Genomic DNA, 109,431 nt, shown 5'->3' with positions numbered 1-109,431 from the left:
ATCAGCGTGTTCGGGGTCTTGCGTGATCAACTTTGGCCGGGGGCGGTGGCGTGATGAATGGCCCTGAGCACCGGAAGGGAGGTGTACCTACGTTCACCTTGCGGGGTTGGCGGCGGAGCCTTCGGTACTCAGGAGCACGATCGTTCGCGCGTGGCCGGGAGCCAGTGCCGGGCGGCGTTCGGGGGTGAGGGCCGCCCGTACGCCCGCGAGGGCCGCCGCGCCGCAGGGGCCTGCGGGAACGCCGAGCGCGGCCAGGTCACGCGCGGCCCGGGAGGCGGCGGCGTCGGTCACCGCCGCCGCCGCGTCCAGGCCGCCTCGCAGGTACGGCCACGCGAGGCTGGACGGCGTTGCGCAGTTGAGCCCCGCCATGATCGTCGGGCCGGTCTCGGGGGTGGTGGTGAGGCGGCCGAGGGCGAGGCTCGCCAGCACCGAGGCGGCCGTCTCGGGCTCGACCGACAGGAGCGTGGGCCCGTCCGGCGCGCTCCGGTAGTGCGCCACGGCGGCCTGGGCCAGTGACCCGACGCCGACAGGGACGGCGACGAGCCCGGCGGGCCCGGCACCGGCGGCCTGCAACTGCGCGTCCACCTCGGCGAAGAGGGTGGCGTACCCCTCGACCACCCATTGGGGCACCTGCTCGTATCCGGGCCACGCCGTGTCCTGGATGAGCAGGCTCGCGGGCTCGTCGGCCGAGGCGGCGGCTTCCCGTACCGCGTCGTCGTAGGAGCCGGCGATCTCGACCACCGTGGCGCCCTCGGCCTTGATCGCCGCGCGGGCGGCTGGGTGCACGCCGTCGGGGACGAACACCTCGGCAGTCAGCCCCAGCAGCCCCGCCATGCGCGCGACGGCGCGTCCGTGGTTGCCGTCGGTGGCGGTCACGAGGCGTACGGGCGGCAGGTCGACGATCCGTTCGCGCAACTGGTCGAACGAGACGCGGCCGAGACCGTGGTGGTCGGTGAGGGCGCGGTGGACCGCCCAGGACGCGCCAAGGATCTTGAACGCGGGAAGGCCGAAGCGCGACGACTCGTCCTTCACGAACACCCGGCCGACCTCCAGTTCCTCGGCCAGCGCCGGGAGCTCGACGAGCGGCGTCGGCGCGTAGCCGGGCAGCCCGGCGTGGAAGCCCGTCACGTCGGGCGAGGAAACCGGGCTGATCCAGGAGCGCGCCGCAGGGCGCGACAGCCACGTCCGGCCGGGCGTAGGGAGGAGCGTCTGCGTTGTCATGGCGCTACCCTGGCCCAGCTCAGTTCTATCGGTCTAGCGAACCTTTCTTAGCGATAACGTTCGGGAAAACTGAAAGGTGTGGCGGGGCATGCTCGACCTCCACCGGCTCCGGCTCCTGCGTGAGCTCAAGCATCGCGGCACCCTCACCGCCGTCGCCGAAGCCCTCTCCTACAGCCCGTCCTCGATCTCGCAACAGCTCGCCGTGCTGGAGAGGGAGGTCGGCGTCCCCCTCCTCGAACCGGTCGGCCGGCGCGTACGGCTCACCGAACAGGCCGAGATCCTCGTCGTCCACACCGAGGCCGTGCTGGAGCAGCTCGAACGGGCGGAGGCCGAGCTCGCCGCGTCCATGGCGGGGCTCACCGGGGTACTGCGGATCGCCACGTTCCAGACCGCCGCCATGGCCCTGCTCCCGACCGCGCTCACGCTCCTGCGCGAAGCCCATCCTGGACTGCGTGTCCAGGTGACTCAGACGGAGCCGGAGGCCGCCCTCCCCGCGTTGCTCGCCCGGGACTTCGACCTGGTCATGGCGGAGGAGTACCCCGGCAACCCAAGTGCGCGGTACGAGGAGATCGAGCAGCTGGGCCTCTGCGAGGACGAGATCCGGCTCGCCATGCCCGAAGGCTCCCCGGAGGACGTGACGGGGCCGGCGGCTTTGGCGGACCGGCCGTGGGTCATGGAGCCGATGGGCACGGAGGCACGGCAGTGGGCGACGACGCTGTGCCGCACCGCGGGATTCGAACCCGACGTTCGCTTCGAGTCCAGCGATCTTCTCCTCCACGCGCGCCTCGTCGAGGAGGGACATGCCGTGGCGTTGTTGCCGGACCTGGTCTGGTCGGGACGGTCGGCGGACGGCGTCGTGCTGCGTTCGTTGCCGTCCGGCCAGCGGCGCCGGCGCCTGATGACGGCGGTACGGCGAGGCGGCGGGCAACATCCGGCCATCCGCGCGTGCCGTGCCGCTTTGCTGAGCACGGTCGAGGCGAACTCACTGGCGAAACCCCTGGCCGAGGACACCGGCCCCTGAGTACGTGGGGCGAAGCCTAAGGGCTGCCATGGGGGTTGGCTCCACCATGGTTGGGGGTTTTCCCCGATGGTGCAGGGAACACAGGGTTGTCATCGTTGTCAGTACGCGAAACGGGGCCTTAGGCCCCGGCTAAGGAAGAAGGCACGCGATGTCGACCACGCCATCTACGACCGCGTTGAGCATCTGCGATCTGGCCCGGCTTCTGTTCACCAGCCGGCTGCAGGCCTCTGACCATCCCACTGCCGAACAGGTACGTGACGCCATCGATGAGCGGCTGTGCGCCTGGGGTGCCGACTGCGGCACCTGCCTGGCGTCCGTCGCGCAGGAGGCGGGCGACCACCCCGAGGCGTACGCCGTGCGCATGCGCTGGGCCCTGGAAACGGTGACGCGCGTTTATCCGCACGCCGTGGCCGTCGCCTGAACGCGCACACCGGAACCTGAGACCGGCACAGAGGAGATGGATTCAGATGACGTCACGCACTGCCCGCTCACGCTTCGCGGACCGGCCGGAAGAGATCGCCCCGCAGAGCCTCAGCGACCTGCTGTCGGCCGAGGAGCCCCAGAACGGTGCGCCGGGCGGCACGGGAGGTCGCCGGGGCAGAAAACGCCCGGCCATGACCTTGCGCCGTGTCACCTGACGACGTTGCGCCGTGTCACCTGACGACCTTGCGCCGTGTCACCTGACGACCCGGACATCCAACGACCGGCGGCCGGCCCCCTGGACAAGGGGTCCGGCCGTCACCATGTCCGGGCGAGGGCCTGCGGGCTGGTCACGACGTTGACTTCTTCTTCTTCTTTTTCTTCTTCTTGTCGCTGTCGGGCTCCCACTCGTACCCGGGCGTGCCGTTCTCGCAGTACTTGTTGGACACCTTGGTGTCGGTGGCGTCGAGCTCACACCAGCGTTTCTCGGAGCACGCGCCCAGCCCGAGCCCGGCGACCAGAACGGTCCCCGCGAGCATGACGGATCTGGCCTTGGACATGTCGGCCTCTCTCGGGTCGGAGGACACCCTGCGAACCGGGAGAGGGTAGCGCGAAAGCCCTGATCAATGGCACTGGAGGCGGCGTCAGGAGACGGTGTCGGCCCCGGGCGAGACGGGTTCCCGGGCGGCGCGGGCCACGGCGGCGCTCTGCATGAGCGAGTTGGGTACCGCGAACCGGCCCTCGTCGCTCGTCAGGTCCACGTACAGGAGGCCGATCTCCTCCACCCGGCCGTGGAGCTCGCCGCCCAGCGGCCCCGAACGGATGTGGACCTCGTCCCCGATGTCGAAGGTCCGCGCGTACAGCAGGACGATCCCGGCGAAGACGTTCGCCAGCGTCTGCTGCCCGGCGATGCCGAGGAGAACGCCGGTCACCGCGCCGCCCAGCACGAGCTGCCCGACAGGCAGATTCACCAGGCCGAGCATCACGATGAACGCGAGGGCCGCGCCGACGAGCACGATCGCCAGCCTGATGATCGCGGCACGGCCGTCACCGAGACGCGGCGCGGTGACCCTGCGGATTTCGCCGCCCAGGCTGACCACCGCCGCCAGCGCGAACGCCATGAAGACGATCGCGCCGCCCCAGGCGAGCAGCCGGGAACCCGCACCGCCGCCGCCCGGATCGCCGAAGCCGGACGCGATCGCGGCGCCCAGCGCGAGGACGCCGCACCCGATCGCACGACGGAGCCTGGGCCGCACCGCCGCCTGCAGGCGCGGGAGGTGTCCCCCGGCCTCGTTCGTCATCGCGCGGTTCCCCCCGTCGCCGCACCTGACCGTCCCCTGGCTTCTGGCACGGACTGTGCCCTTGGTCATCGAGAGTGAAACTATGCTGGCCACCGTGAGGGACGAGCCCGCGGCCAGCGCCGCCGACGAGATCGGTTCAGCCGCCGGAGCGGAGACCGCCCGGGAGTACCGGATCAGCGAGCTTGCGCAGGCCGCCGGGATTCCCGTACGAACGTTGCGTTACTACCAGGAGCGCAAGCTCCTGCCTCCGCCGCGCCGCGAGGGCCGGATCGGGCTCTACTCCGAGGACCACCTCGCCCGGCTGCGCGTGATCGGCAACCTGCTCGAACGCGGGCACACGCTGGAGGGCATCCGCGAGCTGTTGTCCGCCTGGGAACAGGGCCACGACGTCGCGGCGGTGCTCGGGCTGGAGAAGACGGTCACCGAGCCGTGGTCCCGGGAGACCCCGGTCACGATGTCGCTGACCGAGCTGGCCGAGCTGTTCCCGGGCGAGGTCGACCCGGCGGCCGTCGAGCAGGCGGTCGCGCTCGGCCACATCGCGATCGACGGCGATCAGGTGACGCACTGGAGCCGCCGCCAGCTCGACGCCACGGTGGCGCTCGTCCGCGCGGGGGTGCCGTTGAGCGAGGTGCTCACCACCAGCCGGCGGCTGCAGCAGAGCGTCGACGAGCTGGCGGACATGTTCGTCGAGATGATCATGACGCATGTGGTCGGCCCCCTGAACACCACGGACCTGGCCGACCGTGAGCTCACCGACCTGACCGACACGCTCGCCCGGCTGCGCCCCGGCGCCGAGGTCGCGGTCGAGGCCGGGTTCGCCAGGGCCATGGAACGCCGCGTCCGGCAGGAGATCGACCGCGTCTTCGGCCGCCTCGCCACCACCCACCGTGACACCGGAGAGTCTCCGGCCTGAGCGCTGCCCGTCACCATCCAACGCGCCCGCCCGCTCGGACGCGCTGACACGCGACCCGTCGACCCGCGACGCCCGACGCGCGACGTCGCGACGTCCGACCCGCGACGTCCGACGCGTCGACCCGCGACGTCTCAGGCGTCAACCCGCGACGCGCCCGGTGCGCACGACCCACTGGACGCGCGACGCGCATAAGGGGGGCCCACGACCCGCGGTCGCGCCGGATGCGCCTGACGCGCGACGCGCCCGACCCGCGGTCGCGCCGGACGCGCCGAACGCGCCGGACGTGCGACCCGCGACCCGCGACGCACCTGGCGCGCGGCGCTTGGCCCGCGACGCGCGGCACGCGAAGTCTGAGGCACGCGGCACGCGACGTCTGAGGCACGCGGCACGCGGCACGCGGCACGCGAAGTCTGACGTGCGACGCGCCCGGTGCGCGACGCGTGCGACGCTCGGCCGTCCGCGCTGTACACAGGGTGTGGAAAGGATTCGGTACGCAGTCGTTATCGCCGACCCACTTGCCTCTCCGGCACCACACATCGGTACCGTGACTCAAATGCCACGAGCTGTCCGCCGAACTCTGTCCGCCACGCTGCTCGCCGGAGCCGTCCTCGTCTCTTCGGCCGGCCTCACCGCGATCCCCGCGAACGCGTCGCACGCCGCGACCGCCGCGAACGCCGCTCGGTTGACGAGCGCTCCCGCGGACGCGGCGGCCAATCCCTGCAGGTCGACCACGAACCCGCGGCTCGCCAAGAACCTCGGCACCGCGATCCAGACGGCACTGCGCGGCCGCACCGGCATCGAGTCGGTCGGGGTCTACGACCGCAAGCGGAAGATCGTGTGCACGGTGGACGCCGCGCGCCGCTTCGACTCCGCCAGCGTCGTCAAGGCGACCATCCTGGGCGCCGTCCTGCGCCGGGCCATCGAGCAGAAGCGGCTGCTGAACAAGACCGAGAAGTCGCTCGCGTACAAGATGATCACACGGTCGGACAACGACGCCGCCTCGGCGTTGTGGCGCTCGGTCGGCCGGGCCCGCATGCAGCGGTTCCTCAAGCTCGCCGGGATGACGCAGACGAAGCTCGGCCCCGGCCGCTACTGGGGGCTGACCCAGATCACCGCCCGCGACCAGATCAAGTTCCTCAACCTCGTGACCTCGCGCAACAAGGTCCTGACCGATCGGGCACGGCGGTACGAGCTGAGCCTGATGAACCGCGTGGTCTCGTCGCAGCGCTGGGGCACCCCGACCGGCCGCCCCTCCGGTGTGAAGTGGCACGTGAAGAACGGCTGGCTGCCACGGCACGGCCGCTACTGGCGGGTCCACAGCATCGGCAGCTTCTCCGGCCGCGGCGAGGACTACATGATCGTCGTGCTCACCCGCGACACCCCGTCGATGACGTACGGCATCCGCACGATCGAACGCGTCGCCCGCGCCGTGCACAGCCGCCTCAACCCGAACAAGCGCACCATGACGGTCGAAAGCGTCCCGGACCCGACCTGGGAGACCTCCGACGGCTCGGTCCCGCCGAACCGCTGATGACCCGCTGAGCAGCCGAACGGGGCGGATCCACGACGTGGGTCCGCCCCGTTCGTCGTCGGCCATTGCGCTCCGTACGCCGTTCCGGCCCCGTTCGTCGTCGGCATTGCGCTCCGTACGCCGTTCCGGCCCCGTTCACGAGGAGCCGGTGTGCGGTGAGGCACGGTGTTCTGGGCCTTCCGATATGCGGACTGCCGCATACTTGGTCGCATGGTCGACGACGAACGCTGGAAGGCCCGGTTCCGGGCCGCCCGGGTCAGCCTGCCTGGCTGGGCACGTAACGCACCGCACCGGTCCACCTACCGGTCGAACGTGACGGGGACCTGGGAGATCTACTCCTGGGATCGCACGACCGACGAGCGGCGGCAGATTACGGACCGCCCTAACGGGACCTGGATGGGCGGCGTCGACCCGTCGGGCGAATGGATCTGGTGGTTCGCCGACACCGACGGTGACGAGTTCGGCGTCTGGCGGCGCACGCCGTTCGGCGGCGGCGACAGCTCGCCCGCGGTGCCGGGATTGGAGCCGTCGTACCCGTCCGGCCTGGCACTCGGCTCCAGCGGGCTCGCCGTCGTCGGCCGTTCCACCGAATCCGGCACCACCGTGCACCTGTGCCGGCCCGGCGCGGCGCCCGAGACGTTGTACGAGCACGCCGAGGACGCCCACGTCGCGGCGCTGGCACGCGACGAGAGCCTCATCGCGATCGGCCACAGCGAGCACGGCGACAGCCGCCACATGGCGCTGCGCGTCGTACGCCCGGACGGCACGAAGGTCGCCGACCTGTGGGACGGGCCGGGCAAGGGGCTCTACGGCGACTCGTTCGCGCCGGTCGAGGGCGACTCGCGGCTGCTGGTCAACCACGAGCGGCGCGGCAAGGACGAACTGCTCATCTGGGACCCGGTCGCGGGCACCCAGCACGAGATCGTCCTTGAACTGCCCGGCGAGGTCGGCGCCGACTGGTACACCGACGGGACCGCGTTGCTGATCTCGCACTCGTACGAGGCGCGGGACGAGCTCTACCGCTACGACCTGGCGGACGGGTCGCTGACCCGGATCGAGACGCCGCGCGGGGTCATCGGCGGCGCGACCCCGCGGCCCGACGGGACCGTGGAGTTCTCGTGGTCGTCGGCGGCCGAGCCGCCGGTGATCCGTTCGACGTCGGGCGCGGTCGTGCTCACGCCGCCCGGCCCGCCCGCGCCGCCGTCCGTACCGATGGAGGACGCCTGGGTGGACGGTCCCGGCGGGCGCATCCACGCGCTCGTCAGCCGCCCCGCCACCGGATCGGCCCCGTATCCGACGGTCTTCGACGTCCACGGCGGCCCGACCGCGCAGGACGACGACTCCTTCGCACCGGCCACCGCGGCCTGGGTCGACCACGGTTTCGCGGTCGTCCACGTCAACTACCGGGGCTCGACCGGCTACGGCTCGCAGTGGCGCGACGCCATCGAGGGCCGCGTCGGCCTGACCGAGCTCGAAGACATCAAGGCCGTGCGCGACTGGGCCGTGGAATCGGGCCTCGCCGACCCGGGCCGCCTCGTGCTCACCGGCGGCTCGTGGGGCGGCTACCTCACGCTCCTCGGCATCGGCACGCAGCCGGAGGACTGGTCGGTCGCGGTGGCGGCCGTGCCCGTCGCCGACTACGTCGCGGCGTACGAGGACGAGATGGAGGCGCTCCAGGCGTTCGACCGGTCGTTGTTCGGCGGCTCACCGGACGAGGTGCCGGACCGCTACCGCGAGTCGTCACCGCTGACGTACGTCGAGCAGGTCAAGGCACCGGTGCTGATCCTCGCCGGGGAGAACGACCCGCGCTGCCCGATCCGGCAGATCGACAACTATCTCGGCAGGCTGGCCGAGCTGGGACGGCCGCACGAGGTCTACCGGTACGACGCCGGGCACGGCTCGCTGGTCGTCGAGGAACGCATCAAGCAGATGGAGGCCGAGATGACCTTTGCCCGGAAACAGCTCGGAATGTCGTGACACGCACCGGGGACGGCGCCCCGTCCCCGGTTTACGTGATCAACAAGGCGGGGATCTCTGAGTTCGGCCAGGTCAGACGAACCTCGGGGGGAACCTTGTCGAAGCAGGACTGGCGTCCGTTGCTGGCCTGCGCCGCCGTCGGCACCACGCTCGCCGTGTGGACGTCCACGGGCACCAGCACGTCCACGTCATCGGCCGCCGAGCAGAAGCGACAAGCCGCCGAACAGGAGCGACAATCCGCCACGCAGGAGCAACAGGCCGCCGCACCTGAGCAACAGACCGCCGCGCAAGGGCGCCAGACCACCGCTCCCGAGCAACAGACCGCCACGCGGGAGCGACCACCAGCCACACAGCCCCAAAAACCCACAGCGCAGGAGCGACAGTCCGCCGAGCAACGCCGACAGGCCACCGCGCAGAGCCGGCACGCCGCTCCCACGCACGGGGCCGTCGAACGTCCAAGCGGCAGGGCCGGCGCCACGGGCACGCGGTCACCCCATGGGTCGCCATCCGGGCGCCTGCGGCAGCAGGCCGTCGAACGAACGTTACGCGCGAACGGAATCCGCTGGCGTTCCAACGGCCGCTGCAGTGACCGCGAACGCACCGACTGCACCTCGTTCGAGGGCATCCGGCCCGAGGCGCTCAACGGCCTGATCGACTTCAAGCATGACAGCGGCTGCCCCGTCGTCATCTCCGGTGGCACCGAGCGCGGCCATGCGAGCGGCCCGTACAGCCACGCCGAAGGCTACAAAATCGACCTGATGCCGAGCCGCTGTACCGACCGGCACATCACCCGCCACTACCGCTACGCGGGCAAACGCAGCGACGGCGCCGAGCTCTACCGCGCGCCGACGGCCGACGTGTATGCACGGGAAGACAGCCACTGGGACATCACGTTCCGCTGAAGAACGCGGCACCACCGCAAGCCGGGTCAGGCGCGGACTTCGCGGATTACGCCGACCAGTTCGCGGGTGACGGATTTGAAGCCGGGGATGCGGGACATCGAGACCATCTTGTTGACCAGCGGAACGGTCCGTTCGATCAGCAGGTAGGTCTTGCGGCAGCCGGGTGAGCTGTCGTGCACCCAATAGAGGACGATGCCCATCGAGTAGAGCCAGAGGAGCTCCGGCAGTTCCTTGCGGAACTCGTCGTCGATCTTCAGGCTGGAACCGTCGACGACCTCGCGGTAGATCGCGACGGCGGCGGCGCGGGCCGGGCCGGACTCGGCGCTGAACGGGTTGAGCGGGCTGGTCGGCTCGGCGGCGAACTTGAAGAACTTCCCGGCGAACGCGTGGTAGGGCACCATCGTGTCGACCCTGGCCTTGAGCACGCCGAGGAGCCGCGGCGCGAAGTCGCGTTCGGCGTCCAGGACCGCGCGGCAGGCGGCGAGATGCTCGTCCTGGAGCTCGTCGTAGTACGCCTGGATCAGCTCTTCCTTGGAGCCGAAGTAGTAGTAGGCGTTGCCGACCGAGACGCCCGCCTCCTTGGCGATCGCCCGCATCGTCGTCGCTTCGTACCCGCGCTCACGAAACAGCCGGAGCGCCGTCTCCACGATCAGCGCCCGGGTCTGCTCGGACTTCACGGCCTTGGTCTCGGTCACGTACGCCACCCTAAAGCGCGGATGCGCGGACTTGCGGAGTGTCAACTCTACGTGCGTCGCCGGGCCGATCGGCACGCCGCGGCGGCCGGCCGGCCTCAGCCCGTGAGCTCGGCCGCCACGAGCTCGGCGATCTGTGCGGTGTTGAGCGCCGCGCCCTTGCGCAGGTTGTCACCGCAGAGGAAGAGGTCGAGGGCGTTCGGGTCGTCGAGGGAGCGGCGCACCCGCCCCACCCACGTCGGGTCGGTGCCGACGACGTCCGCCGGCGTCGGGAACTCGTACCGTTCCGGATCATCGGCCAGCACCACGCCCGGCGAGCCCGCCAGGACCGCCTGCGCCTCGCGCTGGTCGACCGGGTGATCGAAGACCGCGTGGACCGCCAGCGAATGGGTCGTGACCACCGGAACGCGGACGCAGGTGGCCGCGACGCGCAGCTCAGGCAGCGCCAGGATCTTGCGCGACTCGTTGCGGACCTTGAGCTCCTCCGAGCTCCAGCCGCCGTCCTGGAGGGAACCCGCCCACGGGACGACGTTCAACGCCAGCGGCGCAGGGAACGGCCCGAACTCGCCCACCGCGCTGCGCACGTCGCCCGGACGGTGGCCCAGCTCGCGATCACCGCCGACCCGTTCGAGCTGGTCGTACAGCGTGTCGATGCCCTCCTGGCCCGCACCGGACGCGGCCTGGTAGGAGGCGACGACCAGCTCGTTCAGCCCGTACCGCCGGTGCAGCGCGCCGATCGCCACGATCATCGAGAGCGTCGTGCAGTTGGGGTTGGCGATGATCCCGCGCGGGCGGTCGCGCACCGCCTCGGCGTTCACCTCGGGCACGACCAGCGGGACGTCCGGCTCCATCCGGAACGCTCCGGAGTTGTCGACGACCACCGCTCCCCGCGCCGCCGCGACCGGCGCCCATTCGGCGGAGACCGCGTCAGGCACGTCGAACATCGCGATGTCGACGCCGTCGAAGACCTCCGGCGCGAGCGCGAGCACCTCGGTCTGCTCGCCCCGGACCGAGAGCTTCCGGCCCGCCGAACGAGCCGACGCGACGAGCCTGATCTCCCCGTACACGTCCCGCCGCGTGGACAGGATGTCGAGCATCACGGTGCCCACGGCGCCCGTGGCGCCGACGACGGCGAGGGTCGGACCGCGTCGAGGTGAGTCCGTGGCGGTGGTCATGGCCGGCGTTCTCCTTCGCGTTCGTCTGTCGCGTACCCGGCACCGCCGCCCCCGGTCCCGATGTCCGGGACCGCACGGCAGGTGTCTCGCCTGGCTCAGCGGTCCCGGAGGCTCAACGCCCCCCGCGCCTCCCCAGTTCCGGAGTTCAGCAGATTCGCAGGTTCACGCCCCCGCTGTCACGCGAAGAAGGGATCCTCCGACCACGCTCCGTGATCATCGCAGTCGGCACGGGCCGCGGAAGGCCCCGCGAACGACGTCCGCGGGGCCTCCGGGGTCGATCAGCGGCCGGTGCCGCCGTAGACGACGGCCTCGACCTGGTCGGCCTCGAGGTCGAAGGCGCGGTGGGCGCTGGCGACGGCGGTGTCGATGTCGTCCTGCGCGACGATCACCGAGATGCGGATCTCCGAGGTGGAGATCATCTCGATGTTGACCCCGGCGTCGGCGATCGCGGAGAAGAAGGTGGCGGTGACGCCCGGGTGCGAGCGCATGCCCGCACCGATCAGCGAGACCTTGCCGATCCGGTCGTCGTAGCGCAGCGACTCGAAGCCGATCCGCTCCTTGACCTTGTTGAGCGTGGTCATCGCCCGCTGCCCGTCGCTCGCGGGCAGGGTGAACGAGATGTCGGTGCGCCCGGTGGACGCCGCCGACACGTTCTGCACGATCATGTCGATGTTGATCTCGGCCTCGGAGAGGACCGTGAAGATCGTGGCGGCCTCACCGACCTTGTCCGGCACCCCGACCACAGTGATCTTGGCCTCGCTCCGGTCGTGCGCGACCCCGGAGATGATCGCCTGCTCCATGTCCTGTCCTTCGATGTCGTTCGCGTCGACCACCCACGTGCCCTCCTTGGTGCTGAAGGAGGACCGCACATGGATCGGGATGTTGTAGCGGCGCGCGTACTCCACGCAGCGCAGGTGCAGGATCTTGGCCCCGCTGGCGGCCATCTCCAGCATCTCCTCGTAGGAGATGCGCGGGATCCGGCGGGCGGTCGGCACGATCCGCGGGTCGGCGGTGAAGACGCCGTCCACATCGCTGTAGATCTCGCAGACGTCCGCGCCCAGGGCCGCCGCCAGCGCCACCGCCGTGGTGTCGGAACCACCGCGGCCGAGCGTGGTGATGTCCTTGGTGTTCTGGGAGACGCCCTGGAAACCGGCCACGATGCAGATCGAGCCCTCGTCCAGCGCGGTACGGAGCCGTCCTGGCGTGACGTCGATGATCCGGGCTTTTCCATGGGAGCCGTCGGTGATCACACCGGCCTGGGAACCGGTGAACGACCGCGCTTCGTGACCGAGGTTGGCGATCGCCATGGCCACCAGCGCCATCGAGATCCGCTCCCCGGCCGTCAGCAGCATGTCCAGCTCGCGCGCCGGGGGCAGCGGGCTGACCTGCTCGGCCAGATCGATCAGCTCATCCGTTGTGTCACCCATCGCGGAGACCACGACGACGACGTCGTTTCCCGCCTTCTTCGTCGCGACGATGCGCTGGGCGACCCGCTTGACGCCCTCGGCGTCAGCGACGGAGGAGCCACCGTACTTCTGCACGACAAGAGCCACGAGGCGGTGCTCCTCGGATCGGGGTCAGGCGTATAGGCGAAGAGTCTACCGAGGCCACACAGGTGCATCACGAGCGGGTAAACCCGAAATAGCCGTGAACGTCCCATTCTCTGAGACGAACGATCAGTCCCGGGCCGTGTCCACGTACACCTCGAACCGCTGATCCAGATCGAACCCCAGCCCGGTGACGTCCTGGAACACGCTCCAGAGGAAGTCCTCGTCCGGCCCCCACGACGGCAACTCGACCCGGGTCTCCACGGGGAGCGGCTCCCCGGACTCCTGAACGACCTCGCCATCCTGGTAGACCACGTTCCTGATCAGCGCGCCGTCATCGTAGAGCCACAGCCCGTACGTGGACGAGACGCTGGAGAACAACAGCGACAGCGCGCGGGTGCCCTTGAGCGCCGCCAGTGAGCCCTGGTCGAGCAGGCGGTCCACGTCGATGGGCACCACCTGTTCGGGATCCCAGAGATGGCACCAGCCACCGCCCTCGCCAAGGTAGAGGCGCCCACCCGGAGAGAACGACGACGCAGGGGCACCCGAGACCCGTTCCCCGGTCGCCCGCCAGTTCCCCGCACCGGGAAGACCGCCCACGATCTCGCCCACCGAACGACCACGCACGAACAACGCCGATGTGTTCCATCCCATGGCCGGCGATGCTGGATCCTCCCGCACCGTCCGTCAACCCAAAGACCCACGCCAGTCCACAGCCCCTAGGACCCGCGCAGCCCGCGCCAGCCCACGGCCCGTTGATCCCACAGCGCGCCGAACTGCGGCGCCCTGATCCCGCACCGCGCTGGCCCCGCACCGCGCTGGCCTCACGGCATCCTGGCCCCACGGCGCTCCTGATCACGGCTCGCGGGTCTCGCGGCGTGTTGGTGGCGCGAGGTGGGTGGGTCGGTGGGTGATTGCGGGCAGGGTTTCGGTCACCCTGCCCGCGGCACGCGGGTCACTGGACGGCGGCGGCCTCTTCGGCGACGTCGAGGCGGGCTCCGGCGATCACGGCGTGGAGCGCGCGGAGGGCGGCTCCGGCGTGGTTGCCCCAGTGGTTGAAGTAGGAGTACTGCCACCACCAGAGCGCTTCGAGCGGGCGGTCCTGCTGGTAGTGCCGCAGGCCGTGCACGAGGTCGCTGGCCACGTCGACGAGGTCGTCGGAGAGCCGGTAGGAGGTGGGCTCGGTGTCCTTGTACGGGTCGAAGACCTCGACGTACTCGTCCACGGCCATGAGCCGTTCGGACAGGCCCTGCCGGACCGTGTCGAGGTCGGGGTCCTCGCCGACCTCGGGCTCCCAGTTGCCCGGGAGGATCACGTCCGCGCTGGCGCCCAGCTGCGCACCGGCCAGGATGACCTGTGACACCTCAAGGAGCAGCATCGGCACGGTGTGCGCGCCGGCCTCGCCCCGCGCGACCGCCTCCAGTCCGCTCAGATAGTTCTCCACGTGGCATGCCACGCGCTCGGCGAGTGCGTTCCAGTCCTGCGGGCTGTTGGTGTCAGACATCGAGCAGCCTCCGTCCTTCGAATGCGCGGCCCAACGTCACCTCGTCGGCATATTCGAGATCGCCACCCACCGGCAGGCCGCTGGCGAGGCGGGTGACGGTCAGGCCCATGGGTTTCACTAGCCGGGCGAGATAGGTCGCGGTGGCCTCGCCCTCCAGGTTGGGATCGGTGGCGAGGATGAGCTCGGTGACCGTGCCGTCCGCGAGTCGCTGCATCAGCTCACGGATGCGCAGATCCTCGGGGCCGACGCCCTCGATGGGGCTGATCGCCCCGCCGAGCACGTGGTAGCGACCGCGGAACTCCCGGGTCTTCTCGATCGCGACGACGTCCTTGGACTCCTCGACCACGCAGATCACCTGCGGATCGCGGCGCGCGTCACGGCAGATCCGGCATTCCTCTTCTTCGGCGACGTTCCCGCAGGTCTTGCAGAAACGGACCTTGTCCTTGACCTCTTTGAGCGCCTTGGTCAGCCGTTCAACGTCGGCGGGATCGGCGGCCAGCAGGTGGAAGGCGATCCGCTGCGCGCTCTTGGGGCCGACGCCTGGCAGTCTTCCCAGCTCGTCGATGAGGTTCTGGACCACCCCTTCGTACAACGGACCTTTCCTTCCAAGCTCTGTCGGTCAACCGGACGACGCGTTCGTTCAGAATCCGGGCAGGCCACCGGGGCCACCGGGCAGGCCGCCACCGCCGGGCAGGCCCGGGATGCCGCCACCGCCGAGGCCTTCGGCGAGCGGTCCCATCTTCTCCTGCTGCAACTCCTGAGCGGCGCGGCCCGCGTCGCGGATCGCGGCCAAGACCAGGTCGGCGACCGTCTCGGCGGTGTCCGCCGGGTCGTCGGCGTCGATGGTCTTCGGGTCGATCGTGATCCCCGTGACCTCGCCCTGGCCGTTGACCGTCGCCTTGACGAGGCCGCCGCCCGCGGTGCCCTCCACCTCGGTCTCCGCGAGCTCCTGCTGCGCGGCGAAGAGCTGCTCCTGCATCTTCTGCGCCTGCTGCAGCAACTCCTGGATGTTCAGCTGACCACCGGGTTCCACGGTTTCTCCGTTCCTTCCGGCCCGGGAGGGGCCTTCTTCTCGGCGACCCGTCGACCACGGACGTCTGTCGTCTCCCCGAGACTACGGGTTTCGCGCGTCGTGCGGTACGTACCGGCGCCGGTGTCTGAGCTGACGTCGGCATTGTTCGGTTACCAATGCCTTCCCGCCGCAAACGTGCGATCTGTATGCGTTGGTTCCGGCCGCGGGCGTTATGAGCGCAACACCACACCCGCGGATACCGGCAGCGGACACCGGTGGCGGCGGCGGACACCCGGCGGTGGTGCTCAGGTGTTGTCGATCTCCCGGATGATCTGGCCGCCCAGCTCACGCTGGATCAGGGCCATACCGCTGGCCTCGGCCTCGGTCCCGTCGGCGTCGGCGTCGCCCTCGGGATCCACCTCGTCGCTCTCGTCGACGGGCGGTTCGGGAGGGGGCGGAGGCTCGTCTCTGGACGGCCCCGGTCGCGGTACGGAACGGGACGTGGCCGGAGGCGGGGACGGTGGGGATGGCGGAGCCGGCTCGGCGGGCGGCGCGGACGGCTGCGGTCCCGATCCGGTACGAGGCGGAGCGGGCGTCGCGGCGTTCGAGAACCCGGTCTGGGGAGGGGGGCCGCCCTGTCCGGGTGAGCTGGACGGACGTCCCGCCTGCCCTCCGCCCGGACGTCCTCCAGCGGGCGCGGCGCCGCCGAGCACGGTGTCGATGCGCCAGTCGACGCCCATACGTTCCCTAAGGACGTCGCGGAGCACCGCGTCGCGGCCTCCGTTCGCGAAGTTCGTCCGCGCACCCTCGGCCTCGAACGACAGCGTGAGCAGGTTGCCGTCGAGCGAGAGCGGCCGCACGCCGTTCATGATCACCATCCAGGCGACCCGGCTCTTCTGCTTGACGGCCTCGACGATGTCCGGCCACAACCGCTGGACTGCGGCGATGTCCATCCCGCCGCTCGTCGCCGGAGCGGCCACCGCCGCCCCAGCGCCCACCGGCGCCGCTGCAGCGCTCATCGGCGCCGCCGCAGAAGCAGCCGAGCCCGCAGCAGCCTCAGCCGGAGACCCGGCGGAGTGTGCACGGGCAGCGGGAGCGGGAGCGGAGGAAGTGGGCGGACCCGCAGAGTTATCCACAGAATCTCGTTCCACTTCTGCTGCCCCGCCTCGGCGGTCGACACTAGAAGTGGGGTCGCCCCCCTGGCCGGGAGCGGGAGCGGACGCCTGCGCCGACGGGGTCGGCGGGGTTGGTCGAGCGGCCGCGAAGCCCCCCGGGGCCGCCTGGAAGCCACCCTGCGATGCCTGGCGCTCCAGACGATCCAGGCGCGCGAACATTGAGGCCTCGTCCTCGTACGCCGACGGCAGCAGGATGCGTGCGCATACGAGCTCCAGCAGCAACCTCGGCGAGGTCGCGCCGCGCATCTCGGTCAGGCCCGTGTGCAGGAGGTCGGCCGCGCGGGTCAGCTCGCCCGGCCCCATCGAGGCGGCCTGGCGCCGCATGTGCTCCAGTTCGTCCGCCGGAACGTTCAGCAGCCCGGAGCCGCCCGCCTCCGGCACGTTCGAAAGGATCACCAGGTCGCGAACGCGTTCGAGCAGGTCGGCGGTGAACCGGCGCGGGTCCTGGCCGCTCTCGATCACGCGGTCGATGGCGGCGAACACCTTGCCGCCGTCGCGGGCGGCGAACGCGGCCACCACCTCGTCGAGCAGCGAGGAATCGGTGTAGCCGAGCAGCGACACCGCCCTGGTGTAGGTGATGCCCGCCTCGTCCGAACCCGCGAGCAGCTGGTCCAGGATCGACAGCGTGTCGCGGGCCGAGCCGGCGCCCGCCCGGACCGCCAGCGGCAGCGCGTTCGCCTCGTACGGAACGCCCTCCGCCTTCAGGATCTCCTCGACGAGCTCCTGGAGCACGCTCGGCGGGATCAGCCGGAACGGGTAGTGGTGCGTCCGGGACCTGATCGTCCCGATGACCTTCTCCGGCTCGGTGGTCGCGAAGACGAACTTCAGGTGCGGCGGCGGCTCTTCGACGAGCTTGAGCAGCGCGTTGAAGCCCTCGCGGGTGACCATGTGCGCCTCGTCGATGATGTACACCTTGAAGCGCGCCGAGACCGGGGCGAAGAAGGCCCGTTCGCGCAGGTCACGGGCATCGTCCACGCCACCGTGCGAGGCCGCGTCGATCTCGATGACGTCGATGTGCCCGCTGCCCGTGGGCCCGAGCGCGACGCACGAGTCGCACTTGCCGCAGGGGTCCGGCGTGGGGCCCTGCTCGCAGTTGAGTGAACGGGCCAAAATCCGCGCACTGGAGGTTTTGCCACACCCGCGCGGCCCGCTGAAGAGATAAGCGTGGTTGATCCGGCCGTTGCGCAGCGCCTGCTGCAGCGGCTCGGCGACGTGCTCCTGCCCTTTGAGCTCGGCGAACGTCGCTGGCCGGTACTTGCGGTACAGAGCCAGACTCACGAGGTCCGCCCTCCCTCGAGAAGCAGAGCGTCAGAAGCGAAGGGACCCCCCGCACACCCATCAGAGCCTGCTTATCCTTGCTGCCTTCCGGCCCTGGGGAGGTTCACAGGATGACGCCATGCGAGGGGTCTGCTCAGAGTCTATGGCATCCGCGCCCCCCGATTTGCACGCTTGCCGCGTAGGCTCCCGCCCCATGTCCGATCAACCCGCCGCAACCGCGCAGGAGACGCTCCTCCACATCGCCGAACGACGCCATTGGGAGGCGGCACGGGCGGCGGGAGTGTCGTACGCCATGTCAACCCTCGGCCGGACGCTCGCCGAGGAGGGCTTCATCCACTGCTCCTCCGACCTCTCCCAGGCCGAAGGCGTTCTCGGGCGCTTCTACACCGCCGTCGACCGTGCGGACCTGCTCCTTCTCACGATCGACGTCTCGCGCCTGGACGCCGAGGTCCGCTACGAGCCGGCCGACGGGCAGATCTTCCCCCACGTCTACGGCCCGATCCCGCTCACGGCCGTTATTGATGTCCGACCAGTGCCCGAGACCCGGTAGTCTCTACGGCGGAGGATTCGCCTAGTGGCCTAGGGCGCACGCTTGGAAAGCGTGTTGGGGGCAACCCCTCACGAGTTCGAATCTCGTATCCTCCGCGTCTCTGAGCAGGCAAAACGCGATGAGGGCGGCATCCACGGGTGCTGCCCTCATCGCGTTTTTTCGTTCGCGGCGACTTACTGGCGGGTCTCGTCGGCGCTTATGGAGCTGTGGTGGCTGTGGCTCTTTGGTCGGCGGCTATCAGGGCGTCCAGGAGGCCGGGGAGGGCTTGGTCGATCTCGGCACGCCTCAGCGTGTTCATGCGGGCGGTGCCGACGTAGTACTGGTCGATCAGGCCCGCCTCGCGGAGCACGCGGAAGTGGTGCGTGGCCGTGGACTTGCTCACGGGCAGGTCGAACGAGCCGCATCTGAGGTCCACGGAGGTCTCGTACAGCCGCGTCACGATGCTCCGGCGCACCGGGTCGACGAGGGCCTCCAGGGCTCGCTGGAGCGTGATCGTCCGCACATCGTCCATGGCCCCATGGTACGACGATGGTCAAAGTACGATGGGCATCAAAGTTTGACAGCCATCGTACTTTCGAGATCGAATGGGTCGCCCACGACGACGGAAGGGAAGGCGCGCGATGGCCAGGACGGTGTTGTTCCACGAGCTCGGCGGGCCCGAGGTGTTGCGGGTCGAGGACGTGGAGGTCGGCGAGCCGGGACCCGGCGAGGTTCGGGTCCGCGTGGACGCGATCGGCTTGAACAGGGCTGAGGCGCTGTTCCGGAGCGGCCACTACATCGAGACGGTCAGGCGCTTTCCCGCCCGGTTGGGCACCGAGGCCGCCGGCGAGATCGAGGCGGTCGGCGAGGGCGTCACCGGGTTGGAGCCCGGACAGCAGGTGAGCGTCATTCCCACGTTCTCGCAGAACGACTACGGGGTGTACGGCGAGCGGGCGATCGTGCCGGCGGCGGCGGTCGTGCACCGTCCTGAGGGGGTCGACGCGATCGAGGGCGCGGCGGTGTGGATGCCCTACCTGACCGCCTACGGCGCGCTGGTCGAGGTCGGCGGGATGCGTGCCGGGGACGCGGTCGTACTGAACGCGGCGTCCAGCAGCGTCGGGCTGGCCGCCATCCACATCGCCAACCGCGTCGGCGCGACGCCCATCGCCCTCACGCGGACCGCCGCCAAGAAGGACGCCCTGCTCAAGGAGGGAGCGGCCGAGGTGATCATGACCAGTGAGGAGAGCGTGGTCGAACGCGTCCCGGTGCTGACCGGAGGCCGGGGAGCCGAGTTCGTCTTCGACGCGGTCGCCGGACCCGGCGTCCTGGACCTGGCCAAGATCGTGGCCCCTGGCGGCACGCTGGTTGAGTACGGGGCGCTGAGCGGTGAGGTCACGCCATATCCGGGGTTCGAGCTCGGCATGCCCGCGTTGAACATGCGCACCTACACGGTTTACGAGACGACGACCGATCCGGTCAGGCTGCGGCGTGCGGTGGCGTTCGTGGCCTCCGGGATGAGGACGGGCGCCTTCCGGCCGGTGGTGGACCGTACGTTCGACCTCGGCGACGTCGTCGAAGCCCACCGGCACCTGGAGTCCAACACGCAGGTCGGCAAGATCGTCATCGCGACCGCCTGACCTCAGCGGGTTCGCTGGAGGATCCAATAGCCAGTGTCCTCTGCTTTGAGGGTGTAGGTGGCGGAAGGGTGCAGGTCCTTCGCGTACCCCAGCAAGGTGTCGGCCGTCAGGCCCCGTTCGTAATACACGATGTAGTCGGGCACCAGTCCTGCGGTGTTGCCGAACCAGAAGACCCGGCATCGCCTGGTGAGCTGCGCGATCGGGCGAACGTTGACCTCGACCGAAGCGCCGTCCGGGATGACGGCGAGGGCGCGGGCACCGGCTTCGCTCGCGGGGGTCGGCTTGTACGTGGCGCCGTCGAACACCGACGCGAGGGGCCGCGTGGTCGTGAGGGCCAGTGCCGCGGCGAGGACGGCGGCCGGGAGGTGGTAGGCGTACACGCGCTGCCAGGGCCGGCCGGAGAAGCGCGCCCCTTGGAGCGCGTCCACGAACGCCAGGAAGACGATGGGCATCAGGATCGCGTCGTAGTGCCAGGCCATGCTCCAGTGGTTCTCGTCCTGCGACGCGAACCGCCACGCCAGCGTGGGCGCGATGGCGATCAGGAGCGGTGAACGGAGTGCGAGCAGGCCCGTCGTCGGGATCAGGAGCCACAGGAGCGTCCGCAGTTTGTCGCCCGCGCCGTTCAGGAGGGCGCTGCCGGGCGCGGTCTCCTCGGGATCGAGCTTGGCCCAGTAGTCATAGCCACCGCCGTCGTTGAACGCCGGAATGACCACACCCACGGTCACGAAGAACGCCAGAAGCCCGGTGAGAGCGACGGCGAAGGCGATCTGGGCCGTGGCCTGGTGCGTACGCCACGTACGGATCGCGACGACCAGGCCGATGGCCGCGACGGTCAGGCCGAGATCCTCCTTGACCAGCAGCAGCGGCAGGGCCCAGAGCAGTGCGGAACGGTAGCGCTGGGCCAGGACGGCTTCGAGGGACACCGCGATCAGCGGTACGGCGAAGCAGATCTCGTGGAAGTCGAAGTCAGCCGCACCTTGCAGGCCCCACGACAGCCCGTACGCCCCGCCGATCGCCGCGCCGCGGGCCCGCCCCAGCAGGCGCGCGGCGGCGCGCGTGACCGGCACCACGGAGATCGCGAAGAGCGCGCTCTGCGCCACGAGCAAGGTCACCGGAGTCGGGAAGAGCCGGTAGAACGGGGCGAGCAGCAGCAACACGGGGCTGAAGTGATCGCCAAGGATCACGAAGCCCGGCCCCTTGAGGTCGGAGACCGGCGCCTGCAGCCGCGCGTACGACCGCACGACCTGCTCGAAGATCCCCAGGTCCCACGACCGGCTCTCCGCCTGCAGGTAGCGCGAGACCGACACGATCATGTACGCGGCGAAGAAGGCGGCGGCTAGCAGATAGGGATCAAGGCGCGCCGCGTTCCTCAGCCTCACCTTGCCGAACACATCGCGCCCGGACGCACCCGTCGCGCGCGTCACGTCGACCACACCGGTCGTTTCAGACATCTCAGACACCTCAGCCACGTCGACCACATCAGTCGCGCCGGTCGCGCCGGTCGCGCCGGTCGCACCGGTCGCACCGGTCCTGTCAGTCGCGCTGGTCGCGTCAGTCGCGCCGGTCCTGTCAGTCGTGCCGGTTGCGTCAGTCGTGCCGGTCGCGTCAGTCGTGCCGGTCCTGTCAGTCGTGCCGGTTGCGTCAGTCGTGCCGGTCGCGCTGGTCGCACCGGTCGCGCTGGTCGCGTCAGTCGCACCGACCACGCGGGTCGCCTGGACCACGCCAGCCACGCCGGCCACGTTGGTTGTGTCGGTTGCGTCGGTTGCGTCCGGGGGGCTTTCCTTTGGAGCCTTGCCGGTGCGGTCGCCGACGGTGGAACGGTGGGTCATCGGCGGCCCACCGAGTCACCTGGCCGCAGGCTCCGCGAACCCGCCTTGGAGCCGCCGGCCTTAGAGCCGCCCGCCTTCGGGGTCACCGGCTTGCTCGGGGTTGCCGGCTTGCTCGGGGTCGCCGAGGATGACGGGTTTCCAGGAGGCAGGACGGTCCCGGAAGGCGTGCGGGTCGGGGTAGGCGAGACCGATCCGCTGGGTGACGGCGATGGTGACGATGGTGATGGCCCGGTCGCCGGGGACAGCCGGGAGGCCGGAGAGTCAGGGACGGCCGGCTGAGGGCGTTCGCCGCCCGCCACGAGCGTCCCCGCGACGGCGACCGTCCCGGCGCACACGACCACGGCGGTCGCGGCGGCCAGATGCAGACGCCTGCGGCGCCTTCCGAGCGTCTCGATCCGCCCGCGTTCCACCGGCCGCGCCGCCTGCGCACCCGCCCCGGCGGCCGTCCGAAGCCGCCGCCGCAGCCGCTCGTCCAGCTCCGCGGACCGTTCGTGATCAGACATCGTGCTCCTGCGGCTCAAGGGAGTCGTCGAGGAGCGGAGCCAGTGCCCGGCGGCCCCGCGACAGGTGCGTCTTCACCGTTCCGGTGGACATCCCGGCCTCCGCCGCGATCCGTTCGACAGGCAGGTCACAGACGTAGAACAGGACCACCGCGAGCCGCTGCCGCGCCGGCAGGCTGCGCAGGGCCTGGGCCACGGCGACGGCGTCGGGACCAGGGCCGGGCGCGGCGTCCGCGGTCGTGCCGGCGCGCAACCATGCTTCGGCGCTGCGCGTTCGACGGCGCCAGCGACTGATCGCCAACCGGGTGGCCGTCAGGCGTACCCACGCCTCCGGCGAGCCCTCCCGGTCGAGCTTGCGCCGGGAGCCCCAGGCGCGGACGAAGGCCTCCTGGACGACGTCCTCGGCCTCCCGCAGGTCACCGGTGACCAGGAACAGCTGTCCGATCAGGCGCCTGACCGCATGCGCGTAGAACTCCTCGAACTCCTCTACGGTCAAACGCCTGCTCCCCGGACGGTGGACATCGCAAGACATACGCTCCGGAGCCGCGACCGGTTGACAGCACGGACGGAAAGTTCACGTTATTGCAGAACACCGACGGTTTTGTCCGTTGTTGCCGCAGCAGATCATGGGCGTTAGCCACCGCGTTCCGGGGGAAGGCCGCCTCTACGAGATCTTCGGCGGCGGGACCGGCCGAAAGGAGACGTCGGCATGGACTTCGATGACGAGGCGAAACTCGACAGCTCCCAGGTGGAGGACGCGCGGGGCGGCATGTCCAGGGGCGGCCTCGCGGTCGGCGGCGGCGCCGTCGGCCTCCTCGTCCTGGTGGTCGGGTTGTTCTTCGGCATCGACCTCACCGGCGGCGGCGCCCCGGCTCAGCGGCCCGCCCAGCAGGCGGGCTCCGGCGTCGACCTCTCCGCGAAATGCCGTACGGGAGCGGACGCCGACCAATCCGACGACTGCCGCATCGTCGGGACCGTCAACAGCATCCAGACCTATTGGAGCCGAACGCTGAGGGGTTACACACCGGCCAAGACGCAGCTCTTCAGCCAGGCCACCCAGACCGGTTGCGGATACGCCACTTCGGACGTGGGGCCGTTCTACTGCCCGAACGACAGAAAGGTCTATCTGGACCTCACGTTCTTCAAGCAGCTGCAGGAGCAGTTCGGCGCCGAGGGCGGTCCGTTCGCCCAGGCCTATGTCGTGGGCCACGAGTACGGTCACCACGTTCAAAACCTGCAGGGCACCCTCAGCAGGTCGCGCTCTAGCGCCAAGGGTGCCCAGAGCGGTTCCGTACGAGTCGAACTCCAGGCCGACTGCTACGCCGGGGCCTGGGCCAAGAACGCGGTCTCCACGGGCTTTCTGGAGCAGCTCACCGACACCGACATCCGGCAGGCCCTAAGCGCCGCCGAGGCGGTCGGAGACGACAGCATCCAGCGCCGTACCCAGGGCTATGTCGAGCCCGACGGGTTCACCCATGGAACGTCCGAGCAGCGGCGCCGATGGTTCACGACGGGCTACGAGAGCGGCGACCCGCGCCAGTGCGACACCTTCTCGGGTGGCATCTGACCCCGTAGACTCGGAGGGTGATCTTCAAGGCGGTTGGCGAAGGGCGGCCTTATCCCGAGCACGGACTCTCGTCCCGGGACTGGGCCCAGATCCCTCCGCGCCAGGTCCGCCTCGACCAGCTCGTCAGCACCAAACGCGAGCTGGACCTGCACTCCCTCCTGGCCAAGGACTCCACGTTCTACGGAGATCTCTTCCCGCACGTGGTCCAGTGGCACGGCGAGCTCTACCTGGAGGACGGCCTCCACCGCGCGCTCCGTGCCGCCCTGCACCAGCGTCTCGTTCTCCACGCGCGCGTGCTCGACCTGGACGCCGGCTAAGCAGGGCCAAGGCGGGAGCGGGGTCCACGCCCTGGCCCGGTCTGGGAACGTCAGCGAACGTTGACGGGAACGCGCACCGGCACGTCCTTGGGCTCGATGAGCTGCTCGACGGGGCCTTCGGCATGGGCGACGCTCGGGCGGACGAAGCCGGGGCGGGCCGCCATGAGCCCGAAGACGGTCTCCGGGACGACCAGGATCAGCAGCAGCCCCAGTGACACCTCCCAGCCGCCGGTGACGCTGTGGAGCACGCCCACGGCCAGCGGGCCGAGGCCGGCCAGCAGATAGCCGCCGGTCTGCGCCATGCCCGAGAGGCGGGCCGCCACGGCAGGGCTGGGCGAACGCAGGCTGAGCAGCGTGTAGGCCAGCGGGAACGCGCTGCCCGTGGAGAGGCCGAGCACGGTCACCCAGAGCCATCCCGCCTCAGGGGCGATCAGCATGCCGATCAGGCCCACGACCATGGCCACGGCGACGCCGACGACCAGGAAGCGCTGGTCGCGAACCCGCGCGGCCAGCACGGGCACCGCGAAGCCGAGCGGAATACCGATGATCATCATGTACGAGACCATCATCCCGGCCTCGGCGGCCGCGAACCCGTGGTCCCGCATGATCTCCGGCAGCCACGACATCAGCACGTAGAACATCAGCGACGCCATGCCCATGAACACGGCCACCGACCAGGCCAGCGGCGAGCGCAGCAGCGAGCCGGTGGACCGCATGGCGGGGGCCGAGGGCCCCTCACGCCGGCCGCGCAGGGCGAGCGGCCCCCACACGAGCGCGGCGATCGCCGACGGGACCGCCCACACCGCCAGGGCCATCCGCCAGCCGCCCGCGTTGTCCAGCGGAACGGCCAACCCGGCGGCGACGGCCCCGCTGCCCGCCATGAGCATCATCGCGAGCCCGGTGAGCGAGCCGACGCGGTCGGCGAAGTGCCGCTTGATGACGGCGGGCATGAGCACGTTGCCCATCGCGATGCCGGCGCCCGCCAGGACCGTTCCAGCGAACAGCGCCGACGACGACGGCGCGACCCGCAGCACGATGCCACCTGTGATCATGACCAGCGCGCCGGCGATGGCCGTGTCGGTGCCGAGGCGGCGGGCGACCAGCGGCGCCACCGACGCGAAGACGCCGAGGCACAGCACCGGCAGCGTGGTGAGGAGGCTCACCTCGACGCCGGACAGCGCGAACGTGTCCTGCAGGTCGCCGAGCACCGGCGGGATGCCGGTGATGGCGGACCGGAGGTTGATCGTCAGCAGCACCAGGCCGGCGAGCATCCAGAAACGGGTAAAGCGGGCAGAAGAACTCATATCGCCTTCGAACGTGCAGGGTGGAACGGCAAGAAGTGAACGCGGGCCGGGCTACGCCAGCGGCTGTTCCGTCGAACGGAAGATCTCGTCCAGACAGGAGTGGGTGGCCTGGGCCGCGGCCACCGCGTCACCCGCCTCGATCGCGTCAGCGATGGGCGCGTGGGGGATGTCGGCATGCCGCACCAGGTTGCCCGCCGCCCCGATGCTCGCTCTCAGCACCGCGCTGAAGTCACGGTAGAGATCGGTGAGCACCCGGTTGTGGGTGGCCTCGACGACCGCCATGTGGAACGCCAGGTCGGCCTCGACGAACGCCGCGTGGTCACCGGCCGTCCACTGGGCGTCCCGGCGCGCCAGCGCCTCGTTGATCGCCGCGATGTCGGCGTCGGTACGGCGCGCGGCGGCCAGCCGGGCGGCCTCGACCTCCAGGCCCCGCCGCACCTCAAGGATCTCGATGAGCTCGGCGGTCTCCAGCCTGCGGCGTACCGCACCGGAAAGCTCACTTGTGGCCCGGACGTACGTACCGTCGCCCTGACGGCACTCCAGCAGACCCGCATGGGTCAGCGCCCGCACCGCCTCCCGGACGGTGTTGCGCCCCACGCCGAGGCTCTCGGACAGCACCGGCTCCGGCGGAATCTTGGCGCCGACGACCCACGCCCCGGCAGTGATCTCGTCCCTCAGCTGGTCGATCACCTGCTCGACCAACGACGAACGTCGGGCTGTGCGCAGCGTCATGCTTCCCCCCTCGGCGCCTCCCGCTAACCTCCGGTCAGCCAATCATCCCATGTCTCCATGTTAGGACCGAAAACCACCCGAATCTATTCCGCTATCCAATCCCCGCAGCTCACAGCCACCCACTGTGACCAACCCCACCCGCCGAAACCCCACGACGGCGCGGCGGACGGGTTGCGTTCCGCGTTGACGCGATCGAGCGCCTCCGATGCCGGCCGCTGGTCACCTAGTTGTTGCGGGTCATGACGTTGTAGACGTGGCGTCGGTCAGCGGCTTCTGGGGATAGGCGCGGAGCACGAGGGATGTGATGACAGGGCCGTAACGGGCAAGTGCGTCGACAACTTCTTCAAGTCGTCCCGCCTGCGGGCAGTAGACGTCGAAGATGAGGCAGTCTTCCCCGGTGACCCTGAGGGTGGAGGCGATCTCGGGGGTCCGGGAGGCGAAGTCCAGGGCGCGTGAGAGCCGGGCGTGCGTGGTGCGCAACCGGATGACCGCGTGAATGTTCAGCCCGAGGGTTGCCGGGTCGACCACGGCTCGGTAGCCGGTGATGACACCGTTCTTCTCCAGCCGTTGGATGCGCGCGCTGGCCGCGGGCTGTGAGAGTCCGACACGGCGCCCTACCTCCGCGCCGGTCAACCGGCCGTCGGCCTGGAGCAGGGCGAGGATGTCTCGGTCTATCCGGTCGAGTGATTCCATCGTTGTCCGCACCACCTTCTTTGAGATCACTTGCATCACCGCCGCTGCCCTGATGCATCCAACAGAATCTGCGCCAGGCGCCCCAGGATCGCAGGAAGCGACGAGTGAAACGGTGGTGGACAGTGGTCGCGTACGTCATCATCCCGGGTATCGACGGCTCGGACGGGCAGCACTGGCAGACCTTGTGGGAGCGGCAGTGGGGCACCTCAGCGGTGAGGATCTCCCCTGCCTCGTGGTCCGCCCCCGATCTGGATGACTGGGTCGGCGCTGTCCAGAAGGCGTACGACGACGCTTCCCAGCGGGCCAGCCGCGTTGTGCTGGTGGCCCACAGCCTGGGCTGCTGGGCTGCGTCCACCTGGCTGAACAAGAACCCCTCAAGCCCGACAGTCGGCGCATTCCTGGTAGCGCCACCCGACCCGCACGAGCCGGTGTTCCCACGCCAGGCGGCCGCGACATTCATGGCGGTGTCGGCACAACCGTTGCCGTGCCCGGCCCTGGTGGTGGGCAGCGCCAACGACCCGTACTGCACCCCCGAGGCAGCCGCCGGCTTCGCGGCGCGGTGGGAGGCGCGATGGCACCTGGCGGGCGCATGCGGACACCTCAACTCCGCCAGCGGCCTGAGCTCGTGGCAGCACGGCCGTGAACTCCTGGACTCGCTGACCCAGCAGTGATCAACCACCGCATGGGACGCATGGCCACCAAGTACCGCCCTGCGGTTCCCCTTCGAGCAAGGAAGTCCGCCCGTTGACGCACAAGAATGCGCCGCTGTCCGTCGAAGGTCGCCGCCGGCTCATCGAACGGTGCCGGACTCGACCCATCGCACACGTGGCAGCCGAGATGGGCATCTCTCGAGCATGCGCGTCCAAGTGGGTCAACCGCTACCGACGCCACGGTGACCTCGGCCTACTCGATCGTTCTTCGGCGCCGCATCGTCAGCCCACGACCACGGCTGCCGACACCCTCACCCGCGTCGAGGAACTCCGACGCGCTCACAAGTGGTCTGCAGCCAGGATCGCCTTCGAGCTCAGTCAGGCCGGCATCTCGATCAGCCGCAGAACAGTGAGCAGGCACCTCGCTGCGGTCGGCCTGAACCAACGGCGATTCCTCGACCCCACCGGTGAGGTCAACCGCACTCCTCAGCGATCCAGGCCCGCCGCCCCGGGCACATGGTTCACCTCGATGTGAAGAAGGTCGGCCGCATCCCCGGCGGAGGCGGCTGGCGGGCACACGGGCGCGGCAGCGAGCAGGCCAAGGCCGTCAACCGGCGCAAGAACAAGACCGAACGCGGCGGCTACGTCTACCTCCACTCGGCAATCGATGGCTACAGCCGCCTGGCCTACACCGAAGCACTCCCCGACGAGAAGGCCGCCACCGCGATCGCATTCCTGCACCGGGCGCGAGCCTGGTTCGGCGCGCACGGGACATCCGAATCCGACCGCGTCTCGGCTGTGGACCGGTGTCACCAACGTCATGGCCTCCTACACCTAGTCATCGGTTGCCTGGTCACCGGTTGAGTAGCCACAAGCGGGTTCTGCGTGGCCCCGGTGCAGCGCGGCGACACGGTGTTCATCTCGGCAGCGGCGGGGGCGGTCGGCAGCGTGGCCGGGCAGCTCGCCCGCCGGCTCGGCGCGACCACGGTGATCGGCTCGGCGGGCGGAAGTGACAAGGCCGCCCGGCTTGTCGACGACTTCGGCCTCGACATCGGCCTCGACCGGTGCGAGAGCCCGATCGGCGCCCAGCTCGCCGAGGTCGCGCCCGGGGGCATCGACGTCTACCTCGACAACGTCGGCGGGGACCACCTGGAGGCGGCCATCGCGGCGGCGCGGGCGGGACGCTGCGCGGGCTGCTCGTCAACTCCTACTTCCCGCTGTTCCCCGAGTGGACCGAGCAGGCCGCAGCCTGGCTCGCGGACAGCTCGCAGACAGCTCGCTGCACACCGAGCAGACCGTGGTGGACGGACTCGGACAGGCCCCGGCCGTGATCGGACCTTATAATCACTCGACCGAAACATCCCTTTATCGGCTCGCTAAAAAGCCTCGGCCGCTTAGCAGCTCCGGTTCGACGAGCCGAGTCCGTACCGAACGGCGTGTCCGTCGACGGTCCGGTCGTCGCCGACGAGGCGACCGACCCGGCGATGGTCGACCCGGTACCTCGGCGCGCCGTTCCACGACCTGATCGAGGACTCGCTCGGCGACTGGTCACGATCAGCATCCGTCCCGAGCGATGGCGCACGTTCGACTTCGGCGAGCAGTTCACCTGACAGCCGCCACCACCCCACAGAGGAGCGACGACGATGCGAGCCCTGACCTTCGACCCCGACCTCACCTTCACCGACGTTCCCGACCCGGTTCCCGCGCCCTCCCAGGCGCTGATCCGGGTGGCGGCCTTCTCGCTCAACTTCGGCGAGATCGCCTACCGGAGCGCGAACGTCCCGCCCGGGTACGTCCCGGGATGGGACGCCGCCGGGGTGGTCGTCCGGGCCGCCGCCGACGGTTCCGGCCCCGCCGCCGGCACGCGCGTGGTCACCTTCGGCTGGTCGGGCGCCTGGGCGGAGCTGCGCACCGTGGACACCGCCGACATGGCCGCCGTCCCCGAGGCCGTCGACCTGGGGACGGCCGCCGCGCTGCCCGTCGCCGGGGTCACGGCGCTTCAGGCGGTCCGGCGGCTCGGCGAGGTGGCCGGCCGCCGCGTCCTCGTCACGGGTGCCTCCGGCGGCGTCGGGCGCTACGCCGTCCAGCTCGCCGCCCGCGCGGGGGCGCACGTCGTCGCCTCCGCCGGCAGCGCCGCCCGCGCGGAGGGGTTGCGCGAGCTGGGCGCGGCGGAGATCGTCCTCGGCCCGGAGAACCTGGACGGCCGGGTGTACGGCGTGCTGGACAACGTGGGCGGGCGGCAGCTCGCCGAAGCCTTCTACCGGCTGGAGGACGACGGCGTGGTGATGGCCATCGGGCGGGCCGCCCGCGAGACCACGGTCATCGATTTCGAGCTGGCGGGCGCCCGATCGGCCCGCGGACGGATCGAGAACTTCAACGTCGCCGCGCCGTTCGGCGCCGACCTCGCCCACCTCCTCGGCCTGCTCGCGGCCGGCGACCTGGATGCGCAGGTCGGCTGGCGCGGCCCCTGGGAGGAGGCGGGCAAGGCCGCCGATGCCCTGCTCGCCCGCCAGGTGGCCGGAAAAGCGGTCGTCGACCTCTGACACACCCGGCCACCGCCCCGAAGGCACGGCAGCATCTTCGCGCAAGCCACTGGCAAAGACGCCGCGCTCAACAACCGAAGCCGGGGGTGGGCTGGGGTTAGACCAGGCCTAGGTCGCAGGCGGCGGCTTGGGGGCGGGACGGGCGTAGGCCTACGGCTTCGAGGGCCTGGCGGTAGGCGTTGGCGGCGCCGTCCGTTTCGCCTGCGGCCTCGAAGAGCTCTCCGAGCTCTCGGTAGATGTGGGCTGCGGGGCGGCTCGGGGGGAGATCCTTCAGCTGGCCGCCGGCCGAGTTCAGCACGACGAGGGCACCCGTACGGTCGTCCTGCGCGATGCGGGCACGGGCCAGGACAAGGCGCGCCTGGACGGTCTTGCGGACGCGGGCGGCCCGGTCGGTGCCGCGCTCCGGGGCCGGAACGCCGGCGACGGGTGCCGCGAGGGCCATGCCGGTGTCCAGGAAGTCTTCCAGAGAGGCGATCGCCTGCTCGGGTTCGCCGACGAGGACGAGCGCGCGGGCCCGTTCGATGGTGCTCTCGGTGGCCTCCGCGCCTTCGAGGACCGAGGTGCCCCCGAGGAGGTCGAGTGCCTCGGCGGCCGCGGCGCGTTCGGGCTCGGTGACGACTTCGGCGGTGAACGGCGTGACTCCGCGCAGCAATGCCCTCGCGGCGGCCAGGTTGAGCAGCGCCTGCGCCCGTATCGGAGCTCCGCCCCGTACCGCCAGGGCCTGCTCGGCGAAGTAGAGGGAGTCGCCCACGGCGCCCTCCTCCAGCGCGCGCGAGCTGGCGCGGCGGTAGTGCGTGCTCGGCTGGTCGCCCTCGGCCGCGTCGGAGGTCAGCATGCGGCGGCCCAGGGCGTGGGCGCGTTCCGGGGCGGAGCGGTCCACATAGGCGAGCAGAAGGATCCGCCCGGCCTCCGTGTACTCCTGGCCCACGGTGAGGCCGAAGTGCTGGAGGCGCGCCAGGGCACGCTCACCCAGAGCGATCGCCTGGCCGAGGTCACCGACCGTGTGGTAGCAGCGCGCCAGGGCGATCACGGGGGGCAGCCAGCTGGCCCGGCCAGGGTCGCGTTCGGCCTGCTCGCGAAGCTCCTCGAACAGCGCGATGGCGGCCTCGGTGCGGCCCAGCTCTTCGAGCGCGCGGGCGCGGCCCCACCGGGCGCGGGAGGTGAGATCGGGGTCGTCGCTGCGTGCGAGGACCTCTTCGAAGGCGGTCTCGGCGCCGACGGGATCGCCGTCGAGCAGGGCCAGGTGCGCATGGCGCTCCCGGACCTCAAGATGGGCGCGCTGCTCTGGCTCGACGCCCTCTGCGAGGTACTCGGGCGTGCACCCGAGCCTTTCGGCGAGCATGCGAAGAACGGTCGGCGTAGGCGTTCGCTTACCCGACTCGATCAACGAGATATAGCTGTCTGAGAGGTCGTGACCAGCGAGCTGTGCCTGCGAGAGGCGTCTGGTCAGCCGCAGGTTGCGGACACGCTCGCCGACGTTGCCTGGACCCGGCATGTGGACTCACTTAGCGGAAGTAATCAGGCGGCTGGGGTGCCGACATGATTGCACATTGAGGGTTATCGCACATCGAGAGTAACGAAGCGATAAGAAATGTGATCATCTCTTGCCCTGCCGGGCCGGCCATTCATCCTGGTGGTACGGACGTCGCCGCGAGCCCGTTCACCCTGGAATTGGCTCTGCGGACAGAGATCGTTAACCCAGGGTGCCGGGTACCACCAGGACGGCGAGCGCGGCGCCGCCCGTGAACGAACGTGGGGGACGTGGGGTTGGGGGACGGGGACGGGGCGGGGGGTCGTGGTCAGTCGTCGGAGGGGTTCTTGTTGGGGAAGATCATCTCGCAGACTTCGAGGTAGAGCTGCTCCGGATAGGGCAGGTAGGGAACGGCCGAGAGCGCCTGGTCCTGGCCCGCCGACTCCAGCACGAACTCGCCGTACCCGAGCATGCGGCCCGCGATGGTGCGTTTGAAGCTCATGTCCGTGACCTTGGCCAGCGGCATCATCGCGACCTTGCGGGTGATCAGGCCGGTGGTGAGGAGCATGCGCTGGTTGGTGATCACAAAATAGTCGACCGACCACTCGGCCACCCGCCAGACGAACCAGGCGAGCAGGATCAGCCAGCCCCACCAGATCCAGCTGATGACGGCGCCGCCCGACTCGGTGGCGACGGTGTTGCTCAGCACACCGGCGATGATCAGGCCGCCCAGGACCAGCCCGACCGGCAGCATGAGCACCGCGGGGTGCCGCCGTACGGTGATGACCTGGGTCTCGTGGGGAAGCAGGTATTTGTTTACCGACGCCGGCGCCGAATCACCGGGCGTCACGAGTCTCATGAGGACCTCAGCCGAGCGCGCTGACGAAGGCCGCCAGCGAGTCGGCGGCGTTGGCTAGGCCGTTGGCGGCGTTGTTCACCGATTGGGCGGCCCCCTCGGGCTGCTTGAACACGTAGAAGGCCACAAAGGCCACAGCGACCCATGTGACGTACTTCTTGGCGGGCACGACTGCCTCCCGGACCACGATGACCCACAGACCCCAGGTCAGTTTTGCACAGCCGCGATCCTCGACAAAGCAAGTCCTAGGGCGCGTTGCCCAGTCTCGTCCGAGACGTCTGGCGCAGTTTTTCGGCGGCGACGACGGCGAGGACCTGCAGATGCTTGCGTGCGATCCGTTCGACCAGGTCGGGCGAAGCCGCCCCGGTGACCTCGCGGGCACCGTGCCGCGCCGCCGCGACACAGCGTGAAACAGTCTCTGGCGCGTGAACACCGCCGAACTCTTCGGTAAGCCGCTCGCCGATCTCTTCGTAGCCTGGCAGGTCGCCATCCCTTAGGTGAGCCATCACGCTTCCTCGAGCCTCGCTCGCGCCACCCCGGTCCAACGGTCCCCTGTGCCAGGGCGGCGGAGGGGAACGATCATTGACGTTCCGTAGCAACTTATTACCCATGGTGACGCACGGGCGAACATCGAAATCTCGCGGAATGCCCTGGATGGAGTACGCAGAGTAATGATGGACCGCTCCAATGAGCACTCTGACTACTCTCGCGAACAATCGTTAACGCAGGACAGTCCGGCGACCACCCGGCGCATGCGCAGTAAGACGGCGCGTGCTCAGCCAGAACAGCCCGGCGGACGCCCAGCGTGCACCTAGCCGGGCGTGCACCTAGCCGGGCGTGCACCTGGCCGGGCACGCACCTGGCCGGGCACGCACCTAGCCGGGCATGCACCTGGCCGGGCGTGCACCTGGCCGGAGGTTGACGCGTCAGGCGACGACGCCATATCAGTCAGACGACGCCGTACAGACGGTCGCCGGCGTCGCCGAGCCCCGGCAGGATGAAGCCCTGCTCGTTCAGATGCGAGTCGACCGCCGCCGTGACGACCCGGATGGGCGCCTCGGTGCCCGCGAACGCCTGCTCCATGTACTTCAGGCCCTCGGGGGCGGCCAGCAGGCAGAGCGCCGTGACGTCGTTCGCGCCGCGGTCGAGCAGGAGCTGGATCGCCGCCGCCAGCGTGCCCCCCGTGGCGAGCATCGGGTCGAGGACGTAGCACTGCCGGCCGGATAGGTCGTCGGGCAGCCGCGTCGCGTACGTCTGGGCCTGGAGCGTGCCCTCGTCGCGGATCATGCCGAGGAAACCGACCTCCGCGGTGGGCAGCAGGCGGGTCATGCCGTCCAGCATCCCGAGCCCGGCCCGCAGGATGGGGACCACCAGCGGCTTGGGGCTGGCGAGCTGAACCCCCCGCGTCGGCGCCAGCGGCGTGTCCACTGTGGCCTCGGTCACACGCACGTCACGGGTGGCCTCGTAGGCGAGCAGGGTCACCAGTTCGTCAGCCAGCCGCCGGAACGTGGGCGAATCGGTCCGAACGTCCCGCAGCGTGGTGAGTTTGTGCGCGACGAGCGGGTGATCCACGGCGAGGGTCTGCATGGGCCTCACGGTAGCCCACGGCGGGTAACCTGCCATCTCGGACCCATGAGGATACGACTCTCCTGAGCTGGGCAGTATGCCGTTATGAGCCGAGATCGCACCAGACCGCCCCGTAGTACGGCGGCCCGGGACACGTCCCCATCCCCACCTGCGTCGATGGGGCCGGAGGAGCATGACTCGGACCCGTCCACGGCGGACGAGCACGCCGCCGGGCGTGCGGTGGACGCCATTCCGGTCGTGCTCGATCCGTTCGTCATGACGCTCGTGCCGACCTCCCGGGCGGTACGGACGGTCCGGCAGCAGGGTCGCACTCCGGCCGACCGCGGCACCACCCGCCCCTCCGACGCCACGTCCGATGCCACCGAGGGCGGCACACCCTCGCCCGAGCAGGTACGTGATCACTTGCGGCGGCGTGCCATCTTCCTGCGCGAACTGGCCGAGGCGCGCGAGCTCCGCGAGCGGGTCACCCCGCATCGGGCGCGGCGGGCGCGGATTCACGCGGCGTTGCGCCGGCGTACGTTCCGTGTCACCTGATCCGGATCCAGTAGGTTCGTACCGCGGCGCCGAAACCGGCGCCGTTCCCCACTACGCGGACGGGCGCACGCCCAGTTTGCGGGTGGGACACGCGAGGGCGCTCCGCATCTGCGACCATGCCCTGGCAGGAACCGTGCCGGTGGGGTGGAAATGACGGATGTGGACGCGACGGATTTCGCCGTCGTGGTGTATCGGGAAGACGACCGCTGGGAGGCCGAGATCCTCCCGGTAGCGCTGACCGGGGACCTGACGGGACTGATCCACGCGCTGCGTCAGCAGCCCAGCCTCGGCGGCACCATCGGTCTCGTCTCGGTGGGCGACGACTTCTTCGTGGGGATCCGGCTGCTGGGCGACGAGGTGATGGTGTTCCTCTCCGACGTCACCGCGTCGGTCGACTGGCCGCTGGCCGGGCAGGTCCTGGACTACCTCGACATCCCGATCCCCGAGGACGAGGAGCTCGACCAGGTGCTCCCGGTCGGTGACATGTCGATCTTCACCGACCTCGGGCTGGACGAGATGGAGCTCGGCGCGATCTCCGGCGACCTGGAGCTGTACCCGGACGAGATGCTGCTGAGCATCGCGGGACGCCTCGGCTTCGCCCAGCCGTTCGAACGGGCGCTCGACACCCTCTCCTGAATTGTCCAGACTTCCGCTGATCCGGTGGAACGGGACGTCCAAGGGTGTGTTCGGCGCAACCCGGTGGGTCACAATAACCTCGTGTCCTATTTCGCCGCCGTCTTCGCCCGGACGCCGCAGGGCTGGCTGGGGGTCGAGGCCATGCTCGCCGAGGCCGAGAGCGTCGACGACGTAGCCGACCTGATGCGCGAGTGCGCCGTCGAGTCGTACGGCGACCCGGTGATCCTCCTGATCGAGGAGAACGACGACTGGTTCGCCGTCGTCCGCCTGGACGGCGAGGACGAGCCGCGCGCCTTCGTGTCCGCCGTCCGCGAGGACGGCCTGGGCGCGCTGTTCCACCAGCTCGTGGGCGAGGTCCCCGACGGCGACGCCGCGGGCGACCCCGGACTGCTCGACGACCTCGGTGTGGACGGCAAGCGCGTCACCGAGCTCGGCGAACGCGCGATGCCGGGCGACGCCCTGCTGACGATCGCCGAGCTCGCGGGCTTCGGCGAAGAGTTCGACCGCCTCCGTGACTGACGAGTACGCCCCGGCCATGCGCGAGGCGCTGGCCGAGGCACGGCTGGCGTACGAGGCGGACGAGGTCCCCGTGGGCGCCCTCGTCCTCGCCGGCGACACGATCATCGGCAGGGGCCACAACGACCGCGAACGCACCGGAGACCCCACCGGCCACGCCGAGATCGTCGCGATGCGCGAAGCCGCCACCACCCTCGGCACCTGGCGCCTCTCCGGCTGCACCCTGGTGGTCACTTTGGAACCCTGCACGATGTGCGCCGGAGCCTCCGTCCAAGCCCGCGTCGACCGCATCGTTTACGGCGCCATCGACCTCAAGGCGGGCGCCGTAGGCTCCCTCTGGGACGTCGTACGCGACCGCCGCCTCAACCACCGCCCCGAGGTGCTCGCCGGAGTCCTGGCCGACGAGTGCGCCGCCCTGCTCACCGAGTTCTTCACGCACCGCAGAGTCGGGTAGGCTCTCCCGCGGTGGTGTCGCCTAGTGGACGAGGGCGCACGCCTCGAAAGCGTGTGAAGTGCAAGCTTCCGTGGGTTCGAATCCCACCACCACCGCACCGGAAAAGGGCCTCTGAGCTGCTGGTATAGCTCAGTGGCCCTTTGTCGTTGGTGGCCATCGCGTCACCATCGCGTCACCGGTGGCGGAACACCCCTGTTCTGAGCGAACATATGTTCGATGCGAGAGGGGCGATTGTGGCCGCGGTCCGGAAGCAGGTCAGCAAGTCAGGCAAGATCACGACCTACCGTGTCGAGTGGCGCGAGGGTGGTCGGCGCGGCGGTAAGAGGGACAGCGAGACGTGCGACGACAAGACGATCGCCGAGGACTTTGCCGCGCGGGTTCGTCTAGCAGGGCACCGGCGCCCCGAGGGCTACCCGAAGGGATGCCGCGGTCGGGCTTTGCTGGTCGCTCTGGTTGACGCCGCGGACGACGAGGCGACCGAGGCTGACAGCGTGCCAACGCTGGCCGAGGTCGTCGACCAGTACCTCGGCAAGCTCAAGCGCGCCGAAGAACGTCAGGTCGCCCAGTACGGCCGACTGTTCGACCAGCACGTGCGGCACGCGATCGTGACGCTTCCGGATGGCGGACAGGTCGGGCCGCTCGGCGGTCTGCCGATCGACCAGTTCACGACCGAGGTCGACGAGGCTTGGGTCGAGTGGATGCAGGCGCGTCGGTGGGTTTACCGGAAGGCGAAGACGTTGCCGGACGGGACGCGCGTCAAGGCCGACGTCCGGAGCTACTCGGCGAAGACGATCCGCAACATTCACGGGAGCGTGATGTCGCCGGCGATGGCGTTCGCCGCGCGCAAGTACGGCAAGCATGTGCCTGTCAACCCGTGCGCAGGGGTCGAGCTCCCCGAGGTCAACGGTCGGAGTGTGAACCTCGACTACGTGCCGACCGGTGACGAGATCGAGCAGTGGATCGAGATCGGCTACGAGGTCTCAGAGCTCGCCGGCGACATCATCACCATCGCCACGGGCACGGGTCTACGTTGGGGTGAGTTGACCGCTCTCCGGCCGTGTGACGTCGACTTGAAGCGTGACCTACTGCATGTCCGTCAGGTGGTGAAGGAAGACGCCAAGCGGCGCCCCTACATCGCGTCCTACGGCAAGAGCGATGCGGCGTTGCGGACGATCCGGATCGGCAGGAAGGTCCGCAAGGTACTCAAGCGTCGGATCAAAGGGCTCGATCTCAAGTCGTTGATCTTCCGTGCGCGGCACGGCGGTATCTACCGGTCGACCGGTTGGCATCAGACCCATTGGTCGAAGGTGGTCGCGAAGGCGGTCGAGCGCGGGATCATGACGCAGGTGACGCCGCACAAGTTGCGGCACGCGCACGCGACGACCCTGCTCGCGATGAACGTCAGTCTCGACACTGTCTCGAAGAGGCTGGGGCACAAGAGCATCGTCACCACGTCGGCGCTGTACAGCCACCTTGAGCCGGAAGCCGACGAGCGCGCCGCGAACGCGATCGACGACGTCATGAGCGGCAAGCGCAAGAAGAGCAAGAACAAGAAGGGCAAGAAACCTCGCGCGGCCGAGGGCGAGATCGCCGCCTAGGACGGCGACGGCCGCCCCGCACGGTGGGTTGTGGGGCGGCCGTCGGGCCGGCTAGTGATGGCTGCCTGTTCGGGGGAATCGGACGACGGAAGCCGCCTCTTGCTCCTTGTCGTCCTGCTGCTCTCGTTGGCGTTGGGCCTTGACGGTATCCCGCACACCGTCGAGGTAGGCGTACCGGCGCACGCTACTGATGATCGCTCGGAACACGGCGGCGAGGGTGACGGTCGCCGCCCCCGCGAGCACCAGTTCCCGTACCGGCCCTATCCCGCCATGGCCCCCGTGCGTCTCGGCGACGACCAGGGCGGCGGCGACCACCCAGAGCACCCCCGACGCGCACGACAAGGCAACTTGCGCGGTTCGATCGCTGAAACGCATGCCCGTGTATGCCCTCCGTCCCTTAGCGCTTGCCAGCCGCGGGGAAGAGATCACTTTATCGAATGTATGTTCGACTTGTCCTGGTCTGAGGCGTCTGGCGCGGCGACTTCTTCGGAGGTTGCGGCGCCGTCGAACGCAGGGTGCGCCTTGCCGAGGTCGTGTAGCAGGCTTTCAGGCAGATCAAAGCCAGCCTCATGGAGAGACGTCGAGACGAGCTGAATGATCAGCGCTCTACCCTCGCCGTCGCGCCCGTGCCAGATGACGTCGGCTCGTTCGAGCACGTCGATCTGAGATGCGAGCCGGTCACGCTCCTGCCGCATCCGTTCGGTCCAAGCTGTCCGCAAGTGCTCCTTGAACGCTTCCCCGAGCCTCGACTCGCCGATCATGGCGAGTCCGGGGTCGAGCGGCTGCTCGAACATCTCCTCGTCGAGGCCGAGTTCATCGGTGGTCGCGTGGCCGGATCTGACGAGCAGTTCGGGAACACCCACCTTGAGGGCGTCGGCGATCTTGCGAAGTTGGTCGATGCTGGGTTGCGCTTTGTCAGCTCGCCAACGTCCGATGGTGCTGTCTCGAATCTCAGTTCGCTTCGCGAGGGCTACGTCGCTGTCGTACCCGCACTGTGCCATGCGATCAGACAGCCATTGCCCGAAGGTGAGGCGCTGGACTGCGCCGCGCCGCCGCCGCTTGGCGGGTGAGGACATGGGGAAGCCTCGCTTTCAACACAATAGCCCGGTCTGCATTGACGCAGAGGCTACCTAACGGTCTCTGCTTGGGCTACGGCCAGTTTGTGACATTGATCATTCGACTGACCTGCTGACGATCACTTACCGGACGAGTCGCCTGCTAGGCGGGCTCCTCCAGCGCTCTGCATACATGCAGGATATGAGGTGATTGTCCGCTTGCGAGCAGATTGTGACGGGAGTAGCGTCCCCTGCATGCACGCAGACGGATCATCACCGTCTCGGCCTGCGAGCGGGCCGGGAGCGGTGCGGGGGGCATCCGATGCCCAGCAAGGGTCGGCCCGCTACGCCTTCCGGCCGGACATCTGGCGACGGCTACAGCGGGCGAAGCACTGGCCGAGCGTGAACGCCGCGGCGCGCGAGCTCGGAGTCAGCGACACCACGCTCGCGCGGGCTCTGTCGGGCGAGACGCTGCCGGGTAACCGGCTGATGGCCTCGCTCATGGCAGCTCTACCCGACGAGTGGACCCACGAGCAGGTATTCGTGCTGCTCGTCGACCGAGCACACGCCGACGGCGCGGGTCAGGTGGCGTGATGCCGGCCCGCCGTGCCATGTCGGTCGTGCCCGATCCGATGGCGCACCCGACGATCAGCGTCCCCGAAGCGGGGCGCCTGCTGGGGTTGTCCCGCCCGAGCGCCTATGAGGCGGCCAAGCGCGGCGACATCCCGACGCTTCGTGTGGGTCGGCGCCTCCTGGTCCCGACTGCGCCGCTGCTGGACATGTTGGGTCTCACCTCCCGGAGCGTGCGCGCATGAACAACCCGACCGTTCTCCCCGGACAGGCGTCGATCTTCGACGAGCTCGACGCCCACGACGACGACACCGCCTGGTGGGCGCAGGCATGGGCAGCGGCCGAAGCCGAAGCGGCATCGGGGCGCGTGTTCGCCGCCTACGACCTGTGTACTCGGCACGGCGTTCCCGACCCCGAATCGGTCAACCGATGGGGCGCGCTGTTCACCAAGCTTCGCGCCGCGGGCGTGATCGACCGCTACGACTACGCCCCCTCCGGCCGGCCAACCGTGCGCGGTTCGGCCGCGTCCCGCTGGCGCGGCACCTACCGCTACCGCACGGCCGCCGGCACCACGACGGGGGACGCAGCATGATCGCGCTCGTCGTCCTGCTGGTCGTGCTCGGCGTCGGGTTCCTCGCCGGCCGCCTCTACGAGGGCGCCCGGACCGGCGGCACGGTCGACCTGCTCGCCGAGAACACCCACTTGCAGCGCATCGCCGACGAGCACGCGGTGTGCGTCGCCCTCGACACGATCACGCGGGAGGGCGAGCAGTGACCAACCGCCCCAAGCAGATCGGCACGGCCGGCGAGTCCGGAGTCGTGGCATTCCTCCGCCCGAACGGGTTCCCCGGCGCCGAACGCCGCGCGCTCAAAGGGACACACGACGAGGGCGACATCACCGGCACGCCCGCGCTCACGTGGGAGGTCAAGGCAGGCAAGGCGGCGCAACAGGCCGGCGATCTCCAGATCGCCGCATGGCTCGGCCAGACCGAGACCGAACGGGTCAACGCCGGCGCCGACGTCGGCGTGCTGGTCGTCGCCCGCTCAGGCTACGGCCCGCGGCGCGCCGGTCACTGGTGGGCGATCGTCCCGCGCTGGCAGATGGCTCGCCTGCTCGGCGCCCCATCCTTCCCCGCTCCCCCGACCTTCCCCGTCCGCATGCTGCTCGCCGACCTCGTGCTCGTGCTGCGCGAGGCCGGCTACGGCACGCCACCAGAACAGGAGGAACCCGCAGCATGACCACCCCGAACGCTCCGGCGTTCGTCGACCTCGACGACCTCGCCCCGTGGGTCGACTCGCTGCGCGTCGTGCGCGCCCAGCTCGCCGACCTCAAGGCCAAAGAGGAACAGATCGTCGAGCATCTCAAACGCAGCATTGGCGACGCCGCAGAGGGACGCATCGGCGGCCGGACCGTCATCACCTACCGGCGGTCGCGACCCGGAACGCGCCTCGACGTCGACCGGCTCAAGGCCGAGCGGCCCGACATCTGGGAGCAGTACCTCGTGCCCAAGCAGCCGGCCCGCCCGTTCGTCCTCGACCAGGCGGCGGCGTGACCGTGGCCGAGGGACCGTTCAACCAGCCCGGCGGCGGCGCGAGCCCGCCCGAGGACCCGCTACGGCCGGTCCTGCTGTCGGGGATTCGCGCGGCCGACGCCGGCTCGGCACGGTCACGGCAAGCGGCGATCGGACCGAGCGAGGTCGGCGAACCGTGCGACCGGCGCGTCGCCTATCGGCTGCTTGACTGGCCGACCAGCAACGGCGGCGATCCCTGGTTCGCGATCATCGGTACGGCCGTGCACGCGTGGCTCGCCGACGCGTTCGGGCACGCCCGGCACGGGGGCCGGTGGCTGGTCGAGCAGCGCGTCACGGTGCGTCCGGGACTGCGCGGCACGGCCGACCTGTACGACACCGCGCGTCCGACGGTCATCGACTGGAAGGTCGTCGGTAAGTCCTCGCTCGACCGCTACCGGGCGCACGGTCCGTCGCCCCGCTATCGCGTTCAGATCCACCTGTACGCCGCGGGCATGGTCAACGCCGGCCGTCGGGTCGACCGCGTTGCGATTGCGTTCCTGCCCCGGTCGGGGTTCCTCGACGGCGCACACCTGTGGAGCGAACCGTTCGACCCCGCGGTCGTCGAGCGTGCCCTCGCCCGCCTGGATGCGATCACCGAGCTCGTATGTCTCCTCGACCCCGAGCAGGCGCCCGAGCGCTGGTCGGTCATCCCCGCATCGCCGTCGAGCGAGTGCCGGTTCTGCCCGTTCTGGCGCCCCGGTTCGACCGACCTGTCGAAGGGATGCCCCGGCGACACCCCCGCCCAGATCGGCCGCACGGCCGCCTAACCAAGGGAGATCCCCAGTGTTCAACCAGCCGCAGCACAGCGCCGGATGGCTCAAGCCCGCCGACCGCTTCGGTCACCTGATCCTGATCACCCGGTTCCACGGGACCGAGCGCAAGTTCGACAGCCTGCGGAACGCCGAGATCGACGAGGCCGTCGTCGACCTGGTCGACCTCGACGACCCCGAGCCCGTGCTCGCCGAACGGTTGCGGATCTCGCACGTCGGGATCGTCAACAAGATCGCCCGCGACGGGATGACGCTCGGCCGCATCGGGCAGGCGCCGACAAAGGCGGGCATGAACGCCTACGTCCTCGACGGGTTCGCCGAGGGAGTCGACGACAAGCGCGCCGAACAATGGCTCGCCCGGTACCACCAGGCGCAGGCGCCCGCCGCGGCGACTCCTCCGCCTGCCGCCGCGCCGTCTGCTCCCCCGCAGGGCATCACCGGTGCGGCGAGCCCGGCCGCGGCGTCCGCGGTCGTTGGCGCGTGGAACGCGACCCCGCCGCAGAACGCCCCGCAGAACGCGCCGCAGGGCGCCCCGCCGGCCGCGACCGCCGCAGGCGTCGACGCTAACGATCCGCGGGTGCAAGCGTTGCTCGCCCAGCTCAACCAGTAACCGCCCCGCGGCCGGCGCCCCGTCCTCGACGAGCGGCGGGCGCCGGCACTCAAGTGCAGAACCGGAGTTACCCCCAACGACAACCGGAGCAGCATCGTGCGTGGCTAAGCGGCGTGATCCAATCGCCGGACAGAACCGGCGGGTCCTGCTAGCTTTCTCATCCGAATGCAGTTTGCTCCAGCTGAAAGGTCTGTCCAAGTTGGACGGCAAACGCATTCTTTGGCATGCCCGGAATCTGATCGATTCCGGGTTCAGCGTTATCCCGGTCCGTCTCGACGGGACCAAACGGCCTGCCCTGGGCACATGGAAGATCTTCCAGCGCGAGCGGGCCGACGCCGACCAACTCGACGCGTGGTTCGCCTCCGGGCGGCACGGCGTCGCGGTCGTGTGCGGACGCGTGTCGGGCAACCTGCTGTGCCTCGACGTCGAGGGGCGCGCCGTCGACGAGGGCGTAATCGACCGCCTGCACGAGCTCGCCCGCGCGGCCGGACTCGCCGACCTGCTCGGCCGCGTCATGGTCGGGTACTGCGAGACGACACCGTCGGGCGGTGTGCACATCCTGTGGAAAACCGACGGAGACATCGCCGGGAACACCAAGCTCGCCCGACGTCCGGCGACCGACGACGAGCTCACCGCCAACCCCGACGACAAGATCAAGGTTCTGATCGAGACGCGCGCCGAGGGCGGCTACGTCGTCGTGCACCCCACCGTCGACCCGACCGCCGGCGCCTGGTCGCTGACCGCAGGTTCGGTCGCCGCGATCGCGACCGTGTCGGCCGAAGAGTCCGACGCGCTGCTCGACCTCGCACGAGCGCTCGACCAGATGCCCCGAACCGACGCCGCCCCGATCTTCCACCAACCCGCCTCGACCGGTCCGCACACCACGCCCGGCGAGTTGTCTCCCGGCGACGACTTCAACGCCTGCGCCGACTGGACCGACATCCTCGGTCCGCACGGCTGGACCATCGACCACCGCGCCGGCGACGTCACCCACTGGCGCCGCCCCGGAAAGAAGCTCGGCCCCTCGGCCACGACCGGATACGCACGCGGCGAGAGCACCGGTGACCGCCTCTACGTCTTCACCACCTCGACGACGTTCGACGCCGAGCAGAGTTACAGCAAGTTCGCCGCCTTCGCCCATCTCAACCACGGCGGCAACCTCGCCGACGCTGCCCGCGCCCTGCGCGACGCCGGCTACGGCACCCCGCCGCGGCTGCGCCTGCTCCCGACCGCCGCGCCCGCCGTGGCTCCGGTCGACGGCACGGCCGCGCTCGCCCCCGACCCTGCGCCCGCGAACCCGGGCGAGGCGCCCGCGGTCGTCCTCGACGCCACCCTCACCGACGACGGCAACGCCCGCGCCCTGGTCTCCCGGCATGGCGACCGCATCCGCTACGTGCCCGAGCGCGGCAAGTGGCTCATCTGGTCGGGACACAGGTGGGAATGGGACGACATCGGCACCGTGCAAGAGGCCGCACGCGAGACGATCCTCGCGATCCCCGAGAACGGCGACGGGAACAAGGCGCTCGCCTCATGGCGGATCAAGAGCCTTGCCCGGGGGCGCCTGGTCGCGATGGTCGAGCTCGCCCGCACCGACCCGGCGCTCGTCGCCCGCGTCGCCGACCTCGACGCCGACCGGCGCGCCCTCAACACCCCCGCGGGCGTGGTCGACCTGACGACCGGCCGCACGCACCCCGCCGCGCCCGCCGGACTGCACACCCGATCGACCCTGGTCGCCCCCGACCCGGCACACCCGGTGCCCCGATGGGAGGCGTTCCTCGCCGAGACGTTCGGCGGCGACGCCGAGCTCATCGGCTACGTGCAACGGCTCATCGGGTACTCGGCGTCAGGGGACATCGGCCGGCACATGATGCCGTTCCTGTACGGCGGCGGCGCCAACGGCAAGAGCGTGTTCGTCGAGGTCGTGCGACGCCTGCTCGGCACCTACGCGGGGAGCGCGCCGAACGCGTTCCTCATGGCGGGACCGGACCGGCACGAGACCGAGATCGCCCGGCTGCACGGCTTGCGGTTTGTGATCTGTAGCGAGGTCGACCCCGACGCCCGGTTCGACGAGGCCAAGATCAAGCATCTGACCGGCGGCGAGGCCGTTGTCGCCCGGTACATGTACCGGGATCACTTCGAGTTTCTGCCGACGCATCACCTGTGGCTGCTGGGCAACCATCAGCCCCAGGTGCGCGCCGGCGGCGAGGGGTTCTTTCGCCGTCTGCGCCTGATCCCGTTCCGCTACACCGTCCCGCCCGACAGGCGCGTCGCCAACCTCGCCGACGCGCTCGTCGAGGAGGAAGGTCCCGGCATCCTCGCGTGGATCATCGCCGGCGCCCGCGCCTACTTCGTCGAACCGCTCGTCGAGCCCGAGCAGGTGCTCGCCGCGACCCGTGAATACGAGGTCGAAGAGGACGCGTTCGCGCGGTTCGTCGGCGACCGGCTGCACATTGGCGGCGGCGAGGTCGTGCAAGTCCGGACCGACGAGGTCTACGGCGCTTACGCCGCCTGGTGCACCGCCGAAGCCGAGACGCCGCTTTCCAAGACCAAGTTCACGCGCGAGCTCAAGAACAAGCACGGGATCAGCGTCAAGCCCGTCCGCGGCCTGCGGTTCTACTGCGGTGTGACGCTGCTCGCCGCCGAGTACGACGAGGCGGACGGCGACCGATGACCGCGCCCGGCCCCTGCGCGGCCCGCGGCGCCCTGATCACGGGCACGGAGCGCGGCACACATTGCGGCACGCTTTCGGCACACTTCCACGGCCCCGATGTGTGCCACCCGGTCAACGCCGCTACCTGCGGGAACAGCGGTCACGTTGCCGGTCGGCACGCTTGGCACACTTCCCTCGCGAAAAGTCGTTCACGAGGGAACAGGCCACATCGCGATCACGGGACAACGCTCCCGGACGCCCCGAGCACCCGCGTAGAGACAACAATCAGCGCCAAAGTGTGCCAAGTGTGCCACCGCGCCCCCCGGACGCCCCCATACCCGCACGTCAAAGCCCGAATGAGGGGCGGCACACATCGCCCCGCCAAAGTGTGCCGGCGAAGTGTGCCACCGCGACGGGCGGCGTCATGACCCGGCGCGTCGACACCACCGTGCGCCCGCACCGCTGCCCCCGATGCGGCGCCGCCATCCTGCGCGGCTACGACGCCGAGATCGCCGCGATCCTCGCCGTCGTCGACCCGCTGCCCATCGAGGACCAGGCCGACGAGCTCGCCGCGATCCTCGCCGGCCGCACCACCTATGACCTGATCGGGATGCGCGACAAGGCACTCAACCCCCGCGACGAGTACCGCATCGCGCACCGCCGGCACACCATCCTCGCCGCGCACCGCTGCCCCGGCCCGGTGCCCGGCGACGCCCTCGACCACACGCCGCCCGAGCAGTTCGCGCCCGACGACGCCGAACCGCCGTTCTAGGAGGGGAAACCGACCCATGACCCATCGCCGCCCCCTGTGCGCCCGTCAGCACGGCGACCAGATCGACCGGCCCGCCCTCGACGGGCACTACGTGTGCGAGTCCTGCCGCGACCACGTCGAGCGCTGCCTCGCCGAACTCCCCCCGCTGCACCGAGAGCTCGAATCCGCGCTCATCCCCACCACCCCCGAGGGACCCCGCACCTCGGGCGGCGGCGAGATCTCCCTCCCGATCGCTCTGCACGTCGCCGCCGTCCGCTACGACATCGAGGACTACGCGCGGCAACTGGCCGCGTGGATCGCCGACCAGCGAGGCCACACCCCGCCCGACGACATCACCGTCGCCGCCTGCTGCGCATGGCTCGCCCGACACGTCGCATGGATCACCGCACGCGACAACGCCGCCGAGGTCGTCGACGCCCTCGACGCCCTGCGGGCCCGCGGACTGCACGCGCTCAAGCCGTCCGGCCGCCGCCGCTTCGACCTTCCCGACGACCGCGGAGCCTGCCCCGCCGGCGACTGCGACGGCCGCCTGACCGTCACCCTCAACGGCCCGCGGTCGGCACTGGCGTGCGACCTCGACGAAACGCACCGCTACCCCGTCGACCAGTGGCTCGACCTCGGCCGCGACGTACACCGGCAGGCAGCATGACCACCGCGGGACCCCTGGTAACCGCCGACGTGGCCGCCGCATGGGCGCGCCTACTCGGCCACGACGTCACCCCGACCACGATCCGGTCATGGGCGCAGCGAGGACACATCGGCCGACACGGACGCGACGGACGCCGCACCCTTTACTCGCTCGCCGAAATCCAAGCTCACATCACCGACACCATCAAAGCCACTACGCCGGTTGCAGAAGATCGCAAAGCGTGCAACACTTCTCCGCAGTAGCACCCTTATGCCCGGAACCTGTCGAGCCCGCTTGAGCGCCCACCACGCTCGCGGGCTCGACTCGTTCCCGCACCCTCGACGATCCCCAGGGGTGCCGCGTGCCCACCAGCGACCAGCAAGGCAAAGAACACGCCCTCGCCTGGTACGCCCATCTACGCCCGGCGACCGTCGTCGATATCGGCCCCGGGTGCGGCACCTACGCCGCGCTCATGCGCCCCCACCACCGCGCCCACTGGACCGGCGTCGACGTCTGGGCGCCTTACGTCGACGCCTACCGTCTCGACCGCCTCTACGACGAGCTCGTCGTCGCCGACGCCCGACACCTGGACCCGACCCGCTTCGGCGTCGACCTGGTGATCGCCGGCGACGTCCTCGAACACATGCCCGCCGCCGACGCCTGCGCACTGATCGCTCGAATCCAACAGCACGCCCGCGCCCTGCTTGTCTCGGTGCCCGTGCTCCACCTCGATCAAGGCGCCGTCGGCGGCAACCCCTTCGAAACCCACGTCGACCACTGGACCGCCCCCGGCATGCGCGGCGTGCTCGGCGCCGGCGTCGTAGCCGAGTGGATCGGCGACGTCCTCGCCTACTTCCTGTGGCGAAGGGAGTGACCACCCATGGCCGCGCCCAGTCGCCGCACGACCCCGCTCCCGCCCGGCTGGCACACCCGCATTCGCCCCCGCATCCTCGCCCGCGACGGCTACCTCTGCCAGTGGCCAACCAGGCCCGGCATCTGCGGCCGACCGGCGACCGACGTCGACCACCGCGACCCCGCGCATCTCGGCGGCGTCGATGATGACGACAACCTCTGGGCCTTGTGCGGCGACCACCACCGCACCAAGACCGCGCGCGAAGCAGGCGCCGCCGCGGCCCGCATCACCGCCAAGCGATACCGACCGGCCGAGCCGCATCCAGGCTGGGCCCCACGCTCTTAAGCCCTTAAGCCCTTAAGCCCTTAAGCCCTTAAGCCCTTAAGCCCTTAAGCCCTTAAGGCTTACCGAGCTACTTAGGCTCTTAAGGCTTAATCCCGGAGTTTTTAAGCTCCTAAGGTTCTTACGCGGAGCTGGGTCCCCATGTAGCATCCGCTAGCAGCTAGCGCTTAATCTAGTAACGTTGTTCATGCACCAGACTAGTTCTGAGCTGCGAAAATAGGGGGAGCCCCCGCACCGTTGGTCTTCCCGGACACAGTGCAAGGGCTCCCGACCGGCGGTCTCGGGCTGTCTCCCGTCAGGTGAGACGCCCGGGACCTCCGTCCTGGAACCACTTGATCAGATCGAGCAGCAGCCGCGCCGTGGAGGCAGCAACCTGCGCGATCTTCCAGCGATCCCTGGGCGGCCCATCCCCGGGGGGACGTTGGGTCACCTCGACACCTCCTCTGATCGACCCTCAATCGAGGGCTGAAACGGCTGGCAAGGCATGGCCATGCCAGGGCCGCCCGCATTCTGGTCGGCCGCGGCGTCGCACAGAATGCGTCTGAAGAAGTGTTGGACAGAACGCTACACCGCGTCGGCACACAATTTGGCCCGTGAAACGTTGCGTGAAACATCGCCATCAGCCGTGATCGAAGACCGGCCTGATGACCGGCCCAGCGCGTCCTTCATCATCGCTGATGAAAGGCGGGCAGGGCACGCCACCGACGAGCAGGTGCACGCCTCTCCTTCTTCTGGCACATCTGCCCCGAGGGCTGCTTCGTAGAGCCGTCGACGATCGTGGACGCCCCTGGGGCTGACCCCCACGGCGACGCCACGTCACCCGAGTCGGCATAGCGCCTCGCACCCTGTACGGGTTCCGACTACTTCCAGTGACCAATCTCGGGGGGTGCGGCATGCCTCGCTCGTCCGGTCCCCCGCCCAAGCGCACCAGCGACCGGCGCCGCCGCAACGCTGGCGCCGACGTCGACCGCGCCGCCCTCGACACCGGCGGCGCGAAGCTCGGCCCGCCGTGCCCGCGTGAGATCACCGGTCTCGGCCGCCGCTGGTATGAGTCGCTGCGCACCTCGGGGCAAGCGGCGTTCTACACCGATTCAGACTGGGCGACGGCGATGATCGTCGCCCGTGCGATCGCCCGGTTCGACGAGCGCCCGTCGGCGCACCTGCTGACGGCGATCCTGTCGGGCTGCGCATCGCTGGCAGCGACCGAGGGCGAGCGGCGCCGACTCCGGCTTGAACTCGAACGCGACCACCGCGGCGGCGACGCCGACGAAGAGGCGGCGGTCGCCTCGCTCGCCGAGTACCGCCGCATGATCGGTGGCTGACGAGCAGGTCGCGGCGGGCACGCTCCCCGACGGGGTACCCGAGCACACCCTCGGATGGGGCGTGCTGGCCTGGTGCTCGAAGTACCTGCGCCAGCCCGACGGGCCGAACGCCGGCGACCGCTGGAAGTTCTCGCCGTCTCAAGTGCGGTTCGTGCTGTGGTTCTACGCCGTCGACGACCGCGGCCGTTGGCTGTTTCACCGCGGCGCGCTGCGCCTGCCCAAGGGCGCCGGCAAGTCGCCGTTCCTCGCTGCGCTGTGCTGGGCGGAGTTCTGCGGCCCGGTCCGGTTCGCCGGATGGGACGAGCAGGGGCGACCGATTGGCGCGCCCGAGCCGATGCCGTGGGTACAGATCGCGGCCGTCTCGAAAGAGCAGTGCAAGAACACCATGATCATGGTCGCTGCGATGGCGCCCAAGGGGTCGCGGCTGGTCGCCGAGTACGGGATCGACCTCGGCAAGGAGGTCATCTACAAGCCGGGCGGCGGCCGGCTGGAGATCATCACCAGCAGCGCCCACAGTGCCGAGGGCAACCGGCCATCGTTCGTCGTGGGCGACGAGGTGCAATGGTGGCTGGCCAGCACGGGCGGGCACGACCTGGCCGACACGATCCGGCGCAACCTCGGCAAGCGGAACGGCCGGCTCGTCGAGACCTGCAACAGCTTCGTTCCCGGCGCCGACTCGATCGCCGAGCGGACATGGAAAGCGTTCGTCGCCCAGCGCGAGGGACGCACCCGCGGGCATGGCGGCATCCTTTACGACGCCGCCGAAGCGCCCGGCGACACCGACCTCGCCGACGAGGCATCGCTCCGCGCCGGTCTGCGCGCCGCCTACCGCGACGCCGCCGGCGGCCCGGACGGTCCCGGATGGGTCGACCTCGACCGCGTTATCGCCGAGATCTACGACCCGGCGACCCCGCCCGACCTGTCGCGCCGCTTCTACCTGAATCAGATCATCGCGAACGCCGACTCGTGGCTCGCACCGCACGAGTGGGATGGACTCGCCGACCCGACCGACCAGGTCGACGACGGCGAGCCGATCGCGCTGTTCTTCGACGGCAGCAAGTCGCGCGACGCGTCCGCGTTGATCGGCGTCCGCATCTCCGACGGGTTCACGTTCGCCGTCGGCGTGTGGGAGCCCGACCCCGCGCACAACACCCTGTCGACGATCAACGTCGGCGAGGTCGACGCCGCTGTCGAGCGCGCTTTCGACCGCTGGCAGGTAGTCGCGTTCTTCTCCGACGTGCGCGAGTGGGAGAGCTACGCCTACGACACCTGGCCCGAGCGCTACCGCGACCAGCTGCTCGTGTGGGCTGTCCCCGGCGGGCACAACAGCCAGCCGATCGCATGGGACATGCGGGCGCACGTCGCCGAGTTCACCCTCGCCTGCGAGGCCGCGCACGCCGAGATCGTCGACCGCAAGTTCACCCACGACGGGTCGAGCGCGCTGTCGCGGCACGTCTACAACGCGCGCCGCCGGCCGAACCGCTGGGGAATCAGCATCGGCAAGTCGTCCCCGGACTCTCCCGACAAGATCGACGCCGCCGTGTGCCTGGTCGGCGCCCGCCTGGTGCGCCGTCGCGTGCTCGCCTCGCCCGAGTGGACCAAGCGAACCCAGACCAAGCAAGCCCGCCGCGGCCCGGGGCGCGTGCGCGGATTCGGATGATCGGGGGGTGAGGTCGTGCCCCTCGACCGGCCCGCCGCGATCGACACCGCCCGCGCCCTGCTGCGCGCCCGCGCCGACGAGCTACCGCGGCTCGATCGGGTCTACCGGTACACCCGCGGCGAGCACGCGAGCGTGTACGTGCCCAAGGGCGCCCGCGACGAATACCGGTGGATCGTCGAGCGGTCGGTGCGCAACATCACGCGGTTGATCGTCACCACCGTTGCGCAAGCTCTGCACGTCGAGGGATACCGGCCCGCGGGCTCGTCGGAGAATGCGGCGCCGTGGGCGGTGTGGCAGGCCAACCGGATGGATGCCAGGCAGCACGGCGTGCACCGCGCCGCGCTGAAATACGGGCTCGCCTACACGGTCGTGCTTCCCGGCGACCCGACCCCGGTGATCAAGCGGTTCTCGCCGCGCCGGATGACGGCCGTCTACGCCGACGTGATCGACGACGAGTGGCCGATCTACGCGGTCGAGACGTTCGTCGAGCGGACCAAGAGCGGCACGCGCCGGATCGTTCGGGTCTACGACGATCAAGCCCGCTACAGCCTGCTCGGCCCGGCCGAGCTCGACGTGTCCGACCCGAGCAAGATCGAGCTCACCCCCGCGGGCGAGGATTGGGTCGAGACGCACGGGCTCGGCGTCTGCCCCGTGGTCCGGTATCTCAACGTCGACGACCTCGACGAGGCCGAGACCGTGACCGGTGAGGTCGAGCCGATCATCGCCATGCAAGACGCGCTGAACCTGACCGCCTTCAACGAGGCGATGGCGCAGCAGTTCGGCGCGTTCCGGCAGCGCTGGGCGACCGGCATGATCACCGAGGTCGACGAGACGGGCAACCCGACCGAGCCGTTCCGCGCTCGCGTCGACGCGATGCTCACCGCCGAGTCGGCCGACACCAAGTTCGGGGAGTTCGGCCAAACCGACCTGACCGGCTTTCACGACTCGTTCGAGGCGACGCTCCGCTACGTCGCCACCGTCACCCAGACCCCGCCGCACGCCCTGCTCGGCCAGATGGCCAACCTGTCGGCCGAAGCTCTGGACTCGGCCCGCGACGGACTAAACAGCAAGATCGGCGAACGCAAGAGCACTCTCGGCGAGAGCCACGAGCAGACGCTACGGCTCGCCGGCCTCGCCGCCGGCGACACCGCGGCATGGTCCGACACCGCCGCGCAAGTGGTGTGGCGCGATGTCGGGGCGCGGTCGCTGGCGCAGACCGTCGACGCCTGGGGCAAGGCCGTGCAGATGCTCGGCATCCCGGCGCGTGAGGTGTGGGAACGCATCCCGGGCGTCTCGCAGACCGACGTGCAGCGCTGGCAAGCCAGCGCCGACGAGGGCGACGCGTTCGCCCGTTTGAACACCCTGCTCGACCGGCAGCTCGACGGCCCCCCGCCCGGCGCTGACCAGGCGCCCGAGACGCCGCCGGAGGCGTAACACCGGGGGTGAGGGGTGGCCACCGCCGAAGCGCTCGCCGAGCAGCAGCGTCAAGACCAGGCGCAACTACGCGCCCAGGTCGCCCGCGACGTCCTCGCCGTGTGGAACGGCATGCTCGACCCCGCCGAGGTCGACGCGTCCTGGCCAGGGTTGCGCGACATCCTCGCCCGCCTGGTCGGCGACCGCCGCGCCGAGTCGGCGAACATGGCGGCCGAGTACTACCTCGCCGCCCGCAACGCCGCCCAGGTCGGCGGCGCCGTCGCGCCCGTGGTCGCCGACGTGGTCGACGGCGGGTTGCTGCGCACGGTCCTCGACGTGACCGGGCCGGCCGCGTTCAAGCGCGCCGTAGCCGCGGGCATGACCCCGCAGCAGGCGCGCCAGCATACGGGCGTGCAGCTGGCCGGCGCCGCGTCGCGGCTGGTGCTCGACGGCGGGCGCGCCACCGTGCACCGAACAGTGCACGCCGATGACGCCGCCCTCGGCTATGCCCGCGTGACCGACGCCAACCCGTGCCCGTTCTGCGCGATGCTCGCCGGCCGCGGCGCGGTCTACAAGAACGAGGGCACGGCCGGACGAACCACGAACCAGCGGTTCAAGGGCGACGGCGAATTCAAGTTCCACGACCATTGCGCGTGCATCGCGGCCCCGGTGTTCTCCCGCGACGAGGCATGGCTCGGGCACTCCAAAGACCTCGGTGACGAGTGGGACCGCGTCACCAAGGGACTGTCGGGCGCCAACGCCCGGCGCGAGTGGCGCCGGCAGTGGAACGCCAAGCAGCGCGACCAGCGCGCCGACGCCGAGCGGCGGCGCGTCGAGGCCGAACAGGAAGCCGCCCAACGGGAGGCCGAACGGCAACAGGCCGAACGGCAGGAAGCCGAACGCCGCGCCCAGGACGAAGCGGCCACGCGCGCCGCCGACCCGCTCGCCGACGTCGACGTGCGGGCGCTGTCCGACGACGAGATCGCCGAGTTGTTCGCCCAGTACGGCGACGAGTTGCCGCACGTCGCCGATCGGCTGATGGCCGAGCTCGAACGCCGCGACCAGGCCGACCAGGCGGGCGACTCGTTCGGCACCCTCGACGACGAACCGACCGACGACGAGCGGCGCGTCGCCGAGCTCGTCGACCAGGGTTGGGAGTGGCGCGACGCCTACGCCGAGGTGCACAACCTCGACCCGAACGAGCTCGACCGGCAGGAACGCGCCGCGGCCGTCGACGCCCAACGCGGCGAGGGAGAGACCCGCGACCAGGCCGTGCGGCGCCTGTATGACGAGTGGCTACACGCCCAGTACCTCGCCGCCGAGGACGCAACCCGCGGCTACCTGCTCAACAAGCAGGGCGAGGCCGCGGGGATCGATCCGATCTCGTTGTTCAGCGGACCGGCATCCCGTGCTAGGAAATATGCGTCGGAGGAGTTGAAACGCTGGTGGGCCGAGGATGGCAACCAGCGCATGACGTTCGCCGAGTTCAAAGCCGACACGCTCGGCCGAGAGTCGGACCGGCGCGCCGCCCAACGCACCCGCGAGGGCGGCACCGGCAGGGAGTACGGCCTATGAGCATCACGCCCGAGGACATGACCCGCGCCAAGCGCGCCGGGCGCCTCGCCGCACGCCGCTCGCTCCCGGTCACTGTCTGCCCCTACATGGTCAAGGGCACCGACCGCGACCGCGCTCTCGCGCATCTGTGGCTCTCGGCCTACCTGGCACACCGGCCGCCCGAGCCCGGAACGGTCGACTACTCAGGCTGATCACCGTCCGGTTGACGGCGCAGCTTGGGGCGCCCCTTCGCGCCCTGCCCTGGTCGGCTCGCATGCCAGGCTCTCCACTCGTTTTCGCGGTCGGGCAGCCATCCCGGCGTCTCTCCGGGCGGCTCGCCGGTCATCGCGTCCGGCTCGGGGCACGGATGGTCGTCGGCGTACCTAGTGCGCCACTTGGAAACGGTCTTGCCGCTCACGCCAAACCACTCGCCGACCTGACCCATGTCCCGGTACCGGACCGGTCGGCCGGTCACGCGGCCACCACCGAGAACAGCACGTCGTCACCGGCGCCCGCGGGCACCAGCGCGAGGCCGAACAGCGCGCCGTCGGCACGCTCGGCGATGACCTCGGGCGCAGCGCCCTCGACCGCAGCGTCGAGGAGGTCGAGCGTGCCGTATCCGTCGCCCTCGATCCCGGCGAGCATGTCGAGCTGAGTCCCGTCGGTGTAGAAGTCCGCGGCGGTCATCTCGGTCCAAGCGCGCATCTCGACCCCTTCAAAATGTTGTCGCTGTTGTCGACAACATTAACCCTTTCCCGAGTGTTGTCTACATAGTCGACAACTCTTTTTTGCGTGACTCCCGGAGAGTCAACGCCCCATCACCATCACAGGAGGTACGCCGTGCCGGACACGGCCAACCCTGGCGCGCCCGCTGCTGGACAGCCGGACGCCGACACCACCCCCGCCCCGACCCCGCAGGACCTCGCCGACCGGCTGAACAAGCCGGACCCGTGGGACGCCCCCGAAACCGCACGCGCCGAGATCGAGCGTCTACGCCGTGAGGCGGCCGGATGGCGTACCAAGCTGCGCGAGGTCGAGCCGATCGTCGAGGCGAGCAAGACCGATACCCAACGGCTCGAAGACCGCGCCGGCTCGGCCGAACGCGAGCGCGACGAACTGCGGGCGCAGGTCGCCCGGCTCGCGGTCGCCGCCGAGGTCGGCATCCCGGCCGAATTCGTCGACATGCTCGGCGCCGGCGACGACGAGCAGATCAGGCAGCGCGCTCGCCTGATCGCCGAGCGGCTGACCGCGCAGACCGCGACCGGCGCGCCGCGTGTGCGGCCGGTCGAGTCGCTGACGCCCGGTGCCGCGCCGGCGGCGGCCGAGACCGACCGCGACCCGAACGCCTGGTTCCGCGACTTCCTGTCTTCGGCCCGTTCCCGTCCCTGACCCCAGCAGCGCCCGGACGTGAAGGGCACGGCCGCCCGCTGCACCGCCTAGGAAGGTTCACCGCCCGTGCCCTATAACGACATGATCAGCCGGGACGCGAGCAATGACCCGCTCGTGCCCGAGTCCGTCTCGGCCGAGGTCATCAAGGAGATGCCCAAGTCATCGGCCGTTCTCCAGCTCGCTCGCCGCGCGGCGATGTCGACCAAGTCCAACCGTCAGCCTGTGCTGTCGGTGCTGCCTACCGCCTATTGGGTCAACGGCGATAGCGGCATGAAGCAGACCACGCGCGAGGACTGGACGAACGTCACGCTCGTCGCCGAAGAGCTCGCCGCGATCGTCCCCGTGCCCGAGGCTTACGTCGACGACGCGCAGGTTCCAGTGTGGGACGAGGTTCGGCCCTCGCTGGCCGAAGCACTCGGCCGCGCCCTCGACCTCGCCGCGATCTTCGGCATGAACAAGCCGGCCACCTGGCCGAGCGACATCTACACGGGCGCCGTCGCCGCCGGCAACACCCAGGCGCCCGGCAGCGACCTCGGGCAGTCCGTCGCCCACCTCGCGCGCACGATCACCAAGGACGGGTTCGGGGTCAACGGGTTCGCCACCGCGCCCGGGTTCGGATGGGAGCTCATGGGGTTCCGCAACGCCCAGGGAAACCCGATCTACCAGCCCGACCCGACCGGCGAGTTCGCCGGCCGCCTCTACAACCGGCCCGCATCCGAGGTCGACAACGGCGGATGGGACGCGACCAAGGCGAGCTTGATCGCCGGCGACTGGTCCAAGGCCGTGATCGGCGTCCGCCAGGACATCACTTTCAAGGTGTTCACCGAGGGTGTGATCAGCGACGACACCGGAAAGGTGATCCTGAACCTCATGCAGCAGGACTCGATCGCGCTTCGCGTGGTCGCCCGGTTCGGGTTCGCCGTCGCCAACCCGGCGACCGCGCTCAACCCCAACGCCGCGACCCGTTGGCCGTTCGGCATCCTCAGCCCGGTTCCCGCCCTGACCTGATCATCCCGACCTACCAATAAGGGGGGAACCTGCTGTGCGTGTGCTCGCGATGCTGCACCTGTACCCGCCGCACCACAACGCCGGCGCCGAGTGGATGGTGCACCCCATGCTGCGGGCGCTCGCACAGCAGGGCCACGCCGTCGACGTACTGCTCTCCCGACCGGTCGACGGCGTCACCGCGCCGTACCGGCTGGACGAGATCACCGTGCATCCCTACCGCGGCAAGGGCGACCCGGTCGGCTGGCTGCTCGACGACGCCCGCCGCCCCGACGTGCTTGTCACCCACCTTGAGAACGTGCCGCGCGCGACGATCCTCGGCCGCCTGTACGGCGTGCCGGTCGTGCACATCGTGCACAACGACCACGAGGTCACCCGGTCATGGCTCGTCGACGACGCCGCGCTCGTCGTCTTCAATTCGGCATGGATCGCCGAGCAGACCCCGCACCCGCGCGGCATCATCGTGCCCCCGCCCGTGCACGCTGGCGACTACGCCACGACCCCCGGCGACTCGGTCACCCTGATCAACCTGTGCGAGGCCAAGGGCGCCGCGACGTTCTACGCGCTCGCCGAGCGGTTCCCCGACGTGCCGTTCCTCGGCGTGGTCGGCGCCTACTTCGACCAGGTACGCCGCGACGATCTGCCGAACGTGCAGATCGTCGAGCACGTGTCCGGCGACGCCATGCGCGAGCAGGTCTACGCCCGCACAAAGGTGCTGCTCATGCCGAGCGAGTACGAGTCATACGGCCGTGTCGGCGTCGAGGCGATGCACTCGGGCATTCCGGTGATCGCACACCCGACCCCCGGGCTCCGCGAATCGCTCGGCGCCGCCGGCGCGTTCGTCGACCGCCACGACGTCGAGGCGTGGGCGAAGACGCTGCGGCGACTGCTCACCCCGCGGGGGTGGTCGGCCGCGTCCAAGCGCGCCCGCGCTCGCGTCGCCGAGCTCGACCCCGCGGCCGACCTCGCCCGCTGGGTCACCGCGGTCGAGCAACTTGCCGGGAAATCTCTCAGCTGGTCCAGTGCTCGATCAGAGTCAGGACAGCGCTAGGCGCGCCGACAGCCGCGACGATGCCTGCGAGAGCGATAGTCGCCGGTGTCGCCTGCAACGCGACACCAACCTCAACGATCACGTGAACGACGTGGAGGCCGATAGCGACGGCGAGGACGAGCACGAGCTTCTTGCGATGGTTCACAAGCGACCAGTGCTTGATCACGCTGAGGACAGCGCTAGGTGCGCCGACAGCCGCCGGGATGCCTGCGAGAGCAATGGTCGCCGGTGTCGCCTGCAACGCGACACCAACCTCAACGATCACGTGAACGACGTGGAGGCCGATAGCGACGGCGAGTGCGAGCACGAGCTTCTTACTGTGGTTCATTGGCCTGGTCCCAACAGTCGGCCGATGAACCTGATGAAGGAGGCGCACACCTCAGCCCCACCAGGTCACCGATCATCCTGGTAGGACACAAGGCCGCCAGTCGGAACGTCTTGAGTCCGAGCTAATTCTGCTGCTGCGACGAGCTATCCCTGCCCGCACCTTCGAACACCCAGATGTGTTCGGCGTCCAACGCTCTTGCCGACTGCCAAGAGCGACTCCTTTTGTCGCGCCCGGTCGCTCTACGGGCACTCGCAGAATACGTCGGAGTAGGACCGTCGCACAGCGGTTTCGAAGAAGGGGAAGCGATGGAAAGCCCAGCCAAGCTCTTGGCGACCGTCGCCGATCTTGTCGCGCGGCTCGGCCGACCGTTGACCAGCGACGAGCAGGCACGCGCCGCCGCGCTGCTCGCCGACGCGTCCGCTCTGGTCCGCTCGCACACCGGCCGAACGTTCGCCGCGCCGCCGGTCACCGAGACCCGCACGCTTCGGGCGCAGGGCGGCGAGATCCGTCTCCCCTCGCCCCCGATCCGCGACGTCGACCGCGTCGCCCTGGTCTTGGGGCTCGACGGCGTCGGCGACGTGCCGGTCGTCGGCTGGCGATGGGACGGCGCCGACTTGCTGCACGTGTCGGCCGATACCTACGTCATCAACCAGCCCGAGATTCTGCGCGACGTCGAGATCGCCCCATGGACCTACCGAGTCACCTACACCCACGGGCACGACCAGGTGCCCGACGACGTCGTCGCCGTTGTCGCCGCGATGGTGCTGCGCTGCCTGACCGCGCCCAGCTCGGCCGGCGGCGTGGTGTCGGAGACGATCGGCGGCTACTCCTACCGGCTCGCCGACGGCGCATCGGGCACGGCCGTGATCCTTACCGGCGCCGACCGCGCCGCGCTCGCCGGCTACCGGCGCCGGACCGGCGTCACCATGACCCGGCTGTAGGGGGGTCGCTGTGCCGATCCCCGTCCGGCTGTTGCCGTTCACGGTCGCGGTCGTGCGTCCGGTCGTCGATGTCGACCGCTACGGGAACCCGACCTACGACTACGGACCGTCCGCGGCCCGCACGCCCGTGCGCGCCTGGTTGGAACCGCGTGAGGCGTCCGAGCCGACCAGCGACGGCCGCGCCCCGCTGGTCGCCGACTGGCTGTTGATCACCAATCACGACGACGTGCACGGCCGCGACCGCATCGAGTGGGGCGCCCTGACGTTCGAGGTCGACGGACCGCCGGCGCCTATCCCCACACCCGCCGGCCCACACCACGTCGAGGCGACGCTCCGACACATCCAAGGGTGAAGCGATGGCACGCAACAAGATCAAGCTCAACCGGCGCGGTATCCGCGACCTGCTCACCTCCGACGAGGTCGGCGACGACCTCGCCCGCCGCGCCCAAGCGGTTGCCGACTCGGCCGACCTGGACGCCGTTCCCCCGCACGAGGGCACCGTCGACTACCGCGTCGACCGCTCCGACACCCGCACGCGAACCCGCGCCCTGGTGATCGCCGATCACCCCGCCGGCCTCGCCCAAGAGGCCGAATACCGCATTCTCGGCCGCGCCCTCGACGCCGCCGCGGACTGACCCGCCCTGGGGGTGACGTGGTGCTCGTCTTCCCCGATGTCGAGGCGCTGATCTGCGCCCACCTGACGCCGATCCTCGGCGTCCCCGTCCGTACCCGCGTACCCGACCCGCGGCCGGCCCGCTGGGTCCAGGTGCGCAGGGTCGGCGGGACGCTGGTCGACCACGTGCGCGACCGCGCCCGGCTCGACGTGTTCGCGTGGGGCACGGGCGACGCCGACGCGAACGACCTGGGCGCCGCCGCACGTGCCGCGCTGCACGCCGCCGCGGGAACCGTGATCGGCGGTGTTCCCTGCTACGCCGTCGAGGAATTCCTCGGCCCGCGCCGCGCCGACGATCCGCTCACCGGCGCGCCGCGCGTGTGGCTGACGGTGCAGCTCTCCCTACGCGCCACCTGACCCGCGATGACCCGCGCCGCCCCATTTCGCCCGGTGCCCCGCGGCGCCGCGCCCATGCAGAGAGGACGAATCCCCGTGGCTCTTGATGCCTCCAAGGTGCGGGTCGCCGTTACCGGTGCGCTGTATGTCGCCGCGCCGACCGCGACCGCGCCGACCAACTCGACCAGCCCGGTTCCCTCCGGCTACGCCGACGCCGGGTTCCTCAATGAGGACGGGCTCACCGAGTCCTACGACGAGGACACCAACGAGGTACGCGCTTGGCAGAACGGCCAGATCGTGCGCACGCTGACCTCGTCGTCGAACGCGACGCTCGCGTTCACGATGATCGAGACCAAGCGCACGTCGCTTGAGCTCTACCACAAGGGATCGACGATCACCTCGATCGCCGGCGGCTACCAACTCGACGTCAAGCCGCCCACGCCCGACCCGCGCCGGTTCATCCTCGACGTCCTCGACGGGACGCTCGTCACCCGCCTGTACGTGCCGAACGGCGAGGTCACCGAGCGCGGCGAGATCACCTACGTCAACGACGAAGTGATCTCCTACAACGTCACGATCACGTGCTATCCGGTCGCCGGCGTCGTGCTGACCAAGTTCGGCAACGACCCGAACTGGGGCTACTCCTGACCCCTCGATCTCCCGGGGCGGCGACCGCGCGGCGTGGGTCCGGTCGCCGTCCTGGGTTCCACCCTGCCCACCGTGCCCGCGCCGTGAGGGAGTGACCCACGCATGAGTACCGCACGCAAGCCCAACTCGACCAAGCCAACGGCCAAACCGGCGGCCGAGGTCGAGATCGCCGACGACGAGGTGTTCGACCTCGACGTCGTCGAGGCCGAGTCGACGTTCGCGCCGTTCCCGTTCCGGCTCGGCGGCCGAGTCTTCGCGCTGCCCCACATGCGCAAGCTCGACCGCAAGATGCTGCTCGCCGCAGACGGCGGCGACGTCGAGGCGATGAACGCCGCCTTTCGTGTCGGGCTCGGCGACGACTTCGCCGCCTTCGACAAGCTGCCGCTGTCGCTGAACGGGCTGAACGAACTGTTCCGTCGCTGGCTGGCGCACTCGGGGCTCGCCGAGGGGGAATGACGCGCCTCGCCGCGTTCCTGCGCGAGCACGGCGAGGCAGTCGAGTACGACCTCCGCGCCTATTGGTCGTGCGCCCTGACCGACATCACCTGGCGGCAACTTCGCGTGTTCCTGGAACACGTGCCGCTCGATTCGGCGACCGCCCGCTCGGTCCACGGCGAGGCCGCGGTATGGGGAATGCCCGAGCAGTTGCTCGCGGCCGTCGTCGACGTCCTCAATTGGGCGAACTACCAGCGCGGCGGCGGCAAGGGTAACCGGCCGCGCCCGGTCAAGCGGCCCGGCGACGGCCGCCGCACCACCCACTACGGCCGCACCCACCTGTCATCCGAGCAGGCGATCGACCTGCTCGCTCGGGCACGCGACGGCACCATCGCCGACCCCTGACCCCCTGCGGGGGTGACCCGTCCGGGGGGTGAGTGCTGATGACTGCCGAGGTCGGGTCGGCATACGTCACCATCCTGCCCAGCGCCCGCGGGTTCCGCGCCGCGCTGCAAGCCGAGATCGGCGACGCGCTCGACAACGTCGGCGAGGGCGCCGGTCGGCAGATCAGCGACGGGATCGAGGCCGAGGGCGAGAAGTCCGGCCGCCGGTTCGCCTCCGCGCTGACCGGCAAGCTCGTGCCCGCGCTCGGCGGCGTCGGCCGCCTGGTCCGCGGCGCCCTGGTCGGCGTCTCAGTCCTGGGCGTCGCCGGCGCCGCCGCGGCCGGCGGGCTCGGCGCCGCGATGGCGGGCGCCGGTCTGGCCATCGCCGGTATCGGCCTCGCCGCCGCAGCGCAATCCCAGGTCGTCAAGGACGCGTTCGCCGACCTCGGCAAGGACGTCAAGGCCCAACTCGGCGAGCTCGCCGCGCCGCTTCGGCCGGTCCTGGTCGGGCTCGCCGGCACGCTCCGGCAGACGTTCGGGCAGATCGCCCCCTACCTCAAGCAGGCGTTCGCCGCGCTCGCGCCCGCCCTGGCGTCGCTGTTCACCGCGCTTGGGCCGGCGCTGGCGCAGCTCGGCCCGGTGATCGCCGGCGTCGCCCAAGCGACGGCGCCGCTGATCACCACGCTCGGCGCCGCGCTCAAGCCGCTTATCGGCGGGCTCGGGCAAGCGCTGCTGACCATCGCCCAGGCAGCGGGCTCGGTCGCGCCGGTCTTCGGGCAACTGCTGACCACGATCGGCGGCATCCTGCCCCCGATCGCGTCGCTGATCGCGGCGATCGTTCAGCTCGGCGCGCCGGTCCTGGGCGCGCTGCTGGCGTTCCTGCGACCAGTGATCACCGCGCTGTCGGCCGCGCTGGTCCCGATCCTTCGGCAGTTGACGCCGGTCCTCGGCGCGGCGGCGAGCGCCCTGGGCGGAACGCTCGGGCAGGCGCTCGGCGCGCTGCTGCCCCCGCTCGGCCGCCTGGTCGGGTCGCTGCTGGTCGCGCTGGTCCGTGCGATCACGCCGCTGATCCCGATCGTCGTCCAAGTGGCGGGCGTGATCGCCGGATTCCTGGTGCAAGGGCTGACGATCCTTGCCGCGGCGATCACTCCGCTGCTGCCGGTGATCTCACAGCTCTTGCAGACCGTCGGGTCGGCGCTGCTGTCGGCGCTGACCGCGATCGCGCCGGCGCTGCTGTCGGTGGTGCGGGCGTTCTCCGGGCTGCTTCCCGCGCTCGCGCCGATCTTCCCGATCCTGGGGCGCCTGGTCGCGGCGATCCTGCCCGTCCTCGCCGGGCTGATCACCGCGCTCGCGCCGGTCCTGGCGCAGATCGTGACGCTGTGGGCGCAACTGCTGGTCGCGCTGCTGCCGATCCTGCCCCCGCTCGCCGAGTTGATCATTGTCCTGCTGCCCGTGGTCGCGTGGCTGGGCAAGCTCGCCGCGACCATCCTCGGCAAGGTCATTCCGGTCTTGGCGGCCGTGCTGACGTGGGTCGTCAAGCTCGCCGCGGGCATCGTGGGATGGCTGCTCAAGGCGATCACCTGGCTCGTCTCGCACGTGCCGGCCGCGTGGCGCGCTGTCTCGTCCGCGGTCATGGGAGCGGTACGGCAGATCGCCGCGGTCGTCGGTCCGGTCTTCACCGGCATCCGCAACGTGATCGCCGCACAGATGACGTTCATCCGCACCGTCATCTCGGGCGCGTGGCGCGTAATCAAGGCGCTGTTTACGGGCAACCTCGCCGACGTCAAGCGCGCCATCGCTACCGGGCTCGCCCAGATCCGCGGCTCGTGGTCGGGAGTCTGGAACGCGATCAAGCGGCTGCTGTCGGCCGTCTGGTCAGCGATCAAGACCACGATCCGCGGGGGCGTCAACGCCGCAAAGTCGGTTCTCACCGCCGGCGTGAACGCCATCCGCAACGCCTGGTCGCGCGGCTGGTCGGCGATCAAGTCCGCGCACACCGCCGCGTGGCGCGGCATCCGGTCGGCCGCATCGTCGGCCGGCGGGAACCTCGTCGCGTTCATGCGGGCGTTGCCGCGGGCGCTGCTGCGCGCGATGGGCAACCTCGCCGGGCTGCTGGTGTCGGCCGGAACCGCGATCATCAACGGGCTTTGGCGCGGCATCTCCTCGCGCGCCGGCTGGCTCAAGAGCGCGCTGATCGGTCTGGTCAAGAGCATCATCCCCGGACCGGTCCGCAAGGTCCTCGGGATCTCCTCGCCGTCGAAGGTGATGCGCAAGATCGGCAAGCAGATCATGCAAGGTCTGCACGCCGGGTTGACCGGCGACGCCGAGAAGATCAAGGCGACCGCCGATCGGATCGCCGGGCTGATCCGCAAGGCGTTCGCCGGCCGCAAGACCACGCTCGACGACCGGTTGATCGCCGCGCTCAAGCGCAACGCGAGCAAGCTGCAAGGGCTGGCCAAGCAGCGCGAGAAGATCCTCGCCCGCATCGCCGAAGCGAAAGAGTTCGCCGGTCAGGTCACCGACTCGGCCCGCGGGTTCGCCTCGATCACCTCGCTCGACTTCGGCGACCAGGCGCCGACGGCCGAGGGCATTAGGGCCGGTCTCGTCGGCAAGCTCGACACCTTGCGCCGGTTCGCCGCCAACCTGCGGGCGCTGGCAGCGCGGGGACTGTCCAAGTCCCTGCTTCGGCAACTCGTCGAGGCCGGTCCCGAGCAGGGCGCCGCGCTCGCCGACGCGCTACTCAAGGCGGACGGCGCGGCGTTCGGGCAGATCAACAGCGCGCAATCGGCGATCGACAAGGCGACCCGCGACCTCGGGCTCACTTCGGCCGACCTGCTCTACGACGCCGGCCGCAACGCCGGCAAGGGGTTCTTGACCGGTCTGCTCGACCAGCAAAAGCAGATCGAAAAGGCGATGCAAGCCATCGCCCGCAAGGTCGCCGCCGCGCTGCGCAAGGCACTCAAAATCAAGTCGCCGTCGCGCGTGATGATCGGGCTCGGGCAGCACGTCGGCGAAGGGTTGGCCGTCGGTATCGACACCGCGCACGCTCTGGTCGCCGACGCGTCGGCTCGCCTCGCCGGCGCCGCGCAAGCCGCGGTCGCAGTCCGCTCGGCCGCACCGGTCCCCGCGGGCGCGGCGGCCGGCTCGGGCGGATTCGGCGCGCCCGTGCAGATCGAGCACTTCCATGCCGACCCGCGCCAGTCGCCGCAGGACATCGGCGAGGCCCTGATGTGGATCTCCAAGGGTCGGGGGTGAGGCGTGCCCGATCTGATCACCTCGCCCGGTCAACTCCAGTGGCGGCACCTGCTCGTCGGCGACGGCACCGGCTATGCGGTGTCGTCGCTGACCGGCTGGCGCGACATGCCCGACGTCGACGTCGGTACCGTCTCCCGACCCAACCGGCACGGCGCGTGGCCCGGTCAGGCACTCGCCCAAGCGCGGACCGTGACCGTCGAATTCACCCTCGCCCCCTTCGACCCGGCGGGCACGGGCGTCCTCGTCGAGCAGCTCGTCGCCAACACAGCGCTACGCGACGACGCCGTCGAGGAAGTGGTCGCCGTCGCCGACTACGCCGCCGTGCCCCTGGTCGCGTTCGGGCAACTCACCCGCCGGTCGCTGCCGCAGAACATCGGCTACGGCATCGGCGGCGCCGAGGTCGCCTTGCAATGGGTGTGCGCTGACCCCCGGCTCTACTCGGCGACCGAGTTGACCGCGCGCATCCCACCGGCGAGCAGCGGGTCGGGCGGGTTGATCTACCCACTCGACTACGAGAATGGGCTCGACTACGGCCAGCCCGGCGAGCTCGGGCAAGCCACCATCCCCAACGCCGGCAATGCGCACGCGCACCCCGTGCTCACGATCACCGGCCCCGCAGACGACCCGCAGATCATCAACCTGTCGACCGGCGTCGCGCTCGGATTCGACCTCGCCCTCGCCGTCGGCGAAACCCTCGACATCACCACCTCAACCGGCGCCGTCCGGCTCAACGCCGACGCCGACCGGCTCTACACCATGACCGCCGCATCCGCGCCCGTCGAGGCGTTCACCCTCGCGCCCGGCGACAACACGATCGCCCTACGCGGGACGTTCGGCGGCGCCGCTGACCTGCTCGTGTCCTGGCGACACGCCTACCTGTGAAAGGGGGTTGCACCCGTGGCCGTTCACGTCCTGGCCCTCAAGAGCGGAGTGACGACCGCGCAACTACATCGGCTCGGGCTCGGCGCCCTATGGCCACAGGCCGGTAGCCGTTTTCAGCGCCGGTCGGGTCTGCTGCCCGGCGACGGCGCGGTCGCCGACCTCGCCGGCACAGCCGGCACGATGGATGCGGCCGTTAAGCCGTTCACCGCGTGGATTTCCGGAACCGGCGTGCAGGGCGGCTATTCATTCGTCAACGGCTCCGATGCACCGATCACCTTCCCCGATGGCGAGCCAGCGGTCGCCCGCATCGATCGCGTCATCGCCCGCGTCTACGACCATCCCTACGACGCGTCCGGCGTACAAGAGGGCGCCGTCGAGGTCCTCAAGGGACAGCCCAACGGCGCGGCGACCACGCTCCCGCCGACAAGCCTGCTGCTGTGGGAGGTCACCGTTCCCGCTGGCGCGTCCACCGGAGGCACGCCGATCAACTGGGCGACCGCTCGCGCCGACCGGCGCCGCTACACCGCGACCGCCGGCGGGACCATTCCCGTTGTCGACACCGCTGACCGTGACAGCCTCACCCCCTACGAAGGGTTGAGAGTCTGGCGCCGCGACGTGCGCGCCCCCCAGGTCTACACCGCTGGTGAATGGCGGTGGCCAACAACGATCGTCGTCGCCAATGCCGCCGACCGCGACGCCAAGATCCCGCACAAGATCGCCGGTCAACAGGTATGGCGCGCTGACCTGCGCATCACCGAGATATGGGACGGCACACGCTGGTATGAGCAAGATCCGATCACCATCGTCAGGGGCGGTGACCTCACCGTGCCTAACACGAACTGGCTCGACGACCCACAGCTCGGGATCACTGTTCCCGCCGGCGGCGGCTACGAGCTGTCCGGGATGCTGATCTACTCGGCGCACCAGGACGCCGACCTAAGGGTCGGATGGACGGGACCGGCAAACGCGTGGATGGACTGGACGTGTCGGGCGCCCGCGCTGGGCTCGACCGGCACCACGGGCGCGCAGTTCGTCGATCGGCAATTCCTGTCGTCAGCGCCGGCGATGGGTGGCGGCGACACCAGTAACGGTCTGCATCTGACCGCCACGTTGCACGGCATGTTCTGGTCGGGAGACGGCGGCACGCTCCGCTTGCGGTGTGCGCAACGCGCCAATCACGGCACCCCGTCACTGTTGCGGGGACCCTCGTTCGTCAGCCTGCGGCGGGCGTGGTGATCGCGCGATGCCCGCGCTGTATCGGTACGTGTTCGCCGACCTGATGACCGACCAGACGATCACCGAGCTCGCCTTGACCGGCGTCACCTTCGATCGTCGCATCATCCAACCCGGATCGCTGCGAGCGACCATCCCCGTTCCGAACGCTACGGTCGCGGCCGAGGTCCGGAAGGTGTTCCCACATGAACGGTATTGGCCACCGACCGCCGGCCCCGGACGGGTGATCTGCCACGTCTACCGCGGTGCGCAGATTTGGGGGACCTACCTGATCTGGACCGCGACCCCCGCCGGCGACGAGCGCGGGAACGTGTCGGTCGAGATTCAGGGCGCGACGCTCGAAAGCTACCTCGACCATCGCCAGATCTGGACCGACGTCCCGCCGTTCGTGCAGGTCGATCAAACCGCCATCGCGCAACAGCTCATCGCGCACATGCAGGCCGGCGGCGGCGCGGCGAGCATCGGACTCGTGCCGCTCGACACGCCATCGGGGGTGCGGCGCGACCGCACCTACAAGGCGAGCGAGGCCGCGACCTACGGGCAGCGTCTCGCCGAGCTGGCGAACGTGGTCGACGGGTTCGAGTACATGATCCGCACGTTCGTCGACCCGGCGACCGGCAAGCGCGCACGCCAGTTCGTCACCGCGGCGCGGCTCGGGCAGAGCGACACCGACCACGTGTTCACTCGGCCCGGCAACGTCGTGTCGTGGTCGTATCCCTCAGACGCCGCCGCGGCGGCAACCCGCTGGCGCGCCCGCGGCGACACCAAACAGGACGACCTAACGGCCGACTCCGAACCACTGCTCGGCAGCATCCACACAGCCGCGGACCTGATCGCGGCCGGCTGGCCCTACCTCGACCACACCGAGGACTATCAGGGCGTCACGCAGGTCGCCACGCTCGACGACTACGCGCGCTGGTGGCGCGACACCCGATCGGGCGTGATCCGAATTCCGCAGGCGCGCGTGCGGCTCGACGAGGCGCCCAGCTTCACGCCCGATCGGCTCGGCGACTTCGCCCGGCTGACGATCGTCGACGTCTGGTTTCCCCTCGACCGCTCCGAGGGCGCCTACAGCCGGCCGACATTCTCTCGGCACTGGCGCGTCGTCGGGATTGAGGTCACCCCCGTCTCACGCGAGGACAGCCAAGAACTCGCAACGCTGATCTTTGCCGAGCAAGCCGACGAGGAGGCCGCGTAGATGGGCACGCCGAACTACCCGGCCGACTGGGCGGGCGAGCTCAACCGGATCAAGGGCGGGGTCAAAGACGCGCTCACGGCCGCCCGTACCCGCGTGAAGTTCGCGCGGATCGCCGCGGCCGAGCTCGTCGTCGGTGTCCTCACCGGCCGCCGCATCGTGATCAACCCCGAGGGCTCGTCGCGGCCGATCATCCGGTTCTATCCCGACGACGGCACCGACTATGCGGAGATCTGGGGGCGGACCAACCCCGACGACCCGGCGATCACCCGCCTACTGATCAACACGGCGGCTGACGCCGTCGGATACTCACAAGTCCGCGTCGACCGCGACCGGCTCTACCTCTCGCTGTTCGACGCCGAGAACGCACCTGCCGGCGGCGCGGTCAACCTCACCCGCGACCGCGTCGACCTCGGGTTCGTCTACACGCCCACACAGGCGCGGTTCGCGTTCGACAAGGACGGGTTCACCCAGCACTACGGGCGCTGGACCACATGGACCAACCTCGGCCCGCAAGTCGGCATCTTCGCCGGACAAGTCCTCAAGGATGCCGGTTCCGGCGGGACGTATACCGACCTGGCGATCGGCTACGGCGCCACCTTGGCCAGCGACGCAATCGTCGTGGCCACGATCAAGAACACCGCGGCGCAACCCCCGTTCGCGCACTACGTCGCCGCCGAGTCGCGAACCGGCTTCACGGTTCGCTGCGAAGGCTCACATGCGTTCTACGCGAACTTCTGGGTGTTTCGGAGCTAGGGAGACATGCAGACCTACCAGACACAGACCGTCGAGGCGCGCACGTTCGGCGGCGCCGCCTGCTGGTACGTGACCTATCAACGGACCGACGGAAGCTCGATCGCGCACGTCTTCCCCGCCGACACCCTCGAATGGCGCGCGGCCGAGTACGGCATCGATCCCACCGACGTCGACACCCTGCTCGACATCGTGCTTCACGAACCGTTCCTCGCCGACCCCGCGCCCGACGCGATCACCCTCTACAACGCGCCGACCATCGACGACGCCCGCGCCGCACACCTCGCCCGCATCGACGCCGTCAAGACCGAGGTACAGATCGTCACCGCGCCCGCCGCGCGAGGTCTGCGTACCGCCGACCCGTTCGCCGTCATCCGAGCCGAACCGCTCAGCCTCGACGCCGTCGCCGAGAAGGCGCACACGGTCGAGGAGTTGCGCGCCGACCTGCTCGGCCAACCCCCGCCCCAACCACCGGCCGACAACACGGCCGCCGCCCCGACCCTCGCGACGTGATCGGCATGGATGAGCCCACCCTCGGCGAGGTCGCGCGGACGCTCGGCCGGATCGAGACCGACATCGGGCGCCGCCTCGACGACATCGTCGGCCGCCTCGACCGGTTCGTCGCCGTCGAGGTCTACGACGCGCACCGCGCCGCCATCGGCGAACGCCTCGACGACCTCGCCGCCGAGATCGCCGAGCTGCACCAGCAACGCCGCGCCGACGACGACCGTCGCGCCGCCGACCGCCGCATCATGACCGGCGCCGTCACCACCGCCGTTCTGTCGCTCGTGGTGTCGGTCCTGATCTCGGTACTCGGCATCAAGTAACCGCCCTGCATCGCCAACCCCCGGCCATCGGCCGCGGGGCGCTTCGGCATGCCCAACCACAGGAGACCCACCCGTGCCCGAACCCGACGACGCCGCATGCGGCGACGACACCCAGCGCCCCGACGAACTGCTCGGCGAGCTCGCCGAGCCCGCATACGACGAGATCGAGGTAACCCCGTGAAGTACGTCAAGCGGTCGGCATGGGGCGCCCGCTACGGCCGCGGCCCGACCAGCATCACCCCATCGGCCGGCGGGGTCGCCGTCCACTACGAAGGCGGCGGCCGACTGACCGGCAAGCCGCACTCAACGTGCGCGCCCCGTGTCCGCTCGATCGAGTCGTTCCACGTCAACGGCCGCGGCTGGCAGGGCATCGCCTACAACCTGCTCGTGTGCGAGCACGGCTACGTGTTCGAGGGGCGCGGGCTCGGCCGGCGCTCGGCCGCGCAGGGCAGCAACACCGGCAATCAGAACTACTACGCCGTCTGTGCTCTCATCGGCGACAAGGACCCGGCGTCCGGTGCACTGCTGAACGGCATCCGGGACGCGATCGACTACCTGCGTTCCAAGGGCGCCGGCCGAGCGATCAAGCCGCACCGCGCGTTCGTGTCGACCTCCTGCCCCGGCAGCGCTCTCAACGGATGGGTGAGCAAGGGCGCGCCGCGCCCCGGCGGCAAGCCGTCTCCCGGGAAGCCGGCCCCAAGCAAGCCCAGCCCGGCGCCCAAGTGGCCCGGCCGCTACCTCCGTTACACGACTGGCAAGGCACTGATCCGCGGCGCCGACGTCAAGCAGTGGCAGCAGCGCATGCGCGCCCGCGGCTGGTCGCTGGACGCCGACGGCGTCTACGGCCCGCGGTCGGCCGACGTCTGCCGTGACTTCCAGCGCGAGAAGCGGCTCGCCGCTGACGGCGTCGTCGGCCCCGACACCTGGCGCGCCGCCTGGTCGGCGCCAGTGACCTAAGGTTCTTTGACCCAGAGAGCGCGGTGGTACCGCACGTAATCCAGCCCGATCTTGTGTTTGCGACGATTCACAGTGAGTTCCCCGATGACCTCGCCGGTCAGCTTGTTCATGACCTTGAGATCGTCGGTCAGGTAGATCGCGCCATAGTCGAATCGGACGTGATCGTTCGGGCACAGGCACAATACGTTGGCGTGCACGTCAGGACCGTTGTGCTTCTTGCCGAGACCCTTGATGTGGGCACACTCGGCATGCGGTCCGTTGGGCAAGTCAACGGTCTGCCCGCAGACCTGACAGCGCCCGCCGTACCACGCCTTGATCTCCCGCGCGATCTTCCTGCGCCGATTAAGCCGCTCGGTACGGGTCTCGGTGCGGCCGACGGGACCCGGTTCGATCTCGTCCTCGATCGCCTCTGTATCGGGTTCGGTGTCCTCCGTCGGGAACTCTTCGCTCGCCTCGACGTCGGCCGCGCTTCCGATCTTGACCATGTGGAAGATCAGAACGCGAAGCGAGGCATCGTCCTTGCTGGGCGCGAACCAGTGGTCAACGACGCGATACAGGCCGTCGTACACATAGCCCGATGCGGGCGCCTTCTCCGACGTGGACTCAGACCCGTAGAACACCCGCACCGGCAAGCCCTCTAGCTCGCTGGTGATCAGGCCGGCGTTTCCGGCAGCCGTCTCGGTCTGGTCTTTGATCTGCTTGCCGGTGTTGGGGTCTCGGCCGCCCTCACCGGTGTAAAAGAGCTCGTCGCCGCGGTCGTCATCATCGCTGTAACCGCCGCTGACGACGATCGCGTCGGCGCCCTCCGCGGCAGTCCCGGAGATCCCGTTGCGCTCGTGAGCATGCAAGCCCGCAGCCTGAATCTCTAGACGGCCGCCATAGGTCGAGCCCTCCGGATGCCCCGGCTTCTCGCCGAACTCCCGCTTGTAATTGGCCACCCCCCGATCGTGCCATCGCCTACTGACAGAACGGGCACGGTTATCACCAGAAAGGCCACACCCCTTGTCCGATGAACTGACCTCGCTGATCCGTACCTATGTGCCGATCGCCGTCGGCGCCCTGGTGGCGTGGCTGGCGACGCTCGGTGTCGAGGTCGACGACGCGACCTCGACGGCGCTCGTCGTCGGGATCACCGGCGTCGCGACCGCCGGCTACTACACCCTCGTGCGGCTGGCCGAGTCCCGTTGGCCGTGGGTGGGCAAGCTGCTCGGCGCCGCGCGGCCCCCCTCCTACCGGCCCGAGCAGGAACCCAAACCGCGCGTCGGCGCCTGACCTCTGAACACGCTGAACGCCCCCAGTCCCTCACGTAGGGATTGGGGGCGCTCTTTGCATTGGGAGGGACGAGCGTCGGCGCTCCCCCCGGCGCGCCGACGCTCGTCAATCGGCGATGGTCGTCGACCACCGTCCGCGGCGCAGGGTAATCACTCCATCGGGCGCGATCGTCGCGCGGGCGCCGTTCACCGGTAGGGAACCCTCACGGAGCCATCGCGCCCGGATGGCGTCGAGCAGATCCCACAGGCGGCGCGGCCCGCCCTGATGCACGGTCACCTCGCCGTCGGGTGCCTCGACGGCACGCGCCCAGGAACCGTCGGAATGCGCCATGATCGCCGTTCGAGTGCCGCACCCTTCCCGGTAGTCGTGGTCGATGCCGGGCGCAGTGACGCCGAGCATGGACCACAGGTCCCACGCTTCCATCACGTTGACCACAGGGAATCGGCTGACGGCGACGTGCTCGCCCTCGGCAGTGCGTGCCACTTCGATCCGGTCGACGATCTCGGGCGGGTAATCCGGACCGGTCCGCGTAGTCATGAACCCGGCGCGGTCCCATTCGATGCGGCCCTCTGCCCCACCGTCGGGGGTGCGGTCGGCCGTGAGCAGCAGACCGGCGCCCGCGATCGAGGAGACCAGCCGCCCCCCAGGGCGCAGCGCGGCGAGCCATGACGCCGGGATCGGCCGAACCGACACCGTCGCGATGATCCGATCCCACTCGCCGTCGAGCGGCCCGATCGCGTCCACCGTCCGGACCACAGGGCGGTACCCGGCGCGGTCGAGGCGATCCTCGGCCGACGCGACGAGGTAGGGATCGACGTCGACCGAGGTGACTCGATCGTCGCCCAGACGCGCGGCGAGCATGGCCGTGCCGTAACCGGACCCGGTCCCAACGTCGAGTACGTGCATGCCGTCGGCGATGCGGGCGTGCTGGCACATGGACACGATCAGGCTCGGCAGGGTGGCCGAGGATGTCGGCGAGCCCGTCGCTTGGTCGCCCGGACGTGCGTCGTCGGCATGATGCGGGCCGACCCGAGTGACGCGTGATCGGTCGGCGTAGGCCGAGCGCATCCACTGCTCGGGGTCGGCCGGCCCGACGTTGAGCGACCAGGTCGCCGACCCATACGGACCCGGCGCGGCCGACTCGTGCGCCCACCAGCGCGGCACGAACTCGTGCCGCGGGATGGACGCGACGACCGGCCGCCACCGCGACATGGCATGGGTGACCTGCTCGGCGAGCCGTTCGGCGTGCGGTTTCCAGTCCATCGGCTCAGATTGCCGGGTCACAGTCGTTGCTGTCCGCCGGACCGCACCGATCCGCCTTGCCCGGGATGGCGTCGACGACCTCGGCCCAGCGACCGCCGGCAAGCAGATCGGCGAGCGCGGACTCGTGGACGTTGCCAGCATCGAAGTCGCGGCCGAGCACACACGGCATGAGACGCCCGGTCGTGTCGATCGCCGCGCGGCCGTCCCCGCACATGCCGCACAGGTCATCGACGGTCGTCCTCTGCCCTCGGCCGAGGGCACGGCCGACCGGCCGAGCGTCGTCGACGTTGTAGTTCGTGATGCCGAGCCCGAGAATCTGCTCGACGGCGCCGTCGATGTCCTGATCGTCGACGACCCGCACGAGCCCGACCTTAATCGGGATGTCACGGCGCACGACCTCGCGCAGGTTCGCCCAGGTGGCGTCATAGGCGCCGGGCTGGCGCAAGATGCGGTCGTGCTGGGCACGGTCGGCCGAGTACCACGAGGTAGACAGGCGCACGCGCTCGTGCCCGTAGAGATCCCACAGCGCGGGGGTGACCTCAATCAGGTTCGTGAAGATGGCGACCTGGAGCCCAGAACCGAGGGCGAATCGCACCAGGCCGACGAACGTCGGGTGCATGGTCGGCTCGCCGCCGATGAACTGCACGGTCTCGATCGTGGGGTGCGCGGCGGCCTGCTCGATCACGCGCAGCCAGTCAGCCGGCCGCATGGTTCCGGTCCCGCCGGTCGGTCCGGAGTTGCTGTAGCAGTGCTGGCACGCGGCCGTGCAGTCTCGGGTGATCTCCAGTTCGAGGAATGAGACTGGAGCGACGGCGCGGTGTCGGGCGATGGTGGGGGCGTTGGGAGCGACGGTCATTGGTGAGCCTCTTTCGAGTCGGGGGAAGGCTGCACTTCCGGCGAGGGCGATGAGTCGTCGTGGTCATGGCCCTCGTTGCGCTGCGCAGAGAAACCCAAGCGGCGCAATGCGTCCTCGATCTCCTGGGCGTAGGTCTTTCCGATCCCGGTGATGTCGCCGAGTCGTCCGGCTTCTGCGAGCGCGAGCACGTCGGCGATCGTCTTGGGCGGACTCTGCGGTTTCATGCCGTTGAACCGCGTGAGTCGGTTGTAGGCGTGCGTCGACAGTCCCAAGCATGCGATCTCGCAGTCGAGCGTGACCGGCCCGTAGTGCGCCCGCGGGTCGCGCTCGGCCTGGTCGAGATCGTCGAGCAGACCGTCGACCTTGCGTTGTGCGGCACGGAGCGTCTCCTCGACGGTTCCCTTGAAGAAACGGCCGGTCAAGGTTTCGCGAATCGCCTCTCGAACCAGGGCGGCGCACGTCTCGGCGGGAACCCAGGTGTCCGAACGGGACATCAGTCACCCCCGTTCGAGATCCCCAGCGCGCGACGGCACCGGTCGACGAGTCGCCGCCACCGCCCCAGCTTGGAGCGGAGCGGCCGGCGAGACGACGCCACGTGGCGCGGCGATGTCCCTAGCATCTGGGGCGAGGGCGACCACTGATGCGCGGCCGTCTGCTGGAAGGTGGACGGATGCACCGTGGGCAACGAGGTACCCATTTGCGGTGTTGCTCGACCGTCAGGTCCAACCGCCGGCCATGAGGGCGGCGCGGTCGGCCTGGTTGCGGGACGGCGGGGTAGGTGCGGCGTGCGACCGACGATCTTCTCGTAAAGCGTCTGCGGACTGTCGGCCTCGACCCACGTCTCGTCGACGCCCGCGCGTCCGACGAGCGCCCACCATTGACGCGTGGCCTCGCCGAAGTAGACGGCCCGCACCCGGGGGAACGCTTCTTTGATGATCTGCACGACCTGGGCGGGCGTGATGTCCTCTGACCACCACACCGCCGGCCGGTTCATGGTCGCGGTTGTCACGGCCGTCGCCCTTCGATGAGCGGCCTCTCGCCGTTCTTCGCGCGACGGCGCTGGTCTTCCAGCGCCGCCCGCAGGTCGTCAGCCGTCGACGTGATAACGGTGGGGTCAACGCCCACCACAGGGTCGCGCAGAGCAGCGACCCATGATCCGGACGCGTCGTCATGCCGACGGCCGCGCGTGATCCGGTAGCCGGGAAAGTCGATCCGCAACTCGGCGAGCGCGTTCTCTTCCCGCTCGCGCTGTCCGACACAGGCGCCGTTCTCGCCGCCAGGTATCGTCATCCTGCCTCCCTAGCGAGGTGGAAGCCGCGCGGTCGGGGGAGGGTTCCAATCTCAAGCCCCGACCGCGCGGCGGCTCTCTAGTTGTCTCGCCCGGTGACGCGCTATCCGCGCGTGCCGAGGCCAAGCCGCTCTGTCACGTGGTCCGTGCTGAACGTGAGACGACTTTAACGCTTATCGCGAGAAGTACTCAAGGGGTCGGACCAGGGCAATCAGGATCGTTGCCCGCACGGTCAGACAGACGACCGGTATTGCAGCTCATACAGGTGTGAGCCTTTGACCAGCACCGACACCTCGACGGGACGATCTCCGTCGGAGTAGACAGTTCGGAACTGCCGGATGACTGGGACATTCGGGAGCGACAACAACTCCGCTTCTTCGACAGTCGGCATCCGTGCTGATACCGCGTCCACGTAGTAGCGCTGCGGGTATCCCGCTTCGGCCAAGACGCGCGGAGCGCCGCCTCGAATCCTGCGAGGCTCGGCCAACTCGGTACCGCGAGCCAGGCTCAACGGGTAGTACGACCAATCGACCTCGACCGGACGCCCGCCATGCCTCAGCAGCCGCTTACGCATCTGCACTTGATCGGCCGCTTCCAGCCCGAACGCCTTGACGACTTCGGCCGGCGGTGTCACCTGTTCGACTTTGAGCAGTTCGTAGGAGTACCCGCCTGGCTGCGGCTCGAAGTAGGTTCCGACTTCGACCCGGAACGGCTGGCGATCACGGACGAACACGCCCTTGCCCTGGCGACTGGTGAGGTACCCCTCACCCTTGAGCACCGCCAACGCCTTCTGAACCGTGGTGTTCGCGACTCCGAACTCCTCGACGAGTCGAGCCGTCGACGGGAGTTGTGTCCCCGGCTCAAGATCGCCCGCCATGATCCGGGCTCTCAGATCCGCCGCCATCTGCTCGTAGGGCGGACGTTCGTCAGCTCGTCGTGTCACCGATCAGCCTGCAATCAACCGGTAGCGCAGGCGACGCCCTTCGGGGACCATCACCATCACCGACGCCTCGAACGGCTTCTCATCCGCGGTCAAACTCGTCCGCCGTAGAATGATCACCGGCGCGCCTGCTGGCAGCCTCAATTCTGCGGCCTCCTGCGAAGTCGCACCGCGAACCTCAATCTCTTCCCGCGCTTCGTATACGGCGTACCCGAGGTCAGCGAGCAGAGTCACGGCACCACCCTTGATCTTTCCCGCTTCGGCGAGCGCTGTGCCAGCCGCGATGTCGGTCGGATACCAGGAGTCAGTGAGTTCGACCGGCCGATCCTCTAGCAACATCGTGCGTCGCCGAACCACCGCCGGCGCTCCTTCTGGCAACTCCAGGGCTCTCGCCACCTCAGCGGGTGGCGTCTCCGTGACTACCTCGCGGATCTTCTGAGTGCCGGTTCGTCCTCCTTGTGCAGCTTCCCGCGACCACGGATCGACTTCGCCCTCTCGCCGAGGGGACAGGTACGGCACTGAAGTTGCGGTCCACACAGCGCGCTCCTCACTGGTTGGCATGCTTCTCGCGAAAACCATTATGGATGCGCCTACAGCGTCTCATCACCGCGAGGGCTGCCCCACCCAAGGATGCCGAACCGTCAAGCGACAGTCGCCCCACGGACCAAGATCATCGGTGACGCGAAGGCGCGGCACCGATCGTCAATCTAGTCCGGCTTCGTCTCGTTTCGTCTGGACTCGTCGGGCGCTGACCTGCTACTTTCGCAAAACCAAAGCTTAGAAAGGGTGTGCGGTGCGGGTTCGAATCCCACCACCACCGCCACCCCAAAGGGCCGCTGAGCTGGCATAACAGCTTGGGCGGCCCTTTTGCGTCGGTGATCATCGCATCACCGATCGCGGACCAGCTCCATACGCCCCGATGTGGAAGCTCCCCCGCGCCCCCAACGGCATCGCCCTCGCTCCGCTCGGACAGCGCTCTGCGAGGCTCCCGCCCCGCGCCCCAGGCTGGGGGCAAGCCCCCAGACCCACCCCATCCGTGGACCAAGCCCTCTACACGCGCATGGGCGCGCAACGGCGCCAGAGGCCGGACGCCCGACGTCCAAGGTGTGCAAGGCAACGCCCGGCAGCCAGCCCCCCGGCTGGTCCCTCACGCCGACGGCGTCTACGGCTCGCGGTCTGCCGAGCTTTGCCGCGATGTCCAGCGCGAAAGCGACTTGCCGTCGACGGAGTCGTCACCCCGGCACCTGGCGGGCCGCCTTGTCGGCGCTCATCATCCCCGGCAATGGTCGCGGCGGTGCAGTGCCCAGCGCTGGGCGGCGCGCACCACGGCGTTCGCCCATGGATGGCGAATGTTCCAGAAGGCTTCTAGCCAGGCGATCGCGACGGTACGCGCGTAGTAGTCGATGGTGTCGGGAGCGGCGGCTTGCCATGCGTCGAGGTCGGCGACGGCCGATTCGGCCGCGCGGGGGTCATGTCCCCCGGCGATGAGATTGATAACCAGGTCGCACGGGTTGACGAAGGCAGCGCCGCAACTGGCCATGCCCCAGTCGACCAGTGTCGCGGTTCCTGCGCCAACGAGGATGTTGCCGGGGTTGAGGTCGGTGTGCAGCAGCGCGGATCCTGCCAGCTCTCCTAGGTGGCGGGTCGCGGGGGTGAACGATGACCAGCGCGCCTCGAACCGCATCAGCGGAACCGCGGCGGGAACGGTGATCTCGTCGAGTGTGGCCAGCGTCTCGACGGCCTGCGCGACGTCTGGTGAGCCCGGAGAGTAGCTGGCGCGGTGTCCCGCGACGTGGTCGAAAGCCAAGATCCGCCATCCGGCGGTGTGCTGATCGAGCAGCAGGGCAGGGGCCACGGCACCGGCAATGTACGGGGCGAGCGCGGCCTCGCGGGCGAGTTGTTCCATGGCTTTGGCGTCGCTGTCGGGCGACCCCTTGAGGAACAGGCGGCCGGTCGTGGTGTGGAGAGTGGCGGCGAATGCCGATCGGCGTCCCTCGCGGACCGGTTCGGCCTTCACCACCGGTCCGAGGTGCTGTTCGACGGCCTCGCGCAGGTCGGGGGGCAGGCTCTCCCAGGCGGTGCGGTCCATGTGAGAGAGCCTGCCAGTTGATCACGCCGAGATGGGCTCGGGCGGGCGCGGCGTACCGGTCTCGGTCGGATGGGCGGGATGGGTCTCGCGGCGTGCGGGGTCGACGTAACGCGTACACGGGTCCGGCGGGCAGCAGCCGTACCCGGGACCGTCCCAGAACATGTCGTCGACCGCGTAGCCGGTGGCGCGCAGTGCCGGCAGCGTGGCGGCGACCTCCTGCTCGGTCATGTGCTGTCCGGGAGCGGGCGGCACATGGTGCAGGTAGTGCCCGAACATCCGCTCACAGAAGGTCGTGTAGTCCTGCGAGTGCAGGATGAACGCGTGCCAGCCGTGATCGACGGCGTCGGTCATGCCCACACGCTGAGACGGGTTGCCGGCGCACGCCTTGAACCAGATCAAGGTCTGCTCGATGACCCTCTCGGCGTAGGGGAGGGTCAGCGCCTGGTGCTTGGCGACGTAGGCAGCGAGCTTGTCGAACAGCCCGGGGGCGTAGTCCAGCAGCTCGCGCGGGCTGGGCAGGGTGACGGTCGGTGCCGCCGGTTCGAGGGTGGTCGTCACGTGGCTGCTCCTTGTAGAGCCGTCGGGGCACGGTTGGTCCGCGCGGTTCCCGCTCCGGGCACCGGCCCGGAGAAACTCATTGGTCGTGTGCGAGCGGCAGGCGCAGGATCCTCCGCAGGTGCGTCCGCCATGCGTGTTGAACGGCCTTCAGGCCCTGGTCTTGGTCGGCGTACACGTTGTATTTGACGGCGTCATCGGTGTGAATCGGCTTGTCGTCGGTGGTGTACGCCAGGTACATGCCGTTCATCTTCGGCCGGACGTAGCCGAGGTGAATCCGACCGAGCCACAAGGACGTCACCCCTCCGAGAGGACGATCCTCGATCCAGTAGTCATCGCTGAGGATCTCCGAGACCCTCACCGGACGCGCACGCCAAGCATCGCGGGCCCGGATGAGTGCGTTGTCGGAATCGGCGAACAGGTGGTCGTCTGCCTGTCCGTTCAGCAGCGATTCCCCATCGCGGCCGCTCGCCGCCCAACGGTCGCCGGCGCATCGTTCGGCGATGCCGACCTCTTGGTTCCCCCACCACAGGCCGCGCGTCGAGTCGTCTTTCCGCATCTCCACTTGGAAGGCGTCCGACAGTGCGGGCACGGTGATTCGCCATCGCTCCGGCATAGGCGGCGGCGTGGCATCAGTTGTCACTCGTTGGCCTCCTGGATGGCGTTGATCGTGTTGGGCAACATGCCGTTCTCGCGCAATACCTGCTCGAATGCGGCTGCGGTCACCTCGAAAGCAACTTGCATCGCCGCCGCTTGGAGCTGCTCGGTGGACGCGTCCTCGACGTCAGGCGCATTAGCACTCCCCGCCCGGCGCCACCTGAGCAAGCGCGTCCATCCCGGTTGCGAACTCCTGCGAGCGCAACGTGTCCGAGACCGCGAACAGCATCGGCAGCAACGGCCAGGGAATCCATACCGCCTTAGCGACGACCTGCCCGTCGGCTTCCAGCCACGACACCATCAGCGCCGCGCCCGGAAGGTCGCCGTACTCCTCGATTGCGTGCGGCGTGATCCCGTGCACGCATCCGACGCTCACCTCGGCGTTGTCCAGGGCGTCACGGACAATGTCCGAGTAACCCTCCATGACGCGCATGAACGCTTGTTCTTCGTCCCGGGACGGCCCGGCGTCGGTCGCGTGATCCCTCGTCCCGTTGTGCGGGTGCTTTACCTTCATGAGCGCGGTCACCATCCCGTCGTCTGTTGCACGGTGGACTTCGGCCCGCCGACGAGACGGCGTAGGAATCCCCGCAACCGGCCGCGTCGAGCCGACAGGCGCATGTTCGGAAGGGGGCTGGCCCGGCGCGGCGAGCACGTGCGGCGCGTTCGTTGTGTGGGAACGGGCGGCGGTTCCGCCGCGCCGAGCCAGGTGTCGCGCCGCCTGACCGTCGCCCCGGGGGTTATGAATGGGGGCGGCGATGGCCAGCGTGGCGACGCGACGCTAGCGATCCGTTCGCGAAGCTGGTCCGGGTTCTCTGCCTCGATCAGGCGGTTACCGACCAGCGCCCACCATCGGCCGGTGTACTCGCCTAGCCATGCGGACACACCGGGGAACCAGCGCTTGACGTCCATGACAACCTGCTCGGGGTCGACGTCGATTGGCCACCACACAGGCGGCCGCTTCATCATGGCGGCGGTCATGTGCGGTCACCTGCCGTCCTGACTAGCAAGCTTTCCTTTGACCGCGACGATGACGTCCTGCATGTAAGCGGCGCCTGCGGGCGCGACCGGGGTGCCGCCCGCATGGAAGAACCACAGCTCGCCGCCGCAGACCGAGCGGTGTTCACACCGCACTCTCACAGGTGGTCCAGACACGGCCGGAACGTCCAAGATCGGATCGGATTCCGCTATTTCGGACTCGTACCCGTGGGACTTGAGCGCCTGTGACAAGGCCCAGATCTGAGCGCGTCGTAGATCAGTTTCACGGGGTGTGTCCCCTGATCGTCGCGCGTCCATACCCACGACTGCCTCCTGCGAGCCGGCACCGGATTCATGTCAACGGATGCTCGCGCAGGCTCCATCGCAACCCAACGTCACTGTGTCGTCGGCCGAATTTCCAGGGCTATGACACATTGATATAGCCCCAGTTCCCGCCCTTCGCTACCGTGAGCAATGGTTCCCGCCCCCCTCGGGGGTTGTCGCGTGTCGCAATCAGCAACCGGCCGGGAAGGAGCCGGAGATGGCGACGAAATGCCAACAGTGTCCGGCGTGCAAGGTGGCGGTGCTGAACCGCTACAACTCGGATCCGCTGTGTGGGCCGTGCCTACGTGCTGCGAGGGACGCCGAGGGCATCGTTCCGCTATGGGTTTGGGACTCGTTGCCGATGCGGCAAGCGCTAGCGCGTACCGATCCAGGGGCGTTCTTGGCTGTGCTCCGCGCGGCGGCGGGGCTCTCGCAACTTGAGCTTGCGAACCTGGTCGAAGGTTGGTCACAGTCGACGGTCAGTCTCATCGAACGAGGTCAACGCGCAACGCTGTATGACGTACGCGAACTTCTCAGAGTGGCCGATGCGGTCGACATGCCCCGTGAGGCTCTGCTTCCTCTCATCATGGGGCGGCAGGATGCGACACTGGAGAGTGAGAGCCGGATCTTCGGTTCAGGGAAGGGCGAATTGGATCGGCGGACGTTTAACGTGATGGCGGCCGGGTTGGCCCTGCCGGTCGTGTTGCCACAGGTCCAGATACCCGAACGGGTGGGCACGGCACATGTGCATTACCTGCGTAACTGCGCCGAGAGGCTCTATCGGCGCGATCAGAACGTCGGAGGCGCGGCGCTGCTGCGTCAAGCGGTCCGTCAGTTCCACCGGGCACGACAGATGCTCGACGAGTCTGACTATCCAGCCCCAATCGGCCGTGAGCTGTTGGCCGTTGCGGGCGATCTCGCAACGTGTGCCGGTTGGCTCGCGTTCGACGCAGGTGACCTTGTTTCCGCTCGGCAATTGTACGGCGAGGCATTGCTCATGGCAGGCAGCGCCGACGACGCCGTCCTGCACACCCACGTTCTGACCAACATGTCGATGCTGAGCTGTTACGTCGCCCGTACCAGCGGACGACGCAAGCTCGCACGCGAGGGCCTGAGATTCGCCGAGCAAGCCGCCGACGTTGCCCGACATGAACCCTCGCCCCCGCTCCACACGCTTATCTCACTACGGCGCAGCAACGCGGCGGCACTGCTCGGGGATTCTCATACGTTCAAGAGTGCAATTAAGCGCGCCAAGGTGGAACTCGATCGTGGACCGCACGCGGACGACCCGGAGTGGATTCGGTTCGTCGGCGCCGCCGAGGTCATTGGGCACGAAGCTGCCGGTCACTTGAACCTTGGGCATCCCGACCGTGCCGAGCGACTGTATCGATCGGTGCTCGACGACAGCACCCTCGACTCCTCCCGAAATCGTGCCTACTACGGGGCGCTGCTGGCTGGCGCCCTGCTAGAGCAAGGCGACGAAACTCAAGCGATCGGGGAGGGGATGGCGGTGCTCCCTGCGCTAAGCCATGGCGTGACCTCGGTTCGCACGTTGAATGAGCTGCGCCCCTTGCGGCTCGCCGCGAACAACAAGACCGAAGAGTTCTGCGTACGGTTCGACCAGGCTGCCCGCGCGCTCTCAGCGGCATGACTGGATAATCGGGCCCATGGCCGACCTTGAGCTGAGCTTTCGTCGGTACGACAGGATCGGCGCCCGGGAGCAGCGCGACCTTATCGTCGGGATCTACACGGACGCCTACGCCGATGCGGTCAACAGTGCCGACCCATTCGAGACCGTTGACGCCTTCCTCACACGCTTCGACGCGTACACGCGCCATGACGGCTTCGATCTCGTGATTGCCTATCACGGCGAGGAGCCTATGGGGCAAACGTTCGGTTGGCCGCTCAGCCCGCCTGATGGGGGCTGGTGGCGGTACCTCACCGCCGAGGTAGAACCCGGATGGACCCATGAGACCGGACGCCGGACGTTCGCGCTTTCCGAGATCATGGTGTGCCGGGCATGGACAGGTCGCGGTGTCGCGCGTGCGCTACATGATGAGTTGTTGGGCGGTCGCCGCGAGACGCGTGCGGTGTTGCTCGTCCGGCCGGACAACGAAAACGCCTACCGGGCGTATCGCCGATGGGGATGGAGCAAGATCTCCAGGCTGCGAGGCGGTTGGGAGGATGCCCCACTTTTCGATGTCCTTACCATCGACTTGCCTCTCGCTCCCAAGTCCGTTCGTGTCGAGGGGAAGTAGCACGCGATCTCTGGGGGCCCAGACCGTCCGGGAGCGTCTGTTGCATCCAGACGGGTCTTGTCCGTTCGGTGGGTCACTTGCTACTTTGCGGGTCTCCGCACGTCAGAGGCGGCGGCAGAGGGTGGTTCGAATCCCACCACCCCCGCCACCCATGAGGGCCTCCGAGCTGTGGCATTAGCTCAGAGGCCCTTTGTCGTCAGGGGGCGACATGGCGTTATTTGATGTCTGAGTTCGAGTAGTTGGTCCTGGTCGCCAGTGAGCCCGCGGCCAGGGCGAGGGTGACGCCGAGCAGCTGGATTCCTTGGCCGATCGCCCTGCCCATGCCGTGCTCGGCGGTCAGGTTGTCGAATCCGTCTCCGCCTGCCAGGCCGCTGATCAGGAAGCCTGCGACGACGAACAGTCCGAGGCCCGCGCCCACGGCCGGCGCCCAGCGCCACGGGGACAGGCCGACGAACGCGGCGCCGACCAGAAGAATGATGATTCCTGGCGGGGGGTAGACCGGGAAATCCTGACCCGCGGCCCACAGGACGGAGATCCCCGCAGCTCCGACGATGAGTCCCGCCAAGGTCGCCCACCAGGACGAGGACGTTCTACGGACAGCCAAGTGTCGTCTCCTTCGAACGCAGCCGGTCCGACCAGCATGGTCAGACGACGCCGGAGAGTCGTCGGTCCGTGGGCGACATTGGACATACGCCGACTGGAGTACACGCGCGCTGAACGTCGCGCTCCGCAGTCAGACCAAGCAATGCACTGAAGTCACGGGTGCGGCGCGTTAAGCCGCTCGACGGTACGCGGGATACGTTCCTGTCTTCGACCGGGCGTGACCAGGGGTGCGGCGGTGGCCCGTTCGTCTGGTCCAGGCGTACGCCGCAATGCCGGGGGTTCGTCCGCGCTGACACCGGCGGCATGGGGTTCGAACCCGAGGAGATCACCGGCCGCCGCTGCCCCCTTCGGGCCAAACCGCCTTGCGAGCCGCCGACGTCCGCGGCGAGCGAGCGAGCGGCGCTCCCTGCTCACAGGCTTGCTGCGAGCGACGCTGGCCGGTACTGGCGCATGGTCCGTGGTTGCCGCAGGAATGCTCGACGTTAGGTTGCTCGGCGCTCGGCGGGGCGATCGTCGGCCGCTGGCTGTAGCGACCCGCAGGTTTGTTGACGCGGGTGAGGTGTGGGGGCGGCCCGATCGGCTGTGGGATGACGAGGGGTGTCGCGATCATGTGTTGTGGCGGGTGATCGAGATGGCGTTCTCTCGGCGGAGTGGGCGTCGGGCTTGGTGTTCCCGTGGGCGAGGGGGTGGCCTCGCCCACGGGGACTCTTCGGTGGGTCAGGGGGCGTCGACCAGGACGGGGGCGTTGGTGGGTGCCGGGGTCCAGGTGCCCGCGTAGATGCGGTTGACGCTGGCTCGTTCGGTGGCGTTCGGGAGCGCGTTGGTGCAGGAGACGCCGCCGGTGGAGCCGGACATCAGGGACGAGCACGGGCCTGGTTTGCGGTCGGGGAGGCCCAGGCTGTGGCCCATCTCGTGTGAGGCGATGCGGGTGGTGTTGTAGCCCTGGGTGACGGCCTGGCGGCCGAACCAGATCGTGACGCGGCCGCCGGGGCGCACCGGGCCGAGCTGGGCTCGGGGCCAGCCGTTGTCGGCGATGATCACGATCTCGGCGCGGCGTCCGGCCGGGGCCTTCTGGATGTTGACGTTGGTGACGGTGGAGTTCCACGCCTGGGCGCCGGCGGCGACGGCGCTCTTGAACTCCGCGGCCTGGCTGTCGTCGTAGTAGAGGGTGGTGGCCAGCGTCGTGGCGGAGTTGGCCGCGGGAGCGATGGACAGGGTGAGGGTGAGGGCGGCTGTGCCGAACAGGGCACGCGCGCCTTTGCGTCGCAGCATGCGGGGGGCCTCCTCTGGGCTGTCAGGGAGCTGTACTGCGTAGGACCCGGGTCAAGTGAGCGTAAATTGTGACGATTTAGCCCAACAAGTGGCGTGATGTGTCACAAAAGACGGGGGTTCTCCGTCAGGTTCCCGAGTCAGACGTGGTCAGCGTTCAGCCGACGGTGACGAGGGCGACGCCGGCCGCCGCGATGGCCAGGCCGATCCGCTGTACGGCGCGGAGGCGCTCGCTGTAGGCGATCCTCGCCATCAGGACCGTGATCGCCGGGTAGAGCGAGGTGAGGACGGCGGCGAGGCTGAGCATGCCGTCCTGGACGGCGAGGAAGTAGAGCGCGTTGGCTCCGGCGTCGAGGACGCCGGAGATCAGGGCCAGGGCGATGAGGAGGCGGCCCGAGACCTTGGAGCCCGTGTCGGGGCGCAGGCGGGAGAGGACGGCGAACGCAACGACGATGATGAGCAGGTTGCCCGCTCTCGCGCCGACGAGGGGCCAGAGGCCTGAGCCGTCGCCGGCCTCCTTGAGCAGGATGAAGAAGACGCCGAAGCAGGCACCGGACACTCCGGCCATGATGGGCCCGTGGGCCGTCCGGCGCTCCTCGCCGTTCTCCTCCATGCTCACCAGGCCGATCGCGACCAGGCAGAGCAGGACGCCGAGGAGGACGGTGGTGTCGAGCCGTTCGCCGCGCAGCAGGCCGGCGCCGACCGGAAGCAGGGACGATGTCAGCGCGGAGACCGGCGCGACCACGCTCATCGGTCCCTGCGCCAGCGCCCGGTAGAACGTGATCAAACCCGTGCCGCCGGCCAGTCCGGCACCGAATCCCCACGCCATCGAGGATGTGGTGGGCGAGCCGCCGGTGAGGAGGGTCGCGATCACGACGAACGCGAGCCCGGTCGGAACACACCACAGGAGGGCCCTGAGCGCGGTCGAGCGCCGGGAGACGGCACCGCCGAGGAAGTCGGCGACGCCATAGGAGAGGGCCGCGCCCAGGGCGAGCAGCGTCACCATCCGATCAGGCGGCTCTGGATCCGGACGTCCGGGGAGATCACGCGCAGCCGCGCCGCCAGGTCGTCGCCCGCCTCGCGGAGCCGGTCGAGGGAGTACGGTTCGAGCCGCTCCAGGAGGAAGAGGACGTTCTTGGTGTCCTCGGTGACGCGCGTACGGACGCACTGCCGCCAGTTCCACCGCCTGCACGTCACGCCCTGGTCGTCCCGCCAGACGACCTCGCCGGGGGCGGGGTGCTCCACGGCGGGCTCGCCGTCGGCGATGACGTCGAACGGCTCGTCGCCGGTGGCCCGCGCCAGCCGCGCCGCGCCGCGGTAGCCGTCGAGGTCTTCGCCGCCGATCGGCAGGACGTACTCGACGCTGACGGCGTTGTAGGCGTCGACGACCTTGTTGATCGTGGGCAGGGAATCGGCCCGGCGGATGAGCGCGTCGACGGACGGCCGGGTCCGCTTGGGCTTGGCGCCGAACGCCTGGTACGCCTCGCGCCAGGCGATCACGTGGGGGTGCTCCTGGGCGCCTGCCGCCCGTTCGCCCGAGAGCGAGAGCCACTCCGCCGAGGTGTCGTCGCTCGGCCCGTTCGTCAGCCCCTCCGCGGTGATGGCGAGCACCGCGAAGTCCGGGCGCAGCTCCCGTACGGCCTGCTCAACGGTGATCTCATCCAGCATGGAACGTCCCTCCAGCGATCGTCGATGCGGTCATTTTAATGGACTGACGAGGGCACTATAACGACCGGGGTTCCGCTGGCTCTAACCTGGGCCGGAACGGGAGGGCAGTGTGAGCGAGCAGGAACTGATCGGCGAGGCCGTCGCCAGGACCGTGCGCACCCTGCGCGCACGCCATGGCTGGACCCTCGACGAGCTCGCCGCGCGCGCCGGCGTGAGCAAGGGCGTGCTGGTCGGCCTGGAGCAGGGCCGCGGCAACCCCAACCTCAGCACGCTGATCCGGATCTCGGAGGCGCTCGGGGTCTCCCTGACCCACCTCGTCCAGGTACGGGAAGAGCCGCTGGTACGGCTGTTCCCGCCGGACAAGCACGTCGTGTTGTGGCGCGGCCCCGACGGCGGCAGCGGAACCCTGCTCGCGGGCAGCGACCCGCGACCGTCCCTGGAGTTGTGGGCCTGGACGCTGAAGCCCGGCGAGCTCAGGGAGAGCGAAGCCCATATCCCGGGCACCAAAGAGCTCGTCCACGTTCAGCAGGGAACGCTCACCCTTCACGTGGACGGTCACATGGACACGCTCGCGGCCGGGACGGCGGCGGTCTTCGTCGGTGACCGGCCACATGCGTACGGTAACGAGACGGGCACTGACGTGCGCTTCACACTCGCCGTGCTCGACCCGTGACCTGAAGTGCCGATCACGATGGAACGCCCCATCCCCATCCATTCGTTGCGGAATCGTGCGGACGCTTGTCAACCACCCCTTCGACGGTCGATGATCCCGCTCGAAAGGTGTCGTCTCACCCAAAGGGGCCATGTGCGGTGAACCGACCAGAGACCCATGACCGCGCCGGGGTGAAAAGCGCGGTGATGGTCCTCCCCGGTGGGACCACCTGGCGAACGATCGATCCCGCCGTGGCCGACGCGCCGCATCTCCTGGCCGCGGTGGCGGCCGCGTCGCCGACCGAGATCTGGGTCGCCGGCCACGCGGGGCAGCGACCGCTGCTCGCCCGCTGGGACGGCTCCTCGTGGATCGTCCCGCCCGGCCCTGAGCCGGAGGCCGCGCTCGTCGGTGCGGGCATCCAGGGCATCGCGCTGACCTCGGGTCCCGTCCAGGCCATCGCGGTGGGCGGCGGCTACGACCGGCTGGCCGGCGCCGAGGTCCCGCTGATCCGGCATTGGAACGGTTCGTCCTGGTCTGCCGCGGCCTCTCCCGAGCCCGCCGACTACGTGCTCACGGACGTGACGGCCGCCGGGGCCGAGGCGTGGGCCGTCGGCCACGGCTTCCCCTGGGGCGCCGCCGGGCCGGTCGCCCTCCACTGGTCCGGCACGGACTGGGAGGCCGCGACCATGCCGCGCATCGCCAAGGGCAAGCTGCTCGCGGTGTCCGCGACCGCCGCCGACGACGTCTGGGCCGTCGGCGCCGACGACCGCGCCGGGCTGATCATGCGGTACGACGGCCGCGCGTGGACCCGTGTGCCCTGTCCGGCGACACGCTTCCCGCTGACCGGAGTCGTCGCGATCGCACCGGACGAGGCGTGGGCCGTCGGCCGCGACCGCGTGCTGCACTGGAACGGCCGGAAGTGGAAGCGCGTCAAGGCCCCGATCACGGCGGCCAACACGATCACGGCGACCGCCTCCGACGACATCTGGGTCGCGGGCGGCCACGGCGAACTCGCGCACCACGACGGCCACCGCTGGACCCTGACCACCCCGCCGCAGCCCGTGGGCGACAACGCGGTCTGGCTGGCCTCCACCTCCCTGCCCGACGGCGTCTGCGTGGTCGGCTCCCACCAGGTCGTACGCACGGACGCCATGGACGCCGAGCCCCGGATCAGAGCCCAGTCCGGCGACAACTGACCGCCCCAAGGCCACGCAGTCGGCCGGCTCGCCTTCGGCGCTGATCAAAGCGGGCATCGCGCAGAGCAAGGGCCGCGCCCTCATCTGGTCAGTTGGTCAGGCGGACGGGCATGACGATGTAGCGGAAGCCGGTGTCTTCGTCGGTGTCCAGGGGCGCGGCGCCGGTCTCGTCGTTGTCGTCGCCCTTGCGGTCGGGGATCGCGGTGAGGAGGGCGGGCTTGGTGGGGGTCGTGCACTGGAGGCGGGCGAACTCGGTGTGAACGCCGGCGAGGCCGTCGAGCAGGTAGTGGGGGCCGAAGGCGATGTCGATCTCGTCGCCGGACAGGTCGCACGGCAGGGACTCGTTGGCGCGGGCGGCGTCGCCCGAGGCCGCCCGGATTCGCACCTCGTCGGCGGAGAAGGCGAGGCGGATCGGGGTGTTGCGCTCGGTGACCAGCGCCACCCGCTTGAGGGCCTCGACGAACGGGGCCGTGCGCACGCGGGCCTCGGTCGTCCAGTCGCCCTTGAGACGGCTGCGGTAGTCGATGTACTGGTCGTCCAGCAGGCGGGTGGTCATGCTCCGGCCGCCGGTCTCGACGCCGATCAGGGTGTCGCCGCCGCCCGCCAGCCCGATCACGACCTCGTCGCCCGATCGGATGGACTTGGCCGTGTCGGCGAGCGTGCGGGCCGGGACGACGATCCCGGCGGTGAAGTCGGGGCTCGACGGTGACCACGTGAGCTCGCGGGCGGCGATCCGGTAGCGGTCGGTGCAGGCGAGCCACATCGTGTCGCCCTCGATGTCGATGCGGGCGCCGGTCAGCATGGGCAGGGTGTCGTCGCGGCCCGCGGCGGGCGTGACCTGCGTGACGGCCTCGGCGAAGAGGTCGCCCGGCAGGGTGCCCGCCTCACCGGGCGGAGTCGGCAGCGTCGGGTAGTCCTCGACCGGCATCATCTGCAGCCCGAACTCGACGCTGCCGCAGCGGACCACGACCTCCGCGCCCTTGGTCGAGAATTCCACAGGGTGTGGAGGAAGGTTGCGCACGATCTCGGCCAGCAGCCTGCCCGGCACGAGCACGCGGCCCGGCTCGGCGACGGCCGTCTCCACCTGGGCACGCGCCGAGACCTCGTAGTCGAACCCGGCCAGCACGAGCCCGCCGTCGGCGGTGGCCTCGACGAGCATCCCCGCCAGGACGGGCAGCGCGGGCCGGGCGGGCAGCGTGCGCGCCGCCCAGGCCACGGCCTCGGCGAGCGTCTGTCGTTCGACCCGGAACTCCACCATGTCGCGTCCCCTCACCTCACGCCTGCGACACGAACGTTAGTCGCAGCGGGGGACAAAACGACCCGTCTCAGAAGAGCGTCGTCGCCGGGCGGCCGGCCGCGCGGACGTCACGCTCGAAGTCGAGCAGGCGGCGCTTGCGCTCCAGCCCGCCGCCGTAGCCGGTCAGGCTGCCCGCGGAGCCCACGACGCGATGGCACGGGACGATGATGCTGATCGGGTTCTTGCCGTTGGCCAGGCCGACGGCGCGCGAGGCGGAGGGCTTGCCGATCCGCTGGGCGAGTTGCCCGTACGAGATGGTCTCGCCGTACGGGATTTCCTGCAGGGCCTGCCACACCGTGCGTTGGAACGGCGTGCCGCGCAGCGCCAGCGGCAGGTCGAACTCCGTGAGCTCGCCCGCGAAGTAGGCCTCCAGTTGCTCGACCACAGGGCCGAACGGAGGCGTGCGGTGGTCGGGCTCCCGATCGCCGAACAGCTCCTCCGCCGGGCGGTGCCGCTGGAGGTTCATGTAGAGCCCCGACAGCACGCCGTCGGTCGCCACCATGGTCAACGGGCCGTACGGGCTCTCCAGCACGGCGTGCGTCCGGTGCCCGGTGTGGGTCTTCGTGGTCATCATTGCGGTCCTCTCGTCGGTCAGGCGGCGGGCAGCCGGTTGATGGCGTGGTCGCCAGTGGCCCACAGGTACTGCACCGCGTACGCCCGCCAGGGGCGCCAGGACGCGGAACGCCTGGTGAGCGCCGCCGGTGTGGTGGGCAGCCCCAGCTCGCGGGCGGCCACGCGGATGCCGAGGTCGCCGGGGATGAAGGCGTCGGGGTCGCCGAGCGCGCGCATGGCGATCGTCTCGATGGTCCAGGGACCGACTCCGGGCAGTGCGGCCAGTCGGGTGCGGGCCTCGGTCCAGTCGCTGCCGACGCCCAGGTCGATCTCACCCGAGGCCAGCGCCGCCACCAGCGTGGTGAGCGTCGTCCGGCGCGTCTGGGGGAAGGCCAGCGCCGCCGGGTCGAGCGCGGCCAGCGCGGCGGGATCGGGGAACAGGTGCGTGAGCCCGCCGTCCGAGTCGGTGATCGGCCGTCCGTGCGCGGTCACCAGCCGGGCCGCGTGGGTGCGCGCCGCCGCGGTGGACACCTGCTGGCCGAGCACCGCCCGGACGGCGAACTCCGCCGCGTCGACCGTTCTCGGCACCCGCCTGCCCGGCGCCTTGTCGACGAGTGGCGTGAGCACCGGGTCGGTGCGCAGCAGGTCGTCGACCGCGACGGGATCGGCGTCCAGGTCGAGCATGCGCCGGCACCGGCTGATCGCGATCGTCAGGTCGCGCACGTCGGTCAGCGCCAACGTGCACGCCACATGGTCGGGCTGGGGCCGCAGGGAGACGATGCCGTGCCCGTTCGGCAGGCGCAGGGTGCGGCGGTACGCGCCGTCCCGCCACTCCTCCACGCCCGGGACACCGGTCGCCGCGAGGTGGCCGAAGAGGTTGTCCGGGCAGAGCGGGGCACGGAACGGCAGCCGCAGCGACAGGGTCGCCACCGACTCCCCCGGCTCCGGAGCCGTGCCGGCCGAGTGGCCGCGGGCCGGATGGCCGCGAGCGACGCGGTCACGCAGCTGGGTCGGGGTGAGCGCGAAGACCTCGCGGACGGTGTCGTTGAACGCGCGGATGCTGGCGAACCCGGCGGCGAACGCGACATCGCCCATCGGCAGGGCGCTCGTCTCGATGAGGAGCCGCGCGGTCTGGGCTCGCTGGGCCCTGGCCAGGGCGAGCGGGCCGGCGCCGAGCTCGGCATGGAGCTGGCGTTCGATCTGGCGGGTGCTGTAGCCGAGGTGCGCCGCCAGACCGGGCACACCCTCGCGGTCCACCACGCCGTCGGCGATCAGCCGCATCGCGCGGGCCACGACGTCGGCCCGTTCGTTCCACTGCGGCGAGCCGGGGCTGGCGTCGGGGCGGCACCGCTTGCAGGCCCGGAACCCGGCCTGCTGGGCGGCCGCGGCGCTCGGATAGAAGCGCATGTTCTCGGGCTTCGGCGGGACGACCGGGCAGCTCGGCCGGCAGTAGATCCCCGTGGTCACGACCCCGGTGAAGAACCACCCGTCGAAGCGCGCGTCCTTGGACTGGACGGCCCGTACGCACCGCTCAACATCTTCATGCATGCTCCCAGCATCACCGAGGCCAGCGGCTTTCACTAGCGAAAATCCGACATCATCCTCCGCCCGCCGCCGCGCGGGTCCGCCCGGGCTCCCATGACCTGGGAGGTAATCGCCTTTGCCGAGCACGCCCGGCACCGTGGAGGCCATGAACAACGACGCTCACGAGCAGGCCCAGCGCTACATCGACATCTGGAACGAGAAGGACGCCGCCGCACGCCGGGCGGCCATCGACGAGGTGTGGACCGAGAACGCCGCGTACACCGACCCGCTCGTGGCGGTCGAGGGACGCGACGCGCTCGACGCCACCATCGCCGCCGTGCAGCAGCAGTTCCCGGACTTCGTCTTCCGCCTCGCCGGGAACGTCGACGCCCACCACGACCTCGCCCGCTTCACCTGGGAACTCGGCCCGGCGGGAGCGGAGGAGGCCGTGGTGGCCGGCTTCGACGTGGCGGTGTTCGCCGAGGACGGCCGGATCGACCGGGTGCACGGCTTCCTCGACAAGGTCCCCTCCTGATCGTCGTGGACGCCTGGGCGGGGTGGGTGCTGAGGCGGGGCGGGCGCCGGGGGGGCGCGGGGCGCGGCCGGCCGGATTCAGATCTGGCGCAGGGCGCCGCCGTCGACCGCCCACTCGGCCCCGGTCACCTGGGTGGCGAGCGGCGACACCAGGTAGGTGATGACGCGCGCCACGTCGTCCGGCGTGCCGAGCCGTCCGGTGGGCAGCCTGCGCTCGTCCTGGACGAACCGCCGGATGGCCTCCTCGACGGGCAGCTCGTACTGCTCGGCGAGTTGGTCGGCGAAGCCGCCCGGCGCGTCCCACAGCCGCGTGCGCGTCGGTCCCGGTGAGACGACGTTGGAACGGATGCCGCACCGGCCGAACTCCCCCGCCAGCGTCTTGGACAACGACAGCAGCGCCGTCTTGGCCGCCGCGTAGTCGACCAGCGGCGTGTCGGGGAACCGGCCGGCCTCGCTCGACACGTGCACGAGGCTTCCGGCGCCCTGGTCGATGAGGGCGGGGAGCGCGGCCCGCGCCATCCGCACCGCGGCGTGGAAGTTCAGCTCGAACGTGGCGCGCCACTGCTCGTCGGTGACATCGAGGAACCCGATGCGCGAGGTGAGCGCGCCCGCGTTGTTGACGAGCCCGTCCAGACGTCCGTGCCGGTCGAGCGCCGTGTCGACGACCCGCTGGGCCGCTGCCGGGTCGGTGAGGTCGGCGGCGACACCGCTCACCCGGTCGTCGAGGCCGGCGAGGGAGGCGATGTCGCGGGCGACGCCGACGACGTACGCGCCCTCGTCCGCCAGCAGCCGGGTGGTGGCCGCGCCGATGCCCGCCGAGGCGCCGGTGACGATGACGACCCTGCCGGTGAGTCCGAGATCCATGATCAGCCCTTCGTGATCGCGCGGCGGCGGAGGAACCCGGCCACGAGTGCGGCACCCGCGAGGGTGATGGCGGCGTTGGCGAGCGTCGCGGCGTGGATGCCGCCGAGGACCGAACCGCCGCCCGCGGTGGCGATGGTGCTCATCACCGGGATGCCGAGGGTGATGGCGACCTGCTGGGTCATGGTCGCCAGGCCGGTGGCGAGCCCCTGTTCCTCATCCGGCAGGCCGGAGGTGGCGGTGCCCATGAAGGCCACGATGGCCACGAGGTTGCCGAACCCGCCGATCGCCGTCGCGACCAGCAGCAGCGGCAGCCCGCTGCGGGTCTCGCCGAGGCCGAGGAGCGCGGCCGTCGCCACGGCCTGCAAGACCAGCCCCGAGGCCAGGGTCCAGCGGCCACCCAGCCGCGCCATGATCCGCGGAGCCGCGACACCGCCCGCGAACGTGCCAGCACCGAGGACGCCGAGGGCGAGACCGGTGGCCATCGCCGAGTAGCCGAGGACTTGCTGCAGGTAGAGCGTCATGAGGAAGACCAGCGAGGTCTCGGTGGCGAACGCGATGAAGCCGCCGACGTTCCCCCAGGTGACCGTGCGCTTCGCGAGCACGCGCAGCGGCACCAGCGGGGCGGGTGCGTGCCGTTCGGCGACCCAGAACGCCACCAGCAGCACCGCCGCGAGGACGAGTGCGCCCAGCGCGAACGGGTCGGACCAGCCTTGCGTCCCGGCCGCGGTGATGCCGTACACCAGGGCCAGCAGGCCGCCCGTGACAGTGATCGCGCCTGGCACGTCCAGCCGTGCGCCCCGATCCCGCCGGGTGGCCATACCGTCGCGATCAGTGATCACGAGCGGCGTCGCCACCAGCACGAAGACCGCGATCGGCACGTTGATCAGGAACGCCCAACGCCAGCTCAGCAGGTCGGTGAGCACGCCGCCCAGCACCGCGCCCGCCGTGAACCCGGCCGACATCAGCGCCCCGCTGAGCCCGAGCGCCCGATGGCGCAGCGGCCCCTCCGGGAACGACGTAGTGATCAACGAGAGGGCCGCCGGGGTCGCGATGGCCGTCGCCAGCCCCTGCAGTACCCGCCCGGTGAGCAGCCACGCCGGGGAGGTCGCCAGCCCGCCGATGAGCGAGCCGACCGCCAGCAGGCCCATTCCGGCGAGCAGCATGCGCCGCCGCCCGAACAGGTCCGCGACCCGGCCGAACAGGAGCGTGAACCCGGCGGCGGGCAGCGCGAACGCGGTCGCGATCCACTGCAGCGAGCCGAGCCCGAAGCCCAGTCCCTCGCCGACCACCGGCAGCGCCACGTTCAGGATCGAGAAGTCGATGGCGAGCATGAACTGCACGCCGAGCAGCAGGACCAGGATCAGCCTGTGCCGCGAGGTCATCCGCGTCGCGGCGGGAGCCGTGACGCCGGTCAGAGTAGCCATGGAACGCCTCTTCCAAAGTGATCGTCTTGGTTCGGACGCGTCCACGATCCGCCGCCCGGAGGCGGCCACCCAGCCCTCGCTCGTTCGTACGCCCGCGGTGCCTACCACTGGCGGTGGCACCCTCGGCTGTCCGTGGTGCCTCGCGCTCCGGATACGCTCGGCTGTCATGGCGCAGGGGAACGATCTGGGGGAATTCCTCAAGTCCCGCCGGGCCCGGTTGCAGCCCGACGAGGTGGGGCTTCGCTCGTACGGTGGCCGCCGGCGGGTTCCGGGGCTGCGCCGTGAGGAGCTGGCCCAGCTCGCCGGGGTGAGCGTCGCCTACTACGTCCGGCTGGAGCAGGGGAACGCCGACAACGTCTCCACCGAGATCCTCGACGCGATCTCCCGCGCGCTCCGGCTCGACGGCGACGAGCACGCCCACCTGCACCGGCTGGCCCACCCGCCGCGCGCCGACCACCGCCACGATCCGCCGCGGCTGCGCCCGCCGCTCCAGCATCTCCTCGACTCGATCACGCACGCCCCGGCCTACGTGGTCGGGCACCACACCAACGTGGTCGCCTGGAACCGCCTCACCGCCGAGGTCTTCGTCGACCTGGCCGAGGTACCGCCGGACGAGCGCACCTGGACGCACCAGATCCATCTGAACGACGACTACCGGAACCGGCTCGGCGACAACTGGCTGCCGGTGGCCCGCCGCAACGTGGCCTACCTGCGGTTCCGGGTCGGCCAAGACCCCCGCGACGCACGTCTGCGCGCTCTGATCGACTCTCTGCTGTCGCGCGGCGGCGACTTCCGGCGGTTGTGGGACGAGCACCGCGTCGTCGACCTCACCCACGGCGAGGCACGGATCGTTCACCCCGAGGTCGGGCTGCTCGTGCTGCCGTACGAGACGCTGCACCTGCCCGGCGATCCGGACCTGAGCCGCCTCATGATGTACGCGGCGGAGCCGGGCTCGGAGTACGAGGACAAGCTCAACCGGCTCGCGGCCGGCCCGGCCCGCAGGTCGAGCTCGGATCTGGCGAGGTCGGCGTGAACGAATCCCCGCTCATCGAATGGGTCGAGGACGGGACGGAACGTTCGAGCCGCTGGCGTTCGGAGAACGGCGCCGCACCGCCGCGGCGCGTGGTGGTGGCCGACGACCGGACGAAGGCGGACGACGCGTACCGGCTGGCCTGTGAGGGCACCGCGCTGCTGTGGCGGGGCGACTTCCAGAACGCACGGCAGCTCCTCCAGGCCATGACCCGCCGGGCCGACCGTACGCCCCGTCGCAAGCGCAAACGCGCGGGTGGAGGCGCGAGCACGGGCACGGGCGCCGGCACGGGCGCGAGCGCGGGCACGGCGCCCTCGCAAGTGCAGGCGTTCCATCTGCACCGGCAGGCACAGGCGCAGCGAGCCCGGACGCTGGGCATGGTCCTGATCCCGGTGGAGGCAGGTCACAAGATCGCGCTGCGCCGCGCGCCCGACGTCGAGCAGGCCTGCCTGGAGGCGTACGGGGAGGCGGACGAGCCGTACGTGACGTCGCTCCGCGAGTTGCAGGGGCTCATCGGCGCGCACGAATGGCGGAAGAAGGGCGTACCGGTCCCGGCGCTCGGCGGCGACCGCGTCCACCCGCACTATGGCGTGTTCTCGCCGGTCAGAGGCGAGTACGTGGATCTGGTCGCGGCGGCGCCGCTGCCGTCGGACACCCTCGCGTACGACATCGGCACGGGCACCGGCGTGCTCGCGGCGGTTCTGGCGCGCCGCGGCGTCCGCCGGGTCGTGGCCACCGACCAGGACCGGCGCGCCCTCGCCTGCGCGCGCGAGAACGTCGCCCGGCTCGATCTGGCGGACCGGGTCGAGGTGACCGAGGCCGACCTCTTCCCGCCCGGCCGGGCGCCGCTGGTGGTGTGCAACCCGCCCTGGTTGCCCGCGCGCCCGAGCTCTCCGCTGGAGTACGCGGTGTACGACCCGGACAGCCGGATGTTGCGGGGCTTCTTGAACGGGCTCGCCGGGCATCTGGAGCCGCCGGGCGGGGAGGGCTGGCTGATCCTCTCCGACCTGGCCGAGCATCTCGGACTGCGCACGCGGGCCGAGTTGCTCGACGCGTTCGAGACGGCGGGCCTGCGCGTACTCGACCGGATGGACACCAGGCCGCGGCACCCACGCGCCGCGGACTCCGGCGACCCGCTGTACGAGGCCCGCGCCGCCGAGGTCACCTCGCTCTGGCGCCTCGCCGCCCGCTAGCTCGCGCGCCTACGCGTCGCTTGCCCGTCCCGCCGCCTGCTCGTTATAGTAAATGAATGTACATTTATTAACTGGGAGAGGATGACCCATGCGTCTCACCGGCAAGGTCGCTTTGGTCGCCGGCGGCACCCGCGGAGCCGGCCGGGCCATCGCCGTCGAGCTCGGCGCGGCGGGCGCGACGGTGTACGTCACCGGCCGCAGCACCCGCGCGGGCCGTTCCGACCTGGATCGTCCCGAGACGATCGAGGACACCGCGGACCTCGTCACCGCGCGCGGCGGCACGGGCATCGCGGTCCGCGTCGACCACTCCGAGCCGGACCAGGTGCGGGCCCTCGCCGAACGTGTCCGGGCGGACCACGGCCGGCTCGACGTGCTGGTCAACGACGTGTGGGGCGGCGAAGCGCTGACCGAGTGGGACAAGAGGCTCTGGGAGCACGATCTCGGCAAGGGCCTGGCGCTCCTGCACCGCGCGGTCGACACCCACATCATCACCAGCCACTTCGCGTTGCCGCTGATGGTCGAGCGCGGGAGCGGCCTGGTCGTCGAGGTCACCGACGGCACCGAGGAGTTCGTCGACGAACTGCTCGGCGGCTATCGCGGGACGTTCTTCTACGACCTGGCCAAGCAGACCGTCATCCGGCTCGCCAAGAACCAGGCCGCCGAGCTCCGGCCGTACGGCGTCGCGGCGCTCGCGCTCACGCCCGGATTCCTGAGGTCGGAGGCCATGCTCGACCTCTTCGGCGTCACCGAGGAGAACTGGCGGGACGGCATCGCCAAGGACCGGCACTTCGCCGCCTCGGAGACGCCCGCCTACGTGGCGCGCGCGGTCGTGGCCCTGGCCTGCGACCCGGACGTCATGGCCAAGACCGGCGGCTCGTACAGCAGCGGAGAGCTGGCCAAGGAGTACGGCTTCACCGACGTCGACGGCTCCCAGCCCGACTTCGTCTCGTACTACCGGGACTTCCTCGCCAAGACGTGATCGCCACCCCGACAAGGCTGCCGTGGGCCGTCGTCCCCGGCCGGAGCCGGTAGGCGAACCGAACCGCCACGCCGGTGTCGGCGCCTGCGGTGTTCAGCTGTTGACGAGTGGGGCTTCGGCCTCCGTGAACGCGGCGGTGAAGGCGGAGTCGCCCAGCGCGTCGCGGATGACGGCCGTGATGCGTTCGACGTCGCCGCGTTCGGCCGCGGGGAGCGGGGTGCCGACGGAATCGCGCAGCGCGTGGGCGGCGCCGAGCAGCCGTGCCGCGTCGAGGTGGTCGCCGGCGAGGGCGCGGGCGCCCGCCAGGCCCTCCAGCGCGAGCGCGACCGCCCTGGGATCGCCGGTCTTCTGGGCGGTCTCGTGCCCTTCGGCCTGGAGGGACAGTGCGGCTTCGGCGTCACCGCGGTGTTCGGCGATGAAGCCGAGCTCGGCGAGGATCAACGCGACGCCGTGATCGCCGCCTCGCTCGCGGCACCAGTCGAGCCACCGACGCAGATGCGCCTCGGCGGCGTCGAGCCTGCCCTGGCGCCGCGCCACGAGCGCCAAACCGATCTCCGCGTGTTCCTCGGCCGCCTCGTCGGCATGGTCGGCGGCGAGCCGCCGACCGCGTTCGAGCAGCTCACCGGCCATCGTGTGGTCGCCCATGAGCAGCGCGACGCGGCCGAGGCCCGACAGCCTGCGCGACACCTCCGGCCACAGCTTGAGCTCCTCGGCCGTGCGCAGTCCCTCGCGATGCAGGCGGCCGGCGCGTTCGTAGTCGCCGGTGACCTCCGCCACGGCGCCGAGGACGTCCGTGGTCGCGAGCTGCCCCCACCGGTCGCCGAGCTCATGGAAGAGGGCGGCGCTCTCCGCTCCGTACCGTTCGGCCGCCGGGAAGTCGCCGCGCAGCACGGCCTGGTTGGCCCGCGTGCTGAGCGCGGCGGCGGTGCCCCACCGGTCGCCTCCGGCGCGGAAGGCCGCCAGCGCGCGACGCACCAGGTCTTCGCTGATCGCGGTGTCCCCGTAGCCGAAGAGGGCGAAGCCGAGCAGCCATTGCGCGTGCGCCCGCGCTCCGGCCGGATCGTCGTGCTGCTCGAAAAGGTCGAGCACGGCGGCCACCCGGTCCATCGGACGCCGGACGACACCGGCGCGGATGGCCAGGACGATCTGCCAGGTCATCGCTTCCGCCCGTACGGAACAGGGCACCCCGGCGCCCTCGTCCTCGACCGCCAGGGCGAGGGCGAGCGAACGGCTCGCCTCGCTGAGCCTGCCCCGCAGGAACCAGTACCAGGCGAGGGCGTTGACCAGCCGCAGCGCCAGGTGCGCGTCGCCGCGCCGGGCCGCGCCTTCGAGCGCGGCGCGCAGGTTGGCGGCCTCGGCGTCGAGGTGTTCGAGCCACTGCCGCTGCCGGTGTCCACGCAGGTGGCGCGCGGCCCGTTCGGCGAACGCGGCGTAGTGGGCGCCGTGACGTTCCCGTACGGCCACGGCTTCGCCCGCGTCCTGGAGCCTGTCCTGGCAGTAGACGGCCACCGACTCCAGCAGCCGGTAACGCGGGCCGTCCGCCCGTTCCGTGACGATCACGAGTGAACGGTCCACCAGCCGGGCCAGGAGATCGAGGACGTCACTCTGGTCCACGCCGTCTCCGGCGCAGACCTCCTCCGCGGCCTCCAGCGTGCAGCCGTCCGCGTGGACCGCCAGGCGGCGCAGGACGATGCGTTCGGCGGCGGTCAGCAGCTCCCAGCTCCAGTCGATCATCGCCCGGAGGGTCTGCTGGCGGGGCGGCGCGCCGCGATGTCCGGAGGCGAGCACCCGGAACCGGTCGTTCAACCTGTCCCGGAGCGCCCGCACGCCGAGCACCCGCAGGCGCGTCGCCGCGAGTTCCAGCGCGAGCGGGATGCCGTCCAGCCGTCGGCAGATCTCCACCACGGCGCCGGCGTTCTCCGAGGTGAGCTCGAACCCGGGAGCGGCGGCTGACCCGCGGGCCACGAACAGCCGCACGGCGCTCGACTCCCGCAACGCACGCGACTCGTGACCGAAGCCGGACCCGGCCGGGCGCGGCTCCAGGTCGGTGGGAGGGAGGTCGAGCGGCGGGACGGACCAGATGGACTCGCCGGAGACGCCGAGAGGTTCCTGGCTGGTCGCGAGGATGTGCAGGCCGGGGACGGCCTTCAGGAGATGCTCGGCGAACGCGGCTGCCGGTTCGACGACATGCTCGCAGTTGTCCAGGATCAGCAGCGTCCGGCGGGTGCGCAGCTTCGCCGCGATGAGCCCGAGCGGATCGCCCTCCGGCGCGGTGTCGTCGCGCAGCCCGAGGCTGGTGATCACCAGGTCGGCGAGACGGTCGAGCCCGGCGGTGCGGTCGAGCCCGGCGGTACGGTCGAGCGTGGCGATGCGGTCGAGCGTGGCGAGCTCGGCCAGCCAGACGCCGTCCGGGAAGTCCGACCGGGCGGCGGTCTCGATCGCGAGGCGGGTCTTCCCGACGCCGCCCGGCCCGGTGAGCGTGACGAGCCTGCCGGTCTCCAGGAGCGCGCGCACGGCCGTGATCGCCTCCGTACGGCCGATCAGCTCGGTGACCGGGGCGGGCAGATTGGAACGCGGACGCGCGGCGGACGGCCGTTCGGGATCGAGGGCCGGGTCCTGGTTGAGGATCGCGCGTTGGAGTTGGGCGAGCTCCGGGCCGGGATCGAGGCCGAGTTCGTCCCGGAGACGATCGCGGAGGTCGTTGTAGGCGGCGAGGGCCTCGCTCTGCCGTCCGGCCCGGTAGAGAGCCGTGAGCTGTACGGCGCGCAGCCGTTCCCTGAGGGGGTGCTGCTCGACGAGGTCTGCGAGCTCACCGACCAGCAGTCCGTGCTCACCGAGTTCGAGCCGTGCGGCGGCCCGTTCCTCCAGCGCGACCAGGCGCTGCTCCTCCAACCGGGTGATCGCGGAGCGGGCGAACTCCTCGTCGGCGAAGTCGGCGTACGCCGGGCCGCGCCAGAGCGCGAGCGCGTCGGTGAGCAGCGCGGCACGTTCTCGCGGGTCGTCAGCCGTGGTGGCCCGTGTGAGCAGCGCGGCGAAGCTCCCCGCGTCCACCGCGTCGGCGTCGACCGCCAACTGATAGCCAGGGGCACGCGAAACGACGAGCTTGCGTGCGCCCGGCTCGGCGTCCTCCAGGGCGCGGCGGAGATGCCACACCTTCGTCTGCAGCGCGCCGGACGGGTTGCCGGGCAGGCCCTCGCCCCAAAGATCATCGGCGAGACGGTCCGCCGAGATGACGCGTCCCTCGTTCGCCAGCAGGTCGGCAAGGAGCGCGCGGACCTTCGCCTCGCGAACGCGTACGGGCCCACCGTCCGCGGCCCACACCTCAAGCGGACCCAGCACCCCGAAACGCATGCCGCTCACGTTACCCAGCGAACCGCGTGAGCCGATCGAGAGCCGACCGAGAGAGGGGTCTCGCAGAGTCGGGTCATCCGCTGAAGACAGGAGATGGTGATGGCCGACAAGCCGACTGTGACGATCATTGGGCTGGGTTCCATGGGGCAGGCGCTGGCGAGCGCCTACCTGGAGGCCGGTCACCGGACGACCGTCTGGAACCGTACGCCCGCCAAGGCCGACGACCTCGTCGCACGCGGCGCCACCCGCGCAGCCACCGTCAGCGACGCCGTCTGGGCGTCCGACCTGGTGGTGCTGTGCGTGCTGGACTACGCCGCCGTGGACGAGCTTCTCGCTCCCAACGCCGACGTGCTGAAGGACCGCGTCGTGGTGAACCTGACCAACGGCCGCCCCGACCAGGCCCGCCGTACGGGTGAATGGGCGACCGCGCAGGGCGCCGAATACCTCGACGGCGGCATCATGGCCATCCCGTCGATGATCGGGACGCCCGAGGCGTTCATCCTCTACAGCGGTTCGCGGACGGCCTTCGAGCGCTACGAGGCGGCGCTGAGGGTCCTCGCCGAGCCGAAGTTCGTCGGTACGGACGCCGGGCTCGCCGCACTGAACGACCTGGCCCTGCTCTCCGGGATGTACGGGACCCTCGCGGGCGCCCGCCACGCCACCGCCCTGGTGGGTCCGGAACGGGCCGCGGAGTTCACCACGTCCCTGCTGATCCCCTGGCTGCAGGCGATGGCGAACATCCTGGCGCCCTCCTCGGCCGAGCGCGAGGCGGGCGACCGCGAGGCGGGCGACCTGCCCTCCGAGGAGTCGCCGCTCGACATGCAGGCGGCCGGGCTCGCGAACATCATCGAGGCCAGCCGTTCCGCGGGCGTCGGCGTGGACCTGCTCACCCATCTGCTCACCCCCATGCGCGACATCATCGCCGCGGGCGAGGGTGACGTGCTGACCGATCTGGTCGAGGTCATCGGTAAGGAGATCCGTTCATGAGGTACGCGGGCAAGAAGGCGGTCGTCACGGGCGGCACGCACGGCATCGGGCTGGCCGTCGTCCGGGCGCTGCTCGACGGCGGCGCCGAGGTGCTGCTCACCGGCCGCGACGAGGCGAACATCGAGGCCGCCCGTACCGAACTCGCCGGGCTCCCGGCGCACGTGATCCGTTCGGACGCCGCCAGCCTCGCCGACATCGACGCCCTCGGCGCCATCACCGAGGAGAAGCTCGGCCGGGTGGACCTGGTGTTCGTCAACGTGGGCCACGCGGCGTTCGGCCCGATCGAGGACGTCACCGAGGAGGTGTTCGACCGGACGTTCGACATCAAGGTCAAGGGAGCCTTCTTCACGACCCAGCGGCTCCTGCCACTGGTGAACGAGGGCGGCTCGTTCGTCTTCACCACCGCCGTCCTCGACGGCCTGGGCTATCCGCAGACCAGCGTCGCCACCGGCTCGGTGACCGCCGTACGCGGGATGGCCAAGGCGTTCGCCGCCGAGTTCCTGCCGCGCGGCATCCGGGTGAACGCGGTCAGCCCGGGCTTCACGCAGACCCCGACCATGGGCATCGCCGGACTGAGCGACGAGGAGAAGGCGGCGAACCAGAAGGCGGGCGAGGAGGTGACCCCCATGTCGCGGCACGGCGACCCCGAAGAGATCGCCGCCGCCGTCCTCTACCTCGCGTTCGACGCCACCTTCAGCACCGGCATAGTCCTGGAAGCCGACGGCGGCCTAGGCCACATAGCCGCCTAACCGACGGGCGGCCCCGCAAGGGGCCGCCCGCAACCCATCTCGCGGACGTGGTCGGGGGCGGAGGGAGTCCAGGTAGGTCTTCAGTCATCAAGGCCAGTCACGTGACAGATTCCTCGGCGCCGCCCGCTCCGTAGCGTCTTCTTCATCACGAAACACAGCCATGAGCTGCAGAAAGATGAAGGAGACAACGATGAGCCACGACCCCCTGAAGCTCGCCGTCATCGTCGGGAGCACCCGGGAAGGCCGGTTCGGCCCGACGGTGACGAAGTGGTTCACCGGCCAGGCGTCGCAGCGCGAGGACCTGACCGTCGATGTCATCGATCTGGCGGAGACACCGCTGCCGACCGTGTTCCCGCAGTTCGGGCAGTCGCAGGGCGAGGAGGTCGAACGGCAGCTCGCGGCCGTGTCGCCGCGGCTCGCCGCCGCCGACGCGTTCGTGATCGTCACCCCCGAGTACAACCACAGCTTCCCGGCGCCGCTCAAGAACGCCATCGACTGGCACAACGAGGAATGGCACGCCAAGCCGGTGGGCTTCGTCTCGTACGGCGGCCTGGCCGGTGGGCTGCGCGCGGTCGAGCAGCTGCGGGTCGTCCTCGCGGAGCTGCACGCGGTCACCATCCGCGACACGGTCAGCTTCCACAACTCCTGGGCCGAGTTCGAGGAGGACGGAACGCATCGGGACGGCGCGGGATGCGAGGCCGCCGCGAAGACGATGCTCGACCAGCTCGCCTGGTGGGCGCACGCCCTTCGTGACGCGAAGTCCGTCCGCCCCTACGCCGCCTGAGCGACCGTCGCGCGACGACCGCACTCACGTCGCGCGCTCGACCCGAGGACCTGACATGACGACGACCATCTCCACCCGCCGTGGGGGACGTCCGGACGAGCAGCCCGCGCCAGCACCGCGCACGACCGCGATCGTGCTGATCCTGGTGCTGGGCGCGATCATGACCACGTTCGACATGACCGTGGTGAACGTGGCGATCAACCGGCTCTCGCAGGACTTCGACGCCCCGCTCGCCACCGTCCAATGGGTGGCCACCGGCTACTCGCTCGCCCTCGGCGCGATGATCCCCGCCACGGCGTGGGCGACCGGCAGGTTCGGCGGGACCCGGCTCTACCTGGCGGCGATCGGGCTCTTCACGGCCGGATCGATACTGGCCGGCGCCGCCTGGAACATCGAGTCACTGATCGTTTTCCGCGTGCTGCAGGGCCTCGGCGGCGGCATGATCATGCCGGTGGGGATGACCATCCTGCTGCGGGCCGCCCCTCCGGACCGGCTGGGCCGGATGATGAGCATGTTCGGCCTGGCCATCCTCGTCGGCCCGCTGACGGGGCCGGTGCTCGGCGGCTGGCTGGTCGACGAGGTCTCCTGGCGCTGGATGTTCTTCATCAACCTGCCGATCGGCGCCGTGGTGATCGCCCTGGCCGCGCGGCTGTTCCCCCGGGACGCCGCTGAGACGCGCCGCCCGCTGGACGTTCCCGGCCTGCTGATGTTGTCGCCGGGCCTGGCCACCTTGATCTACGGCGTGACGACGGGCGGCGAACGCCACGACTTCGGCTCCGCCGGGGTGATCGTCCCCATCGTGGCGGGCACCGTGCTCATCGTCGCCTTCGTGGCTCGGGCCATGACCGCCCGGCACCCGCTGATCGACCTGGCGCTGTTCCGCGACCGCTCGTTCGCGTCGGCCACGGCCACCCTGGTGCTGTTCGCCGCGGGCTACTTCGGCTCGATGATCCTTTTGCCGCTCTACTACCAGGTGGTCCGCGGGGAGTCCGCGACCATGGCGGGCCTCCTGGGCATCACGGGAGCGCTGGCCTCCGGGACCGCGATGCAGGTCGGCGGCCGGCTGGTGGACAAGTTCACGCCCGGGAAGGTCGTGCTGACCGGCATCACGATCGCCGCCGCCGGGTTCGCCCTCTTCACCGGCGCGCTCGCCGCCGACACCCCGTACTGGGTGCTCATGGCCGCGCTCGCGGTGATCGGCGCCGGCGGTGGAACGACGATGATGCCGACGATGACCGCGGCCACCCGAGGGCTGTCCCACGACCAGGCACCCGCCGCGAGCACCACGGTCAACCTCATCAACACCATGTCGGGCGCGGTCGGCACCGCCGTGGTCTCGGTCCTGCTGACGAACGCGATGGCCGGTCGTGTCTCCGGCCAGGCCACGCACCTCTCCGACGAGGCCCGTTCGTCGGTGGCCCCGGCTCTGGCGGACGCCTTCCAGCACACCTACGCCTGGGCGCTCGCCCTGATCGTGCTGGCCCTGATCCCGGCGCTCTTCCTCCCCCGCCGCCCCGCGAAGGCCTGAGTGGCCGATCACGCCGATCGTGTTTCACGTCAAACACGATCGGCGTGACCAGGTCATGACCGAAACCTACAAGACCGGTGTTCCGGCGAGAGTGACGATGGAGACATGACTATCGACATCTCCGCCGTCGCCGATTTCATGGCGGGCCACGCTCGCATCCTCGACCGGCGGCGCTTCCAGTTGCTGATGGGTGAGACCGACACCGCGAGCCTGCTCGCCGCCGTGGACGGCTACCGGAACCCCGATGGCGGCTACGGCTGGGGACTCGAACCCGACTTGCGGTCACCCGAAAGCCAGCCGGGTGCCGCATTGCACGCCTTCGAGGTGTTCGAAGAGATCGCACCGGCCACCGCCCCGCAGGCCGTAGCCCTGTGCGACTGGCTGCAGTCGGTTTCGCGGCCGGACGGCGGCGTGCCGTTCGCGCTGCCGCTCACCACCACCGCCGCGTCCGCGCCCTGGTGGACGGGCGCCGACCAGACGACCTCGTCCCTGCAGATCACCAACGTGAGCGCGGCGGCCGCCCATCGCGTCGCGGTCCACGATCCGGCCGTCGCCGCCCATCCCTGGCTGGCCCGCGCCACGCGCTACTGCCTCGACCAGATCGCGGCGTTGGACGAGGCGCCGCACGCGTACATCCTCTCGTTCTCGATCTCGCTCCTGGACGCGGTGCACGACACCTACCCCGAGGCCCCCGAGCTCCTGGCGCGCCTCGGCGGGTACATCCCCGCCGACGGCAAGCTCCACGTCGAGGGCGGAACGGACGACGAGTTCCTGCATCCGCTGGACTTCTCGCCGTACCCCGACGGCCCCTCGCGCGCGCTCTTCACTCCGGAACAGATCTCCGCCGACCTCGACCGCCTGGCCGGGCTCCAGCAGGACGACGGTGGCTGGACCGTCGAGTACGCCAAGATCTCCCCCGCCGGGGCGTTGGAATGGCGCGGCGCCACCACCGTCCGCGCCATCGAGATCCTGCGCCGCAACGGAAGGATCTAGTCGAACGGGGGCCTGGTGTTGGTGACCTCGTGCTTGAGCACCTGGTCGTCCAAGATGGCGATCGAGGCCGTCGGCGCCGGGGCGGCCGCACGCCAGCGTTCGAGGGCCTCCTCCGACTCCCAGTGCTCGAAGATATCGACCCGGCCAGCCTCCAGGGAGTCGGCCGTGATCGCCAGATCACGGCATCCGGGCTGCTCACGCGACTGCTTCACGATGTCGCGATGCGCCTCAACGAACCGGTCACGCTCAGCGGGGTCCACATAGACCTTGCCAGAAACGATGATCTCCATGGTCGCCTCTCCTCCGTGGCTCTCCCCCTACCGACGAACGTCGGATCGCAGGACGGACCCACGGGAGTCTCACTAGCCTGATGCGATGACAGAGGACCGCGTCATCGTCCGGCGTGGGACGTCGGCCGACCTGATGGCCGCCTCCAAGGTCGTGTTCCTGGCCGACGCCACCCGGCCCGGTGGCCCGCCGCTGGCCGAGGAACCTGCTCGCGCCCGTACGAGCCACCGCCTCGGCGACCCGCGCACGTTCTTCTTCGTCGCAGAACGTTCCGGCACCGTCGTCGGATCGGCCGCCGCCATGAGCGGCCGCCGCGACGGAGGCCTCGGCGAGGCCATCCCGGGCCTCTGCCACATCAGCATGGTCGCCGTCCTGCCGGAGTTCTGGGGCCAGGGCATCGGCAGACAGCTCCTCACCGCCCTCGTCAACGAGGCCCGCGACCGCGGCTACGAGCGCGTTCAACTCTTCACCCAGGCCGACAACGCCCGAGGCCACGCCCTCTACGAACGCCTTGGCTTCATCCTCACCGGCGAAGTCGCCACCTCCAGCGACGACGAACCAATAGTCCACTACCTCCGCCCCCTCCGCCCCTAAACCCCCACCACGCCCGCAGACCATCTAGCACCCAGCCCGCCCGCCCGAAACTCAGTCAATACCCAAGCGACAGCGGCGAGCCATCGACAACAAACCCACGGCAATGAGCCGAGCTATGGCAAGCGACAAGGCAGGCCACCGACAGCAGCCCAGGAGCGACAGCAGCCCAGGAGCGACAGACCAGCAGCGACAGGCCATCCGCAGCCGCCAAGCGACAGCGGGCCGATTGACGGCGTCCGTGCGACAGTAGGCCAGCGGTGGTGAGGCTCGACACCCCATCAGCTGTTCCTCTCCAGACCACCGGCAGGGGCACGGTCTAACGCCAGGACTCATGATCGGTCCAGCGAGGAAAAGTGCTCACCCGCCAGCGGCTACCAGGCACCGAGTCTGCCCTGACATCCCAGCAAGCTCAGCGGTTCCATTAGCGGAGTAGGGGGAAGCGGCCGGTCAGGCGGTCGACGAGAGGTCGGGGACCGGCGATGCTCACGGCGAAGTAGGTGAGGTCGTCTTCGTGTAGGCGGGCGAGTTCGGTGAGGTAGTCGTCGTACACGCGGACGTGCTGCGCGGTGGCGACCATGTCGCCGACGAGCAGGTCGCGCTCGGCGAGGGCGGTCGCGCGGATGGTCTTGAGGATGGGCGCCGTGGCCGCGAGGACGGTGCAGCCCGTCCAAGGGAGGCCTACGTGGGGGCCGCCTGTGGCGTCGCCGCCGCTGCGGCCGACCATGGCGGGCGCGGCCTTGCCCACGGCCGCGGACAGGCAGGCCGCGGCGTTCACCTGCAGGCCGGCGGGCAGTTCGCGGTCGATCACGATGACCCACTTGATCGCCTGCTCCCGGGTGGGCAGGTGGGGCTCCTGGACGAGGGTGTCGAGCCAGGTGGGAACGTGCGGCGCGATCTCGGTTCGTTCCGAAGTCATGACTGGAGAATGCAAGACTTGCCGTCCGTTCCTCAAACGGCCAAGCTACATTCCGAAGATAATTCGGCAGGTGATGTTGCGGGAGCGTGATGGACGAACTTGATGCGGCCCTTGTCGAGGAGCTACAGCGTGACGGGCGGCAGACCAACCGCGAGCTCGCCGAACGACTGGGCATCGCCCCCTCCACCTGTCTGGAACGGGTCCGGGCACTGCGGAAACGCGGCGTGATCACTGGTTTCCATGCCGAGGTGGATCTGGCTCAGCTCGGCCGCCCTCTGCAGGCACTCATCAGTGTGCGGCTGCAGCCCAAGGTCCGGGAAGCGGTCGAGGGCTTCCGGGAGTACGTCACCGAACTTCCGGAGACGGTCGCGATCTTCGTGGTGTCGGGCGGTGACGACTTCATCATCCAGGTGGCCGTACGGGACGCCGGGCAGCTGCGGGACTTCGTGCTCGACCACGTCGCCCGGCATCGCAACATCGCCGACGTCCGCACGTCCCTGGTCTACGACCACATCCGCACATCCACCGGCCCCGAACGCCGCGGCGGACGTGACGCTCCTTGACAGGCAACTCGATGGTTGCCTAAACTAATATGCAACCGAATGGTTGCCTGAGTTGGTGAGAGTGATGGACGCGATCTTCAAGGCACTCGCCGACCCCAGTCGCCGGCAGTTGCTCGACGCCCTGAACCTGCGCAACGGCCAGAGCCTGCGCGAGTTGTGCGCGGAGCTGGACATGAGCAGGCAGGCGGTCACCAAGCACCTGGCCGTGCTGGAGTCCGCGGGCCTGGTGACCACGTCCCGCCGTGGCCGGGAGAAGCTGCACCACCTCAACGCGGCACCCATCAACGACATCGCGGAGCGCTGGATCGACCGGTACGACCGCGGCCGGGCCCGCGCGCTCGCCGATCTCAAACGGGCCTTGGAGGACACACCGATGAGCGACACGCAGTTCGTGTACGTGACGTACATCAAGACCACGCCGGACAAGCTCTGGCAGGCGCTGACCGAGCCGGCGTTCATCAGCCGCTACATGGAGGGCACCGGACCCGACTCGGACTGGAAGGTCGGATCGCCGGTGAGGTGGCGGATGGACGCCAACGGCGAGTTCCAGGACTGGGACCAGCGGGTCCTGGAGGCCGAGCCCGGCCAGCGCCTCTCCTACACCTGGCACAACTACCAGCCGGAGATGGCCGAGTGGTTCGGCTGGAGCGAGGAGAAGCTCGCCGAACTGAGGAAGGAGAAGCGCTCGAAGGTCACCTTCGAGATCGAGCAGGCCGGGAAGGACACCGTCAAGCTCACGGTGGTCCACGACGATTTCGAGCCCGACAGCGAGATGCTGAAGGCCGTGAGCGGCGGCTGGCCCGCCATCCTCTCCAACCTCAAGACCGTGCTGGAGCTCGACGAGACTCTCTCTACGCAGTCCTAGCCTCACCCGAACGGCCCCGTCCGCAACCTCGGACAGTTCTAGCCCCAACCGAACGACCCTGTCCGCGGACCCCGGACGGGGCCGTTCGTCATGGACTTGCAGTTCGTACTACGAACTAATATGGTTTGCCGAAGTCAGATAAGTTCGCGACACGAACTAGCTACTTCGCAGGAGTCCGTAATCATGAGTCGTACAGTTGTGGTCATCGGTGGCGGCTACGGCGGAGCCTCCGTCGCCAAGGCGCTCGATCAGGACGCCGACGTCGTATTGATCGACCCCAAGGACGCGTTCGTCCACTCCGCCGGATCGTTGCGCGCGCTGGTCCAGCCCGGCTGGGCGGACAACATCTTCTTTCCGTACGGCACGTTGCTCAGCCGCGGCAAGGTCGTCCGCGAACGTGCCGCCTCCGTGGATCCGGCGGGTGTCACCTTGGCCTCGGGCGAACGGATCGACGCCGACTATCTTGTGCTCGCCACCGGCTCCAGCTATCCCTATCCGGCCAAGATGGACACCGACTCCTCCACCGAGGCGTTGGAGAAGCTTCGGCTGACCCACAAGAACGTGGCGGGCGCCGATCGGGTACTGATCCTCGGCGCGGGGCCGGTCGGGTTGGAGCTCTCCGGTGAGATCAAGGCGGTCTGGCCCCACAAGCGGGTGACCGTCGTCGATCCCGCCGAACGGCTGATGCCCGCGTTCGCCCCGGAACTGCGCGCCGACCTGCACCGCCAGCTCGACTCGATCGGCGTCGACCTGCGGCTCGGCACCGCCCTCACCGCCGAACCGCCGTTCGAACCCGGCGAGCCCGGCGCGTTCACCGTCACCACGACGACCGGCGACGAGCTCTCCGCGGACCTCTGGTTCCGCGCGTAC

The 109,431-nt window shown here is 69.9% G+C and carries 127 protein-coding genes, 2 tRNA genes, 1 other RNA gene and 1 pseudogene (1 of these 131 cut by a window edge); 77 read left to right on the top strand and 54 right to left on the bottom strand.

Annotated elements, in window-relative coordinates; all coding sequences use genetic code 11:
• Window positions 1-93: 93 nt before the first annotated feature.
• Window positions 94-1,221 (bottom strand): diaminopropionate ammonia-lyase, encoded by a 1,128-nt coding sequence (locus ABD333_RS31485; protein WP_344546167.1) that lies wholly within the window; start codon window positions 1,219-1,221, stop codon window positions 94-96.
• Between the two features lie 88 nt (window positions 1,222-1,309).
• Here ABD333_RS31485 and ABD333_RS31480 point away from each other — a divergent pair, with 88 nt between their 5' ends.
• The 3 genes from ABD333_RS31480 (at window position 1,310) to ABD333_RS31470 (ending at window position 2,880) form a co-directional block, all read left to right on the top strand.
• Window positions 1,310-2,242 carry a LysR substrate-binding domain-containing protein gene (locus ABD333_RS31480; RefSeq protein WP_344546166.1) on the top strand — a complete coding sequence of 311 codons (933 nt, stop codon included), beginning with the start codon at window positions 1,310-1,312 and terminating at the stop codon, window positions 2,240-2,242.
• A gap of 148 nt (window positions 2,243-2,390) precedes the next feature.
• On the top strand, window positions 2,391-2,663 hold the full coding sequence (locus tag ABD333_RS31475; protein WP_344546165.1) for a hypothetical protein: 273 nt from the start codon (window positions 2,391-2,393) through the stop codon (window positions 2,661-2,663).
• Between the two features lie 46 nt (window positions 2,664-2,709).
• Window positions 2,710-2,880: a hypothetical protein gene (locus ABD333_RS31470; protein WP_344546164.1), complete on the top strand. Its 171-nt coding sequence runs from the start codon at window positions 2,710-2,712 to the stop codon at window positions 2,878-2,880.
• A 132-nt stretch (window positions 2,881-3,012) separates the two neighbouring features.
• Here the strand turns inward: ABD333_RS31470 and ABD333_RS31465 are convergent, their stop codons facing one another.
• Window positions 3,013-3,222 carry a hypothetical protein gene (locus ABD333_RS31465; RefSeq protein ID WP_344546163.1) on the bottom strand — a complete coding sequence of 70 codons (210 nt, stop codon included), beginning with the start codon at window positions 3,220-3,222 and terminating at the stop codon, window positions 3,013-3,015.
• Window positions 3,223-3,306: 84 nt separating this feature from the next.
• Window positions 3,307-3,963: a mechanosensitive ion channel domain-containing protein gene (locus ABD333_RS31460; RefSeq protein ID WP_344546162.1), complete on the bottom strand. Its 657-nt coding sequence runs from the start codon at window positions 3,961-3,963 to the stop codon at window positions 3,307-3,309.
• 94 nt (window positions 3,964-4,057) lie between these two features.
• Here ABD333_RS31460 and ABD333_RS31455 point away from each other — a divergent pair, with 94 nt between their 5' ends.
• From ABD333_RS31455 to ABD333_RS31440, 4 genes are all read left to right on the top strand, one after another.
• Window positions 4,058-4,876: a MerR family transcriptional regulator gene (locus ABD333_RS31455; protein ID WP_344546161.1), complete on the top strand. Its 819-nt coding sequence runs from the start codon at window positions 4,058-4,060 to the stop codon at window positions 4,874-4,876.
• 553 nt (window positions 4,877-5,429) lie between these two features.
• Window positions 5,430-6,407 (top strand): serine hydrolase, encoded by a 978-nt coding sequence (locus ABD333_RS31450; protein ID WP_344546160.1) that lies wholly within the window; start codon window positions 5,430-5,432, stop codon window positions 6,405-6,407.
• Window positions 6,408-6,617: 210 nt separating this feature from the next.
• Window positions 6,618-8,384: a S9 family peptidase gene (locus ABD333_RS31445; RefSeq protein ID WP_344546159.1), complete on the top strand. Its 1,767-nt coding sequence runs from the start codon at window positions 6,618-6,620 to the stop codon at window positions 8,382-8,384.
• 35 nt (window positions 8,385-8,419) lie between these two features.
• Window positions 8,420-9,286, top strand: coding sequence for a hypothetical protein (locus tag ABD333_RS31440; protein WP_344546158.1), 867 nt, complete (start codon window positions 8,420-8,422; stop codon window positions 9,284-9,286).
• A 26-nt stretch (window positions 9,287-9,312) separates the two neighbouring features.
• Here the strand turns inward: ABD333_RS31440 and ABD333_RS31435 are convergent, their stop codons facing one another.
• The 9 genes from ABD333_RS31435 to ffs all read right to left on the bottom strand — a co-directional run bounded on the left by ABD333_RS31435 (window position 9,313) and on the right by ffs (window position 17,802).
• Window positions 9,313-9,981: a TetR/AcrR family transcriptional regulator gene (locus ABD333_RS31435; RefSeq protein ID WP_344546157.1), complete on the bottom strand. Its 669-nt coding sequence runs from the start codon at window positions 9,979-9,981 to the stop codon at window positions 9,313-9,315.
• Between the two features lie 95 nt (window positions 9,982-10,076).
• Window positions 10,077-11,153: an aspartate-semialdehyde dehydrogenase gene (locus ABD333_RS31430; protein WP_344546156.1), complete on the bottom strand. Its 1,077-nt coding sequence runs from the start codon at window positions 11,151-11,153 to the stop codon at window positions 10,077-10,079.
• A 278-nt stretch (window positions 11,154-11,431) separates the two neighbouring features.
• On the bottom strand, window positions 11,432-12,706 hold the full coding sequence (locus tag ABD333_RS31425) for an aspartate kinase (RefSeq protein WP_344546155.1): 1,275 nt from the start codon (window positions 12,704-12,706) through the stop codon (window positions 11,432-11,434).
• A 123-nt stretch (window positions 12,707-12,829) separates the two neighbouring features.
• The gene (locus ABD333_RS31420) at window positions 12,830-13,354 is read right to left on the bottom strand and encodes a hypothetical protein (RefSeq protein ID WP_344546154.1); all 525 of its coding nucleotides are present in this window, start codon (window positions 13,352-13,354) and stop codon (window positions 12,830-12,832) included.
• 301 nt (window positions 13,355-13,655) lie between these two features.
• Complete coding sequence (locus tag ABD333_RS31415) at window positions 13,656-14,204, bottom strand: DUF5063 domain-containing protein (protein WP_344546153.1); 549 nt, start codon at window positions 14,202-14,204, stop codon at window positions 13,656-13,658.
• Window positions 14,197-14,796 carry a recombination mediator RecR gene (gene recR, locus ABD333_RS31410; RefSeq protein ID WP_151569274.1) on the bottom strand — a complete coding sequence of 200 codons (600 nt, stop codon included), beginning with the start codon at window positions 14,794-14,796 and terminating at the stop codon, window positions 14,197-14,199. The genes ABD333_RS31415 and recR overlap by 8 nt, the downstream gene beginning before the upstream one ends.
• Before the next feature lie 48 nt (window positions 14,797-14,844).
• Window positions 14,845-15,237 carry a YbaB/EbfC family nucleoid-associated protein gene (locus tag ABD333_RS31405; protein ID WP_344546152.1) on the bottom strand — a complete coding sequence of 131 codons (393 nt, stop codon included), beginning with the start codon at window positions 15,235-15,237 and terminating at the stop codon, window positions 14,845-14,847.
• Window positions 15,238-15,521: 284 nt separating this feature from the next.
• A complete protein-coding gene (locus ABD333_RS31400; RefSeq protein ID WP_344546151.1) occupies window positions 15,522-17,669 on the bottom strand; it encodes a DNA polymerase III subunit gamma and tau in 2,148 nt (715 codons plus the stop codon).
• A gap of 37 nt (window positions 17,670-17,706) precedes the next feature.
• An RNA gene (ffs, locus tag ABD333_RS31395) (signal recognition particle sRNA small type) lies at window positions 17,707-17,802 on the bottom strand.
• Window positions 17,803-17,862: 60 nt separating this feature from the next.
• Here ffs and ABD333_RS31390 point away from each other — a divergent pair.
• Both ABD333_RS31390 and ABD333_RS31385 read left to right on the top strand, forming a co-directional pair.
• Window positions 17,863-18,219: a DUF952 domain-containing protein gene (locus tag ABD333_RS31390; RefSeq protein ID WP_344546150.1), complete on the top strand. Its 357-nt coding sequence runs from the start codon at window positions 17,863-17,865 to the stop codon at window positions 18,217-18,219.
• A 10-nt stretch (window positions 18,220-18,229) separates the two neighbouring features.
• Window positions 18,230-18,314, top strand: a tRNA-Ser gene (locus ABD333_RS31385).
• 101 nt (window positions 18,315-18,415) lie between these two features.
• On the opposite strand, the gene ABD333_RS31380 is transcribed toward ABD333_RS31385, so the two are convergent.
• Window positions 18,416-18,730 (bottom strand): ArsR/SmtB family transcription factor, encoded by a 315-nt coding sequence (locus tag ABD333_RS31380; protein WP_344546149.1) that lies wholly within the window; start codon window positions 18,728-18,730, stop codon window positions 18,416-18,418.
• Between the two features lie 109 nt (window positions 18,731-18,839).
• Between ABD333_RS31380 and ABD333_RS31375 the strand changes: the two genes are divergently transcribed.
• Window positions 18,840-19,835 (top strand): zinc-dependent alcohol dehydrogenase family protein, encoded by a 996-nt coding sequence (locus ABD333_RS31375; RefSeq protein ID WP_344546148.1) that lies wholly within the window; start codon window positions 18,840-18,842, stop codon window positions 19,833-19,835.
• Between the two features lie 2 nt (window positions 19,836-19,837).
• Here ABD333_RS31375 and ABD333_RS31370 read toward each other — a convergent pair whose 3' ends face one another.
• From ABD333_RS31370 to ABD333_RS31360, 3 genes are all read right to left on the bottom strand, one after another.
• Entirely contained in the window at window positions 19,838-21,286 is a 1,449-nt protein-coding gene (locus ABD333_RS31370) for a DUF2079 domain-containing protein (RefSeq protein WP_344546147.1), read from the bottom strand.
• Window positions 21,287-21,660: 374 nt separating this feature from the next.
• A complete protein-coding gene (locus tag ABD333_RS31365; RefSeq protein ID WP_344546146.1) occupies window positions 21,661-22,167 on the bottom strand; it encodes a hypothetical protein in 507 nt (168 codons plus the stop codon).
• Window positions 22,160-22,660: a SigE family RNA polymerase sigma factor gene (locus ABD333_RS31360; protein ID WP_344546145.1), complete on the bottom strand. Its 501-nt coding sequence runs from the start codon at window positions 22,658-22,660 to the stop codon at window positions 22,160-22,162. The genes ABD333_RS31365 and ABD333_RS31360 overlap by 8 nt, the downstream gene beginning before the upstream one ends.
• A 213-nt stretch (window positions 22,661-22,873) precedes the next feature.
• Here ABD333_RS31360 and ypfJ point away from each other — a divergent pair, with 213 nt between their 5' ends.
• Window positions 22,874-23,731, top strand: a complete 858-nt coding sequence (gene ypfJ / locus ABD333_RS31355) for a KPN_02809 family neutral zinc metallopeptidase (protein WP_344546144.1) — start codon at window positions 22,874-22,876, stop codon at window positions 23,729-23,731.
• A gap of 17 nt (window positions 23,732-23,748) precedes the next feature.
• A complete protein-coding gene (locus ABD333_RS31350; RefSeq protein WP_344546143.1) occupies window positions 23,749-24,048 on the top strand; it encodes a type II toxin-antitoxin system VapB family antitoxin in 300 nt (99 codons plus the stop codon).
• Window positions 24,049-24,098: 50 nt separating this feature from the next.
• Here the strand turns inward: ABD333_RS31350 and ABD333_RS31345 are convergent, their stop codons facing one another.
• The 3 genes from ABD333_RS31345 to ABD333_RS31335 form a co-directional block, all read right to left on the bottom strand.
• Complete coding sequence (locus tag ABD333_RS31345; RefSeq protein ID WP_344546142.1) at window positions 24,099-25,352, bottom strand: CynX/NimT family MFS transporter; 1,254 nt, start codon at window positions 25,350-25,352, stop codon at window positions 24,099-24,101.
• 51 nt (window positions 25,353-25,403) lie between these two features.
• Window positions 25,404-26,084 (bottom strand): FadR/GntR family transcriptional regulator, encoded by a 681-nt coding sequence (locus ABD333_RS31340; protein ID WP_344546141.1) that lies wholly within the window; start codon window positions 26,082-26,084, stop codon window positions 25,404-25,406.
• A gap of 237 nt (window positions 26,085-26,321) precedes the next feature.
• Complete coding sequence (locus tag ABD333_RS31335) at window positions 26,322-26,777, bottom strand: Lrp/AsnC family transcriptional regulator (RefSeq protein WP_344546140.1); 456 nt, start codon at window positions 26,775-26,777, stop codon at window positions 26,322-26,324.
• A gap of 122 nt (window positions 26,778-26,899) precedes the next feature.
• Between ABD333_RS31335 and ABD333_RS31330 the strand changes: the two genes are divergently transcribed.
• The 5 genes and pseudogenes from ABD333_RS31330 (at window position 26,900) to ABD333_RS31310 (ending at window position 29,970) form a co-directional block, all read left to right on the top strand.
• Window positions 26,900-27,448 (top strand): RBBP9/YdeN family alpha/beta hydrolase, encoded by a 549-nt coding sequence (locus tag ABD333_RS31330; RefSeq protein WP_344546139.1) that lies wholly within the window; start codon window positions 26,900-26,902, stop codon window positions 27,446-27,448.
• Window positions 27,449-27,521: 73 nt separating this feature from the next.
• Window positions 27,522-28,219, top strand: a pseudogene (locus tag ABD333_RS31325) (helix-turn-helix domain-containing protein); the annotation flags it as partial.
• 93 nt (window positions 28,220-28,312) lie between these two features.
• Complete coding sequence (locus ABD333_RS31320) at window positions 28,313-28,771, top strand: zinc-binding dehydrogenase (RefSeq protein WP_344546138.1); 459 nt, start codon at window positions 28,313-28,315, stop codon at window positions 28,769-28,771.
• A gap of 92 nt (window positions 28,772-28,863) precedes the next feature.
• Complete coding sequence (locus ABD333_RS31315) at window positions 28,864-29,037, top strand: hypothetical protein (protein ID WP_344546137.1); 174 nt, start codon at window positions 28,864-28,866, stop codon at window positions 29,035-29,037.
• A 33-nt stretch (window positions 29,038-29,070) separates the two neighbouring features.
• Window positions 29,071-29,970, top strand: a complete 900-nt coding sequence (locus tag ABD333_RS31310; RefSeq protein WP_344546136.1) for a zinc-binding dehydrogenase — start codon at window positions 29,071-29,073, stop codon at window positions 29,968-29,970.
• Window positions 29,971-30,067: 97 nt separating this feature from the next.
• On the opposite strand, the gene ABD333_RS31305 is transcribed toward ABD333_RS31310, so the two are convergent.
• From ABD333_RS31305 to upp, 5 genes are all read right to left on the bottom strand, one after another.
• Window positions 30,068-31,465 (bottom strand): helix-turn-helix domain-containing protein, encoded by a 1,398-nt coding sequence (locus tag ABD333_RS31305; RefSeq protein WP_344546135.1) that lies wholly within the window; start codon window positions 31,463-31,465, stop codon window positions 30,068-30,070.
• 304 nt (window positions 31,466-31,769) lie between these two features.
• Window positions 31,770-32,300 carry a PH domain-containing protein gene (locus tag ABD333_RS31300; RefSeq protein WP_344546134.1) on the bottom strand — a complete coding sequence of 177 codons (531 nt, stop codon included), beginning with the start codon at window positions 32,298-32,300 and terminating at the stop codon, window positions 31,770-31,772.
• A 7-nt stretch (window positions 32,301-32,307) separates the two neighbouring features.
• Window positions 32,308-32,466, bottom strand: a complete 159-nt coding sequence (locus ABD333_RS31295) for a hypothetical protein (RefSeq protein WP_192810169.1) — start codon at window positions 32,464-32,466, stop codon at window positions 32,308-32,310.
• A gap of 76 nt (window positions 32,467-32,542) precedes the next feature.
• The gene (locus ABD333_RS31290; protein WP_344546133.1) at window positions 32,543-32,803 is read right to left on the bottom strand and encodes a hypothetical protein; all 261 of its coding nucleotides are present in this window, start codon (window positions 32,801-32,803) and stop codon (window positions 32,543-32,545) included.
• 442 nt (window positions 32,804-33,245) lie between these two features.
• Window positions 33,246-33,884, bottom strand: coding sequence for a uracil phosphoribosyltransferase (upp, locus tag ABD333_RS31285; protein ID WP_344546132.1), 639 nt, complete (start codon window positions 33,882-33,884; stop codon window positions 33,246-33,248).
• A 156-nt stretch (window positions 33,885-34,040) separates the two neighbouring features.
• Between upp and ABD333_RS31280 the strand changes: the two genes are divergently transcribed.
• From ABD333_RS31280 to ABD333_RS31255, 6 genes are all read left to right on the top strand, one after another.
• Window positions 34,041-34,418: a hypothetical protein gene (locus ABD333_RS31280; protein ID WP_344546131.1), complete on the top strand. Its 378-nt coding sequence runs from the start codon at window positions 34,041-34,043 to the stop codon at window positions 34,416-34,418.
• A 150-nt stretch (window positions 34,419-34,568) separates the two neighbouring features.
• Window positions 34,569-35,054, top strand: coding sequence for a tRNA adenosine deaminase-associated protein (locus ABD333_RS31275; RefSeq protein WP_344546130.1), 486 nt, complete (start codon window positions 34,569-34,571; stop codon window positions 35,052-35,054).
• A gap of 81 nt (window positions 35,055-35,135) precedes the next feature.
• A complete protein-coding gene (locus ABD333_RS31270; protein WP_344546129.1) occupies window positions 35,136-35,573 on the top strand; it encodes a tRNA adenosine deaminase-associated protein in 438 nt (145 codons plus the stop codon).
• A gap of 16 nt (window positions 35,574-35,589) precedes the next feature.
• Window positions 35,590-36,024: a tRNA adenosine(34) deaminase TadA gene (tadA, locus tag ABD333_RS31265; protein ID WP_344546244.1), complete on the top strand. Its 435-nt coding sequence runs from the start codon at window positions 35,590-35,592 to the stop codon at window positions 36,022-36,024.
• A 10-nt stretch (window positions 36,025-36,034) separates the two neighbouring features.
• Window positions 36,035-36,119 (top strand) — tRNA-Ser (locus ABD333_RS31260).
• A 138-nt stretch (window positions 36,120-36,257) separates the two neighbouring features.
• Window positions 36,258-37,622, top strand: a complete 1,365-nt coding sequence (locus ABD333_RS31255) for a tyrosine-type recombinase/integrase (protein WP_344546128.1) — start codon at window positions 36,258-36,260, stop codon at window positions 37,620-37,622.
• A 51-nt stretch (window positions 37,623-37,673) separates the two neighbouring features.
• Here the strand turns inward: ABD333_RS31255 and ABD333_RS31250 are convergent, their stop codons facing one another.
• Window positions 37,674-37,997, bottom strand: a complete 324-nt coding sequence (locus tag ABD333_RS31250) for a hypothetical protein (protein ID WP_344546127.1) — start codon at window positions 37,995-37,997, stop codon at window positions 37,674-37,676.
• Between the two features lie 50 nt (window positions 37,998-38,047).
• The gene (locus ABD333_RS31245) at window positions 38,048-38,698 is read right to left on the bottom strand and encodes a helix-turn-helix domain-containing protein (RefSeq protein WP_344546126.1); all 651 of its coding nucleotides are present in this window, start codon (window positions 38,696-38,698) and stop codon (window positions 38,048-38,050) included.
• Window positions 38,699-38,983: 285 nt separating this feature from the next.
• Here ABD333_RS31245 and ABD333_RS31240 point away from each other — a divergent pair, with 285 nt between their 5' ends.
• The 13 genes from ABD333_RS31240 (at window position 38,984) to ABD333_RS31180 (ending at window position 47,445) form a co-directional block, all read left to right on the top strand.
• On the top strand, window positions 38,984-39,271 hold the full coding sequence (locus ABD333_RS31240; protein ID WP_344546125.1) for a hypothetical protein: 288 nt from the start codon (window positions 38,984-38,986) through the stop codon (window positions 39,269-39,271).
• Complete coding sequence (locus tag ABD333_RS31235; RefSeq protein WP_344546124.1) at window positions 39,271-39,492, top strand: helix-turn-helix domain-containing protein; 222 nt, start codon at window positions 39,271-39,273, stop codon at window positions 39,490-39,492. The genes ABD333_RS31240 and ABD333_RS31235 overlap by 1 nt, the downstream gene beginning before the upstream one ends.
• Complete coding sequence (locus ABD333_RS31230; protein WP_344546123.1) at window positions 39,489-39,839, top strand: hypothetical protein; 351 nt, start codon at window positions 39,489-39,491, stop codon at window positions 39,837-39,839. Before ABD333_RS31235 ends, ABD333_RS31230 begins: the two co-directional genes overlap by 4 nt.
• A complete protein-coding gene (locus ABD333_RS31225) occupies window positions 39,836-40,021 on the top strand; it encodes a hypothetical protein (protein WP_344546122.1) in 186 nt (61 codons plus the stop codon). Before ABD333_RS31230 ends, ABD333_RS31225 begins: the two co-directional genes overlap by 4 nt.
• Entirely contained in the window at window positions 40,018-40,485 is a 468-nt protein-coding gene (locus tag ABD333_RS31220) for a hypothetical protein (RefSeq protein WP_344546121.1), read from the top strand. The genes ABD333_RS31225 and ABD333_RS31220 overlap by 4 nt, the downstream gene beginning before the upstream one ends.
• Complete coding sequence (locus tag ABD333_RS31215; protein WP_344546120.1) at window positions 40,482-40,799, top strand: hypothetical protein; 318 nt, start codon at window positions 40,482-40,484, stop codon at window positions 40,797-40,799. Before ABD333_RS31220 ends, ABD333_RS31215 begins: the two co-directional genes overlap by 4 nt.
• Window positions 40,796-41,584, top strand: a complete 789-nt coding sequence (locus ABD333_RS31210; protein ID WP_344546119.1) for a PD-(D/E)XK nuclease family protein — start codon at window positions 40,796-40,798, stop codon at window positions 41,582-41,584. Before ABD333_RS31215 ends, ABD333_RS31210 begins: the two co-directional genes overlap by 4 nt.
• A gap of 16 nt (window positions 41,585-41,600) precedes the next feature.
• The gene (locus ABD333_RS31205) at window positions 41,601-42,197 is read left to right on the top strand and encodes a hypothetical protein (protein WP_344546118.1); all 597 of its coding nucleotides are present in this window, start codon (window positions 41,601-41,603) and stop codon (window positions 42,195-42,197) included.
• Window positions 42,198-42,396: 199 nt separating this feature from the next.
• A complete protein-coding gene (locus ABD333_RS31200; RefSeq protein ID WP_344546117.1) occupies window positions 42,397-44,868 on the top strand; it encodes a phage/plasmid primase, P4 family in 2,472 nt (823 codons plus the stop codon).
• A 403-nt stretch (window positions 44,869-45,271) separates the two neighbouring features.
• A complete protein-coding gene (locus ABD333_RS31195) occupies window positions 45,272-45,619 on the top strand; it encodes a hypothetical protein (protein ID WP_344546116.1) in 348 nt (115 codons plus the stop codon).
• A 16-nt stretch (window positions 45,620-45,635) separates the two neighbouring features.
• On the top strand, window positions 45,636-46,268 hold the full coding sequence (locus tag ABD333_RS31190; RefSeq protein ID WP_344546115.1) for a hypothetical protein: 633 nt from the start codon (window positions 45,636-45,638) through the stop codon (window positions 46,266-46,268).
• A gap of 340 nt (window positions 46,269-46,608) precedes the next feature.
• Complete coding sequence (locus ABD333_RS31185; protein ID WP_344546114.1) at window positions 46,609-47,121, top strand: class I SAM-dependent methyltransferase; 513 nt, start codon at window positions 46,609-46,611, stop codon at window positions 47,119-47,121.
• Between the two features lie 6 nt (window positions 47,122-47,127).
• Complete coding sequence (locus ABD333_RS31180) at window positions 47,128-47,445, top strand: HNH endonuclease (protein WP_344546113.1); 318 nt, start codon at window positions 47,128-47,130, stop codon at window positions 47,443-47,445.
• 292 nt (window positions 47,446-47,737) lie between these two features.
• Here the strand turns inward: ABD333_RS31180 and ABD333_RS31175 are convergent, their stop codons facing one another.
• The gene (locus tag ABD333_RS31175) at window positions 47,738-47,872 is read right to left on the bottom strand and encodes a hypothetical protein (RefSeq protein WP_344546112.1); all 135 of its coding nucleotides are present in this window, start codon (window positions 47,870-47,872) and stop codon (window positions 47,738-47,740) included.
• Between the two features lie 463 nt (window positions 47,873-48,335).
• Between ABD333_RS31175 and ABD333_RS31170 the strand changes: the two genes are divergently transcribed.
• The 5 genes from ABD333_RS31170 to ABD333_RS31150 are packed head-to-tail and all read left to right on the top strand — an operon-like array spanning window position 48,336 to window position 53,603.
• Window positions 48,336-48,764, top strand: coding sequence for a phage terminase small subunit (locus ABD333_RS31170; protein ID WP_344546111.1), 429 nt, complete (start codon window positions 48,336-48,338; stop codon window positions 48,762-48,764).
• Window positions 48,757-50,424 carry a terminase gene (locus ABD333_RS31165; protein ID WP_344546110.1) on the top strand — a complete coding sequence of 556 codons (1,668 nt, stop codon included), beginning with the start codon at window positions 48,757-48,759 and terminating at the stop codon, window positions 50,422-50,424. The genes ABD333_RS31170 and ABD333_RS31165 overlap by 8 nt, the downstream gene beginning before the upstream one ends.
• 15 nt (window positions 50,425-50,439) lie before the next feature.
• The gene (locus ABD333_RS31160) at window positions 50,440-51,858 is read left to right on the top strand and encodes a phage portal protein (protein ID WP_344546109.1); all 1,419 of its coding nucleotides are present in this window, start codon (window positions 50,440-50,442) and stop codon (window positions 51,856-51,858) included.
• 15 nt (window positions 51,859-51,873) lie between these two features.
• Entirely contained in the window at window positions 51,874-53,412 is a 1,539-nt protein-coding gene (locus ABD333_RS31155; protein WP_344546108.1) for a VG15 protein, read from the top strand.
• Window positions 53,409-53,603 (top strand): Rmf/CrpP fold protein, encoded by a 195-nt coding sequence (locus ABD333_RS31150; protein WP_344546107.1) that lies wholly within the window; start codon window positions 53,409-53,411, stop codon window positions 53,601-53,603. Before ABD333_RS31155 ends, ABD333_RS31150 begins: the two co-directional genes overlap by 4 nt.
• A gap of 259 nt (window positions 53,604-53,862) precedes the next feature.
• On the opposite strand, the gene ABD333_RS31145 is transcribed toward ABD333_RS31150, so the two are convergent.
• Entirely contained in the window at window positions 53,863-54,096 is a 234-nt protein-coding gene (locus ABD333_RS31145) for a hypothetical protein (protein WP_344546106.1), read from the bottom strand.
• 135 nt (window positions 54,097-54,231) lie between these two features.
• On the opposite strand from ABD333_RS31145, the gene ABD333_RS31140 reads away from it, so the two are divergent.
• The 3 genes from ABD333_RS31140 to ABD333_RS31130 all read left to right on the top strand — a co-directional run bounded on the left by ABD333_RS31140 (window position 54,232) and on the right by ABD333_RS31130 (window position 56,836).
• Window positions 54,232-54,780: a hypothetical protein gene (locus tag ABD333_RS31140; protein WP_344546105.1), complete on the top strand. Its 549-nt coding sequence runs from the start codon at window positions 54,232-54,234 to the stop codon at window positions 54,778-54,780.
• Between the two features lie 66 nt (window positions 54,781-54,846).
• On the top strand, window positions 54,847-55,788 hold the full coding sequence (locus tag ABD333_RS31135) for a phage major capsid protein (protein ID WP_344546104.1): 942 nt from the start codon (window positions 54,847-54,849) through the stop codon (window positions 55,786-55,788).
• A 34-nt stretch (window positions 55,789-55,822) separates the two neighbouring features.
• Window positions 55,823-56,836 (top strand): glycosyltransferase family 4 protein, encoded by a 1,014-nt coding sequence (locus ABD333_RS31130; RefSeq protein WP_344546103.1) that lies wholly within the window; start codon window positions 55,823-55,825, stop codon window positions 56,834-56,836.
• Here ABD333_RS31130 and ABD333_RS31125 read toward each other — a convergent pair.
• Entirely contained in the window at window positions 56,796-57,164 is a 369-nt protein-coding gene (locus tag ABD333_RS31125; protein ID WP_344546102.1) for a hypothetical protein, read from the bottom strand. The two genes, ABD333_RS31130 and ABD333_RS31125, sit on opposite strands and share 41 nt — an antisense overlap.
• A 305-nt stretch (window positions 57,165-57,469) precedes the next feature.
• Here ABD333_RS31125 and ABD333_RS31120 point away from each other — a divergent pair, with 305 nt between their 5' ends.
• The 15 genes from ABD333_RS31120 to ABD333_RS31050 all read left to right on the top strand — a co-directional run bounded on the left by ABD333_RS31120 (window position 57,470) and on the right by ABD333_RS31050 (window position 69,681).
• Window positions 57,470-58,105: a head-tail connector protein gene (locus ABD333_RS31120; RefSeq protein WP_344546101.1), complete on the top strand. Its 636-nt coding sequence runs from the start codon at window positions 57,470-57,472 to the stop codon at window positions 58,103-58,105.
• Between the two features lie 10 nt (window positions 58,106-58,115).
• Window positions 58,116-58,457 carry a hypothetical protein gene (locus tag ABD333_RS31115; RefSeq protein ID WP_344546100.1) on the top strand — a complete coding sequence of 114 codons (342 nt, stop codon included), beginning with the start codon at window positions 58,116-58,118 and terminating at the stop codon, window positions 58,455-58,457.
• A 4-nt stretch (window positions 58,458-58,461) separates the two neighbouring features.
• Entirely contained in the window at window positions 58,462-58,740 is a 279-nt protein-coding gene (locus tag ABD333_RS31110) for a hypothetical protein (RefSeq protein WP_344546099.1), read from the top strand.
• Between the two features lie 17 nt (window positions 58,741-58,757).
• Window positions 58,758-59,135 carry a hypothetical protein gene (locus tag ABD333_RS31105; RefSeq protein ID WP_344546098.1) on the top strand — a complete coding sequence of 126 codons (378 nt, stop codon included), beginning with the start codon at window positions 58,758-58,760 and terminating at the stop codon, window positions 59,133-59,135.
• Between the two features lie 75 nt (window positions 59,136-59,210).
• Window positions 59,211-59,762, top strand: coding sequence for a phage tail tube protein (locus tag ABD333_RS31100; RefSeq protein ID WP_344546097.1), 552 nt, complete (start codon window positions 59,211-59,213; stop codon window positions 59,760-59,762).
• A gap of 102 nt (window positions 59,763-59,864) precedes the next feature.
• Window positions 59,865-60,218, top strand: a complete 354-nt coding sequence (locus tag ABD333_RS31095) for a hypothetical protein (RefSeq protein ID WP_344546096.1) — start codon at window positions 59,865-59,867, stop codon at window positions 60,216-60,218.
• Window positions 60,215-60,601 (top strand): hypothetical protein, encoded by a 387-nt coding sequence (locus ABD333_RS31090; protein ID WP_344546095.1) that lies wholly within the window; start codon window positions 60,215-60,217, stop codon window positions 60,599-60,601. The genes ABD333_RS31095 and ABD333_RS31090 overlap by 4 nt, the downstream gene beginning before the upstream one ends.
• 38 nt (window positions 60,602-60,639) lie before the next feature.
• Complete coding sequence (locus tag ABD333_RS31085) at window positions 60,640-63,834, top strand: hypothetical protein (RefSeq protein ID WP_344546094.1); 3,195 nt, start codon at window positions 60,640-60,642, stop codon at window positions 63,832-63,834.
• Window positions 63,835-63,837: 3 nt separating this feature from the next.
• Window positions 63,838-64,716 (top strand): phage distal tail protein, encoded by an 879-nt coding sequence (locus ABD333_RS31080; RefSeq protein ID WP_344546093.1) that lies wholly within the window; start codon window positions 63,838-63,840, stop codon window positions 64,714-64,716.
• 15 nt (window positions 64,717-64,731) lie between these two features.
• Window positions 64,732-65,952: a hypothetical protein gene (locus ABD333_RS31075; protein ID WP_344546092.1), complete on the top strand. Its 1,221-nt coding sequence runs from the start codon at window positions 64,732-64,734 to the stop codon at window positions 65,950-65,952.
• 28 nt (window positions 65,953-65,980) lie between these two features.
• Window positions 65,981-67,147: a hypothetical protein gene (locus tag ABD333_RS31070; protein WP_344546091.1), complete on the top strand. Its 1,167-nt coding sequence runs from the start codon at window positions 65,981-65,983 to the stop codon at window positions 67,145-67,147.
• Window positions 67,148-67,900, top strand: coding sequence for a hypothetical protein (locus ABD333_RS31065; RefSeq protein ID WP_344546090.1), 753 nt, complete (start codon window positions 67,148-67,150; stop codon window positions 67,898-67,900). It begins immediately after the preceding gene.
• 6 nt (window positions 67,901-67,906) lie between these two features.
• Window positions 67,907-68,410: a hypothetical protein gene (locus ABD333_RS31060; protein ID WP_344546089.1), complete on the top strand. Its 504-nt coding sequence runs from the start codon at window positions 67,907-67,909 to the stop codon at window positions 68,408-68,410.
• The gene (locus ABD333_RS31055) at window positions 68,407-68,724 is read left to right on the top strand and encodes a hypothetical protein (protein WP_344546088.1); all 318 of its coding nucleotides are present in this window, start codon (window positions 68,407-68,409) and stop codon (window positions 68,722-68,724) included. Before ABD333_RS31060 ends, ABD333_RS31055 begins: the two co-directional genes overlap by 4 nt.
• A gap of 177 nt (window positions 68,725-68,901) precedes the next feature.
• Entirely contained in the window at window positions 68,902-69,681 is a 780-nt protein-coding gene (locus ABD333_RS31050) for a peptidoglycan recognition protein family protein (RefSeq protein ID WP_344546087.1), read from the top strand.
• Here the strand turns inward: ABD333_RS31050 and ABD333_RS31045 are convergent.
• Window positions 69,678-70,619 (bottom strand): YDG/SRA domain-containing protein, encoded by a 942-nt coding sequence (locus ABD333_RS31045; RefSeq protein ID WP_344546086.1) that lies wholly within the window; start codon window positions 70,617-70,619, stop codon window positions 69,678-69,680. The genes ABD333_RS31050 and ABD333_RS31045 overlap by 4 nt on opposite strands.
• Window positions 70,620-70,683: 64 nt before the next feature.
• Between ABD333_RS31045 and ABD333_RS31040 the strand changes: the two genes are divergently transcribed.
• Window positions 70,684-70,953 (top strand): hypothetical protein, encoded by a 270-nt coding sequence (locus ABD333_RS31040; RefSeq protein WP_344546085.1) that lies wholly within the window; start codon window positions 70,684-70,686, stop codon window positions 70,951-70,953.
• 105 nt (window positions 70,954-71,058) lie between these two features.
• Here ABD333_RS31040 and ABD333_RS31035 read toward each other — a convergent pair whose 3' ends face one another.
• From ABD333_RS31035 to ABD333_RS30980, 12 genes are all read right to left on the bottom strand, one after another.
• Window positions 71,059-72,216 carry a methyltransferase domain-containing protein gene (locus ABD333_RS31035; protein ID WP_344546084.1) on the bottom strand — a complete coding sequence of 386 codons (1,158 nt, stop codon included), beginning with the start codon at window positions 72,214-72,216 and terminating at the stop codon, window positions 71,059-71,061.
• Between the two features lie 4 nt (window positions 72,217-72,220).
• The gene (locus tag ABD333_RS31030) at window positions 72,221-73,072 is read right to left on the bottom strand and encodes a radical SAM protein (protein WP_344546083.1); all 852 of its coding nucleotides are present in this window, start codon (window positions 73,070-73,072) and stop codon (window positions 72,221-72,223) included.
• Entirely contained in the window at window positions 73,069-73,566 is a 498-nt protein-coding gene (locus ABD333_RS31025) for a hypothetical protein (RefSeq protein WP_344546082.1), read from the bottom strand. Before ABD333_RS31025 ends, ABD333_RS31030 begins: the two co-directional genes overlap by 4 nt.
• Window positions 73,566-74,081, bottom strand: coding sequence for a hypothetical protein (locus ABD333_RS31020; RefSeq protein WP_344546081.1), 516 nt, complete (start codon window positions 74,079-74,081; stop codon window positions 73,566-73,568). Before ABD333_RS31020 ends, ABD333_RS31025 begins: the two co-directional genes overlap by 1 nt.
• A complete protein-coding gene (locus ABD333_RS31015; protein WP_344546080.1) occupies window positions 74,078-74,362 on the bottom strand; it encodes a hypothetical protein in 285 nt (94 codons plus the stop codon). Before ABD333_RS31015 ends, ABD333_RS31020 begins: the two co-directional genes overlap by 4 nt.
• Window positions 74,363-74,592: 230 nt before the next feature.
• Window positions 74,593-75,264, bottom strand: a complete 672-nt coding sequence (locus ABD333_RS31010; protein ID WP_344546079.1) for a GntR family transcriptional regulator — start codon at window positions 75,262-75,264, stop codon at window positions 74,593-74,595.
• Window positions 75,265-75,306: 42 nt separating this feature from the next.
• Window positions 75,307-75,861: a GntR family transcriptional regulator gene (locus tag ABD333_RS31005; protein ID WP_344546078.1), complete on the bottom strand. Its 555-nt coding sequence runs from the start codon at window positions 75,859-75,861 to the stop codon at window positions 75,307-75,309.
• 709 nt (window positions 75,862-76,570) lie between these two features.
• Window positions 76,571-77,389 carry a phosphotransferase family protein gene (locus ABD333_RS31000; RefSeq protein ID WP_344546077.1) on the bottom strand — a complete coding sequence of 273 codons (819 nt, stop codon included), beginning with the start codon at window positions 77,387-77,389 and terminating at the stop codon, window positions 76,571-76,573.
• A 21-nt stretch (window positions 77,390-77,410) separates the two neighbouring features.
• Window positions 77,411-77,947 (bottom strand): glycine-rich domain-containing protein, encoded by a 537-nt coding sequence (locus ABD333_RS30995; RefSeq protein WP_344546076.1) that lies wholly within the window; start codon window positions 77,945-77,947, stop codon window positions 77,411-77,413.
• Window positions 77,948-78,023: 76 nt separating this feature from the next.
• Window positions 78,024-78,560, bottom strand: coding sequence for a hypothetical protein (locus ABD333_RS30990; RefSeq protein ID WP_344546075.1), 537 nt, complete (start codon window positions 78,558-78,560; stop codon window positions 78,024-78,026).
• A gap of 177 nt (window positions 78,561-78,737) precedes the next feature.
• Entirely contained in the window at window positions 78,738-79,130 is a 393-nt protein-coding gene (locus ABD333_RS30985) for a hypothetical protein (protein WP_344546074.1), read from the bottom strand.
• Complete coding sequence (locus tag ABD333_RS30980) at window positions 79,124-79,579, bottom strand: hypothetical protein (RefSeq protein WP_344546073.1); 456 nt, start codon at window positions 79,577-79,579, stop codon at window positions 79,124-79,126. Before ABD333_RS30980 ends, ABD333_RS30985 begins: the two co-directional genes overlap by 7 nt.
• A 538-nt stretch (window positions 79,580-80,117) precedes the next feature.
• On the opposite strand from ABD333_RS30980, the gene ABD333_RS30975 reads away from it, so the two are divergent.
• The gene (locus tag ABD333_RS30975) at window positions 80,118-81,551 is read left to right on the top strand and encodes a helix-turn-helix domain-containing protein (protein WP_344546072.1); all 1,434 of its coding nucleotides are present in this window, start codon (window positions 80,118-80,120) and stop codon (window positions 81,549-81,551) included.
• A 16-nt stretch (window positions 81,552-81,567) separates the two neighbouring features.
• On the top strand, window positions 81,568-82,158 hold the full coding sequence (locus tag ABD333_RS30970) for a GNAT family N-acetyltransferase (RefSeq protein WP_344546071.1): 591 nt from the start codon (window positions 81,568-81,570) through the stop codon (window positions 82,156-82,158).
• Window positions 82,159-82,372: 214 nt separating this feature from the next.
• Here the strand turns inward: ABD333_RS30970 and ABD333_RS30965 are convergent, their stop codons facing one another.
• The 4 genes from ABD333_RS30965 to ABD333_RS30950 form a co-directional block, all read right to left on the bottom strand.
• Window positions 82,373-82,762, bottom strand: a complete 390-nt coding sequence (locus ABD333_RS30965; RefSeq protein WP_344546070.1) for a hypothetical protein — start codon at window positions 82,760-82,762, stop codon at window positions 82,373-82,375.
• Window positions 82,763-83,478: 716 nt separating this feature from the next.
• Window positions 83,479-84,033 (bottom strand): snapalysin family zinc-dependent metalloprotease, encoded by a 555-nt coding sequence (locus tag ABD333_RS30960; RefSeq protein WP_344546069.1) that lies wholly within the window; start codon window positions 84,031-84,033, stop codon window positions 83,479-83,481.
• Window positions 84,034-84,187: 154 nt separating this feature from the next.
• On the bottom strand, window positions 84,188-85,036 hold the full coding sequence (locus tag ABD333_RS30955; RefSeq protein WP_344546068.1) for an EamA family transporter: 849 nt from the start codon (window positions 85,034-85,036) through the stop codon (window positions 84,188-84,190).
• Window positions 85,030-85,698, bottom strand: a complete 669-nt coding sequence (locus ABD333_RS30950) for a B3/B4 domain-containing protein (protein ID WP_344546067.1) — start codon at window positions 85,696-85,698, stop codon at window positions 85,030-85,032. The genes ABD333_RS30955 and ABD333_RS30950 overlap by 7 nt, the downstream gene beginning before the upstream one ends.
• 109 nt (window positions 85,699-85,807) lie before the next feature.
• Here ABD333_RS30950 and ABD333_RS30945 point away from each other — a divergent pair, with 109 nt between their 5' ends.
• Window positions 85,808-86,371 carry a helix-turn-helix domain-containing protein gene (locus tag ABD333_RS30945; protein ID WP_344546066.1) on the top strand — a complete coding sequence of 188 codons (564 nt, stop codon included), beginning with the start codon at window positions 85,808-85,810 and terminating at the stop codon, window positions 86,369-86,371.
• A gap of 137 nt (window positions 86,372-86,508) precedes the next feature.
• The gene (locus ABD333_RS30940) at window positions 86,509-87,546 is read left to right on the top strand and encodes a hypothetical protein (RefSeq protein WP_344546065.1); all 1,038 of its coding nucleotides are present in this window, start codon (window positions 86,509-86,511) and stop codon (window positions 87,544-87,546) included.
• 88 nt (window positions 87,547-87,634) lie between these two features.
• On the opposite strand, the gene dnaN is transcribed toward ABD333_RS30940, so the two are convergent.
• The 3 genes from dnaN to ABD333_RS30925 form a co-directional block, all read right to left on the bottom strand.
• A complete protein-coding gene (gene dnaN, locus ABD333_RS30935) occupies window positions 87,635-88,801 on the bottom strand; it encodes a DNA polymerase III subunit beta (protein ID WP_410556121.1) in 1,167 nt (388 codons plus the stop codon).
• A gap of 70 nt (window positions 88,802-88,871) precedes the next feature.
• Window positions 88,872-89,417, bottom strand: a complete 546-nt coding sequence (locus ABD333_RS30930; RefSeq protein WP_344546063.1) for a methylated-DNA--[protein]-cysteine S-methyltransferase — start codon at window positions 89,415-89,417, stop codon at window positions 88,872-88,874.
• Between the two features lie 17 nt (window positions 89,418-89,434).
• Window positions 89,435-90,943: a DNA-3-methyladenine glycosylase 2 family protein gene (locus ABD333_RS30925; protein WP_344546062.1), complete on the bottom strand. Its 1,509-nt coding sequence runs from the start codon at window positions 90,941-90,943 to the stop codon at window positions 89,435-89,437.
• 142 nt (window positions 90,944-91,085) lie between these two features.
• On the opposite strand from ABD333_RS30925, the gene ABD333_RS30920 reads away from it, so the two are divergent.
• A complete protein-coding gene (locus tag ABD333_RS30920; RefSeq protein WP_344546061.1) occupies window positions 91,086-91,454 on the top strand; it encodes a nuclear transport factor 2 family protein in 369 nt (122 codons plus the stop codon).
• A gap of 77 nt (window positions 91,455-91,531) precedes the next feature.
• Here ABD333_RS30920 and ABD333_RS30915 read toward each other — a convergent pair whose 3' ends face one another.
• Window positions 91,532-92,317 (bottom strand): SDR family NAD(P)-dependent oxidoreductase, encoded by a 786-nt coding sequence (locus ABD333_RS30915; protein WP_344546060.1) that lies wholly within the window; start codon window positions 92,315-92,317, stop codon window positions 91,532-91,534.
• A gap of 2 nt (window positions 92,318-92,319) precedes the next feature.
• Window positions 92,320-93,741: an MFS transporter gene (locus ABD333_RS30910; RefSeq protein WP_344546059.1), complete on the bottom strand. Its 1,422-nt coding sequence runs from the start codon at window positions 93,739-93,741 to the stop codon at window positions 92,320-92,322.
• 166 nt (window positions 93,742-93,907) lie between these two features.
• On the opposite strand from ABD333_RS30910, the gene ABD333_RS30905 reads away from it, so the two are divergent.
• The 3 genes from ABD333_RS30905 to ABD333_RS30895 all read left to right on the top strand — a co-directional run bounded on the left by ABD333_RS30905 (window position 93,908) and on the right by ABD333_RS30895 (window position 96,943).
• The gene (locus tag ABD333_RS30905; protein ID WP_344546058.1) at window positions 93,908-94,774 is read left to right on the top strand and encodes a helix-turn-helix domain-containing protein; all 867 of its coding nucleotides are present in this window, start codon (window positions 93,908-93,910) and stop codon (window positions 94,772-94,774) included.
• Window positions 94,771-95,964 (top strand): methyltransferase, encoded by a 1,194-nt coding sequence (locus ABD333_RS30900; protein WP_344546057.1) that lies wholly within the window; start codon window positions 94,771-94,773, stop codon window positions 95,962-95,964. The genes ABD333_RS30905 and ABD333_RS30900 overlap by 4 nt, the downstream gene beginning before the upstream one ends.
• Before the next feature lie 88 nt (window positions 95,965-96,052).
• A complete protein-coding gene (locus ABD333_RS30895; RefSeq protein WP_344546056.1) occupies window positions 96,053-96,943 on the top strand; it encodes an SDR family oxidoreductase in 891 nt (296 codons plus the stop codon).
• Window positions 96,944-97,036: 93 nt separating this feature from the next.
• Here ABD333_RS30895 and ABD333_RS30890 read toward each other — a convergent pair whose 3' ends face one another.
• Window positions 97,037-100,294, bottom strand: coding sequence for an AfsR/SARP family transcriptional regulator (locus ABD333_RS30890; protein WP_344546055.1), 3,258 nt, complete (start codon window positions 100,292-100,294; stop codon window positions 97,037-97,039).
• Between the two features lie 99 nt (window positions 100,295-100,393).
• Here ABD333_RS30890 and ABD333_RS30885 point away from each other — a divergent pair, with 99 nt between their 5' ends.
• The 5 genes from ABD333_RS30885 (at window position 100,394) to ABD333_RS30865 (ending at window position 105,335) form a co-directional block, all read left to right on the top strand.
• Window positions 100,394-101,281: an NAD(P)-dependent oxidoreductase gene (locus ABD333_RS30885; RefSeq protein ID WP_344546054.1), complete on the top strand. Its 888-nt coding sequence runs from the start codon at window positions 100,394-100,396 to the stop codon at window positions 101,279-101,281.
• Entirely contained in the window at window positions 101,278-102,030 is a 753-nt protein-coding gene (locus tag ABD333_RS30880) for an SDR family oxidoreductase (protein ID WP_344546053.1), read from the top strand. The genes ABD333_RS30885 and ABD333_RS30880 overlap by 4 nt, the downstream gene beginning before the upstream one ends.
• 190 nt (window positions 102,031-102,220) lie before the next feature.
• Complete coding sequence (locus ABD333_RS30875; RefSeq protein WP_344546052.1) at window positions 102,221-102,814, top strand: NADPH-dependent FMN reductase; 594 nt, start codon at window positions 102,221-102,223, stop codon at window positions 102,812-102,814.
• Window positions 102,815-102,869: 55 nt separating this feature from the next.
• A complete protein-coding gene (locus ABD333_RS30870) occupies window positions 102,870-104,342 on the top strand; it encodes a DHA2 family efflux MFS transporter permease subunit (protein WP_344546051.1) in 1,473 nt (490 codons plus the stop codon).
• 105 nt (window positions 104,343-104,447) lie between these two features.
• Complete coding sequence (locus ABD333_RS30865) at window positions 104,448-105,335, top strand: hypothetical protein (protein ID WP_344546050.1); 888 nt, start codon at window positions 104,448-104,450, stop codon at window positions 105,333-105,335.
• Here the strand turns inward: ABD333_RS30865 and ABD333_RS30860 are convergent.
• Window positions 105,332-105,625 (bottom strand): putative quinol monooxygenase, encoded by a 294-nt coding sequence (locus ABD333_RS30860; RefSeq protein WP_344546049.1) that lies wholly within the window; start codon window positions 105,623-105,625, stop codon window positions 105,332-105,334. The two genes, ABD333_RS30865 and ABD333_RS30860, sit on opposite strands and share 4 nt — an antisense overlap.
• An 85-nt stretch (window positions 105,626-105,710) precedes the next feature.
• Here ABD333_RS30860 and ABD333_RS30855 point away from each other — a divergent pair, with 85 nt between their 5' ends.
• Window positions 105,711-106,217, top strand: coding sequence for a GNAT family N-acetyltransferase (locus ABD333_RS30855; protein ID WP_344546048.1), 507 nt, complete (start codon window positions 105,711-105,713; stop codon window positions 106,215-106,217).
• Window positions 106,218-106,638: 421 nt separating this feature from the next.
• On the opposite strand, the gene ABD333_RS30850 is transcribed toward ABD333_RS30855, so the two are convergent.
• On the bottom strand, window positions 106,639-107,133 hold the full coding sequence (locus ABD333_RS30850; RefSeq protein WP_344546047.1) for a DUF2000 domain-containing protein: 495 nt from the start codon (window positions 107,131-107,133) through the stop codon (window positions 106,639-106,641).
• 89 nt (window positions 107,134-107,222) lie between these two features.
• Here ABD333_RS30850 and ABD333_RS30845 point away from each other — a divergent pair, with 89 nt between their 5' ends.
• From ABD333_RS30845 to ABD333_RS30835, 3 genes are all read left to right on the top strand, one after another.
• Window positions 107,223-107,696 carry an Lrp/AsnC family transcriptional regulator gene (locus tag ABD333_RS30845; protein ID WP_344546046.1) on the top strand — a complete coding sequence of 158 codons (474 nt, stop codon included), beginning with the start codon at window positions 107,223-107,225 and terminating at the stop codon, window positions 107,694-107,696.
• Window positions 107,697-107,760: 64 nt separating this feature from the next.
• A complete protein-coding gene (locus tag ABD333_RS30840) occupies window positions 107,761-108,561 on the top strand; it encodes an ArsR/SmtB family transcription factor (RefSeq protein WP_344546045.1) in 801 nt (266 codons plus the stop codon).
• Between the two features lie 183 nt (window positions 108,562-108,744).
• A protein-coding gene (locus ABD333_RS30835) for an NAD(P)/FAD-dependent oxidoreductase (RefSeq protein ID WP_344546044.1) crosses the window boundary here: on the top strand, window positions 108,745-109,431 show its 5' portion. Its footprint extends 405 nt past the window's final position; only the first 687 of its 1,092 coding nucleotides appear in the window; it begins with the start codon at window positions 108,745-108,747; the stop codon falls past the right edge of the window.

The sequence above is a fragment of the Actinomadura fulvescens genome, assembly GCF_039533225.1.
GTDB lineage: Bacteria > Actinomycetota > Actinomycetes > Streptosporangiales > Streptosporangiaceae > Spirillospora > Spirillospora fulvescens.
Note: the sequence above shows the minus strand (reverse complement) of the source record. Positions and strands in the feature narration are given on the sequence as shown.

Excerpts from the sequence above, each read along its gene's own strand:
- ABD333_RS31485 (WP_344546167.1), bottom strand. The coding sequence starts at position 1,221 with ATGACAACGCAGACGCTCCTCCCTACGCCCGGCCGGACGTGGCTGTCG.
- ABD333_RS31480 (WP_344546166.1), top strand. The coding sequence starts at position 1,310 with ATGCTCGACCTCCACCGGCTCCGGCTCCTGCGTGAGCTCAAGCATCGC.
- ABD333_RS31475 (WP_344546165.1), top strand. The coding sequence starts at position 2,391 with ATGTCGACCACGCCATCTACGACCGCGTTGAGCATCTGCGATCTGGCC.
- ABD333_RS31470 (WP_344546164.1), top strand. The coding sequence starts at position 2,710 with ATGACGTCACGCACTGCCCGCTCACGCTTCGCGGACCGGCCGGAAGAG.
- ABD333_RS31465 (WP_344546163.1), bottom strand. The coding sequence starts at position 3,222 with ATGTCCAAGGCCAGATCCGTCATGCTCGCGGGGACCGTTCTGGTCGCC.
- ABD333_RS31460 (WP_344546162.1), bottom strand. The coding sequence starts at position 3,963 with ATGACGAACGAGGCCGGGGGACACCTCCCGCGCCTGCAGGCGGCGGTG.
- ABD333_RS31450 (WP_344546160.1), top strand. The coding sequence starts at position 5,430 with ATGCCACGAGCTGTCCGCCGAACTCTGTCCGCCACGCTGCTCGCCGGA.
- ABD333_RS31445 (WP_344546159.1), top strand. The coding sequence starts at position 6,618 with ATGGTCGACGACGAACGCTGGAAGGCCCGGTTCCGGGCCGCCCGGGTC.
- ABD333_RS31430 (WP_344546156.1), bottom strand. The coding sequence starts at position 11,153 with ATGACCACCGCCACGGACTCACCTCGACGCGGTCCGACCCTCGCCGTC.
- ABD333_RS31420 (WP_344546154.1), bottom strand. The coding sequence starts at position 13,354 with ATGGGATGGAACACATCGGCGTTGTTCGTGCGTGGTCGTTCGGTGGGC.
- ABD333_RS31415 (WP_344546153.1), bottom strand. The coding sequence starts at position 14,204 with ATGTCTGACACCAACAGCCCGCAGGACTGGAACGCACTCGCCGAGCGC.
- ABD333_RS31390 (WP_344546150.1), top strand. The coding sequence starts at position 17,863 with ATGTCCGATCAACCCGCCGCAACCGCGCAGGAGACGCTCCTCCACATC.
- ABD333_RS31380 (WP_344546149.1), bottom strand. The coding sequence starts at position 18,730 with ATGGACGATGTGCGGACGATCACGCTCCAGCGAGCCCTGGAGGCCCTC.
- ABD333_RS31375 (WP_344546148.1), top strand. The coding sequence starts at position 18,840 with ATGGCCAGGACGGTGTTGTTCCACGAGCTCGGCGGGCCCGAGGTGTTG.
- ABD333_RS31370 (WP_344546147.1), bottom strand. The coding sequence starts at position 21,286 with ATGTCTGAAACGACCGGTGTGGTCGACGTGACGCGCGCGACGGGTGCG.
- ABD333_RS31365 (WP_344546146.1), bottom strand. The coding sequence starts at position 22,167 with ATGTCTGATCACGAACGGTCCGCGGAGCTGGACGAGCGGCTGCGGCGG.
- ypfJ (WP_344546144.1), top strand. The coding sequence starts at position 22,874 with ATGGACTTCGATGACGAGGCGAAACTCGACAGCTCCCAGGTGGAGGAC.
- ABD333_RS31345 (WP_344546142.1), bottom strand. The coding sequence starts at position 25,352 with ATGAGTTCTTCTGCCCGCTTTACCCGTTTCTGGATGCTCGCCGGCCTG.
- ABD333_RS31340 (WP_344546141.1), bottom strand. The coding sequence starts at position 26,084 with ATGACGCTGCGCACAGCCCGACGTTCGTCGTTGGTCGAGCAGGTGATC.
- ABD333_RS31335 (WP_344546140.1), bottom strand. The coding sequence starts at position 26,777 with ATGGAATCACTCGACCGGATAGACCGAGACATCCTCGCCCTGCTCCAG.
- ABD333_RS31310 (WP_344546136.1), top strand. The coding sequence starts at position 29,071 with ATGCGAGCCCTGACCTTCGACCCCGACCTCACCTTCACCGACGTTCCC.
- ABD333_RS31305 (WP_344546135.1), bottom strand. The coding sequence starts at position 31,465 with ATGCCGGGTCCAGGCAACGTCGGCGAGCGTGTCCGCAACCTGCGGCTG.
- ABD333_RS31300 (WP_344546134.1), bottom strand. The coding sequence starts at position 32,300 with ATGAGACTCGTGACGCCCGGTGATTCGGCGCCGGCGTCGGTAAACAAA.
- ABD333_RS31290 (WP_344546133.1), bottom strand. The coding sequence starts at position 32,803 with ATGGCTCACCTAAGGGATGGCGACCTGCCAGGCTACGAAGAGATCGGC.
- upp (WP_344546132.1), bottom strand. The coding sequence starts at position 33,884 with ATGCAGACCCTCGCCGTGGATCACCCGCTCGTCGCGCACAAACTCACC.
- ABD333_RS31280 (WP_344546131.1), top strand. The coding sequence starts at position 34,041 with ATGGGGCCGGAGGAGCATGACTCGGACCCGTCCACGGCGGACGAGCAC.
- ABD333_RS31275 (WP_344546130.1), top strand. The coding sequence starts at position 34,569 with ATGACGGATGTGGACGCGACGGATTTCGCCGTCGTGGTGTATCGGGAA.
- tadA (WP_344546244.1), top strand. The coding sequence starts at position 35,590 with ATGCGCGAGGCGCTGGCCGAGGCACGGCTGGCGTACGAGGCGGACGAG.
- ABD333_RS31250 (WP_344546127.1), bottom strand. The coding sequence starts at position 37,997 with ATGCGTTTCAGCGATCGAACCGCGCAAGTTGCCTTGTCGTGCGCGTCG.
- ABD333_RS31245 (WP_344546126.1), bottom strand. The coding sequence starts at position 38,698 with ATGTCCTCACCCGCCAAGCGGCGGCGGCGCGGCGCAGTCCAGCGCCTC.
- ABD333_RS31235 (WP_344546124.1), top strand. The coding sequence starts at position 39,271 with ATGCCGGCCCGCCGTGCCATGTCGGTCGTGCCCGATCCGATGGCGCAC.
- ABD333_RS31230 (WP_344546123.1), top strand. The coding sequence starts at position 39,489 with ATGAACAACCCGACCGTTCTCCCCGGACAGGCGTCGATCTTCGACGAG.
- ABD333_RS31225 (WP_344546122.1), top strand. The coding sequence starts at position 39,836 with ATGATCGCGCTCGTCGTCCTGCTGGTCGTGCTCGGCGTCGGGTTCCTC.
- ABD333_RS31215 (WP_344546120.1), top strand. The coding sequence starts at position 40,482 with ATGACCACCCCGAACGCTCCGGCGTTCGTCGACCTCGACGACCTCGCC.
- ABD333_RS31195 (WP_344546116.1), top strand. The coding sequence starts at position 45,272 with ATGACCCGGCGCGTCGACACCACCGTGCGCCCGCACCGCTGCCCCCGA.
- ABD333_RS31190 (WP_344546115.1), top strand. The coding sequence starts at position 45,636 with ATGACCCATCGCCGCCCCCTGTGCGCCCGTCAGCACGGCGACCAGATC.
- ABD333_RS31180 (WP_344546113.1), top strand. The coding sequence starts at position 47,128 with ATGGCCGCGCCCAGTCGCCGCACGACCCCGCTCCCGCCCGGCTGGCAC.
- ABD333_RS31170 (WP_344546111.1), top strand. The coding sequence starts at position 48,336 with ATGCCTCGCTCGTCCGGTCCCCCGCCCAAGCGCACCAGCGACCGGCGC.
- ABD333_RS31150 (WP_344546107.1), top strand. The coding sequence starts at position 53,409 with ATGAGCATCACGCCCGAGGACATGACCCGCGCCAAGCGCGCCGGGCGC.
- ABD333_RS31145 (WP_344546106.1), bottom strand. The coding sequence starts at position 54,096 with ATGCGCGCTTGGACCGAGATGACCGCCGCGGACTTCTACACCGACGGG.
- ABD333_RS31125 (WP_344546102.1), bottom strand. The coding sequence starts at position 57,164 with ATGAACCACAGTAAGAAGCTCGTGCTCGCACTCGCCGTCGCTATCGGC.
- ABD333_RS31120 (WP_344546101.1), top strand. The coding sequence starts at position 57,470 with ATGGAAAGCCCAGCCAAGCTCTTGGCGACCGTCGCCGATCTTGTCGCG.
- ABD333_RS31110 (WP_344546099.1), top strand. The coding sequence starts at position 58,462 with ATGGCACGCAACAAGATCAAGCTCAACCGGCGCGGTATCCGCGACCTG.
- ABD333_RS31095 (WP_344546096.1), top strand. The coding sequence starts at position 59,865 with ATGAGTACCGCACGCAAGCCCAACTCGACCAAGCCAACGGCCAAACCG.
- ABD333_RS31090 (WP_344546095.1), top strand. The coding sequence starts at position 60,215 with ATGACGCGCCTCGCCGCGTTCCTGCGCGAGCACGGCGAGGCAGTCGAG.
- ABD333_RS31085 (WP_344546094.1), top strand. The coding sequence starts at position 60,640 with ATGACTGCCGAGGTCGGGTCGGCATACGTCACCATCCTGCCCAGCGCC.
- ABD333_RS31065 (WP_344546090.1), top strand. The coding sequence starts at position 67,148 with ATGGGCACGCCGAACTACCCGGCCGACTGGGCGGGCGAGCTCAACCGG.
- ABD333_RS31060 (WP_344546089.1), top strand. The coding sequence starts at position 67,907 with ATGCAGACCTACCAGACACAGACCGTCGAGGCGCGCACGTTCGGCGGC.
- ABD333_RS31035 (WP_344546084.1), bottom strand. The coding sequence starts at position 72,216 with ATGGACTGGAAACCGCACGCCGAACGGCTCGCCGAGCAGGTCACCCAT.
- ABD333_RS31030 (WP_344546083.1), bottom strand. The coding sequence starts at position 73,072 with ATGACCGTCGCTCCCAACGCCCCCACCATCGCCCGACACCGCGCCGTC.
- ABD333_RS31025 (WP_344546082.1), bottom strand. The coding sequence starts at position 73,566 with ATGTCCCGTTCGGACACCTGGGTTCCCGCCGAGACGTGCGCCGCCCTG.
- ABD333_RS31015 (WP_344546080.1), bottom strand. The coding sequence starts at position 74,362 with ATGACGATACCTGGCGGCGAGAACGGCGCCTGTGTCGGACAGCGCGAG.
- ABD333_RS31010 (WP_344546079.1), bottom strand. The coding sequence starts at position 75,264 with ATGGCGGCGGATCTGAGAGCCCGGATCATGGCGGGCGATCTTGAGCCG.
- ABD333_RS31005 (WP_344546078.1), bottom strand. The coding sequence starts at position 75,861 with ATGCCAACCAGTGAGGAGCGCGCTGTGTGGACCGCAACTTCAGTGCCG.
- ABD333_RS31000 (WP_344546077.1), bottom strand. The coding sequence starts at position 77,389 with ATGGACCGCACCGCCTGGGAGAGCCTGCCCCCCGACCTGCGCGAGGCC.
- ABD333_RS30990 (WP_344546075.1), bottom strand. The coding sequence starts at position 78,560 with ATGCCGGAGCGATGGCGAATCACCGTGCCCGCACTGTCGGACGCCTTC.
- ABD333_RS30985 (WP_344546074.1), bottom strand. The coding sequence starts at position 79,130 with ATGGTGACCGCGCTCATGAAGGTAAAGCACCCGCACAACGGGACGAGG.
- ABD333_RS30980 (WP_344546073.1), bottom strand. The coding sequence starts at position 79,579 with ATGACCGCCGCCATGATGAAGCGGCCGCCTGTGTGGTGGCCAATCGAC.
- ABD333_RS30975 (WP_344546072.1), top strand. The coding sequence starts at position 80,118 with ATGGCGACGAAATGCCAACAGTGTCCGGCGTGCAAGGTGGCGGTGCTG.
- ABD333_RS30970 (WP_344546071.1), top strand. The coding sequence starts at position 81,568 with ATGGCCGACCTTGAGCTGAGCTTTCGTCGGTACGACAGGATCGGCGCC.
- ABD333_RS30960 (WP_344546069.1), bottom strand. The coding sequence starts at position 84,033 with ATGCTGCGACGCAAAGGCGCGCGTGCCCTGTTCGGCACAGCCGCCCTC.
- ABD333_RS30955 (WP_344546068.1), bottom strand. The coding sequence starts at position 85,036 with ATGGTGACGCTGCTCGCCCTGGGCGCGGCCCTCTCCTATGGCGTCGCC.
- ABD333_RS30950 (WP_344546067.1), bottom strand. The coding sequence starts at position 85,698 with ATGCTGGATGAGATCACCGTTGAGCAGGCCGTACGGGAGCTGCGCCCG.
- ABD333_RS30930 (WP_344546063.1), bottom strand. The coding sequence starts at position 89,417 with ATGATGACCACGAAGACCCACACCGGGCACCGGACGCACGCCGTGCTG.
- ABD333_RS30925 (WP_344546062.1), bottom strand. The coding sequence starts at position 90,943 with ATGCATGAAGATGTTGAGCGGTGCGTACGGGCCGTCCAGTCCAAGGAC.
- ABD333_RS30920 (WP_344546061.1), top strand. The coding sequence starts at position 91,086 with ATGAACAACGACGCTCACGAGCAGGCCCAGCGCTACATCGACATCTGG.
- ABD333_RS30915 (WP_344546060.1), bottom strand. The coding sequence starts at position 92,317 with ATGGATCTCGGACTCACCGGCAGGGTCGTCATCGTCACCGGCGCCTCG.
- ABD333_RS30910 (WP_344546059.1), bottom strand. The coding sequence starts at position 93,741 with ATGGCTACTCTGACCGGCGTCACGGCTCCCGCCGCGACGCGGATGACC.
- ABD333_RS30905 (WP_344546058.1), top strand. The coding sequence starts at position 93,908 with ATGGCGCAGGGGAACGATCTGGGGGAATTCCTCAAGTCCCGCCGGGCC.
- ABD333_RS30895 (WP_344546056.1), top strand. The coding sequence starts at position 96,053 with ATGCGTCTCACCGGCAAGGTCGCTTTGGTCGCCGGCGGCACCCGCGGA.
- ABD333_RS30890 (WP_344546055.1), bottom strand. The coding sequence starts at position 100,294 with ATGCGTTTCGGGGTGCTGGGTCCGCTTGAGGTGTGGGCCGCGGACGGT.
- ABD333_RS30885 (WP_344546054.1), top strand. The coding sequence starts at position 100,394 with ATGGCCGACAAGCCGACTGTGACGATCATTGGGCTGGGTTCCATGGGG.
- ABD333_RS30880 (WP_344546053.1), top strand. The coding sequence starts at position 101,278 with ATGAGGTACGCGGGCAAGAAGGCGGTCGTCACGGGCGGCACGCACGGC.
- ABD333_RS30875 (WP_344546052.1), top strand. The coding sequence starts at position 102,221 with ATGAGCCACGACCCCCTGAAGCTCGCCGTCATCGTCGGGAGCACCCGG.
- ABD333_RS30870 (WP_344546051.1), top strand. The coding sequence starts at position 102,870 with ATGACGACGACCATCTCCACCCGCCGTGGGGGACGTCCGGACGAGCAG.
- ABD333_RS30865 (WP_344546050.1), top strand. The coding sequence starts at position 104,448 with ATGACTATCGACATCTCCGCCGTCGCCGATTTCATGGCGGGCCACGCT.
- ABD333_RS30860 (WP_344546049.1), bottom strand. The coding sequence starts at position 105,625 with ATGGAGATCATCGTTTCTGGCAAGGTCTATGTGGACCCCGCTGAGCGT.
- ABD333_RS30855 (WP_344546048.1), top strand. The coding sequence starts at position 105,711 with ATGACAGAGGACCGCGTCATCGTCCGGCGTGGGACGTCGGCCGACCTG.
- ABD333_RS30850 (WP_344546047.1), bottom strand. The coding sequence starts at position 107,133 with ATGACTTCGGAACGAACCGAGATCGCGCCGCACGTTCCCACCTGGCTC.
- ABD333_RS30845 (WP_344546046.1), top strand. The coding sequence starts at position 107,223 with ATGGACGAACTTGATGCGGCCCTTGTCGAGGAGCTACAGCGTGACGGG.
- ABD333_RS30840 (WP_344546045.1), top strand. The coding sequence starts at position 107,761 with ATGGACGCGATCTTCAAGGCACTCGCCGACCCCAGTCGCCGGCAGTTG.